This is a genomic window from Kribbella sp. NPDC050124 (assembly GCF_044460355.1).
Taxonomy (GTDB): Bacteria; Actinomycetota; Actinomycetes; order Propionibacteriales; family Kribbellaceae; genus Kribbella.
Window position 1 is genome coordinate 57,672 of the sequence record NZ_JBITJU010000005.1, and the last position, 113,730, is coordinate 171,401.

A 113,730-nucleotide genomic window follows, 5' to 3' on the forward strand; every position below is an offset into this window, starting at 1 on the left:
GCTTGGACGCGTGCACCCCGAAGTAGTGCATGGCCGCCGCCTCGACGCCGTACGAGCGGTCGCCGAAGAAGGCCAGGTTCAGGTAGCGGTTGAGGATCTCGTCCTTGGAGTACTGCTTCTCGATCGCGATGGCGTAGCGCAGCTCGGCGACCTTGCGCTCGTAGGTCTCCGCGGTGGCGGCCTGGATCTCCTCCGTCGTGCGCGCCTTGGCGACCAGGCTGAGCTTCACGTACTGCTGGGTGATGCTGGAGCCGCCCTGCTGGACCGAGCCCTTCGACTGGTTGCGCAGTAGCGCGCGCAGCGTGCCCTTCGCGTCCAGCGCGCCGTGCTGGTAGAAGCGGTCGTCCTCGATCGCGATGATCGCCTGCTGCATCACCGGGCTGATCGCCTTCAGCGTGACCGGCGTGCGGTTCTCCTGGTACAGCGTGGCGATCAGTGAGCCGTCGGCGGCCAGGATCTGGCTCTTCTGGGCCAGTGGCGCCGTCTGCAGGTCCTGCGGAAGGTACTGCACGGTGTCGTGCGCCTTCGCGGTGGTGACTCCGGCCAGTCCGGCGAACGGGAGGGCCAGACCGGCGACGAGTGCGCCGCAGAGACCGCTGACCAGCAGGAACAGGATCACCGATGTTGCAACGTTGGGCCGGGCGGGCTCGCCTCTGTGCATGGTCCGGCAGATTACGTGAGGACAGGGCTTTCCGGGAGCCTTTTCGTTACGGACTTTACTCAATTGACCAAAGATCTCACCGACCGTGACTCCGCGCTGCCGAGCGGTGATGATTTGTCAGTGATCACCTTCATGGTGAAGGCGGAGGTGACGCGCTGGACGCGGGGGATCGGCAGGATGTGGGTGCTGAGGAAGGCCTCGTACGCCGTCAGGTCGGCGACCGCGACCCGGACGAAGTAGTCCGGGGCGCCGAACAGCCGCCGTAGCTCGATGACCTCGTCCAGCGCGACCAGTGTCTGCTCGAACCGGTCGACGGCCTCGGCGTCGTTCGCCTCCAAGGTGATGCTGACCAGCACCTCGAACGACCGCCCCAACGCCGCCGGGTCGAGCACGGCCCGGTACCCCTGGATCACCCCGTCGGCCTCGAGCCGCTGCACCCGGCGCAAGCACGGGCCGGCGGTGAGCCCGACGCGGTTGGCCAGCTCGACGTTGCTCAACCGCCCATCACGGGCCAACTCCGCGATGATTGCGCGATCGATGGCATCCATGCTCGATGATTGCACGATCCGGCATCAGCGGCGCAATCTTCGCAACCACCTTTCAACCTCTTTTCGGGACCATGGAGAGGTGCCTCAAACCCTGCTCGTTCCTCGTCAGCTCGCGGGGATCCGTGACTCGTTCTCCGCCGGGCTCGGGATCTTCCCGCTGGGCGTCGCGCTCGGCCTGCTCGTCATCCAGGCCGGTCTGCCGTGGTGGATCGCGCCGGCGCTCTCGCTCGCGGCGTTCGCGGGCTCGCTCGAGCTCCTGCTGGTCGGCATGATCGCGACGACCGCGCCCTTGGCCGCGGTCGCGCTCACGGTCTTCGTGGTCAACTTCCGGCACGTGTTCTACGCGTTCTCCTTCCCGCTCGACCTGGTGAAGAACCGCTTCGCCAAGGCTTACGCCGTCTACGCGATGATCGACGAGGCGTACGCCGTCCAAGCCTCACTCGCGCCGTCCGAGCGATCGTCCGCCCGGCTGATCGCGATGCAGTTGGCCTGCCAGACGTACTGGGTCGGCGGCGGACTGGTCGGCGTCGCAGTCGGCGCCGCGTTGCCCGCGCCGATCAAGGGCCTCGAGTTCGCGCTCTGCGCTCTCTTCACCGTGCTCACTCTCGACGCGTTCCGCTCCCGGCGCGAGCTCCCGTCCCTGCTGCTCGCCTTGGGAAGCGTGGTGGTCGCTCTGCTGCTCACGCCGGGAGCCGCCATGTTCACCGCACTCGTCCTCTTCGTTCTGCTCCTGCTGGCCCGCCATGTCCTGAAGGTCGCCCATGCCTAGTACGTCGTACGTCGTCGCCGTCCTCGCGATCGTCTTCACCATCACGCTCGCCCTGCGCGCCGTACCCTTCGCTGTCCTCCGCACCCTCCGTACGTCGGCCATTGTGCAAGAGCTCGCGGTCTGGATGCCGGTGGGCATCCTCGCCATCCTCGCCGCCGCGGCCCTGCACACCACCGTCACCGAAGCCCCCGGTGCAACCCCCTACGCGATCCTCGCCGTTGCGGTGACCGCAGCCACCCATCTCCTCTTCGGTCGCCGAACCATCCTCAGCGTGGGAATCGGCACCGTCACCTACGTCCTGCTGCTCAACGCAGCACCTCTGGAAGCGGGCCTGGGCTGAGGATCGTCAGGCGTTTGGTGGCCCGGGTGATCGCGACGTACAGGTCGGACAGACCACGGCCGGATTCGGTGATGATGCCTGCCGGGTCGGCGATCAGCACGGCGTCGAACTCGAGCCCCTTGCACTGCGCCACGTCGAGCAGGGCGGCGCCGGCGTCGAGAACCGACGGATCGTGGCCGTGGGCAACATCCGGGAGTACGGCGGCCAACTCGCCGTACCGTGTGGTCGGAACGATGACCGCGAGCCGCCCGTCGTCGATCGCCTGGCGCTCGAACCTGACCGTGCTGATGAGAGCGTCGACGAACGCATCCGCGGGCACCGAGTCGAGCCACGGCTTGGTGCCGGTGTCGCGGACGGAGGCCGGTGGGCTGAGGGTCGGGTCGATCGCGGCCAGCACGTTGGCGGCGACGCCCATGATCTCGGTGGGCGTGCGGTAGTTCACCGTCAGCTCCGCACTCCGCCACCGCCGCGGCGCGTACTTGTCCAGTACGTCGGCCCACGACGTGATCCCCGCCGCCGAACCGGTCTGGGCGACATCACCGACCAGCGTCATCGAGCGGCGTGGGCACCGGCGCATCAGCATCCGCCAGTCCATCGCGGACAGCTCCTGCGCCTCGTCCACGATGACGTGCCCGAACACCCAGGTGCGGTCCGAGGCGGCTCGTTCGGCCACTGTGCCGGGGTTCTCGATCAGCTGCGTCCGGTGGTGGACGAGCTGCGCGAACTCCTCGATCTCCCACGGCTCGATGGTGATCCGGTCGGCGGTGAGCTCGATGTCGATCACGCCCCGCGCGTACTGCCAGTGGGCCTCCTCGGACGCTGCGCCGTCCGCCTCCTTTCGGTTGCGTGCGGCAACAGTTCCGTCGGTGTCGCCAAGTAGTTCGGCCGCCTCGTCGAGGAGCGCGACGTCGGACTGCGTCCACTCGGCGTCGACCGGCCGCCGTACCGCTGCCAGCTCCTCCTCGGTCAGGTGCGGGGCCGCTGCCTTGAGCCGCTCCGGCGAGGACAGCAGCACGGACACCAGGATCTGCGGAGTGAGCTCGGGCCAGAGCCGGAGTAGCAGCGCCTGAACCTTGTCGTCCTCGGTCAGCTCCTTGCGGATGTCCTCGATGTCCTCGGTGCCGAGGTACTGCCGCCCGAGCCGATCGGCGATCTGGTTGGTCAACGCGGTGAGAATCGAGCGCACGAAGACCGGCCGAGCCCGGTTGTGCGGCCGGTCCGTGGCCCGCGCCCGATCCCGGGCCTTCCGTACGACGCTCGGCCGCAGCACCAGCTCGTGCTGGTCGACCTTCAGCTCGATCGGAGCCGTCGGCACCAACTGGAAGTCACGCACCGCCTGCGCGAGTACGTCGGCCATCGCCTCGGCACCCTTGACCCGGGCAGCAGTCTGGGACTCCGCCGCGGTCGCGACCACGCCCGGGTAGAGCTCGCCGACCGTCGCCAGCACGACATCGGTCTCACCGAGCGAGGGGAGCACCTGGTCGATGTAGCGGAGGAAGGTCGCGTTGGGCCCGACGACCAGTACGCCGCTCCGCGACAGCTGCTCGCGATGCGTGTAGAGCAGGTACGCCGCGCGGTGCAGAGCGACCACGGTCTTGCCGGTGCCCGGACCACCCTGGACCACCAGCACGCCGGGCAGCCCGGACCGGATGATCTCGTCCTGCTCGGACTGGATGGTCGCGACGATCTCGTTCATCCGGCCGGTGCGGCTCGCGCCGAGTGACGCCATCAGCGCGGCCTCGCCGATCAGCGTGCGGCGCTCGCTGTCGCCGAGTGCCTCCAGATCCAGCACGTCGTCGTCCACCCCGATCACCGTGCGGCCGTGCAGCCGGATGTGCCGGCGCCGGGTGACGCCGAGCGGGTCGGCCGGAGTCGCGCGGTAGAACACCTGCGCGACCGGTGTCCGCCAGTCGATCAGGAGCGGCTCGTAGGCCTCGTCGAACAGCCCGATCCGGCCGACGTGGAACCGCTCACCGGCGCCGGTGTCGATCCGGCCGAAACACAACCCGCGTTCCACCGCCGACAATTGCGAGAACCGCCCGGAGAACAGATCGGTGAAAGCCTCGCGTTCGGCCAAAGCCTGCTCGGTCTGTGTCGTCTCCTCCAGCTGAACCCGCGCCAAATCCCCGTGCGCCCGTTCCCGGAGTACGTCGAGCCGGTCGTACATCCTCGTCACATCGCCTTGTTCCACAGCGATCTCGCGCACCAGCACCTCGTCCGTCACACTGCCCCCAAGTGGTGTTTTGCACCGAGCGGAATTTCCTGATAATCTGGTCTTAGATGCCCCACCTGGGCATCTTTTTTTATGTCTCCGCACAAACACACAACGGTACGCCGAATCGGCGTACCGGGCAATCTTTTCGACCCCTGCGGTGGGTCAGCCAACCTCAGGGTGGGTTTCCCCACCGGAGTCTCGTCGGGTAACCCACCTTCTGGTGGGCTGACCCACGAGAGGATGGTCGGGCCTGCGCCGGCGGCGGTGGCCGGCACTCACCGACCCCGGGTGTAGTACTAGGCCGGTCGGTCGGCGGCTCTGGGGAGGGGGTAGTGGTTGGGGGCCGCGGAGGAGCGGATGATCAGCGTGGTCGCCAGCTCGACGTGGTGCGAGTCGACCTTCTCGCCGGCGGCCAGCTGGAGGGCGGTGCGCAGGGCGACGGCACCCATTTCGCGCAGTGGCTGCTTCACGGTGGTGAGTGGGGGAGAGGCGAGCCGGGCGACCTCGGTGTCGTCGAAGCCGACCACGCTGAGGTCCTCGGGGACGCGCAGCCCGCGGGCGCGGGCCGCCTCCAGGATGCCGAGTGCGACCTCGTCGCTGCCGGCGAAGATCGCGGTCGGCCGGTCCGGCAGGTCGAGCATGGCAGCACCACCGGCCAGACCGTCGTCGTACAGGAAGTCCCGCAGCCAGATGTACTCCGGCGGCACCGGCGCTCCGACCGCCTCCATCGCGCTGCGGTACCCGCTCATCCGGGCCTGGTTGCAGCCTGAGGTCGGCGGACCGCCGACGTACGCGATCCGGTCGTGGCCTAGCGACAGCAGGTGCTGCGTGGCGGCCATGCCACCGGCGAAGTTGGTCGAGCCGACGCTCGTGACGTCCGGCTGCGGAATGTTGGCCGGGTCGACGACCACCAGCGGCAGTCGCGCGCGGGACAGCGCAGCCAGGTCGGCGTCGGCCAGCTCGCTGGTGATGCCGATGGCCGCGCGCCGCCCGTTGCCGATCAGCTCCCGGATCCACCGCGCCGCGCGGCCGGTGCTCGAGGTCTGCGGGTGCGGCGGATGGGCGTTCAGTACGACGTCCACGCCGGCGACCTGCCCGGCCTCGACGACCCCCTGGATCACCTCGACCGAGTAGGCGTTCACGACGCCCTGGTAGAAGAGCTCGACGCTGTCCCGCTCCACGGGTTCCGGCCGGCGGCCGACGTACCCGTGCCGCTCGAGGATGTCCTGGACCCGGGCCCGGGTGGCCGGCGAGACGTCGCTGCGTCCGTTGAGCACCTTGGAGACCGTGGCGACCGACACGCCGGCCGTGCCGGCCACGGTGGCCAGGGTGACGCGACCCTTCAACCGCGACATCTCATCACCCTCCTCCTGCTCCCTCGGTCAGCACCGGCGCCAGCTCGACCGGGGTGGTCAGCACCCGATCGTGTCCCACCACCCTCACATCCCCGGTAACCCGGACAAAAGTCCGACACGGCAGGTCCACCGACGACGTGCCGATCATCACCTCGACGTCACCCGGCTCGACGATCCGTTGCAGGTCCGGCCCTGTGTACGCGGTGCGATCCGCATGCACACGGAAGGTGACATCGGTGGCGTCTCCCGGCTCCAACGGCACCCGGGCGAACCCGGTCAGCTGCTTGAGCGGCCGGGCGATCCGGGCCACCACGTCGTGCAGGTAGAGCTGGACCACCTCGTCGCCGGGCCGGTCGCCGGTGTTCCGGACCCGGACGGTCGCGGTGAACTCACCGTCGTTCCCGATCTCGGTCGAGCTGACCCGCAGGTCGCCGACCTCGAAGCTGGTGTACGACGACCCGTACCCGAACGGGAACAGCGGCCTGGCCTCCAGCCCACTGATCCCGGCACTCTCGACACTGCCGAGCGCCGGCTGCAGGTACGTGCCGGGCTGCCCGCCGACGTGCCGCGGGATCTGCACCGGCAGCTTGCCGCTCGGCACGATCCGCCCACTCAGTACGCCGGCGATCGCGGCCGCACCCTCCTGGCCGGGAAGGAACGCCTGGACCAGCCCGGCGACCCGGTCAGCGAAGTCGCCGAGCGCGTACGGCCGACCGGAGACCACCACCACGACGACCGGCGTACCGCTGTCGAGCAGTTGATCGAGCAACTCACCCTGTACGCCGGGAAGCCGCAAGTCCTCGGCGTCACAGCCCTCGCCGGAGGTGCCGTGACCGAACAGTCCGGAGCGATCCCCGACGTACGCGATGCACAGCTCGGCGTCCCGGGCCGCCGCGACCGCGGCCTCGAAACCGGAGCGGTCGTCGCCGGTGACCTCGCAGCCGTTGGCGTGCACGAGCTCCACGTCGCCGACTTCGTTGCGTAGGGCATCGATCGGGCTGGGTACGTCGATCCCGAAACCGCGGTCGGGATAGCGGGGCAGCACGTGGTTCGGGAACGCGTAGCAGCCCATCAGCGTGCGCGGATCGCCCGCGCACGGTCCGACCACGGCGACCTTTCGGAGGCCCGGCCGCAGCGGCAACGCCGACCCGGCGTCCAACAGCACGACGGACTTCTCGGCGAGCTGCTGGGCGATTGCCCGGTTCTCGGCCGAGTCGAGATCGACGCCGCCCGCGCGCACCGAGCCCTCCGGGGTCCACTCGGGATCGAGCAGGCCGAGCTTGACCTTCTGCAGCAGCAACCGCCCGGCCGCGCGATCGATCAGCTCCTCGGACACCACCCCCGACTTCACCTTGTCGAGCAGGCCGGCGAACCCGATGGTGTCCGGCAGCTCGACATCGGTGCCGGCCGTCAGCGCGACCACGCCGGCGTCCGCGTTGTCGGCGGCGACCCGATGCATCGACGAGAGGAACGGCACCGCCCAGTAGTCCGAGACGACCGTGCCGCCGAAGCCCCATTCGGTCCGCAGTACGTCGGTGAACAGCCACGGATCCGCGCTCGCCGGCAGCCCGTCGATGTCGGAGTACGAGCTCATCACCGAACCCGCGTCGGCCGTGGCGATCGCGGTTTCGAACGTCGGCAGGATGAAGTCGAGCAGCTCACGACGCCCCATCGACACCGGCCCGTGGTTGCGCCCGGCCCTGGACGCGGAGTACCCGGCGAAGTGCTTCAGCGTCGCGAGCACACCGGCACTCTGCAGCCCACGGACGTACGCCGACCCGAGCAGCGCGACGAGGTACGGGTCCTCGCCGATCGTCTCCTCGACCCGGCCCCACCGGTAGTCACGGACGACGTCCAGCACCGGTGACAGGCCTTGGTGGACGCCGACCGCGGCCATGTCGCGCCCGATCGCCGCGGCCATCCGCTCGACCAACTCGGGATCGAACGTGGCGCCCCAGGCGATCGACGCCGGGTAGACGGTCGCGCCGTACGTCGTGAAGCCGGTGAGGCACTCCTCGTGCACCAGGGCCGGTACGCCGAGCCGGGATCCCTCGAGCACGACCTGGTGCTGGCGGATCAGCTCCTCGACGCCGTGCTCGACCGACTGCGGGACGCTGCCCCAGACCCGGGTGAGGTGGCCGAGGCCGTCGCGGCTCGCTTCCTCGAGTGACAGCGAGCCGCCGGCCGCGAACACGTCCTCCATCGGCGCGACGTTGATCGTCTCCTCTTCGGGGAGTTCGTGGTCGGCCATGTCGTTGCCGGCCCAGCGGCTGCCGAGTTGCGCGACCTTCTCCGCCAGCGTCATCGCCTGCAGGAGCAGCTCGACGCGCTTCTCGGGCGCCAGCGCGGTGTCGTACCAGGGACGGTCCGACGAAGTGGAGGAGGTCGGCGTCGACAAGAAATTCTCCCTTAACCTGGGCCCTCTGCCGTGACTAAGTATCGAAAACTTTTCGATGTTTCGGAGGCTGATCGCCGCACTCGTCACGGTGCTGGGAAGTCTGTGGATCGCCTGTGACAGCAGGGGATCCGTGACCTCACTGTGACCCCAAACTGACGGTAGTTCAAGTCTTGACAGCGAAACTCCCGAAATCTACGTTACGAAACATAGTCATAATCGGGGGGCCTTGGGCGCCCTGACAGCCACGCGCCGTGGAGCGGGTCCGCGGCCTGGAGTACGGAGATCACTGTGGATCCCATCACGACATCTCGGCGTTCCTTTCTCGGTCTGGTCGGCGGCGGCGCGCTCGCGGCCGGCCTTGCTGCCTGCGGTACCTCCGGCCCACAGAGCTCCGGCGGCTCCACGGGGGGTGCGGCCGCCGGCAGCGGTGCGTCGTACTGGTTCCTGACCGGCCAGCCGCAACAGGCGATCCGGGAAGCGCAGGTCAAGCGGTTCAACGACGCGAACTCGGGCACCCAGATCAAGTTCACCGAGTTCCAGAACGACGCGTTCAAGCAGAAGATCAAGACCGCGATCGGCGCCGGCCAGGGCCCGACGCTGATCTGGGGCTGGGGCGGGGGTGGCCTGAAGAGCTACGTCGACGCCAGCCAGGTCGAGGACCTGACCTCCTGGTTCGGGGAGCAGTCGGCGCTGAAGGACTCGATCTTCCCGTCCGCGTTCGGCGCGGCGACGGTCGGCGGCAAGATCTACGCGATGCCGGTCGAGACCACGACGCCGATCGTGCTGTTCTACGACAAGCGGTCGTTCGAGAAGGTCGGTGTCGAGCCGCCCAAGTCCTGGGGCGACATCATGGACCTGGTGCCGAAGTTCAACAACGCCGGCATCGCGCCGTTCTCGCTCGGCGGCCAGTCGCGCTGGACCAACATGATGTGGCTGGAGTTCCTGTTCGACCGGATCGGCGGCGCCGAGGTCTTCCAGAACATCTTCGACGGCAAGCCGAACAGCTGGTCGGACCCGTCGGCGCTGAAGGCGCTGGAGGAGATGCAGAACCTGATCAAGGCGAACGGCTTCATCAAGGGCTTCTCCTCGATCACCGCCGACTCCAACGCCGACCAGGCGCTGCTGTTCACCGGCAAGGCCGCGATGATGCTGCACGGCGCCTGGACCTACGGCAACATGAAGGCCTCCGGCGGCGACTTCGTCACCGGCGGCCACCTCGGCTACATGAACTTCCCGCCGGTCGACGGCGGCAAGGGCGACCCGAGCAACACGGTCGGCAACCCGGGCCAGTACCTGTCCATCTCCTCCAAGGCCAGCGCCGGCGAGAAGGAGACCGCGAAGAAGTTCCTGGCCAACAACACCCTCGACGACGCGTCGGTCGAAGCCTGGGTGAAGTCCGGCAACATCCCGGTGGTGAAGAAGGCCAAGGAGAAGCTGTCCACGGTGACGGACAAGAACGACTCCGAGTGGCTGAACTTCGTCTACGACACCTCGGCCAACGCCAAGAGCTTCCAGCAGTCCTGGGACCAGGCGCTCAGCCCGACCCAGGCCGAGACGTTGCTCGACAACATCGCCAAGCTGTTCCAGCTGTCGATCTCGCCCCAGCAGTTCGCCGACAGCATGAACGCGGTGATCGGACAGTGACAGTGCTTTTGGCCGGGAGGGCCCCATGACCACAACCGCTCCGCCTGTCCTGCCGGCCACTGGCCGCACAGCTCCGTCCGGCGGCGCCGGGCGGAGCGGTTCCGTCGCCTGGATGGCGCTGCCCGCGCTGCTGATGTTCTTCTTCTTCGGCATCGTGCCGCTGTTCGGCGTCCTGTTCCTGAGCTTCACCCAGTGGGACGGTCTCGGCGCGATCCACCCGGCCGGGTTCGACAGTTGGCGCTCGGTGCTCGACGATCCCGCGCTGCCGCACACGATCTGGGTGACGTTCGAGATCATGATCCTGTCCTGGGTGGTGCAGACGCCGATCAGCATGCTGATCGGCACCTTCCTGGCCGGCCGGCAGCGCTACCGCGGTTTCCTCGCGGTGCTGTTCTTCATCCCGCTGCTGCTCAGCTCGGCCGCGATCGCGATCACCTACAAGGCCCTGCTCGACCCGAACTTCGGGCTCGGCCCGGGGCTGAAGATCGGCTTCCTCACCCAGGACTGGCTCGGCAACGGGACCCTCGCCCTCGGCGTGGTCGTCTTCGTGGTGTCCTGGCAGTTCATCCCGTTCCACTCGCTGATCTACCAAGGCGGGGTGCGGCAGATCCCGACCTCGATGTACGAGGCCGCCGCGATCGACGGCGCCGGCCGGATGCGGCAGTTCTTCAGCATCACCGTGCCGCAGCTGAAGTACACGATCCTCACGTCGTCGACGCTGATCCTTGTGGGTTCGCTGACCTTCTTCGACCTGATCTTCGTGCTCACCGCGGGCGGTCCCGGTGACGCCACCCGGGTGCTCGCGCTCGACATGTACAAACGCGGTTTCCAGGCGAACCTGATGGGCCCGGCCAGCGTGATCGCGGTCCTGCTGGTGCTGTTCGGCCTGGCGCTCGCGCTGCTGCTGCGAAGGCTCGGCGGGAGTTTGACGGCCAGCCAGCAGGAAGGTGCGTGACATGGCAGTGGCGACCACCGAAGCGCAGACGGCCAGCCGCCGTACCTCCCGCACCCGCCTGAACGCCCGCAAGCTCCTGCAGCTCAACTGGTTCGGCGGCGCCGCGGCCTGGTTGTGGCTGGTGATCGTGATGGTCCCGCTGTACTGGATCGTGGTGACCAGCTTCAAGGACCAGACGGCGTACTTCAGCCAGAACCCGTTCGCGCTGCCGGCCGACCCGACGTTGGCGAACTACAAGATGGTGATCGAGAACGACTTCGGCCGGTACTTCCTGAACAGCGTCATCGTCGCGGTCGGCACCGTGGTCCCGGCCGTCGCGATCGCGTTCATGGCCGGGTACGCGATCGTCCGGGGCGCCGGCAGCAGGTTCCTGGCCGGGATCCACGGTATGTTCCTGATGGGCCTGGCGATCCCGCTGCAGGCCACCGTCATCCCGGTCTACCTGCTGATCATCCGGATGCAGCTGTACGACAGCCTGCTGGCGATCATCCTGCCGTCGATCGCGTTCGCGATCCCGCTGTCGGTGCTGGTGCTGACGAACTTCATCCGGGACGTGCCGAAGGAGCTGTTCGAGTCGATGCGGGTCGACGGCGCGAGTGAGTGGGACATGCTCCGCAAGCTCGCCCTGCCGCTGACCCGGCCCGCCCTGGTCACGGTCAGCATCTACAACGGCCTTGCCGTGTGGAACGGCTTCCTGCTGCCGCTGATCCTGACCCAGAGCCCCGACAAGCGCACACTTCCGCTCGGCCTGTGGACCTTCCAGGGGCAGTTCAGCGTCAACATCCCGGCCGTGCTGGCGTCGGTCATGCTGAGCACATTGCCCATCGTCATCCTCTATGCCATCGGCCGCCGCCAGCTCCTCAGCGGTCTGACCGCCGGCTTCAGCCGCTGATCACTCCTTGCGATCCGCCAACACGCGGGTCGCAAGGAGCGCGGCGACCAGGAGAACCGCCGACAAGGCCGTCAGCAGAATCAGCGGTACGGCGTTGTCGGCCGGCGGGTGCTCGTTGGACAGCAACGTCATCAGCGGCCGGATGGGGGAGAGCCACCGGAGCAGAAGTACGGCGAGGATCCCCGCGGCGGCTGTGAGCGTCGCAAGACCGATCCGCGGGATGACGAGGCGCGAACACAACAGGCCGATCGCGCTGCCGACCATCGCGGCGGAGAGTTGGGCCGCGGCGCCGACGGCGAGCGCGCCGAACGTCACCACGTGCTTGCCCGTGACGATCGGGTAGGCGAGGCCGATCACCAGCAGTGGGACGCACCAGGTCAGGACCACGGCGACCGTGACCGCGAGGACGCGGAGCGAGTCGCCGATCAGCACGAGAATGATCTGATGCTGGGTCGCGTCCTCGTGGTTGACGATGGCAACGGTCAACCAGGTCGAGCAGACCAGCATCGCGAGCACGCAGAACGCGTACGAAGACTCGAGCGGGCCCGAGTCCGAGGTGGTGCCGACGGCCAGCGCGGCCAGGAAGATCAAGGTGGGCGGCAGGTAGCGCTGGGAGAGCAGCACGCTGGTGATCAGGTAGCGGTAGAGAGCAGTCACCCGGACCTCACCTGACGAACCGTGGTGACCGACCAGCCGTGGTTCAACGCGGTCAGCAATGCGGCGTCGTGGCGGCCGGTCGGCAGCAACAACGTGACGCCGTCGGCGTGCCGCCGTACCTCGAGGACGTCTGGCTGTGTGGTCCAGTCGAGTGGCTGGCCGGACACGAGCGAGATCTCGGTGACGGAGGTTCCGGCTGGGGTGACCAGGCTGCCGTCGCGGAGTTCGCAGACTCGGGTTGCTGTCGAACGGACGACGTGGTCGGCGTGCTCGGTGAAGGCGACTGCTGCGCCCGCGGCCGCTGTCTCGGTGAGGAGCTCGCGCAGCGTCCCGTGGGCGGTCGCGTCCAGGCCGGACCACGGCTCGTCGAGCACCAGCAACTCGGGAGGTTCGAGCAGGGCCTGGGCCAGCGCGACCTTCTGCGCGTTGCCTTTCGACAGCTTCCGCATCGGGGTGTCCGCGCCGCCGGACAGCGCCAGCCTGTCGAGCAGCTCGTCGGAGCGCTGCTTGGCGGTGCGAGCGCTGAGCCCACGGATCCGGCCCATGTGCCGCAGGTACGCCGACGCCGAGAGCCGATCGTGCGACGCGAACACGTCCGGGACGTAGCTGACGATCCGGGCGTTCCGCCGTACTGTGCCCGACGTCGGCCTGGACAGGCCGACCATGAGCTTCAGGACGGTCGACTTGCCCGAGCCGTTGGCGCCGACCAGGGCAAGCAGTTCACCGGCGGCGAGTCGCAGGTCGACGTCCGCGAGAACCTCACGCCGGCGGCCGTACCTCTTCGAGACCTTTCGCAGCCGCACGACGTCCATGCCGCGAGCCTATCCGGACGCCGGGGTTCATCGCGCGGGCCAGCGGCCGGGTGAGGACGAGCGAGGCGAGGAGAGAGGCCGCGGCGAACGCGGTCATCGTCGGGGCGGGCGAGGTGAGGTCAGCCAGCGCGCCGGCCAGGATCGCGGTGATTCCGAACGTGGTCATCCGCAGCGCCGACTCCAGCCCGAGCACCTGCCCGCGCAGCTCCGCCGGCGTGAGGTCGACGAGAACCTCCTGCTGGGACAGGGATGCCGCGTAACCGCTGCAGGCGAGCGCGACGAGCCCGGCCAGTACGGCGATGTGCAGCTCGAAGGCGAACGCGAGGAACGGCACGGCCAGCAGGATCCGCAGCCACTGCGCAGCCTTGCGGCGACCGGCCCGGCTGAGGAAGCGGCCGACCACCAGGTCGCCGGTCATCATGCCGGCGGCACCCGCGGCCAGCAGCAAACCGGCGTCCGCACCGGCGTACGGGACGAACAGCGCTTCGCAGCCGACGATGAGGCCGTTGGGGAGAGTCAGTGCCAGCAGCAACGGGCGGGTCCTGGCCTGGCCGAGCAGCCGCCGGTTGCCCCGCCAGGTCTCCAGCAGGCTGGTGCGTGCGAGACGTCGCGGCTCGCGGTCCTGGAGACCGAACCAGATGACCGGGACGGCCACGGCCGCGCAGCCGGTTGCCAGCCAGAGGACCTCGGACGGACTGAGGGCCTGCAGCAACAATCCGGCCGCGCCGAAGCCGGCGATCTGCATGGCGCCGACGGACAGGTTCATCGCCGAGCGGCCGAGGACGAACCGGTCCTGGTCGACGACCTCGTTCAGCAGTCCCGAGCGGACGCCGGTCGCGATCGACAATCCGTAGGCCACCAGCAGCGTGAGCAGCAACCGGGTCGCGGCGCCGAGGTCGAAGGCGGCCTGTACCGCCGCGGCGATGGTCGACAATCCGGCGAGCAGGGTCAGCACCTGCCGTGGCCGCGCGGTGTCCGCGGCCGACATCAGGGTCGACGCACCCAGGACCTGGGCCAGCGACGGACCGAACATCACCATCGCCACCAGCACCGCGGACCCGGTCGCGGCGTCGACCATCAGCGCGAGCGTCAGGCTCGTCATGGTCGCCGACGCGTTGCCCAGGGCGCTGCCGAGCCACAGGCCGCGGAACTCACGGATGGCGAAGAGCTGCCGGTAGGTAGTCATGCCAGTGAGGATCGACAGAGGCCCACTTCGCCGCCTACAGTTTCGGGTGGAGGCGAAACGTTGTCCGAGTTCCTGGTCGATGCCGACACCCTCGCGAACGCCCGGTTCGGCACCTCGCAGCTGACCGAGACGGTGTCCGCGCTGAAGCTGCTGTGGGCGCCGACCGAGCCCTGGTTCCGCGCGTGGAAGGACGCTCATGTCGGCGCGTTCCAGGACCAGTTGCGGCAGCATCCGGTCTGGGCGGCGATCGTCGACAACGCGTTCGGCCGTACCTGGGTGGCTGACTTCATCACCGTCCCGCCGCTCGAGCCGGACCAGGAGCTGGCCGACGAGCTCGAGCTGCTGACCAGCCTCGATGACGACCACATCCGCGCGGACCTGAGCGTCGTACGGACGCCGTTGCCGGACATCCTGCTCGAGTCGACCGGCCTGGCGGAGCAGGCGGCCGAGCTGCTGACCTGGATCTGGACGGAGACGATCGAGCCCGAGTGGCCGCGGCGGTTGCGGCTGCTGCAGGCTGACATCGTGTCCCGGACCTCCCGGCTCAGTGAGCAGGGTTGGTCCGGCGTACTGCGCGGGCTCGGTCCGGACGTCCGGTGGCTCGGTGACGGGCGGATCCAGGTCAACCGCTCGGACTACCCGGTCACGGATGTCCGCAGCCGGGACCTGATGTTCATCGCGGCACACACCCGAGGCGTGAACGTCTCCTGGCGCAAGCCGGACCGGTTCGCGCTGACCTATCCGGTCACCGGGATCTTCGCCGGCACCGAAGCCCCGGCCGAGCCCTTGGTCCAGCTGCTCGGCCGCAACCGCGCGCGCATCCTGGTCGAGGCCGCGGACCCGGTCAGCACCACAGCCCTGGTAGCCACCACCGGTCTGTCACTGGCCACGGTCTCGGACCACCTCCGCGTACTCACCGACGCCGGCCTGCTCGACCGCCGCCGCTCCGGACGCTCGGTCCTCTACTGGCAATCCGACACCGGCCGCCGCCTCGTACGACGGCCGGCGCCCAACCGCCGCCGCCCCTAGGGCACGCTATCCAGCTCCGGCGTCAGGCGGGGATGACGTAGGGAAAGTTGGGCTGGCGTAGGCGGGCGGAGACCGAGGGCTTCAGGCAGGCGGGGATCGCGGTGCCAGCCACCAGGGAGAGCATGACCTCGGGGGCGTTGTCGGCGAGGGTGCGGCCGTTGCGGGTTGCGAAGCCGAAGGTTGCCGGGGTGCCGACGACATAGGGGAGTACGTCGGGGAACAGTTGGCGGGCGACGGTTTCGCCGTAGCCGTGCGGATCGTCCGAGGTACCGCCGGCCGCTACGACCGCGGTCACGCGCTCGGCCAGGTTCTTGCCGTCGGCCTCGAAGTCCTGGGACGGGTGGCGGGTGTTGGCGGGATAGGTGAAGCGGGTGTCGTCGGGCCAGAAGATCGGCCACATCATCGGGTGGCCGGCGCGGTTGATCTGCCGCCATCCACCGGCGTCGGTGGCCAGCTTCGTGGCGCACCAGACCCCGATCCGGGCGCCGGGCCGCAGCACCGGATGCTGGTGCGAGATCTCCAGCACGATCGACTCGACCGTGGTTCCGGTGAAGCTGTTCTGTGCCCGCTCGGGCTGCCAGCCGGACAGGTCCACGGCGGTCCCATCGTGTACAGCGGCGTTGACCCGAGCCAGGAGCGCCAGATCGATGTAGAACGAGTCGGCGATCCGCCCGGCCCACAACCGGATGCCCGGTCCCTCGATCGGCTGACCGGCGTCGCCCTGCAGGACGAGCTCACCCTCGGCGTCGTCGTTCCCGGCCTCGTCTCCGGTCAGCACGTGCACTGCCAGCGGCTGCCCGCCGTACACGTCGCGCTCGTCGAAGGAGACCCGGTAGGTGAGGGTCTCGGTCTCCGCGTCGTCGACGTGCACCTTGAACTCGTAGCGGGCTTCGGGATGGAAGCCGGGCTGGACGTCGGGCTCGGTGATCGTCGAGTTGACGTCCATGACGAACACCGTGCTTTCGTGTCCCTGGAACACGTACAGGTCGTCGATGTAGAGCTGTCCGTTCTGCCTCGCGAGAGGTGTGTCGAGGTGGTGCGACATGCTGGTTGGCTCCCTGTGCTCGGTGCCCGTCGCGACGTACGGCGGGCTCTGTCATCGAGCATCACCGGGCCCGATCCACCGGGGTACCCGGCAATCCGGCAACTGCTCATAATCAGTGGTTATGAGCGAAACCCTGCCGGATCTCGACAGCCTGATGCTGCTCACGCTCGTCGCCGAGCTCGGCAGTCTCGGCCAGGCCGCGGACCGGATGCAGATCAGTCAGCCGGCGGCCAGCAAGCGACTCAGCATGCTGGAGCGCAGACTCGGGCTGCCGCTCGCCGAACGCGGCACCCGTGGTTCCGTGCTCACCACCGAAGGCAAGGCCGTCTGCCAATGGTCCGAGCGCGTGCTCGGCGAAGTCCAGACCCTGATGGCCGGCGCGACCGCTCTCCGCACGGCCCGGGACCAGGACCTGCGGCTCGCGGCCAGCATGACGCTCGCCGAGAACTTCCTGCCCGCCTGGCTCGCCGAGCTGCAAAGGCAGTCGCCCGGCCTTCAGCTCAGCCTGAAGGTGACCAACTCCGAGCAGGTCACCGAGTTGGCTGCCCGTCGCGAGATCAGCATCGGGTTCACCGAAGCGCCCACAGTGCCGCGCGGACTCAGCTCCCGAACAGTTGCCACCGACCGCCTCGCCGTCGTCGTCGCCCGGACGCACCCGTGGGCGCGCCGTCGTCAGCCGGTGCCGCTCACCGAGCTCGCCGAGACGCCGTTGATCGTGCGCGAGCGAGGGTCCGGCACGCGCGAGACCCTCGACCGCATCTTCGCCACCGCGAGACTCCAGCCGGTGCCGCCGTTGGTAGTGCTCGAGGTCAACGCCGCCGTACGCAGCGCGGTTGCCGCCGGCATCGGTCCCGCCGTGCTCAGCGTTGCCACCGTGCAGAACGATCTCGCGCTGGGACACCTCATCGAGGTGCAGCTTGCCGACGCCGACCTGCACCGGCGACTGCGTGCCGTCTGGCCCAAGACCCACGCGCTGCCAGTCGCAGCCGAAGAGCTGCTCCGGATCGCTACGGGAGTTCGAGCTCGGTCGTCAAAGGTAGGTCGGTGACTGAGGAGCCTGCGCGCAAAGTGAACCCGCCAGGTTCGCTGGTCCAGCCGTTGTCCCAGTGGTCGAAGGTGTGCTCGTGGAGCTGGACCGTGATCTCCCGAGCCTGGCCGGGGTCGAGGCGTACGACGGTGAACCCGGCCAGCCAGCGCGTTGGGCGGTCCACGGTGGACTCGGGGCGCTCGGCGTACACCTGGACGACGTGCTTGCCGGCCCGGTCGCCCGTGTTGTGGACGGTCAGAGCGACCGACGACGGGTCAATGGCGCGGAGGTCGGTCAGCCCCCAGGTCGTGTAGCCGAGGCCGTGGCCGAACTCGTAAGCGGGCTCAGTACCGGCGCGGAGCCAAGCCCGGTAGCCGATGTGGATGCCCTCGTCGTAGCGGACCACACCGTCGCGCGGCGTCACATCGATGACAGGTACGTCGGACTCCGCAATCGGCCACGTGGTCGGGAGCCGACCGCCGGGCTCGACCACGCCGAGCAGCACGTCCGCCAAGGCGTTGCCGTACTCCTGGCCACCGAAGTAGGTGACCAGGAGCGCGGCAACCTCGCCACGCCAGGGCAGCAGCACGGGCGAGCCTGCGTTGACGACCACGACCGTCCGCGGATTGGCCGCGACGACGGCCCGGACCAGGTCGTCCTGGCGACCGGGAAGTGCGAGGGTGCTGCGGTCGTAGCCTTCGGACTCGACCTTCGAGTTCGTGCCGACCACCACGACCGCGACGTCTGCCGCCCGGGCCGCCGCGACTGCCTCGTCGATCAGCGCCTGCGGATCCGACGGGTCCGGCTCCACGCCGACGGTGATGCTCAGCGCGTTGCTGAGACCACCCTCCCGGGTGGGCAGGTCGAGCTCCACGCGGACGTCGACCGGTTCGCCGGCCGTCACGTCGAGGTGCGTGGAGATCGACGGCGGTGACAGGATCGCGGCGCCGAGGTCGGTGCCGACCGGGACCGCGGTGGCCTCGTGCAGAAGCTTGCCGTCGGCAAAGATCCGGCCGTGGCCGACGGAGGCGAAGCCGAGCAGCACCGAACCGGACTCGGCCGGCGTGTACGTCGTCCGGAACTCGAAGACCGCGGTCTCGGTGATCGGCGCGTTCCCTCCGAGGTAGACCAGCGCACTGGAGAACCGGTCCTCGGTGAACAGCTCGTCACCGTCCGCGTCGAGGAAGCGCACCCGGGCACCGGGCTCGCCGGTCACCGGGTTCGTCATCGTGGCCAACGGCAACTCGGCAACGCCTTCCTGCACGACCGCGCCGAGCGAGTACGTCACCTCGGCATCGGGCAGGGCGGCACGAAGTCCGTCCAGCGGCGAGACCACGGACGACGGGATGACGGTAGCGCTGCCGCCGCCCTGGGTCCGCGCGTCCCGGGCGTTGTGCCCGATCACCGCAACCCGCTGCAGCGACGCAGAGCTCCACGGCAGCTCGCCGTTGTTCTGCAACAACACCGAGCCTTCGGTAGCTGCCGTACGCGCGAAGGCGACGCCGTCCACCTGCGGAACCTCGGCCGGCTTCTCGAACCCTTCGAGCGCGCCGACCCGGGCGGCCAGCGCGAGCAGCCGCAGCACCTTGCGATCGATCGCGTCTTCCCGGATCTCTCCGGACCGGACCGCCTCGACCAGGGCGTCCCCCCACGCCCCGGTCGGTCCCGGCATCGCCAGGTCTTGTGAGTGCTTGGCACTCTCCAGGCTGCGTACGGCGGTCCAGTCGCTCACCACGACCCCGTCGAAACCCCACTCGCTGTTCAGCGGGGTCTCGAGCAGCTCGTTCTCCGAGGCGGTGGCGCCGTTGATCGAGTTGTAGGCGCTCATCACCAGCCACGCCTTCGACTCGGTGACCGCCTTCTCGAACGCCAGCAGGTAGACCTCGCGCAACGCCCGGTCGCTCACGACCACGTCGGCGGTGAAGCGCTCGGTCTCGAAGTCGTTCGCGACGTAGTGCTTCGGTGTCGCGCCGACGCCGAGCTCCTGCACACCGGCCACGTAGGCGGCGGCGAGCTCGGCGGTCAGCACGGGGTCCTCGCTGAACGCCTCGAAGTGCCGCCCGCCGAGCGGGGACCGGTGCAGGTTGATGGTCGGGCCCAGTACGACGTCCACACCTTTGCGACGCGCCTCGAGTGCGGACACGACGCCGTACCGGTGCGCGATCTCCAGGTCCCACGACGACGAGAGCGCGGTCGCCGACGGCAGGTTGAGCGACGGGTCGCGCTCGTCCCAGACCGCCCCGCGGACCCCGCTCGGACCGTCCGACAGCACCATCGACCGCAGCCCGATGCCGGGGAGCGGATGGGTGGACCAGAAGTCCTGGCCGGTCAGGATCCGGACCTTCTCCTCGAGGCTCAGGCGGTCGAGCAGTTCCTTGAAGTCGCGCATGCGTGTCACTGTACGCGCGAAAACCAAGTGATGCTAGGTTTTGAAACATGGCAACCACCAGAGGCCCGTACGCGAAAGGGGTCGCCAAGCGCGAGCAGATCCTGACCGCCGCGCTCGAGGTGATCGCCCGGAACGGGTACCGCAAGACGTCCACCCGCGAGCTGGCGGCAGCGGCCGGCCTGAGCGAGGCCGGGCTGCTGCACTACTTCGGCTCGAAGGAGAAGCTCTTCGAGGCGGTACTGCGAGCCCGCGACGACGCCGACGCCGCGCGCCTGAGTGATGAGCCGGACGCCGTCGGCAAGCTGACCGCGATCGTCCGGCACAACACCGACGTACCTGGCCTGGTCCAGCTGTACTCGACCTTCTCGGCGGAGGCGGGGGATCCGCAGCACGGCGCGCACGAGTTCTTCGTGGAGCGGTACCAGCGGCTGCGGGAAGCACTCGCCGAGAGCGTCCGGACCCGGCAGGCGGACGGGACGATCAGCGCGGCGGCCGATCCGGTGAAGATCGCCGCCCTGCTGATCGCCCTGTCCGACGGGCTGCAGGTCCAGTCGCAGTTCCGGCTGCCGGATCAGCCGGGGGAGTTGCTGGACCATCTGATCGAACTGCTGCGACCTACTTCGCGTACATGACCGTGCCGAACCCGGTCTGGTCGAAGCCGCCGCTGGTCGAGCCGTAGTCGCCGCCACCGCCCTCCGGCCGGACGAGCGCGGCCATCTGGGAGATGTACGGCACCGAGAGGTACTTCCGCCGGGTGTAGTGGAAGTGCAGGATCTCCCAGACCGGCCGGAGCTGGCCGCGGCTCGCGCTGGAGATCACGGTGTGCTCCTGGTAGGCGCAGTTCTGGCCGGTGCCCCAGGTGTACTTGGTGAACGGCACGTCCTGGCCGAGGTTGTACTTCGCGACGTACTGCGCCGCCTTCAGGAACCGGTTGTTGTCGTAGCCGTACAGGTCCTCACCCTGGTTCCAGGCCATCTCGCAGAAGGCGCCCATCTGCCCGATGCCCATCACCGTGTGGCCCTGGTCGCGGCCCGCCTCCTGCCACTGGGCCAGTCCCTCGGAGTCGTAGACGAACGGGATCGCGTTGCGGATCGCGCCGTTCCCGGCGCCGTTCTTGAAGTAGTTGACCGCCTGGTCGTACTTCGCTCCGTCGTCGCACAGGATCGCAATGGCCAGGATCGAGTTCATGGTGCACAGGTCCCAGTTGGCCCAGTAGTTGGTGATGCAGGCGTCGTTGTGGTTGATCAGGAACGAGTTGTTCATCGGGTAGAAGACGTTCAGCATCATCGTCTTGAACCGGGCCAGGTCGAACCCGGAGTACCCGCGCATCAACTCGGCCACGTTCGCGAACTGGTACCCGTAGAGGCCGGCCGCCAGGAACCGGTCTGCGTTACCGCTGACGCTGGTGAGTGTGGCCGACCAGGCGTTCAGGATGTTCCGCGCGCAGTCGCCGTGCGCGGTCGAGCCGGTGATCCACCAGCGCAGCGCGTTCTGGTAGGCGGCGTGGATGTCGTTGTAGAGGATGCCGTAGTTCTGCCCGGTGCCGCCGCGGATGATCGTGGCCTGCGGGTTCGGTTGCCAGGTCGACTGGGCGTGCGAGTTGGCGATCAGCTTGTTGTAGCCGGACAGCCACGGGTTGGTCCCTTCGGCGACCCGCACCTTCGCGCGGTTCAGGTCGCCCCAGATGTGCAGGGCGCCTGGATGGGTGAACGTGGCCGGCGCGGCGTCCGCGGCCGGACCGAGCGCGGTGACGCCGGCGGCGGCCGCTGCTCCGGCAGCGGCCACACCTCCGGCGGCTTTGAGCAGCGTACGTCGATCGATCTCCTTCATGTCCTTCTCCTTCGGGGCGGTGGAGCGGTGCGCTAGGAAACGGTCAGAACGAGGCTCTTCGTGGTGGTGCCGGCGACGCGGGTGAGCGGGGTCATCGGGCTGCTGCCTCCGCCGTGGTGAGGAAGCGCAGGTTGCGGACGTGGTCGTTGACGAACATCGGCACGCCGTCGGAGGCCAGGTACCAGCTGGGCTTGCCGCCGCTGTCGCGGATGACGCGGCCGTTGACGACGAGGTTCTCGAAGGTGACGTCCTTGATGAGGTGTTCCGCGTCGAGACCGAGCATGATCGACATGTCGGCGTGGGTGCCGGTGTAGGAGAGGTCCTTGATGTAGACGGACTCGATGCCCCGGCCGGGCGCGGTGTTCCATTTGGGGTTGAAGGTGACCCGCATGTGGATGAGCTGGCCCCAGCGGATGTCCTCCACGCGCATCCCGTCGACCTTCACGTCCCGCACGAGGTTGCCGTCGCCGGGGTTGATGGCGATGCAGCCCTGGTAGAGCAGTTGCGGCTCGCGGTGGTCGAGGATGTCGATGTTCTCGAAGCGCAGGTTCTCCAGTACCTCGGGAGCGTTGGGGTCGGGGTTGCCGTGGGTGCCGATGTTGATCGGGTGGGCGACGTCGGCCCAGAGGGTGGAGTTCTTGACGGTGATGTTCCGGGTGTCGCCGTAGAAGTCCCAGCGGTGGGTGTAGATGGCGATGCAGTCGTCGGAGTTGCGCATGAAAACGCCGTCGATGGTGACGTTCTCGGAGCAGAAGATGTCGATGCCGTCGCCCCAGCCCAGGTGGCTGAAGGAGCGCAGGCTCGTGATCTTGACGTTCTCCGACTCCGCGACGGTGATCGTGCCGTACCGGGGGTTGAGCACCGTGATGCCCTCGACCTGGACGTTCTGGGAGTCGTGGACGTAGATCGCGCCGCCCGTGGCGTTGTAGATCATGCCGCGGCCGATCAGCCGCGCGTTCTCCACGCCCTCGAAGATGACGTTCGAGGTAAGGACCGCGCCGCCGGCGAGGTAGACGGTCTGGCCGCTCGAGACCTTCAGCGTGCGGTCGGGGTGGGTGTGGACGCCGGGGCCGAAGTAGATGACGTTCTTGTCGGTCTCGTCGGGCCGATCGGTCTCGATCGGGTTGGCGAACAGGTGCAGGCAGTCGAAGATCTTGTCGTCGACCTGGACGACGAGGTTGCGGGGCCGGTCGAGAGTGAAGCGCAGGGTGCTGCCCAGCACCTCCGGCGTGATGCCGTAGGAGTCGGGCCGGATGCGGGCCTTCTCGAAGCTCCCCTTGGTGTAGGTGACCTCGACCTCGACGGTGCCGGAGAAGTCGAAGTACGCCATCGAGGAGTTCTGGGCGGTGTTGCGGCCGGTCAGGGGGTCGATCAGGGGCAGCTTGGCCAGGTGGACGCCAAGCGTTTCCCACGTGCCGCCGACCGGGCGGACCTTCACGGTGAAGGCGGCGTTGGTAGGCACGCCGGACGGGATCGGGTAGGTGACGACCGTGCTCCCGGCGGCGGTCTGCTCTCCAGCAGCGGCCCGACCGGCGCCGAGCACGCCGGAGGCGGCTCCGACGAGGGCGGCACCGGCCGCCTTGAGGGTCGTGCGGCGGGTGACTGACATGGTCATAAGGCGGCTCCTGGCTCAGGTGATCGACACGTCGTCGAAAACGGTGGTGTTGAGGACGAAGGGGTTGCGGGACACGACGATGAGTCCCGCGTGGTACGGCGCATCGCCGAAGCCGGGGATGGGGACGGGCACGCCGAGTGGGGTCCAGGTCTGGCCGTCGGTGGAGAGTTCGGCGTTGAAGGTGTCGCCGATCCGGCGGAGGCGTAGCCAGGTCGCCGTACCGATTGTTTCGGTGGTGACGAGACCGGTTGCCACGCGCAAGCGTCGTACGAACTGCTGTTTGTCGCCGGTCAGGATCAGGCCGGCCGTCTGGTCGAACGGCGACAGCGACTTCGTCATGATCAGGCCGATCCGGCCGCCGGTCCCGCTGCTCACGACGCGGGCGGTGATCGTGCGGTCGCCGGTCACGAGCTGGGACGCGTACTGGGCCGTCATGCCTTGGTTGATGACGTTCAGGTCGACGCCGGCCCCGCGGACGGTGAAGCGGCCGGACTCGTAGCTGGTGATGCCGGGGGTGCGGATGGCGACCGCGCTGTAGGTGGCGAGCTGGCGCTCGTCCAGCACGTAGTCGCCGATGTCGCGGTAGGCCCATGGCTCGGGTGGTGGCGCGGCGACGGCCAGGTTGAGGTTGGCTGTGGCCGTCGCCGCCTTGAGCTGGATGGTGAAAAGCCCTTGTTCTGTGGGCGTTCCGGAGATGATGCCGGTGTGTGGGTTGACGCTGAGACCGCCGGGGAGACCGGTTGCGTGGAAGGTTGCCGGGTCGTTGGTGGCGGCGATTCGATAGTCGAAGCGGGTGCCGACGTTGGCGTATGCGGTCGTGGCGCTGGTGATGACGGGCTCCGGCTTGGCCGGCATTCGTGCGCTGGCCGGCTGAGAGTAGGGGCCGTTGGTCTTCGCGACGATGTAGCTGTAGGTGGTGCCTGGTACGCCGGTCGCGTCGCGGTAGCGGGTCTCCACGCCGAAACCGGAGACGCTTTTCGCGATCACCTGGTAAGGGCCACCGGAGCTGCGCCGGACCGTGTAGATCGCGTTGACGTCGAGGTCGGTCCAGGCGAGCTCGATCGCGCTCTTGGAGGGCTTGGCGGTGAGCGGGCCGACGGGAACGGTGGGTCTCGATACGGTCAGGTTGTCGAAGGCGGCTGTGGTGGTCTCCCTGTCGCCGAGGCCGCCGCAGACGGCGATGCCGACGTACAGCTGCGGGCCGAGCTGGAGCTTGGACGAGCCGACCTCGGTCCAGGTTTCGCCGTCAGGGGAGATCGAGCCGGTGAATGTGGTGCCCTTGCGCACGATGCGGACCCAGTACGGGCGTCTTAGTCGGTAGCCGTCGCTGGCTGCTTCGACGTACGGCGCGGGGAGTGGGGTCGCGGACGTGGGAAGCGTGCCGAGGTTGGAGATCGGGAAGCCGGCGTTGACGGTGATGGCCTGCTGCTGTGTCGGCGGTACGAGGGTGCTGCCGGTGGCCGCGGTCGGTGCGCCGGACGTAGGTCGGACCGTCCAGACTCCACTCCAGGTGTGCAGGGGGAGACCCTTGATCAGCATGGAGGCGTGGGCAGAGCTGGGATCCAGCGTTTGGCGCATCATCACGCCGAGAGTCGCGTACTGCGAACTCACCGGGTGAACGACGCGAGAGATGACGGTGCCGTCGCCGAACAGCGGGTAGTAGACGAACCGGAAGCTGTCGCTGGTGCTCCCGATGTCGGTGCCGCCTGCCTCGACCAGGAGGGTCTGGCCGTCGAAGTCTGTGCTCCCATGGGTTCCCAGGTCTTTGCTTGCCCAGGGCAATCTCTGGGTCGAGATCGGGAGCGATTCCGCGCTGGTGCCCAGAGAGTTGGTCGCCTGGACCGTGTAACGGCCCGGCTGTTTCACGGTGTACGTCGGTGACGTAACGGTTGCGATCGGGGTGGAGTCCCGCTTCACGGTGTAGCTCGTCGCGTTGACGGAGTCGACCCAGGTGAGGACAACGCCGGACGCTTCGCTGCGGGCGGTGAGGCCGGAGGGGATTCCGGGCGGCGTGGTCGGGTTCGTCGGCTTCGCGCCCGCGTGGGTCAGGGTGCCGAAGCCTGGATGGTCGTCGTTCGTGCCTTCGACGCCGCGGGCGACGACTCGGGCCAGGTACGGCGCCTGCAGACCACGCCGGCCGACGTAGTGGCCGTAGGCAAGTTCGTAGATTGGCTGGAACTGACCCCGGTTACCGGTGGCGATCGCGGTCTTGAGGTACTTGCCGGTCCGGTCGAGATCCTGGACGAACGGGACCATGTCGTCGCCGAGGTTGTAGCGGGCGGTGTACTCGAAGCCCTTCAGGATGCGGTTGTCAGCGTGACCGAACAGGTCGACGCCCTGGTTCCACGCGACCGCGGCGACATTGGCGAGCAGGCCGAGGGCGAGTTGGGCGTAGGCCTGGCTGCGCCCACTCTCCTGGCCCTGGCCACTCGCGTCGACCACGATGTGCTCGATCCGGCCGTTGCCCGCGCCGGCCACGGCGTACCGGACCGCGTCCTCGAACATCACCCGGTCGTCGCAGAACACCGCGATGCCGATGATCGCCTGCAGCGCGGCGACGTCCCAGTTGCCGTTCGCGAACAACGCCGTACCGGCGAAGGAGCGGTACCAGACCTTGCGGAACGATTCCCGGCAGCGCTCCACGTCGGCCGGGGCCCAGCCGTCGTACGCGCGGAGGAGCTCGGCCGCGTTGACGAACTTGAAGCCTTGCAGACCTGAGCCGAGTTGCCCGTCCGCGCCGGTGATCGCCTCCAGGCTGGCCGACCAGACGTTGAGGATGTCTCGGGCCTTGTTCGCGTGCCGGGTGTCGCCGGTGACGGCCCACATCAGCGCGTTCTGGTACGCCGCACACGAGTCGCTGACCGCCTCGGCCATGAAGTTCGCCGGACCGCGACCCCATGAGGTGATGTGGCCGGTGTTGCGGACCACATAGTCGTACGACGACCTGGCGTGGGCGGCCAGTGCGAGGAAGCCGTCGTACACCGGGGACTGTTTCGCGGCGACGGCGGCGCGCATCCGGTCCAGGTCTTCGGTGGTGTGCAGCAGGCCGGGGTGGGCGAAGGCTGTGGTCGTGGCGGTCGGGGTCGGAGCGGCGGCCGCGGGGAGGGCGTGGGCGGCGGCGATCGACCCACCGGCGGCGATCAGCAGCGTGCGACGGTTCAGCAGCATGGCGTCACCCTGCCGGGCACGGCGTGTATCGATCAACGGACCGTCATCATTCGAAAATTTCGAACAGATTCGAACATCGCGCGGCCGGTGCGGGTTGCCGGACGCGGGATAGTTGGGGCATGACGAGTTCCGCGGACGAGGCTGCCGAACCGGCGGCCCCGGTCACCGACCGGCGGGTGCTGACGCAGGAGGTCTGGCTGGTCCTGGCGCTGTCGCTCGGGGCGTCCGCGCTGTCGGCGATCATCTCGTTCGCCGGGGTGCTGACGTCGGCGAAGCCGATCAGCGGCCAGACCGCGGTGATCGTCGGGTCCCGCGCGCCGGGCCGGCCGTGGCTGGACCTGACCTGGCAGCTGTTCGCCGTGGCGACCGCGCTCGTTCCGGTCGCGCTGGTCGCCCACTTCCTCGCCCGCGCCGGCGATTCGATGCGCACGATCGGGTTCGACCTGCGGGACCGGTTGCGAGACCTCGCCCGCGGGACAGCCGTCGCCGCGGCCATCGGCGGTGCCGGGCTGGCGTTCTACCTGGCCGCCTACGCGACCGGATCCAACCTGACCGTCGATCCCGCCAAGCTCCCGGACATTTGGTGGCGAATCCCGATTCTGATCGCGGTGGCCGCGCAGAACGCGATCCTCGAGGAAGTCATCGTGCTGGCCTACCTGAACCGGCGGTTGGATCAGCTCGGGTGGTCGGTCGGCCGCGCCACGGCGGCCAGCGCGCTGCTGCGCGGCTCGTACCACCTCTACCAGGGGCTCGGCGGGTTCTTCGGCAACGTGATCATGGGCGTGGTCTTCTGCTACCTGTACCGCCGCTGGGGCCGGGTGATGCCGCTGGTGGTGGCCCACACCCTGATCGACATCGGCGCCCTGGTCGGGGCGACGTACCTGATCGGAAAGGTCGGCTGGCTGCCGGGTGGCTGACGGGTGGCTGACGGGCCAGCGAGTCTCGTCCGTAACCGATCGGTGTTTTGTCAGGTTGTGATGGCGTGACTGTTCACGGGGAAATCACGAGTCCGCCGGAGATCGACGCGGGGTTGGCGGCCGCGGCGCTGGCGGTGTTCGCGCACCGGCACGAGGTGGTCCATCTGCTGTACGCCGCGGTCGACGAGCCGGACGCTCTCGTCCGGATCGCCGACCTGCTGCACGTCGACGAGGCCACCATCGGCCGCGTCCTGGACCAGCCGTTGCGCTGGATGCTGCCACAGTTCCGCACCGAGCTCGAAACGATCGCCGCCGTCACTCCTCAGGGCTCGGCGTCCGCGTAGTCGCCGCACGGTCCGCCGCCGATCGCGAGCGGGATCGAGATCGTGCGGCGGTCCGGGCGGACCAGCGGGTCGTAGAAGGCGGCGATCTCGACGCTCGCCTCCGGAACGTAGTGGAAGATCAGCGATCGGCGGAACCGGTCCGCGGTCGAGTTCGGCCGCGAGCCGTGCACCACGCTGCCGTGGAAGAAGAGCGCGTCGCCGGCCGTCATCTTCGTCTGCACCTTCGCCAGCCCGTCCGGCACCGGGACCTCGGCGGCAGTGAAGGACTCGGTCAGGTCGGCGTCCTGCTCCGGGCAGACGAGCTCGGTCCGGTGCGAGCCGGGGACGACGGCGAGGCCGCCGTTGTCCGCGTCCACGTCGTCGATCGCGATCCAGGCCGCCAGGCAGGTCTCAGGCTCGGCCCGCAGGAACGTGTTGTCCTGGTGCAGGGCCTGACCACGGGCGCCCGGCGGCTTGAAGTAGAACATCGACTGCGCACCCAGCGCGGGACCGATCAGCGCCGTGACGACATTGAGGATCCGGTCGTCGAGCATGTATTCGAGCGCGAGCCGGCCGGCCTCGACCTCGGGCCGCCGGTGCGGATGGACGAACCGCGGGTACTGCGCCAGCGGGTCGCTGTCCGGTACGCCGTCGTCGATCGCCAGCGAGTGGTCGATCGCGACCTGCTCCATGAACGCAGCGCGGATCTGGTCGATTTCGGCAGGCGTCAGCAACTGCGGAACCTGGACGATCCCGTCCCGCTGGTAGACGTCGGTCACGGTGGTCATGCTTCGAGTTTGCGCTACCGGGCCGGGTCCGGGGGATAGGATGATGGACTGTGAGCCTTCGAGATCCTGCTATCCCGGAGTCGCCGCACCCGGTCGTGCGGCGACTGAACGCGGGGGAGTTCGACGAAGGGCCCGGCTATGCGACTTTCCGCCGGCGCGGGACGACGGACTGGCTGCTGATCCACACCCTCGGCGGCCGTGGCCGGTTCGGCACCGAACGAGACGACGTACTCGCGGAACCCGGGACCACCACGCTGGTCCGCCCGGGCACGCTGCACGACTACGGCGTCGAGCCCGAGTTCCGGCGGTGGCGCTTCCGGTTCGCCCACTTCCACCCGAAGCCGGAGTGGCTCCCGCTGCTCGACTGGCCGGAGGTTGCCCCGGGCATCCTTCAGCTCCGGCCCGCCGAGCCGACCGGCACCCGGATCGCCGACTGCCTGCGCGACGTCGTCCGGCACCAGTTCAGCGTGCTTCCCCAAGGCTCCATGCTGAGCGTGAACAGCCTCGAGGCGGCGTTACTGTGGTGCGACACCCAGAACCCGAAGGCGGTCCGCGTCGACGACCGCCTGCTCCGGGCGATCGAGCTCATCGACCAGGACCTGCGTGCGACCCTGGACGTCCCCAGACTCGCCCGCGCGGCCAACCTCTCGGTGTCCCGCTTCGCCCACCTGTTCCGCGAGCAACTCGGCGTCAGCCCCCAGCAGTTCATCGAGCGCCGCCGGCTCGACGCCGCCGGGCGCCTGCTCGAACTCACCACCCGGCCGATTGCCTCGGTCGCCGCCGAAGTCGGCTACCCGGACCCGCTCTACTTCTCCACCCGCTTCCGCCATCACACCGGCTTGAGTCCGACGACGTACCGGCAGCGGGCGGAGAGCTGACCTCAGACGGCTGGACCGGCGGTGACCAGTCCGCCGTCGATGATGAGGTCTTGGGCGTTGATGTAGGAGGCTTCGGGGGAGGCCAGGAAGGCCACGGCGGCGGCTACGTCGTCGGCGGTGCCGAGGCGGGCGGCGGGGACGGCGGCGAGGACGGCTGCGTGCGCCTCGGGGGTCACGTTGGCGTGGAACATAGGGGTTTCGATGTAGCCGGGGCTGACCGAGTTGACGCGGATCCGGCGGGGCGCGAGTTCGGCGGCGAGGGTGTGGGTGAGGTTGTGGACGGCCGCCTTCGTGGCTGCGTAGACCGAGGCGCCGGGGAGACCGCGCTGGATGGTCCAGGAGGCATTGATGACCACCGCGGCGTCGTCGGCCAGAAGTGGGCCGAGCTTCTGGATGGTGAAGAAGACACCTTTGAAGTTGATGGCGACGACTCGGTCGAACTCGGACTCGGTGGTTCCTGCCGCCGGTTCGAAGGCGGCGACGCCGGCGTTCGCGAACAGTACGTCGAGACGCCCGAAGCGGTCGCGGACAGTGGTGACGAGGGTGTCCAGGTCCGCGAGACTCGCGGTGTCACCGGGGACTGTGACGACGTTGTTCCCAAAGGTAGAAGCTGCTGCGTCGAGGCGGGTCTTGTCGCGCCCGGTGATCACGACTTGGGCGCCTTCGGCGCGGAGGCGGTGGGCGGTGGCGAGGCCCATGCCGCTGGAGCCGCCGGTGACGAGGGCGACCTTGCCGGTGAATCGGTGAGTCATGGCATCCAGCCTGCCGGTGGTTGCGGGAGGCAACCAGAGTCCAGCGAACCTGGGTCCGGCACCACCAGGCTAAGCGGGCCGCGGTACGTAGAGCTCCAGGAGCCAGTCCGGGTGGTCGATCACCGCCAGCGTGGTCAGGTCGAAGAACAGCTCACCGGCTTCCGGGTGGTTCACCGCCTTGACCGCCTGTCCCGGTACGCCGACCTCCTGGCGTGCCCACAGCTCCGCGAACTCCGGACTCGCCATACTCAGCTCGTCCACCACCCGGGCGAACTCGGGATCGCCGGGAGCACGTGCCGCGTCCGCCCGGAACGCCGCGACGACTGCAGGTGCGACGGCTGCCCAAAGGACGTGCATCCCGCGGTAGCGCTCGTTGGTGAAGAACGAGATGAGGCAGTTGTGGTCGGGGTCGTCGTACCCGAAGACCGTTCGGGTGGCGTCGTTGATCGCGAGCAGGTTCCAGTACCGGTCCCGCAGGATCGCGGGTCGGGGCGACCACGCGTCGACCAGGCGGCGCAGCTCGGGAGAGACCTCGGTGCCGGTCGCCTCGGCGAGCGGCGGGTTGAGACCGGCGAGCAGGTACAGGTGCGCCCGCTCCGGCTCGGTCAGCAGCAGCGCCTTGCTGATCGCGTCGAGCACCTCACCCGACACGTTGATGTCACGACCCTGCTCGAGCCAGGTGTACCAGGACACCCCGACCCCGGCCAGGGCCGCGACTTCCTCCCGTCGCAACCCGGGCGTACGGCGCCTGCCCGCGTCCGGAAGGCCGACGTCCGCAGGCCTGACCGCCGCCCGCCGGGCGCGCAGAAACTCCCGCAACTGCTCCCTCGTGGCCACACGCCACGCTAACAAAACAGCTGTCCGCGGGCCCGAACAGCAGGGCCCGCGGACAGCACTCGATCAGAACGCGAACTGGTTCAGTACGGCGAACTTGTCCGTCGCGCCACCGTTGCCGGCTGCAACGATGCGGCGGGTGATGGTGTGGTCGCCACCCGCGGGCAGGTCGAGCTTGAACTTGCTCATCGTGAAGTTGCTCTGCGAGTAGCCGGTGAAGGCGCCGCTGTCGGTGGAGTAGACCAGGCCGTAGGTCTGGTTGTCCGGACCCGTGCCCGCCTGGCCGATCCACCGCTTGGCGTCCGGCACCTGGCTGAACGGCCCACCGCTGGTGATCACCGGGTAACCCGAGACGGCCGACCGCGAACCGGTGCCGTCGTGGTCCATCGCGTCACCTGCCCACACGGACAGCGCCGTGCCGGACTCGTTCGTGAACGTCGTCGCCGCGGTGACGAACTGCTCGTCCGGCGTCGCCGTGTACGTCGTGACGACCTTCAGCCCAGGGTGCTCGGCCGACGTGCCGGTGACCCGGACGACCGCCTTCGCACCGGTGTTCTCGACGATCTGTACGTCGTTCGACCGGGTCTGCAACTGCTGCCACGAGTTGCCGCCGAGCGGTTCCGCCGTACTCACGTACGGCAGGTTGATCCAGTCGAGCTGGTCCGGCTGGCCGGTGATCGCCATGTCGAGCACCTTGCCAGTGGTCGACTGGTTCAGCTGCGGGTCGTTGAAGACCTTGGCGACCGAGAGCGCGAGCAACTTGTTCTCGATCACCACGTCGTCCGGCCCGCCCTCGACCAGACCGCTGGGCAGCCGCTTGCCGATACTCGCGTCGACCTCTACCGGCGAGATCTCCAGGTCGATCCCGGACGCCCCGGTCTCGCCGACCGTGAGCTCGCGGGCGGCGGTGGCGTAGCCGAGCTGGGCGGACTGGACCGTGTAGGTGCCGGTGCCCTTCTCGACGGCGATCCGGTAGTTGCCGGCCGAGTCCGTTGACGTCGCGGCGATCGCCGTACCGTTCTGGACCAGCGTGACCGCGGTCGAGGCGAGCGGCTCGCCGGTGGTCTTCTTGGTCACCTTGCCGGACACCACCGGCCACGGCTTGGCCGCGACACCGCCGGGAGTGAAGGCGTACAGGTTGCCGTCGAGGGCGCCGACCACGACCGTGTTGCCACTGACCGCCGGACCGGCCGACACCCAGGTGCCGAGGTCGTGCTGCCACAGCGGCTGACCCGTCCGGGCGTCGAGCGCGTAGAAGCTGCCACCGTTGGAGCCGACGAACAGTGTGTTGCCACTCAGAGCCGGCGACGTGAACGACCCGCCGCGGTACTGCTGACCCGGCAGCAGGCGCTTCCAGATGACTGCGCCGGTGGCTGCGTTGAGTGCGGCGACCTCACCGCTCGGGAAGCCCATGTAGACGACGTCACCCTTGATCGCGGCCGCTGCCGGGGTGGCGTTGCCGTTGACCAGCGACGGCCACGAGCTGCGGTAGCTCCACAGCGTCGCGCCGGTCGTGCCGTTGCGGGCGATGATGCCGTTGCCCGAACCGATGAAGACCCGGCCGTCGGCCGCGGACGGGATGCCGTCCTGCCAGCCGCCCAGCGCCGCCGCGCCGGTCCACTCCTGCGCACCGGTCTGCAGGTTGTACGAGATGACCCGGTCGGCCGTCTCGTTGCCGACGTACACGTGACCGTCGGAGACCACCGGCGTACCGTCGCTCATCGTCGCGCCGCACATCGGCGCTGCCCAGATCCGGGTGCCTGTCTTGGCGTCCAGGGCGACGAGCAGACCGCGGCTCGCCTCACCGTGGCGGGTCTGGTACGGGTACAGCACCTTGCCGTCGGCAACCGTCACGCCGTAGTACCCGTAGGTGCGCTGGTTGTTGCCCTCCGGCGCCGGACCCGGGTCGTTGCGCCACTTCAGCTCACCCGTCTTGGCGTCCACCGCGAACAGCGTCCCGCGCAGCGTCGGCACGTAGACCAGCCCGTCGGCCACCGCGACACTGCCGTGCACCGACGACGGTACGGCGTAGCTCCACAGCTTCTTCCCCGTCGCCAGCGACACCGCGTGCACGGCGCTGATGCCGTCGCCGTTCTCGTCGCGGGTGCCGGCGTACACGACACCGCCGACGATCACGGGGGAGCCGGTGAGGAAGGTGCCCTCGGTGCGGTACGACCACGCGAGGCGCTGGCCGGCGGCGATGGCATCCGGCGAGACACCGCTGTGGGTGGCGTCACCGTGGTGCTGGGCCCAGTCGGCGCCCGCGACCGGCGTGATCGCCTTCTCGTTCGTCAGCGTGAAGGTCGACGTCCGCGTCCAGGTCGCGCCGGTCTGGTCGGCGGCTTCCACGGTGATGGTGTGCTTGCCGATCCGCGTGCGGCCGGGCAGGACGCCGTACCAGGTGAACTCGCCGGTGGAGTGCAGCGGCAGCCAGTCGCCGTTGTCCAGGCGGTAGCGCACCTTCTTGGGGGCGTCGCTGGTGTCGTAGGCGTTCACCTGGATCCCCGGGAAGCGGTCCAGCGGGACCGACGTGCCGGGAGCCGGGCTGACGATGGTGAGGTCCTTCTCCGCGCCGTACAGCCGGAACGGGTTGTCGAAGGCCTTGTTGTCCATGTTCACGAACCGGAACCCGCGCGGCGAGTTGTCGATCGTGTACGAGCTCGACACCGTCTGCACGTGCTTCGCGGTGCCGGCGAAGTCGCTGCGCGGCTCCACGTCGTTGGAGTGCTCGTGACCGACCAGCATCAGCTCGGCGCCGTACTGCTCGAGCAGCTTGCCGTACTCGTCGTACACCGAGGGCGAGCCGAACGGCACGTTCATCGGCTGGTGGGCGAGCACGACCAGGTGCTTGCCGGTCTTCACGTTCTGGGCCAGGTCGGCCTTCGCCCACTCCAGCTGCTCGGCGAACGGCGCGGCGCCGTTGTTCTCCAGCACCAGGAAGTGCCGGTCGCTGTAGTCGAAGGAGTACCACTCCGGACCGACGTGCTTGCGGTAGTTGTTGATCCGGTCCTTGTACGTCGACCCCGCCGAGTACTCGTGGTTGCCGACAGCCGGCCACACCGGCACCTTCGAGTGCGCCGTACCGGCCTTGTAGAACTCGAACTCGGCGTCGGTCGCGTTGTTCGTCAGGTCGCCGCTGACCTGGATGAACGCGAGATGCTGCCGGGTGGTGTTGATCTCGGTGATCTGCTCGGCGAGCTGGGCGTTGACGTGCGGGTCGGCGACGTTGCCGAAGGTGAATCCGCCGTCCGCGGACGCCTTGTCCTCGCGCAGGCCGAAGTTCACCTCCCGGGTGTCACCGGTGGCGAGCTGACCGAGGTCACGGTAGAACTTCGCGGTCATGTTGGCGTCGGTACCCACCGAGTACCCCGCCGGCTGCGTGACGAAGACCAGGTCGACGGTACGGCGCTCGACGTCGGTGTTCAGCGTGTAGCGCCCTTGGGAGTCGGTGACGACGATCTGCTGTCCGTCGGACACGCTGACACCGGGCAGCACCGGCTCACCGTCGTCGATCCGGTCGTCGTTGTCCCGGTCCTCGAAGACCGTGCCGGAGATCGTGGCGCTCGGACCGTCGACGGCGTCGGCGACGACTCCGGTGAGCGGCACGCCGATCACCAGCGCGGTCAGCCCGCCGGTGACGCCGTACAGAATCCGGTGCCACCTCGTGGTGGCAGCTTGCTGATCGCGAGACGAGCGGGTCAGGCGAATCATGGGAGAAAGAACCTTTCTACGAACCAGAAGAGGCCGAAGGCGGCGACGACCCCGGTCGCCGTGCGGACTGCCGGAACCGCGACGCGGGTCCGGCGGATGAGCACGATCAGCGGGAACACGGCGACCAGCAGCACCGCCTGGCCCGCCTCGATGCCGAGGTTGAAGCTCAGCAGCGAGACGAGCAGTTCCGGACTGACCGCATCGGTGATCCGCAGCGACCCGGCGAAGCCGAGACCGTGCAGAAGACCGAAACCGAAGACCACCGGCAGCCGGTGCCGGGTGGAGCCGAGCAGGTTCTCGACCGCGACGAAGGCGATCGACAGCGCGATCAGCGGCTCGACGATCACCGCCGGCACCGAGATCCCGCCCAGCAGGGTGGAGACGAGCGTGACGCTGTGCGCCACGGTGAACATCGACACGACCTGCAGCAGGCTGCGGAACGTGGTCGCGCCGAGGATGAGCGCGACCACGAACAGCACGTGGTCCAGCCCGAGCAGGATGTGCTCGATACCCATCTTGGTGAACTGCAGGCTGGACGAGGCGAGCGTGTTGTCGCCGACGGTGAAGTCGTGCTTCGACCGGTCGAACACGGTCCGTCCGGACTGGTCGCCGAACACGTACTCGACCACGTTGGTGTGGTCGTCGGCGACCGCCTCGGCTTCGGCGAAGACGTCGTACCGGAGCTTGAACTGGCCGGTGTCGCCGGGGCAGGAGTAGACCAGGCCGAGGTCGGCGTACGGCTTCTCGGCGCGTTGTCCGACCGACGTGCTCTCCAGCGCGGGCTCGCAGGCGGCGCCGTCGAGTGAGACGACGACGCGATCGTGGAGGTACTCCTCGAGCTTGGTCTTCGCCGTGTCGAGGGCCTGTGCGCGCTGACCGTCGTCGGTCGCCGGGGCGCCGAGGTCGACGGCGCGCGCGAGTACGGCGTACTCCAGGCTGAGCTGATACGTCACCTGGCTGCCGGTCTGGCGGACCGTGGAGTACCCGGTGGACGCGATCACGTGGGCGGAGGCGGTGCTCGCTCCCACGGTGAACAGCAGGAGGACGAGTCCGGTCAGGGTCAGCAGGCGCCGCATGAGAGTCCATCCCACGCGCCTTCGGCGGCCATTGGGTGACTTGTCAGGAAACGATTTCCCTCCGTCGTACGGCGAAAAATCCCCACCTGCGAACCGGTCGCGTCAGTTAGTTTCGGATCGTGCATAGCTATGGGGTAGACGTGCTGGAGATCGCCGACGAGCTGACCGAGGCCTACGTCGAGGTATTCACCGCGCCACCGTGGACCTTCCGGGATCCGGACGAGACCAGGGTCGCGTTCCGGTCCCGGCTGGAGGCGGACGGGCGATGGGACGGCTTCCGCGCACTCGTGGAGCGATCGGCCGACGGCTCGATCACCGGCTTCGTCACCGGCTGGACCACCCCATCACCCTTCCGAACCGACCGCGCCTACGGCAAGGTCCTCCAGCGCCTCGGCGCCGCACAGGTCGATCAGTTGCTGGTCGGCGCCTTCGAGATCGACGAGTTGGGCGTATTGAAGAGCGTCCGGGGGACCGGCCTCGGTCGGCGGTTGCTGGAGGCGGCTGTTGCCGAGCACCCGCGGGCCTGGCTCCTGACCTGGGACCAGGCACACGACACCATCGCCTTCTACCGCCGCCTCGGCTGGCGCGAGCCGCCGGTGCACGGCCCGAAGACCGACATCGTCGTGTTCGTAGCCCCAACCTGACCCGCCAGCGACGGGTTGTGTGACGCCTGCCGTGTTGCAACCCGACCAGCCAAACAACCGCCTACCAGTGCAGGCGGAACCCGTGTCCTTGAACTCCCTCCGGGACCCTTGAACAGCAAATAACCTGTCCCAACTCCCCACTTCCTGGGCAAGCCCCCGCCGGAATCCCAAGAGCTCCCGAGATGCGGACGAAACCGCCCACATACCGGGCAAATCCCCGGCGGGAGCGCCCACTGGCGGGTTATGTCACCGCTGACGTGCTGCAACCCGCCACCGGCCACAAACCCCGCCAGCCACCACCCGCAACACCCACCCCCGTGTGCAAACCAGCCGTCCCCACAACGCGAGCCGCCGCCCCGTCCACCTTCAGCAAACCAGCCGTCTCCACCAAACGCGAGCCGCCCGCCATCCACGATCAGCAGACCGGCGTCTCCACACCAGCTCACCGGATCCACCCCGGCACGCGACCACTCGGGTGAGCAGCTCCGGCATAGCTGCGTCCTTCCCTGGTCGTGGTGGTGTGGGTCATCCAAGGGTCGAAGATCCGCGCAGCGGACGCCGAAGGCGCCCTTGACGCACACCACCACGACTAGCAAACTCCCGCAGCCCGGAGCCGCGCCACCACGCCGACTTTTGGTGCTCGTCGTATGCCGGGAGTCGCGCCACCACGCAGGTTCTTGGTGCTCGTCGTGCGCCGGGGGCCGTGTCACCGCGCCGGCTCTTGCAACCCGTCGTACGCCGGGAGTCGTGTTGGCGGGTGGCTGTTGTTGGGTGTGGTGTGCCGGGGGTTGTGTCGCCGGGTCGGCTGCTGTTGCTTGATGCATGACCGGAGCCGCGGGGCTGGCTCGTGCTGCTGGCCGCGGATTCGAGACCGAGGTCGTGGTGTTCGTGGCGCCGGGTTAGAGGTTGAAGAGGGTGGTGGCGTTTTGGTGCATGACGGCGTCGCGCTCGGTGGGGGTGAGGGTGGCGGCTTCGAAGGCGCCGAGGGCTACTGAGGGGTCGATCAGGGTTGCGTCGGTGCCGAACATCAGGCGGGAGGGGCCCAGTTGGTCGAGGATCCAGCGGATGCGGTTGGCCTCGGGGGCGGACCAGCAAGGTTCGAACCAGATGCGGTCGGTGCGGCTTGCGGCTTCCGGGACGAGGGGCCAGCCGTTCGCGCCCATGTGACCGGCGATCACCCGGGCGTCCGGGACGCGGGCGGCTACGTCGGCGAGGTCGAGGACGTTCTCGCCCCAGGTGTGGACCAGGGTCGGTAGGCCGTACTCGGTGGTGAGCTCGATCGCGGTCTGCATGCCGGGGGAGTCGATCGGGGTGCGGCTGTACTCGGTGTGGATCTTCGCGCCGACCCAGCGGGTGCGGCCATCGCCGGCGAGGAGCTCGTCGAGGTCGGCGCGGGCCTCGTCGAGCCGGCGCGGGTCGACCACGAGCATGCCGCGCAACCGCGGGTCAGTGGGCAGTTGCGCGGCCAACGAGCGGTTGCCGGCCGGCGCGTCGTACACGATCGCCTCGATCGCCGACACCAGTTGGATGTCGATCCCGAACCGGTCCATCAACTCGCTGTTGACGCTCACACTGCCGACGTCCATCGAGAAGAACCACGGGCCCCAGTGGGCATGCACATCAATCAGCATGGGAGCTCCGGGAGGTGGGCGTGGTGGTTGGTGGGCCCCCAGTGGGCGTGCACGTCGATCAGCATGGGAGCTCCGGGAGGTGGGGGTGGTGGTTGGTGGGCCCCCAGTGGGCGTGCACGTCGATGATCATGCTTGCTCCAGGAGTCGGGTGAGGTTGTGGCTGCCGGTCTGGGCGATCTCCTCCGAGGTGAGCTTGGAGGTGAGCAGGCGGCGGACCACGGCCTGGGTTTCGTGGAACGGCGTCCGGCAGCCGAGCACCAACCGCTCCGCACCGACCTCGGCGGCGACGATTTCCAAGGAGTCCGGCCCGGTCAGCATCCGCGTGGAGGTGTGGAACCCTTCCTCGCCGCGCGCCAGCACCACGAAGTCGCCCAGGTAGTAGAAGTGCGTGTCGAGGAACACGACCCGCGCCCCCAGCCCCCGCAGCGCCGGACCGAACTTCCGGACGTCGCCCTCGGTGAAGATCGTCACGCCCGCGTCCACCAGCAACCGCACGACGTGTTCGAACGCCGCGAACGTCGGCTCGACCCCCTGCGACGTCGGCGCCAACCGGAATGCCCGCGGCGGCTCCGCGGCACCCAGCAGCCGCTCCAGCTCCCGCTCGGCGCCGAGCGGATCGCGCAGGTCCAGCACCGGGCACACCGTCCACCCGTTGCCCTCAGCAACTCCAGCGGCCTCGTCGTTCCCACTCGGTACGTCGAAGTACGTCGCCCGCAGCGAGGACACCACGCCACCCGAGATCCCGGTCGCCTTCATCACGTCACGCACCGACTCGGCCCGGCTCCACCGCCCGGTCGTCACGTCATGCCCGACCAGCACGTCACAGTCCAGCAGCACGGGTACGTCGTTCATCCGGCCACCTTAGTCAGCGCGGTGTGGACCTTCCGGATCGCCGTTACGATGTCGTCCACATCCCCCGAGGTGTAGTTCTCGTTCCAGGGCAGCACGAGCAGGCGGTGGTTGATGAGCTCCTCCGCGTTCGGGCAGAGGCCGACCGGGTACCCAACGTCCTGCAGTGGGAAGTGCGAGTCGCCGTACGTGATCCGTTCGCGCAGGGCGGGTGCGCCGTACAGCGGGCTGGTCAGGTAGCCGCCGTTCGCCGGGATGCCCTCGGCGGTCAAGGCGGTCGCCCACTCGTGCAGGTCGCCCGCGATCTCGGGGTCGAGGATCAGCGGGTACTGCCAGTAGACGTGGTCGCCGGTGTCCGGTGGGGCCGTGATGCCCGGGAGTTCCCCGATCCCGGCGGTGGCCCGGGCAGCCGCCGTACGGCGATCTGCCACAACGCCGGCGAGTCGCGACAGCTGCGCGCGGGTGACCGCGCCGACCAGCTCGGTCATCCGGTAGTTGAGGGCGAGGAAGAGGTAGTTGCGTTCGTTGGTGGCGCGCGGCCAGCCCTTGTCGGCGAACAACCGCATCCGCCGGGCGAGTGCCGCGTCGTCGGTGACGACCAGCCCGCCGTCGCCGGCGCTGATGTGCTTGGTCTGCTGCAGGCTGAAGCAGCCGATGTGCCCGATCCGGCCGGTCAGCGTGTCACCGACCGGGGCGAGGTAGGCCTGCGCGCAGTCCTCGATCAGCGTGATCCCGTGCTGGTCGCACAGCTCCCGCAGCTCGACGATCGGCGCCGGCTTGCCGAACAGGTGCACCGCCATCACGGCCTTGGTCCGGGGCGTGATCGCGGCGGCGACTGCGGTTGGGTCGAGGTTGCCGGTGATCGGGTCGACGTCAGCGAACACCGGCACCGCGTTCTGCATCAGGATCGGGAACACTGTGCCCATGTCGCTGATCGGCGTGGTGATGATCTCGTCACCCGGCTCCGGGTCGACCGCGGCGACCGCCAGGTGCAACGCCGCCGTACCGGAACTGCACGCGACCGCATGCCCGGCGCCCAGAAGCGCCGCGAACTCCTGCTCCAGCGCGGGAACCTCGGTGCCCCAGGTGGCCGACAGCATGCCGCTGCGAAGCACTCGCTCGGCGGCCTTCACCTCCTCGTCGCCGAAGCGCCGGCCGGAGGCGTCCATCACCGTCGGCAGCGGGTCGGTGCGCACCGGGGCGCCGCCGTCGCGGGCGAGTTCGGGCTGGTCCATCGCAAGGGTCCCCACGTGGTTCGAGTTGCTCATGGCAACGGTAGCTGGACGAGATCGCGGTCGGCGAGGCCCCATACGCTGTGCGGCGCCCCGCCGCGGACCGGCGACAGCTGTGGCACCGTGTACCACCCGTCGCCGAGCTTGTTCACCAGGAGTTTCGCCTCGGTGAGCCCCGGACCGAGCTGGTACAGGTTCCCGCCGAAGTTCGTCTCACAATAGACGCCGGTCCGGTCGGTGTAGATCTCTCCGTACCCGGACAGCTTGTTCGCGCCGCGGACGACGGCCCGGGTCCGGGGGTCGTACGTGAACCAGCCCCCGCTCGTCCGCTTCAGCACGCCGTACAGGATGCCGTCCTTGACCGCGACGCTCTGGATCGACCGCTCACCGGCCAGCGGATCGACCGTCCACAGCAGCTCACGCCGGCCCAGGTCGAACGCACCGATCGCGGCCGCCGAGCGGGTCGGGGTGATTCCGCCACCGCCGACGACGTCACCGCCGAGGTAGGCGATCCCGTCCACGATCGCGACCGACATCACGCTCTGGTCGGGCAGGACGCCGTAGTACACGTCGATCGCGCCGGTCCGGGTGTCCACCAGAGTCAGCGCGCCGGTGAGCTTCCCCGTCCCCGGCGCCGAGGCGATCGCGAGCAGCTTCGTCTTCTCGTCGTACGCCGCCTGCCACGGTCGGATCTGGTCGTGGCCGATGATGCCGAGGGAGTGCACCTCCTTGGACCGCGGGTTGATGCGGACCACCTCGGTGCTCGGGTAGATCGCCGAGTACAGCTCGCCATTCACCCAGGTCAGTGTCTTGGCCTCGCCGGGCACGCGGATCCGGCGGGTGGCGCCGGTGCCGAGAGCGTGTTCGGTGACCACCCAGTGACCGCCGACGTACAGATGGGGGTCGCCGAGCTCGATCGACTGTGGCTTGTCCGGCGCGGGCGTGAACCCGGCATCCACCAGATCCAGCAACTCGAACTCACCCGTGGTCAGGTCCAGCCACCAGAGCACTCCGGACCCGGTCGAACCGAGCAAGGTGGTCGCGTCGAGCAGCACGAGCCGTCGGTGCTCGTCGGCAGGCGCCGGCGTTGCGACCGCGGTCAACGTCGTGTCGGCGGGACCGCAGGACCACACCCTGCCCGACCGACGAGTCGTCACGTACGCCGTGCCGTCCGGACCGACCGCGATCGCGTCGACCCCGGTCTCACCCGGCGGCAGCGGGACGATCCGCGGGTCGCTGCCGTCCACCGCCAGGCTCACGAGCGCCCCGGAAGCACCCGCGTAGATCCGGTCCGCGGTCGCCGCGAACGGTCCGAAGTTCTGACCACGCACGGCCGCCGGCGTGAAATCGCGAAACGTCCCGGCCGCCCGGTCGTAGCCGACGAGCTGGGATGGCGTGTAGATCCCGGCATAGACGAAGTTGCCCGCGGCACCGACGTACCGTCCGTACTGCGCACCTGCCACCGGTGCGCCGAGCCGGGTCAAGGCGTTCGTCGCAGGGTCGATCTGCCACACCGTCCCGTTGGGATAGCTGACCGCGAACACCTGCCCGTCCGGCGAGGTCGTCATGTCCCACACAAACCCACCGGCCCCGGCCAGGCTGCCGACCCGCGTCAACGCCGCGGTCACCGGCTCGAAGCAGTAGACGTCCGCGACCGGGTACAGCCCGACGTACACCTTGCCCGCGGCAACGGTGATGCCCCAACCACCTTCACCCACTGGAAGGTCGATGGTCCGGGTCACCTGCCGGGTGGTCAGCGAGATCTCGACCAGCTTGGGCGGCACGATCCCCCGGGTGATCACGTACGCATGCCCGTCGTGCACGGCCATCGCCACCACCGCCGCCGTCAGGCACGCCGGCCCGAAGGTAGGCAGCGTGGAGCCGTCGATCGGATCAGCCTGCGCCACGGCATGCGCGCCGGAGATCGGCAACGTGGTCGCGGCGCCGCTCAGCAGCGCGCCGGTCAGGACCGTACGGCGAGAGATCATCGCAGAGCCTCACTTCTCGCTGGGGAGATTGCCGATCCGGACCAGGTCGCGGCCCTTGATCGTGTAGAGGGCGTCGCCGGTGTGCGACGTCGTGATCAGCGGGAAGCCGTAGATCTGCGCGCCGAGCCCGTCGACGACCGTGGTGACGGACGGCGGTCCGGAGCCTTGTGGCACGACCTGGAAGACCCGCTTGCTGTCGGTCCCGAACAGCCCGGACCGGGCGATCGTCAGCTGGCTCTGGCTCGTGCCGATGCTGACGGTCGAGAGCACCTTGCCGGTGCGCAGATCCAGTACGGCGAGCCGCCCGTCATCCGTGGTCGCGTACAGCCGGCCGCGATACACCGCCACGTCGCTGTAGGACTGCGCATCCAGAAGCGGAGTGACCTCCCACAGAGTGCGATTACGGCGCAGGTCAAAGGCGACGACCGTCGCCTCGGGCAGGATCGGTTCGGTGCCGAGGCTGTTCCGGGTGGCGCCGCCCAGGTAGCCGATGCCGTCGGACGTGGCGACCGATCGGACGGACTGCTGCGGCACGACCCCGCGGTGCACCTCGAGGTCGCCGGTGTCCAGGTGTCGCTCGGTCAGCGTCCCGTCGTACTTGCCGTAGTCGGGCTCGGTGGCGATCAGCCACGTCTTCGAGCGGGCGTCGTACGTCGCGTCGGTCGGGCGGGTCTGCTCGTTGCCGATCCGGTCTAGCTCCCGCAACCCGGAGCCGTCCGGCTGCATCGACCACAGCCGGGCGAGGGTGTAGACGCCGAGGTAGACGTCGGGACCGACCGGTGTCAGCGTCTTGGCCTCGCCGGGCAGGAAGGTGCGCGTGCTCGTCCCGGCCGCGAGATCGTGGACCTGGATCCCGGCCTTCCCGCTGACCAGCACCGAGGTCGCGGTAGCCGCGATGCCCATCGGCTGCTCCGGCGCCGGCGGCAAGCCCGCCGTGCCGAGGTCGGTCCCGGTGAATGTGCCCGTGGCCGAGTCGTACTCGACCACCTGTGACGTCAGCTCGGCCCGGATGGTCGAGCCGTCGACGAAGATCCGGTTGAAGTAGGCCCCGTCGTACGGCGAACCCAGCCGGGTCAGCGCGGAGTCAACGTACCGGTAGAAGGTGCCGGACGGGCGCGTGCCGAGGTAGATGTCACCGGTCGGCTCGTCGATCGTGATCGCGGTGACGTACTGATCGCCGCCCGGCGTCTGCACCTCGACCGGGTTGCTCAGGTCGGTGGTGTCGAACACCAGCATCGTCCCGGTCGGGGAGAGGCCCGCCGCGAGCTTCGTCCCGGACAGGCTGAGGGTGGCGACGAAGGTGCGGTCCGCGTACTGCGCGGGCAGCACGTTGCGGCGCTCGCCCGTGGCCCGGTCGATCGCGATCAGGTACGCCCTGGTGCCGACGCCGGCGTAAATCGTGGTCGCGTCGGCAGCGATGCTCCGGACGTACTGCTGCCCCGGGACCGCGGCGCCGTACGTCTTGGTGGCCCCACTGGCCGGGTCGTACTCGTGGACGCCGCCGTCCGGGTAGGTGCCGACGACGATCTTGCCGTCCGGAGTGGCGGCGATCGACCAGATGAACGAGCCGAACCGGGCGACCTTGGTGGCCGTGCCCGACACCGTGTCGACCCGGTACAGGTCGCCTGGGGTGTAGAGACCGACATACAGGTCTGCGCCGATATGCGTCATCGCCCACGCGCCGGCGCCGGTCGGCAGCGTGAGCTTGCGGTCGACCGTGCGGCTCACCGGGTCGAACGCGCCGACCTGGATCGGGGAGACCCCGGACGTCACCGTCCAGATCCGGTCGCCGACCTGCTCGGCGACGCTGGTCGAGGTGACGGCCGACGCCGGGCCGAGGGTGTCCACGGTCACCGCGCTCGCGCCCGCCGCGGCGGGGCTGACCGAAACGCTCACGAGCGCTGCGCATATGACGAACACAGCGAGCAGCTTCCGCGCAAATCGCTTGTCCACAAGGCCTCCCGGGGCACCGTGGCCGGTTTTACGGCCATGGCTGAAATTACCCGGCAGCGTACGCGCGGCCGAATCGGGACGTCAACAGGCCATCAACCGACCTGTGGAAAAGCCGCCTGCGACTCAGAGGTGCACGCGGTAGACGACCAGCGGCCGGCCACTGCCGGTGCCGATCTGGGTGCCGGTGGCGTCGGCCAGCCCCGCCCGCTCGAGGCGGTTCAGGACGCGACGCGCGGTCCGCGGCTGGATGCCGAGGTGATCGGCGACCGTGCGCGTGGTCAGCCCTTCCGGGGTGGCGTGCACGAGCTCCTGCAGCCGCTCGAGCGTTGCCTTCGACAACCCGGCGCGCTGCGCGAGCAACTGCAGTTTCGTGCGCTGCTGTGCGCGCGGCGCGGCGCCGCCGACCAGGACGAGGTCGATGTCGTTGCGCAGCGAGACCACAGCCGCCGTCCGCCCGGCCGTCTTCGCGCGGCCCAGCGCCCGCCGCGCCAGCGCCTCGGTCTCGGTGCCGGAACCGCCGATGCCGAAGCCGATCCGGACTGGACCGAACTCCTCCTTGAGTCGGGTCAGCATGCCGAGCTCGGTGAACGAGGCGGTCGCCTGCTCGAGCGGTCCGCGCGTGGCCACGACCAGATACCGCTTGTCGTCGTACCGGATCACGCTGCCGCCGAGCGAGCCGGCCTCGCGCCGCAACGCGTGCTCACCTTCCGGCGCGATCTCGACCAGACCGAGGGCGATCCGTGCATCGTCACTGCGCAAAGCGTCATGAACGAGCAGCAGACTGTTCACCGCGGCCCGCACCGAGTGCACCGAAGGAGCCAGCCGGACGGTGACCTGCTCGGTCCGCAGCTTCTCGTACGCCGACCGCAGACAAGTGATCGCGATCGTCGCACCGGCCTCCCGGTGGAACGCGATCACCTCGTCCGCACCGAGCCCGCGCCGGTACGGCAGCACCTTGACCCCGGCGGTCGGCAGCCCGACCTCGTCCAGCGTCTCGTGGACCTGCGCCTCGGCCAGGACGTCGATGCTCATCGAGGTGACGTCACGACCCTCGCGAAGCAGCTGGACCAACGCCCGCATCAGCGTCGCCCCGGTGTACTCCACATGCGCGGCCGGACGGTCGAGCAGCTCGTGCGCCGCAGCGATCTGGTAGGGAACGACACCGGTGAACAGCCAGGCGTCGACACTCGCCGGCGCCTCAGCCATCACTCGCGGGGTGTCGGTCTCGCGCCGGTAGCGCAGCGGAACGACCTCGACACCGCGGAGCGCCGCGACGATCCGGCTGGTGGAGGTGACCAGGTCCGACGGCCCGACGACACCGATCGTCGTCACCATCCCGGGATCCCCTCCTTCATCGGCCCAGTCTCACCACAAGACCAGGCCGCTGCAAGAACCCTCGCCGTAGAAGACTGGCTGCCATGCTTCCTGCCATGCCTCGACGCGTAGCACTCGTGGAGCTCGACACCTCGCACCCGGCTGCGTTCGTGCCCTTGCTGAGGGAGCTCGGTCTGGAGATCAGCGCCGTACTCGACTCCGGGGCCGTGCGGCCGCAGGGGTACGCCGACGAGTTCGCCGAGCAGCACGGGATCCCGGCAGTGGCGACCACGCTGGACGGGCTACCCGCGGACAGCGCCATGTTGCTGGGTTGCGACTGGGACCAGCGCTACCAACAGGCGTGCACGCTGCTGGACGCCGGTACGGCGGTGGTGCTCGACAAGCCAGTCGCCGGACGAGTCGGCGACCTACGCGACCTGGCAGCTCGAGCTGCCGCCGGGCAGCCGGTCAGCGGCGGGTCGTCGTTTCGCTGTCTGCCCGAAGCGCTCGCCTGGCGGGAGCGTGGCGAGACGGCCTCGCTGGTGCTTGTTGGTTGCGCGGGGCATCCGTTCTACTACGGCGTGCATGCGGTTTCGTTCGCGGAGGCCTTGCTCGGTCCGGGGTTCACGGCAGCCCGGGCCCTGGACGAGTCGAGCCGGCGCGGGTTGCTGCGGCATGCGAGCGGAGCCGAGGTGCTGGTCGACCTCCAGGACGGTTACCCGTACTTCGCAACCGTGGCCACGTCCTCGTCGGTGGAGCACCTGCGGCCGGACCCGGTCGGCGTCTACCGGCCGTTCCTCGCTGCTCACCTCCAGCATGACAATCCGCCGTACCTCAGCGTCGAGCCTGAGCTGATGCTGCTGGCGTTGGCCCACTCGGCAGCGACCGGTGGCGGCTGGGTCGAGCCGGACGAGCTGCCCGACGACTACTCGCCTTGGGACGCTGCTGCCTATACCGCTGCCTACACGCCCCCGGCATAACCGCGGTCACGGTGGGTACCGGATCGGCCAGCTAGCAAGGGAGGACCGATGAACGAGTTCACGCACACTCTGGTCCGACTCCAGGACGCCGGCCTGACACTGGCCGATCCGGCCGACGACCTGCGCGGCCGTAAGGTCGTGGACCGCAACGACGACGAGGTCGGCAAGGTCGACGGCCTGCTGATCGACGAGGACGAGCGCCGGGTGCGCTTCCTGGAGATCGGCGAGGGCGGTTTCCTCGGGCTCGGCGAGAAGAAGCGGCTGATCCCGGTCGACGCGATCACCAGCGTCGACGACGACAGCGTCCACATCGCCACCGACCGCGACCGGGTCGTCGGCGGACCGGTGTACGACCCGGACGTCGTACCGGAACGCCACTACCTCGAGGACGTCTACGGCTACTACGACCTGCCGCCGTTCTGGGGTCCCGGCTACTTCTACCCGGGCTGGCCGCGTTAGTCGACGACCAGGCCCTTCGCCTCGAGGACCGGGCCGAGCTTGCTGACCTCGATCGGGGTCTTGCCGGCCCGGTACTCGGCGATGTAGCCGTCCTCGGCGGCGATCCGCTCCCGCGACTTGTGGATGGCCGACGCGACGTCTTCACGCCGTACGACGACCACGCCGTCGGCGTCGGCGCGCATCACGTCACCGGGCCGGACCAGCTCGCCACCGATCAGGATCGGCTCGCACAGCGGGCCGATCGTCTCCTTCACCGTGCCCTTGATCGACACGCTGAGCGAGAACACCGGGAACCCGAGCTCCCGCAGCTCAGCCGTGTCGCGGACCCCGGTGTCGGTGATCAGTCCGCCGAGCTGCCGGGAGACGCACGCGTTGGCGAGGACGTCACCGAACGAGCCCGCCTCGGTGTAGGCGCCACCGGAGACCACGATGACGTCACTGGGCTGGGCGTACGAGATGGCGACCTGCAACATGATGTTGTCCCGCGGCGCACAGACCACCGTGAACGCCGGACCGCACAGCGACATCGTGTGGTCGACCGGCTTGATCGCCGAGTCGAGCGCGCCGAGCCGCCCCTGCGCCTCGTGGATCGTCGCCGACGAGTACTGGCCCAGCTCCTTGATCAGCGCAGGGTCAGGCCGGTCGAACTTGGTGCTGACGTGCAACATGGTCATCCTTTCGAGGCGCAGGCACGGGCAATGCGTTCACAGGCTTCGGTCAGTACGGCGTTCGACGTCGCAAATGAGACCCGGAAGTGTCCCGGGGCTCCATAGGCCGCCCCATGGATCACCGCGACCCGCTGTGACTCCAGCAGCTCGAGACAGAACTTCTCGTCGTCCACCTCACCGCACGACACGAACACGTAGAAGCCACCGCTCGGCGAGGTGCACGACAACCCGGGGATGTCGTTGATCCGCTTCACCACCTCGTCCCGCCGCGCCCGGTACACAGCCACGGCATCACTGACGAAGGACTGGTCCCCGGTCAGCGCCGCCACGGCCGCGGATTGGCTGACCGACGACGGGCAGGACGAGCTCTGCGACTGCAGCTTGTTGATGGCGGCAACGAGCTCCGAAGGGCCGGCGCCGTACCCGATCCGCCAGCCGGTCATCGCGTACGTCTTCGACACCCCGTTCGTCACGAACACCCGGTCGACGAGCCGCGGCTCCACCTCGACCAGGCTGGCGATGGGCGTGTCGTCGTACCAGATCTCGTCGTAGATCTCGTCCGTCAGCACCATCACGTGCGGATGGTCGAGCAGTACGTCGGCCAGCGCCCGCAGCTCAGCGACCGAGTAAGCGGCCCCGGTCGGGTTGCTCGGTGCGTTCAGGATCACCCATCGCGTCGCCGGGGTGATCGCGTCGGCCAGCGCCGAGGCGGTCAGCTTGAACCCGTCGGACGCGGGGCACTGTACGACGACCGGGATGCCGTCGTTGGCGAGCACCATGTCCGGGTACGACACCCAGTACGGAGCGGGGACGACAACCTCGTCGCCCGTCCGCAGCGTCGCCATCAGCGCGAGGAAGATGACCTGCTTCGCGCCACCGCCGACCGTGATCTGCTCGACCGGGTAGCGCACCTTCTGCCGCTGGAGCAGCTTGTCCGAGATCGCCGACCGCAGCTGCGGGATCCCGTTCACCGGCGTGTACTTCGTCTCGCCACGGTCGATCGCCTCGACCGCCGCCGCCTTCACCGAAGAGGGGGTGTCGAAGTCGGGTTCGCCGACGGTGAGGTCGAGGATCTCGTGACCGGCCGCCCGGAGCTCGCGGACCCGTTGCGCGGCCGCCGTACTCGGGGAGGGCTGGATCCGGGTGACGCGCGGGGACAGCTCCATCTCAGTCGGTCCTCCGCTCGAAGTTGAGCCCGCCCGGCACCTGGAAGGTCGGCATGATCTCGATGTGGCCGACGTTCACGTGCCGCGGCGCGTCGATGGCGAACTCGATGGTGTCCGCGACGTCCTCGGGCTTGAGCGACTCGTACCCGTCGTAGAACTGCTTCTGCGCGGCCTCCATGTCGCCGAGCAGCCGCCCGAAGATCTCGGTCTCGACCCGGCCCGGGCACACCTCGGTGACCCGGATCCGGCGTCCGTAGCCGTCCACCCGCAGCTGCCGCGAGAGCGTGTGCACGGCGGCCTTGGTGGCGTGGTAGATCGTGTTGCCGCCGAAGTTGTAGACACCGGCGATCGAGCTGATGTTGACGATGTGGCCGAGGTCGCGCTCGACCATGCCGGGCATCACGAGCCGGACCAGGTGCAGCACCGCCTGCAGGTTGACCGCGATCTGCTCGTCGACCGCGAACTCGTCGGCGGTCAGGATGTTCCCGGTCCGCGACACCCCGGCGTTGTTGACCAGTACGTCGACCTCGAGGCCGGCAACCGCCTCGGCCAGGGCCGCGGTGTCGGTGATGTCGACCGCGTGCGGCGTACACCCGGTGGCCCGGGCCAGCTCGTCGAGCCGGTCGGCGTTCCGGGCTACGGCGTGGACCTCGAGGCCGCGCTTGGCGAGGCGCTCGACGGTCACTGCGCCGATCCCGGTCGAGGCACCGGTCACCAGGGCGGACTTGTAGTCGGAGAAAGGCATTGCGGGTACTCCCGGTCAGGCGTCTCGAAGGGGCAGATGGGCACGGTCCTTCACGCGGGAGACCGCGATCAGGGTGCCGAGGGCAGTCAGTACGGCGTAGTAGGCGGGCACGTGGACGTCACCGGTCTTGCCGATCAGGTAGGTCATCAGCAGCGGCGCCGTACCACCGAAGAGTGCGGCGGAGACGTTGTAGCCGAGGCCGTAGGCGGAGTAGCGGACCCGGGTCGGGAACAGCTCGACCAGCAGGATGTGGATGACCCCGGTGTGTCCGGCGAAGATGACGGCCATGATGCAGGCGCCGATGACGGCCAGCGGGACGCTGCCGGTACCGATCAGCAGGTAGCAGGGGATGCCCGCGATGGCCATGGCGATCGCAGCCGTCGCCAGGACGCGCTTGCGGCCGACGCGGTCGGACCAGGCGCCCATGTACGGGATCGCGATCGAGATGCACACGAGGCTGGCCGCGGTCACGAGCAGTCCTTGCACCTTGCTGAAGTGCAGTTCCTTGTTCATGAACGTCGGCATGTAGCTGAACAGGACGTAGTACCCGGAGCCGTTCATCAGCGGGATGAACAGCGCGAGCAGCATCGCGCGCCGGTGCTCGGGCGACGAGAACGCCTCCTTGAGCGGGTTGCGGGACAGGCCGCCCTCCTCCTGCAGGCGGAGGAAGTTCGGGGTGTCGCTGATCCGCTGCCGGATGTAGATACCGGTGATGCCGAGCGGGACCGCGAGCAGGAACGGGATCCGCCAGCCCCACGACTCCATGCGCTCCGACCCGAGCCCGGCGGTCATGCCCGCCGCGATGAGGGTGCCGGTGAGCAGCGACAGGAAGGACGCGATCTGCGCGTAGCTGGTGTAGCGGCCGCGCTTGCCCTCCGGGGCGTGCTCGGCCAGGAAGCTCATCGCGCCTGCCGCCTCGCCGCCGACCGAGAAGCCCTGCAGCACCCGCAGCAGGATGAGCAGCGCCGGCGCGGCGATCCCGATGCTCGCGTACGTCGGCAGCACGCCGATGGCCGCGGTCGCCACGCTGATCAGCAGGATGACGAACACCAGCATCCGCTGGCGGCCGATCTTGTCGCCGAGGTGACCGCAGATGATGCCACCGAGCGGCCGGAAGAAGAACGACACCGCGTAGCCGAGGAACACCAGCAGGACGGCGTTGTCGGAGTCGGGGAAGAACACGAGCGCGAGGGTGGCCGCCATGAAGCCGAAGATGCCGTTGTCGTACAGCTCGGCGAAGATGCCGACACAGCCGGCCAGGGTCACCTTCTTGGCGGTGCCGGAATCGATCTCGTTCGGTACCGCCGCAGCGGACGTGCTGGTCATGACGGACTCCTTTGCGGGCTGGGACAGGGGATGCACAGAGTGGTGAAGACTGTGCGGACGCGCTGGGCAAGCGCGGTGATGCTGCTGCGTTGAGACCGGTACCCCGCGACGGCCTCGGCCAGGGTTCGTCGGCGGAACCGGATGGTGTGGCCGGGCCGGGCTTGGCCGAGGGACGAGAGACCGGTCGAGGTGACGACCGCGAGGACGGGGTAGCCGGCGGTGACGCCGCGGCCGCGATGCAGGACGAGCAGTTCGTCTCCGGTCGGTACTTCGACCGCGCCGACGGGGACGCCGCGGGACAGCACCTCGCCGGTCGCGGCACGCCTTGGTACGTCGCCACTCATCCGCAGGCCGATGTGGTTGCTCTGCGGCGTGACGGTGAACTCGTTGCGGAACAGCCGCTCGTCCGGGAACTCGTGCAGATCGGGGCCGTCGGTGACGTCGATGGTCCACGAGTCGCCGAACGTCGGGAGCTCCGCGCCGAGGCGGAAGACGGGGATGCGGAACACCGGGTGGTCGATGAGCGGAAGCGCCGTACCGAGGGCGAGCTCGTCGTTGTCAGTGAGGGTGCGACCGAAGCCGAGGATGGTGTCGGGGGCGCAGCTGCCGAGCAGGGCCGGTGCTTCGACCGAGCCGTAGACGGCGAGGTAGGCGCGGACGCCGTACCTGATCCGGGTCACGCGGATCGTCTGGCCGGCGCGGACCACGACCGGCTCCCAGCGTGGTTGCGGGAGGCCGTCGACGGTCAGCTCGGCCGGCGCTCCCGTGACCGCGATGAGGACGTCAACGGACGGCGTACAGCTGAAGTCGAGGGCGGTGATCTCCAGTAGCGGCGCGGTTTCGTTGTTGCCGGCAAGGATGTTCGCGACGCGGGCCGAGTACTGGTCGAGGGCGCCGTTGACCGGCAGGCCGAAACGGGACCGGCCGAGGCGGCCGAGGTCCTGGACGGTCGTGAAGCCGGCCCGGTGGACGGTGAGGGTGTCAGCCATGCGCTGCCTCCAGGGCCTGGCCGTCGTACGCGTCCCACTGCTCGGGCGGGATCGGCACGAACCGGAAGGTGTCGCCGGCGCGGTACGGCGTGAGCGCCTCGGACTCGAGGTCGAGGATGCGCAGCGGTGTCCGGCCGAGCAGCGGCCAGCCGCCGGGGGAGCGCAGTGGGCAGATGACGGCCTGCCGTCCGGCCACGGCCACCGAGCCGGGCGGCACGCTGGTCCGCGGCGACGCGAGTCGCGGGACCGGTCGTGGGAACGCCGGCCCGTCCATCATCGGCGCGCCGACCGGGGCACCGAGGCAACGAACTGTCAGCTCAGCACCGGTGTGCAGCCGGACGACCTCGGCCTCGGTGATGCCTAGCTGCTCGGCCACGATCGGCAGGTCCGGGCCGTGCTCACCGCCGTACACGACCGGAACGACGAACGTCTTGCGTTCCGGCTGCCAGCCGTCGGCCAGCGTCGCCTGCTCGACGGTACGGCGTACGGTCGCATGGTCGGTCGTGGCACAGTCGAACTCGACGAGCAGCGCGTCGTACGTCGGCATGACGCCATGGACACCGTCGATCCGAGCAGTCTCGATCGCGTCGGCGAGAGCGTGCACCAAGCGCCAGTTACGCTCGGGATCGTTGCCCACGGCCCGTACCGTGACGGCGGAGTCGCCACAGTCTGCGATCTGGATGCTCATGTCAGCCTGCCAGAACCTTGGACAGCCGGGTGATCGTGACGCCTGCCGCGAGGAGTTCCTTGCGGACGCGATGCGCCAGCGAGATGGCGCCTGGGGTGTCGCCGTGCAGCAGGACGGTGTCGCACTGGACCGGAATGTCCCGGCCGCCGACGCTGCGGATGACGCCTTCGGTGACCATTCGCGTGGTCCGGGCGGCGATCTCGTCCTCGTCGTGGATGACCGCGCCGGGCTCGGTCCGCGGGACGAGCGTCCCGTCGTCCTGGTAGGCGCGGTCCGCGATCCCGACGACGCCGACCTGCAGGCCCTTCGCCCGAGCCGCGTCGGCGAGCTCGCCGTCCTGCGCCAGCACGATCAGCGCGGGGTCGATCGAGGCCACCGCGTCCGCGACCGCTTCGGCGTAGTCCCGCCGTACGGCGACAAGATTGCCGAGCCGACCGTGGGGCGCGACATGCTCTATGCGGGTGCCGTGCGCGGTGGCGAAAGCCTGCAGCGCGCCCACTTGGTAGAGCACGTCGGTGCGGACCTCGTCAGCGGACAGATCCATCGCGCGGCGCCCGAAGCCGACCAGGTCCGGGAAGCTCGGGTGGGCACCCACAGCGACGCCGCGACGGACACACTCGGCGACCGTCGCGTCCATGATCCTGGGGTCGCCGGCGTGGAATCCGCAGGCGATGTTGGCCGAGGTGAGGACGTCGAGCAGGGCCGTGTCGTCACCCGTCGTGTAGGCGCCGAGCCCCTCGCCGAGATCGGCGACAAGGTCTACCAGTCGTGGCATGCTGGGGTCCTCCGGGCAGCAGTGGAAGCTCGCCGTCACCGCGGAAATTCGGTGAAAGAATTTCGCGGAAGAATGATTGCGGTGTTTTCGGCGGAACGTGTTCCAAAGACCGTAAGGCCGGCGGAATCGGCGCGACAAATACCGGTTCGGTGTGACGTGATTGGGCTTTCCTATGGATACCAGACGGCTGTACTCGTTCGTGAAGGTCGTCGACGCCGGCAGCATCACCCGGGCGGCCGACATCCTGCACATGGCGCAGCCCGCCCTGAGCCAGCAGGTCTCGGCGCTGGAGACCCAGTTCAAGCAGCAGTTGCTGATCCGCAGCAAACGCGGCGTCGCGCCGACTGAAGCCGGGCGGGCGCTCTACCGGCATGCGCAGCTGATTCTGCGCCAACTCGAGCTGGCGCACGCCGCGGTCGAGGTGTCCGGCCGGGCTCCCGCGGGCAGCGTGTCCGTCGGGCTGGCGCCGTACAGCACCGGCGCCGCTCTAGCGCTGCCCTTGCTGCAGGCGGTTCGCGAACGTTATCCGGACATCGTCCTGCACATCAACGAGAACTTCGGCGGCGTGATCAGCGAGGCGATCATGACCGGCCGGATGGACATGGCCTTCATCTACGACGCGGGACCGCTGCGGGGTGTGCAGTTCGAGCCGATGCGGACCGAGGACCTGTATTTCGTCAGCGCCGCGCCCGCAGGTAGCCGGGACGACATCTCGCTCGCCGAACTTGCGGATGCGGACCTGCTGCTGCCGAGCCGGATCCACACCATCCGGAAGGTCGTCGATGCGACTTTCCGTCAGGCATCACTGGAACCGACGGTCGTCGGCGAGATCGAGTCCGTGCTGACGCTGGTGAGCGCGGTCGGCGCCGGTGTCGGTGCGACCGTGCTGCCCTGGTCCGCCGCGCAGGCCATCCTCGACCTCCGCAACCTCGCGGTACGGCGGATCGTCGACCCGACCATCGGCGTCAAGGTCTCGCTGTGCACGTCCGACGCCCAGCCGCTGTCGGAGCCGGCGCTGGCCGTCTACGACCTGTTCCACGACCTGATCCAGGAGTTCGGGGAAGCTGAATCCTGACATCTCGCCGACGGCCGACGTACGTTACGTCTGTGACGTCAGGGGGAGCTGAGCCGCGCTTCGGGATCCTTGGTGATCTCGTGGTGACGGTGGATCACCGGCGGCTCGACGTGGGCGGGCCGAAGCAGCGTGGACTGCTGGCGATGCTGCTGGTCCACCTGAACCAACCCGTGTCCGCCGGGCGGCTGGCCGAAGCGTTGTGGGGGAGTGCGCCGCCGGCTGGCGCCGAGGTCACGTTGCGCACGCATGTGTCGCACGTACGTCGTCGTCTCGCATCGGTCGGCGCGGACGGCGTACTGGTCACCCGGCCGTCTGGCTACAGCCTGGTGGTCGATCCGGAGCAGGTTGACGCCTACCACTTCGAGCAGCTGGCCGGACTAGGCCAGGAGGCCCTCGGGCTGGGCGAACCGGAGCGTGCCGCCGAGTTGTTGCGCGAGGCACTCGACTGGTGGCGTGGACCGGTTCTACGGGATCTCGGTCACCCGCTGTTCGCGGAGGCCGAGACCGCCCGGCTGGAAGGTCTGCGCCTGGATGCGCTGGAGGCCCGGATCAGCGCGGACCTTGCGCTCGGCCGGTACGACGTCATCCCCGAGCTGGAGCGGTTGGTGGTGGAGCACCCATTTCGGGAGCGCTTTCACGGTCAGTTGATGCTCGCGCTCTACCGGGCCGGACGGCAGGCCGATGCGCTGGCGGCGTACGCCTCGGCGCGTGAACGGCTGGCCGACGAGCTCGGGCTCGATCCCGGTCCGGCGCTGACAGCGCTCGAGACGGCCATCCTGCAAGGGGATCCGGCCCTGTTGCTGGATCGTCCGGTGAGTCAGGTCAAGGCTCCGCCGGATGCGCTGTTCAGCAGTGTGCGCAGGGGCCGGATGGTCGGGCGGTCAGGAGAGCTGGATCGCCTGCGTGGACTCTGGGATGCGGCTGCGGACGGTGCCGGGCGCGTGGCGCTGGTGTCAGGCGAAGCGGGTGTCGGTAAGACGCGATTGGTTGCGGAGTTCGCCGACGGGGTGGCCGGGCAGGTGCTGGTCGGACGATGCGACCAGACCGAGATCCCCTACCAGCCGATTACCTCGGCCTTCGACGACCTCACCGAGATCGGGTCGCCCGAGGCGATGCGGACCCGGGTCGTGAGTTCGCTGGCTCGGCTGGCACCCGCCGTACTCGTGGTGGAGGATGCGGAGCGCATCGACCACGCCAGTGCGGCGTTGCTGCGGCACGTCCTGCGCCGGCTGCCGGAGCGGGTTCTGGCGATCATCTGCTTCCGCGATCCACCGGGGACCAGGCATCCCGCCCTGCTCGAGCTGGTCGGCGACCTGCCGGCGGCGGACCGGTTGTCGCTGCAGCCCTTGAGTGAAAGCGATCTGGGCCTGCTCGCCGGTGACCAGCCGGCCGGGTTCGTTCACGAGCTGTGGCGCAGCACCGGTGGGAACCCGTTCTATGCGACCGAGGTGCTGCGCGACGGCCAGTCCGTGGTCCCGTCCGGCGTACGTGACGTGCTGCGGCATCGGCTGCAAGCGTTGCCCGCGGACGCTCAACAGGTGGTGCGGTGTGCCGCGGTCCTTGGCCGGGAGGCCGAGTACGGCGTACTCGCGCAGCTGGTCGACCTGGCCGAGGACCCGCTGGTCGATGCACTGGACGACGCGGTGGGCGCTGGGTTCCTGGTCGAGGCGGGCAGCTCGTGGAAGGCGACGTACAGCTTCCCGCACGACCTGATGCGGGAGGCGGTGTACGGCGATCTCCCGCAGACCCGGCGCCAGCGGTTGCACGTCCGCGCGGCCGAGGCGTTGCTAGGAGCAACTGTCGGGGCGGCGGCTGTACATCTTCGGGCCGCCGGTCCGGCGGCCGACCCGGAACGGGCCGCGGACCTGAGCCTGCAGGCTGCGGAGGAGGCGGCCGCGCTCTACGCGTGGCACGAGGCGGTCGATCATGCCGAGGCCGCGATCGATGTCCTCGACCAAGCCGGCGCGGCGCCTACCCGGCGTGCCGAGGCCGCGGTGCAGACAGCGGTCCTGCGGTTGAAGTCGAGCATCGGCGACCGCCGGGCGGTAGAGCTCCTGGAGTCCGCGCTGGACCTCTACCGCGGAGACGACGAGGCTCTGGCGACGGTCCACAGCCGGCTCGGCGGCGCGTTGTGCACCCACCACTCGGTGATGGACATCCCGCGCGCGATCGAGCACCTGGGTGCCGCGGAGCGACTGACCGGCGACCGGTTCCACCTCCACCGCGGGATGGCTCAGGCGGCGATGTACGGCGTACGCACTGAGCTGCTCGGTGATGCCGCTCGCCGGGCCGAAGCGTTGGCGACCGGGCTGGGGCGCCGCGACCTCACTGTGGTGGCCCGGTGGGGCCGGGCCTGGTACGAGTTCAACCAGGGCCGGCTGAGCGATATGGCGAAGACTCGCGAGGCGATGTGGGCGACCGCGCAGGAGCTGGCCGATCCGTATCTCGGCTGGACCTCGGTGAGTGGCGCTGCACTGTCCGCGACGGCGTACTTGCTGGATCCGGTCGCGGGCCGCGCCTGGTGCCGGCGCGGCCTTGCGCAGGCGAGGTTGGAGACCTTCGAGTACCCGCACGGCACCATCGTCGATCAGCTCGCACTCGCGCTGGCGATGATGGGTGACCTGGACGATGCGCGCCGCGTGGCCGAACCACTACCCGCTGATGCCGTCAGCCGCCGCACGCTGACGTTTCTCGTCGGCGACTGGGTCGGCGCCGAGCGCGACTGGGCTGCGGCCTTCCACCGGGACGAGGAGGCGGGCGACTTCCATGACGCCGCCTTGAACGCCCGCTGGCTGGCCGGCGTTCGCAGGCTGCTTGGCGACGAAGACGGTGCGCTGGCCGCTTTGCGAAGGGCGGTGGCGATCGGCGTCGAAGGTCCGCAGCTGCCGACCGAGTTGGCGGCGCGGGCGGAGCTCGCTCAGCTGCTGGCGGAGCTAGGGTCCGTCGACGAGGCAACGGCTCACCTGGCGCGCTGCGACGAGATCATCGGGCAGGGCGATGACTGGCGGGGGCTGGCTGGTGTGGTCGAGCTGGCGCGTGGCGCGGTGACCGGGGCTGACGACGTGTACCAACGGGCGGTCGAGATCTTCACGACGTACCGGTTGCCCGGGCGGCGCGCAGCGGCGTTGAAGCTCTGGGGTCGCTGACTCAACACGACTTCAACATCGTCCGGTCATCGTTGCCGGCATGAACCAATCTCCAGCGGCGGACAGTGCGAGGCTGTTCGGATCGCTTTTCGCGGCGCAGTCGAGCCTCCTGGTGCTGACGCCGGTTCTGTCCGAGGTCGCGGCCGACCTCGGGATCTCACCCGCCGCGGCGGGCCAGCTCCGGTCGCTGTCCGGGGTCGCCGCGGCACTCGTCGCGATCGGCCTGGTGATCAGCAAGCGCCGCTGGGAACTGCGCGGACTGCTCGAGGTCGGACTCGGTTTGCTGTCCATCGCCGCCTCGGCCAGTGTGCTCGCGCCGTCCTTCGCCTGGCTCGCCACTGCCCAGATCGTCCTCGGTGGCGGTGTGTCGCTGGTCCTGGCCGGCGGACTGGCCGCTGCAGGCAGTTGGGCGCCGGAAGGGCAGCGTTCCAAGCTGTTGTCGTGGGCGATGGTCGGCGCACCGAGCGCCTGGATCGCCGGGATGCCGCTGATCGGCCTTCTCGGCGAGCACAGTTGGCGACTCGCCTGGCTGGTGCCACTCGTCGCAAGCGTGGTCACCCTCTCCGCAGTCTCCCGGCGTCAGAGGGGTACGCCGGAACCTGCACCGACCTCTGTGCGATCGATCTTCCGCGGTCCAGGTGCCACTCGGTGGGCGGTCGGTGAGCTGTTGGCGTACGGCGGGTGGTCCGGCGTACTCGTCTACGTCGGCACCCTGCTCACGGACGCCCATGGCGCATCGACCTCGTCGACCGGTATCGCGCTCGGCGGCGGAGCGATCGCCTACGTCGTCGCCACGTTCCTGGCCCGGCGCTGGGTCGACCGCGCGGCCCGGCCCATGGTGCTTGCTGCCGGTTCTGCACTGGTCGTAGCTGCACTGGCCCTAGGAGCGGTCCGACCGTCATTCGGCGTCTCCGTGCTGATGTGGGCGGTCACCGCGTTCGTCGCCGGGGTGCGCATGATGGCGGGCAGCACGGCTGGGCTCGACCTGGCCGGCGTCGGTCCATTGCAGGCGATGAGTGTCCGGGCCGCGTCGATGCAGGCCGGCTACCTGGCGGGCGCCGTACTGGGTGGGCTGGGGCTCGCGCTTGGTGGCTGGACGGTCGTCGGCGTCGCGCTCGCCGTACCGCTGCTTCTTGCCGTGGTTGTGACCGCAACCGATGATCGGAGTGCCGCCCGTCTGAAGGTGGGTGTGCGATGACCGAGCGGTACGACGCTGTCGTGGTGGGCGCGCGGTGCGCGGGTTCGACGCTCGCGACGCTGCTCGCCCGGGCCGGCTGGCGAGTCCTGTTGCTGGACCGCGATCAGTTCCCGAGCGACACCGTGTCCACGCACGTGATGTTCCCGGACACGCTCCAGCGCCTGGACGAACTAGGGGTCCTGGCCGAGCTCCGGGCTTCGCACGAGTTGCGGATGGTCAAGTTCAGCTGGCGGGTGCTCGGTCATGCCGTGGCCGGCGGGTTCACGCCGGTCGGGGGCTACGACCGGGCGACCTGCGTACGGCGGATCACGCTGGACAACGCCCTGGTCGAGGTCGCGAAGGCATCCGGGGTCGAGTTCCGCGCCGGCGTCGAAGTGTCGGCGTTGATCGGTGACGATCCGGTCCAAGGCGTCGTACTCGACACCGGCGAACGGATCGAGTCCACCTGGGTGTTCGGGGCGGACGGACGGGTGTCGACGGTGGCCCGGCGACTCGGGGTGCCGGCGACGGACGAGAAGCGCGGCGAGATGGCGTTCCTGCTGGCGTACTGGCGCGGATTGCCGCCGTCGGACTGGTGCCACATCGACGTCCACGAGCAAGCGGCGTTGATGTCGGTGCCGTGCGAGGACGGGATCCATCTGCTGTCTGTGACCGGTACGCCGGAGATCACCCGGGGTTCGGCGGCGCAACGCGAGGAGCGCTATCTGGCCGCGCTGCACCAGTTCCCGGCGGTTCTGAACGCCCGGCTGCTCGAGAGCGCCGAGCGGATCTCGCCGATCGTCGTGGTCCCGGAGACGATGCTCCGCGGCTACTACCGGCAGGCGACCGGCCCGGGCTGGGCGCTGCTCGGCGACGCCGGCCACTTCAAGCATCCGGTGACCGCGCAGGGCATCGGCGACGCAATCGAGCAGGCCTGGTACATCGGTACGACGCTGGCCGCCGGCGGCGACCTGGACGGGTACCAGGACTGGCGCGACCAGCGGGCCGCCGAGTTCTACGAATGGTCCTACCGGTTGGCCGCGTTCGCACGCGGTCAGGCCGCCGGGCACTTCTCGGGCCTGGCCTCGGATCCCGTGGCGGGCCAGGAGTTCCTGGACACGTTCACCAAGCAAGTCCGTCCGTCGCGGGTCAACACCCGCGAGCGGATGAGACGCTGGAACGCCGCCTGGTCGTACGACGACGGCCACCGGCAGATCCTGGCCCTCGACCTCGACGAGGAACGCCTCGCGCTGCAGGTCCCCGCGTGTCCCGAATGGACAGTGCGGGACCTGATCGCCCACCTGGCCGGGATCGCCGAGGACTCGCTCCGCGGGACCTACTTCGCGGACGCGATCGACACCTGGCGGGATCCGGAGCTCGCGGCGCAGCGCGACGCGTGGACCGCCGGTCAGGTGTCCACCCGGACAGGCCGGCCGATCGAGTCCGTGTTGCGCGAGTTCGACGAGTACGGTGGACGGCTGGTCACGCTGATGCGCCGCGGCGAAGGCCTGGTCTTCGACGGCCCGTCATGGTTGCTCTCGGCACCGGTCGGCGACCTGTCCGTCCATCTCGCGGACCTGCACGAGGCGCTCGGCCTCGAAACCGATCCGTCCGCGCCCATCACGCAGTACGGGTTCGCGGCGTACCGGGACTGGCTGCAGGCCCGGATCATCGACCGTGGGCTTCCGGCCCTGCGGTTGACCGACGGCGACAAGGGCTGGGTGCTGGGGTCAGGCGACCCCGCAGTCACCGTGGTTGCCGATCACAACGAGTTGTTCCGCGCGATCACCGGGCGCCGCAGTGAGCCGGACATCCGCGCGTACGAGTGGGACGGCGATCCTGCGCCGTACCTGCCGATCATCGCGCCATACCCACTACCGGGCCGGCGTGTTCACCTAGGGAGGGAATTGTCAGTATGAGCACCACCACCTTCGAGGAAATCAAGGCCAAGCAGCGGGCGACCTGGGGGAGCGGTGACTACGCGAAGATCGCGTGGGTGACCGTGCCGGTCGCGGAGACGCTGGTCACCACAGTCGACCCACATTCCGGCGCGACCGTGCTGGACGTGGCGACCGGGACCGGACATGTCGCGCTCGCCGCGGCGAGACGGTTCTCGGTCGTCTCCGGCATCGACTACGTGCCCGAGCTGATCGCGCACGCCGAGCGTCGCGCCGAGTCCGAAGGGCTCACGGTCGACTTCCGTACGGCGGACGCCGAGGACCTGCCGTTCGCGGACGACTCGTTCGACTACGTGATGTCCGCGATCGGCGTGATGTTCACGGCCGACCATCAGAAGGCGGCGGACGAGCTTGTCCGCGTCACCAAGCCGGGCGGGAAGATCGGCCTGGCGAGCTGGACGCCGACCGGGTTCATCGGGCAGTTGCTGAAGACGGTCGGCAAGCACGCGGCGCCGCCGCCCGGTGCGCTGCCGCCCACCCGCTGGGGGACCGAGGAGGTGCTCCGGGAGCTGTACGGCGACCGGGTCAGCTCGATCGAAACCACAGTGCAGAAGGTGACCCAGCGGTTCACGTCGGCGGAGCACTTCGCGGACTTCTTCATCACCTACTACGGGCCGACGTACAAGGCGGCCGAGCGAGTCGGCGAGGACGGCCGCGAGGCCTTCCGCGCCGACCTGATCGAGCTGGCGAACGCGTCGAACCACTCCACCGACGGGACGCTGGCCTGCGACTGGGAGTACCTGGTCGCCATCGCCACCAAGGCCTGAGGAAGGGTGCTACAGCGCCGCGGAGATGTTCAGGGCCGCGGCGCTGAGGGCCGGCGCGATCTGCTCGACGCGAGCGGGGGAGTAACGGGCACTCGGCATCGAGACCGAGACCGCGGCCACCGTGTCGCCTTGTGAGTTGGTGATCGCGTGGCCGAAGGCGATCAGCCCGCGTTCGGTGCGTTCCCGGTTGATCGCGATCCCGCTACGTCGTACCGCTCGTAGCTCGCGCCGCAGCTTGGCCAAGTCGACGTCCTCGTCGGCGTACAACGTGGCGAGCTGTTCGTCGGTCAGCGCGGCCAGCATCACCAGGCCGCCAGTCGAGTGGTGCGCCGGGAGCACCATGCCCTCGCGGCTGCCGACGCGCAGTGTCTGGGTCGACTCGACCGACGCGATGAAGCGGATCGTCCGGCCGGTGCGGATGCTCAGGTTGACGGTCTCGTCGAGCGTGTCGACCAGCGTCCGCATCGGCCCGAGCGCGGCCGCCCGGATGGCGCCGATTCCGGAGTGTGTGGTCGCCGCGACCTCCAGGACCGGGCCGGCGCGATAGCTTCGATCGTCGTCCTGTACGGCGAAGTCGCGGTAGACCAGCGTGGACAGGAGCCGGTGGGCAGTCGACCGCGCGACACCGAGCCGCTCGGCCGCGGCTGCCACGGTGAGCGGTCCCTCTACCTGCAGGATCACCGCCAGGCGGAGCGCGTGGTCGACGCTGACAACGCCGTACGCCGGTGGGTTCTTCATCTCCCGGGCCATGGAGTCATTCTGCAGGACAGAATCTTCTGTTCTGCAGACGCGGCACCGGCGCAGGGTGAGGCCATGACCGACTCACCTGTGAAGCTGACCGCCGAGGACCGGCCCGATCAGCCGCCGGCGACTCCTGAGCTGGAGGATCTGTACCGCGGCTTCGAGAAGGAGCTGCTGGTACCGCTGTGGACCCGGATCGGCGACCTGATGCCGCAGCAGCCCACGTCGAAGGCCCAGCCGCACCGGTGGGAGTGGAAGCACCTGGTCGAGCTGGCCGCCCGGTCCGGCGACCTGGTGCCGGTCGGCCGCGGCGGGGAGCGCCGGGCGATCGCCTTGGCGAACCCGAGCCTGGGCGGACGCCCGTACGCGACGCCGACCCTCTGGGCCGCGATCCAGTACCTGATGCCGGGGGAGGACGCGCCCGAGCACCGGCACACCCAGAACGCGTTCCGGTTCGTGGTCGAAGGCGCAGGCGTGTGGACGGTCGTCGAACGCGACCCGGTCCCGATGCGCCGCGGCGACTTCCTCCCGCAGGCTGGGATGAACTGGCACGCGCACCACAACTCGGCCGCCGAGCCGATGGCCTGGATCGACGGGCTGGACATCCCGTTCCAGTACGACGTCGAGTCGCAGTTCTTCGACTTCGGCCGCGAGCACCTGTCGGACGAGGAACACGCGACACCGGACCGGTCCCGCTCGGAACGGTTGTGGGGTCACCCCGGTCTGGTGCCGGTGTCGCAGTTCAAGCCTGTCGAGGGCAGTCCGCTGCTGTGCTACCGGTGGGCCGACACCGACGCTGCGCTGACCGACCAGTTGGACCTGGAACGGGAGGGCTATTCGAGCACGGTCGAGCACGGGCATGCGGTCGTCCGGTACACAAACCCGACCACGGCCGGCGACGTGCTGCCGACGATCCGGGTCCAGTTCCACCGGATCGCTTCGGGGGTCGAGACCGCGCCGCGCCGGGAGACCGGGTCGTCGGTGTACCAGGTGTTCGACGGGTCCGGACGGGTGACGGTCGGCGACTTCTCCTGGTCGGTGACGCGCGGCGACCTGTTCGTCGTACCGTCCTGGATGCCGTTGTCGGTGTCGTCGCAGGCGTCGGCTTCGGACTCGGACTCGGGGGCGCTCGACCTGTTCCAGTTCAGCGACGCGCCGATCTTCAGCAAGCTCAACCTGTTCCGCGAGGAGGTCGGCCGGTGAAGCTGGCAACGATTCGGGTCGACGGCCGGACCACCGCCGTACGGGTCGAGGGCGACGTGCTGATCGACCTCGGGGCGCCGGACGTCGGCGCCGTACTCGCCGGCGCTGAAGTTGCTGACGGCAAGGAGTACGCGGCGGCCGGGGCGGACTTCGCGCCGTTGGTGCCGCGGCCGAGCAAGGTGGTGTGCGTCGGGCTGAACTACCGCAACCACATCCAGGAGATGGGGCGGGACCTGCCCGAGTACCCGACGCTGTTCTGCAAGTTCGCCGACACCTTGATCGGTGCGTACGACGACATCCGCCGGCCGGCCGAGACCGAGATGTTCGACTGGGAGGCCGAGCTCGCCGTGGTGATCGGCCGCGAGGTACGGCGGGCCGACGAGGCGGCAGCCGTGGACGCGATCGCGGGGTTCACCGTGCTGAACGACATCACCTGCCGGGACTGGCAGTTCCGCACCCGGGAGTGGTTGCAGGGCAAGAACTGGGACTCGACCACCCCGGTCGGTCCGTACCTGGTGACGCCCGACGAGGTCGGTGGACCGCGGCCCGCGCTCGACATCCGCTGTCAGGTGAACGACCAGGTGATGCAGAAGGACACCACCGGCGACCTGCTGTTCGACCCGGTCGACTTGGTCAGGTACGTTTCGACCATGATCCGGCTCAACCCAGGAGACCTGATCGCCACCGGCACCCCCGGCGGCGTCGGCCACGCCCGCAAACCCCCGATCTTCCTGCAGGGCGGCGAGACCGTCGTCACCGAGATCGAAGGCATCGGCCGGCTCGAGAACCGCGTGGTGCCCGGGTGATGCGCTGGGTCACGGAGGGTACGGCGCTGAGCCGCAAAGCCCTCGTGGAGCTGGACGGTCCGTCGCAGCTGCCCGGCTGGACCAGGAAGCATGTCGCCGCGCACCTCGCGCTGAACGCGCAGGCCCTCGGCAACCTCGTGCACTGGGCGCGGACCGGCGAGGAGCGGCGGATGTACTCCTCGCCCGAGCAGCGGAACGCGGACATCGAGGCGAACGCGGTCCGGCCGGCCGACGAGCTGCTCGCCTGGTTCGACGCCTCCGCACGGGAGTTGGCGGAGGCGATGGCGACGCTGACCGACGAGCAGTGGCAAGCGCAGGTGCTGACCGCGCAGGGCCGCGAGGTCCCGGCGACCGCGATCCCGTGGTTGCGCAGTCGCGAGGTGATGATCCACGCGGTCGACCTCGGCACCGGCGTGACGTTCGCGGATCTGCCGGCGGACTTCCTCGAGGAGCTGTGTGCCGACATCCGCACGAACCGTGGCGACGTACCCGAGGTGCACGGTCCGCTGCCGCAGGTAGCGGCGTACCTGGCCGGTCGCCCGTATGAAAGCGTGACCACGGCTGACGGGGCGCCTGCGGAACCCTTGCCACCCTGGTTGTAGAGATCGTCGCGGTGGCTCCGACGTAGCAGATGACTACGGAGGAGGTGCCCGATGACCAGGCCGGAACAGGTACTGCGGACCTACATCACGCTGATGGTGGTGTCGACGGCTGCGTCGTCGATGATCTGGGGCGTCAACACGCTGTTCCTGCTCGATGCGGGGTTGAGCATCGGGGAGGCGTTCGCCGCCAACGCGTTCTTCACCGTCGGGATGGTGCTGTTCGAGGTCCCGACCGGCGTGGTCGCGGACACGGTCGGACGGCGTACGTCGTACCTCCTTGGGACGATCACGTTGCTCGGGTCGACGCTGCTGTATCTGCTGATGTGGCAGACCGGGGCGCCGTTCGCCGCCTGGGCGGTCGCGTCCGCGCTGCTCGGACTCGGGTTCACGTTCTTCAGCGGCGCGACCGAGGCGTGGCTGGTCGACGGCCTGAACGCGACCGGGTACACGGGCTCGCTCGACGCCGCGTTCGCCAAGGGGCAGATCGCGAATGGGATCGCGATGCTCGCCGGGTCGATCGGCGGCGGTGTGCTCGCGCAGCTGACCAACCTCGGTGTTCCGTACGCCGTGCGCGCGGCACTGCTCGGGGTCACCTTCGTGGTGGCGTGGCGGGCGATGCACGACGTCGGGTTCACGCCGAAGCCGCGGGTGTCGGTCGTCGCGGAGATGCGCGGAATCCTGCGGGCGTCGCTGGACCACGGGCTGCTGAACCCGCCGGTGCGCTGGGTGATGCTCGCCGCGCCGTTCACGGCCGGTGTGAGCGTGTACGGGTTCTATGCCGCTCAGCCTTATCTGCTTGAGCTTTACGGCAGCAGCGACTCGTATGCGATCGCCGGGTTGAGTGCCGGGTTGGTTGCTGGTGCGCAGATTGTGGGTGGGGCTTCGGCGTCGTACCTGGCCCGTGTGTTCCGTCGCCGTACGTCGGTCATGCTGGCCGCGACCGGGACAGTCGTCGTCGTGCTCGTGCTGATCGGGCTGGCGTCCAGCTTCTGGGGTGCGTTGGGCTTGCTGGCCGTGTGGGCAGTGCTGTTCGCGGCGGTCACGCCGGTGCGGCAGGCGTACCTCAACGAACTGATCCCGTCCGCGCAGCGCGCGACCGTGCTCTCGTCGGACAGTCTGCTCGCCTCGGGCGGTGGGGTGGTCATCCAGCCGGCGCTTGGTCGGGCCGCGGATGTCTGGGGCTACGGATCGTCGTACATCGTCGGTGCAGGTATCCAGCTCCTGGCGGTTCCGTTCATCCTGCGGGCTCGTGGGGTACCGGGGTCTGTATGCGTGACGAACTCCTTGTCGAAACAATGCGACAGCTCTCCAAGTCGCTGACGCCGCGTGCGCTCGACGAAACGTTGAGCAACATCACGCAGGCGGCGGTCGAGCTGTTGCCGGTGGTGCAGTACGCCAGTATCACGGTGCTGCACGAGGACGAACGGCTGGAGACCGTCGCGCCCACACACGAGCTGCTGCTTCCGCTCGACGCGGCACAGTACGAGTTGCGCGAGGGGCCTTGCTACCAGGCTGCCCAGGACTCGGTCCACATCATCTCCCCGGATCTGGCGGTCGATCAGCGGTTCCCGAAGTACGGCTCGATCGCCGTGGCGGCCGGTATCCGGGCGCAGGCCGGGCTGCGGCTGTTCGACGCGCCGAAGGCGAACGGCGCCCTCAATCTGTACGCGCACGACGCCGGCGCCTTCGAGGACTTCGAGTCGCTGGCCGCGTTGTTCGCGCACCAGTCCGCGACGGCGATCGAGTACGCCCGCGAGATCGACAACCTCGAGGAGGCGGTCCGGACCCGGACGACGATCGGTCAGGCGATCGGCATCGTGATGGAGCGGTACAAGATGCCGGAGCAGCGGGCGTTCGCGTTCCTGGCCCGGCTCTCGCAGACCAGTAACACGAAACTGCGCCAGATCGCGCAGGAGATCGTCGACCAGGTGCAGCGGCAGAGCGGCCTACTGTGACGAAAACCGGAGGCTGACGAGCAGTCGTCCGTCTAGCCTTGGGCCGTGACTGCGCAGCTGGTGGTGCTGAACGGCGGGTCGAGTTCGGGCAAGACGGGGATCGTGCGCTGCCTGCAGGCGGTGCTGCCGGAGCCGTGGCTGGCCTTCGGGGTGGACGACTTCGTCGACGCCCTGCCGGCCGCGATGCGGGACTCGGACGCCGGCATCGAGTTCAAGCCGGATGGTGACATCGCCGTCGGACCGGACTTCCGGCGGCTCGACGCGGCCTGGGTGGCCGGGATCGTCGCGATGTGCCGGGCCGGCGCGCGGGTGATCGTCGACGACGTGTTCCTCGGCGGCGGCGGTTCACAGCAACGCTGGAAGGACGCCCTCGGCGACCTCGACGTCCTCTGGGTCGGCGTCCGCTGCTCAGCCGACGTCGCCACCGGCCGCGAACTCGCCCGCGGCGACCGCGTCATCGGCATGGCCGCCCTCCAAGCAGACATCGTCCACGAAGGCGTCAAGTACGACCTGGAAGTCGACACCACCCACACCGAATCCCTGACCTGCGCCCAAACGATCGCCCGTCAGCTCTGAGGGCTACTCGTAGCGGAGGGCGTCGGCGGGTGGGATTCGGGTGGCCAGGCGGGCGGGGAGGGTGGTGGCGAGGATGACGAGGAGGACGGTTCCGACCGGGACCAGGGCCAGCCACCACCAGGGGGCGATGACTCGGTCGGCGCTGCTGCCGCCGGCGATTGCGTAGACGACGACGTACAGGGCGATGCCGGTCGGGATCGACACTATGGCCGCGATCACGGCCAAGGCGGTGTGGGCGCTGATCAGACTGCCGGCGATCTGGCGCGGCGTGAGGCCGATGGTCTTGAGTACGCCGTAGTCGCGGACGCGCTCGCGGACCGACAGCAGTGCGACCGCGACCAACGTCGTCGCGGTGATCAGCAGGAGTACGGCGTCCAGCGTGTAGACGAGAACGGGGAGCTCGCGAGGGACATCGCTGACCGTGCCCGCTGTACGCGCCTGAAGGTTCGCCTGCATCGACAACGCGAAGACGATCGCTGCCCCGGTCACCGCGATCGCGCCCGCCAACCGAACCGCCCGATGACGCCTGGTCAGCAGGTCCTTGAGGCCGAGCGAGAGCGGGACCGGAAGCGCCAGCCGACTGGTCAGCCGGGCAAGACGAGACCGGCCGGCAGGCACTGGCGCACCGGACTGGATCGCGTGCAGCGTGCTGAACCGGGTGCTCCGCCGGGTCGACGAACTCGCGCTCCCGATCAGCACGATCAGCACCGGGAGGGCAGCGACCAGGAGATGCCAGGGATTCGCGGCGATCGTTGGCGATCCCAGCATGGTCGCGCCGCTCGACGCGGCCAACTGAGGCGCGAGTACGACGCCGACCGCGAAGCCGATCGCCACCGCGAGCAGCCCGAGTGCAGCGGACTCCAGCGCGAAGACCACCGTCACCTGACGAGGCGTGACACCAATCGCCTTCAGCAATCCGATCTCGCGATGCTGGGCACTCGCGCGGGCCGCGACCAGGATCGCCACGACCGCGAAAACCACAGCCAGCAAGACGATCGTGTACGTCGTCAGCACGAGCCGGGTCGGCGCTGCGTCCTGCAGAGCGCTGTCGCGTTGGTCCTGCCAGGTCTCGAAGGAGGTGGTGCCAGGTGGTGCTGCCGCGGCGGCGCGTTCGGCGAACGCGGTTGCCGCGGTCGGATCGGTGAGCCGGACGGCCTCGGTCCAGCGCCAGCGCGTGCTGTCCGGCTGGATCCGTTCGAGGGTGGCGGGTGCGATCCAGGCAAGTCCGGGATTGCGGCGCGGGTAGCGCGGTTGGGCGGGGGAGACCGCCGTACCGACGACGGGGAGCTCGATCGAGCCATCCGGTGTTGCGAGGCGGATCGTCGTACCGACGCCCAGGTTGAGGGCGTCGGCGAAGCTGCGCTCCAGCACGATTCCGTTGCCGGGGTTGACCGATCCGTCGATCGCGACCGGTTTGCCGATCTGTGGTGCGGACGGTGGGGCTGCGAGCTGCAACCGGTCTTCGCGGCCGATCAACGCGGTGTTCGTGTTCGGCACCGGGTCGTCGCGTTCGGCGACACCGGGGAGGTTCGCGATCCGGCGCGCGTCTTCTGCGGACGCCACGTTCGCGAAAACGTGCGCACCGGTGGCTGCGTCGAACGTGCGCTGCCAGGGATCGCGCGCGGTCGCGCCGACCTCGAGGGCGAGCACGATCGTCGCGGCAGCGGCGCTGCAGAGCAGGACCGTGAGCACACTCGCCAGCAGCCGGGAGCGGATGCCGGCGAAGGCGAGCCTGATCAACGTGCCGGTCATCGCGGGCCGTCGAACGGTAGGGTCACCGGTCGTGCCGCCTGCAGTTCGGTGTCGTCGAACACCAGACCGTCCCGCAAGGTGATCACGCGGTCCGCGGCAGCGGCGACCCGGGCGTCGTGGGTGACGAGCAGCAGGGTCTGGCCGCGATCGCGTGCGGCGCGGAGCAGCGAGAGCACCTCGCGGGCGGCCGCAGAGTCGAGGTTCCCTGTCGGTTCGTCGCCGAGCAGGATGTCCGGGGTGTTCGCCAGTGCGCGGGCGAGCGCGACGCGCTGCTGCTGGCCACCGGACAGTTGCGAGGGCGCGGCGTCGTACTTGTCGCCGAGGCCGAGGTCGCTCAGCAGTCCGGCCGCCGTCTCCCGGGCCTCCTTCCGGCGCCGGCCGATCAGCAGCAGGGGCAGCTCGACGTTCTCGATCGCGGACAAGGTCGGCATCAGGTTGAAGAACTGGAACACGAAACCGATCCGGTCCCGGCGCAGCCGCGCCAGCGCGGTCTCGCTCAGCTGGTCGATCCGCGTGCCGCCGAGCCACACCTCGCCGGACGTCACCCGGTCAAGCCCGGCCAGCAGGTTGAGCAGGGTCGACTTCCCGCAGCCGCTCGGTCCCATGATCGCGACGAACTCGCCGCGCTCGACGGTGAGATCGACACCGCGAACGGCGAGCACCTTCGTGTCGCCGGTGTCGTAGGTCTTGGCGAGGCCGTGCGCCTCGAGCACCTGTGTCACGCTGACCCCTCCCGCATCGGCAGTCGCTGCTCGATCAGGTCGAGCCACTCCAGGTCGGCCTTGAGGTGCAGGACCGCACCCTCGGCCAGCAGCTCCGCGGCGGGCCGGGCACCGTCGGTCGCGAGCATCGCGTCCAGGTCCCGCAGCGACTGCAGGTACTCCCGCCGCTGGCCGGCGATCAGCGCCTTCGGATCGGCCAGCCCGGCGGACGCGAGGATCACCAGCTTCATGAAGAACTCGTCCTTCAGCCGCGCGCCCGGCACCGGGGTGTCGATCCAGTCGGCCAGCGCCGCCCGCCCGGCCTCGGTGAGCTCGTAGACGCGCTTGCGCCGGCTGTCGCCCTCGACGCTCTCGCCGACGACCAGGCCGTCGCGCTCCAGCCGGGCCAGGGTCGAGTAGATCTGGCCGGCGTTCAGCGCCGGCAGGGTTTCCCCGAACTCCTGCTCGAGGGCCTGCTTGATCTCGTAGCCGTACCGGCTCTCGTCGGCCAGCAACGCCAGGAACAGCGACCGCATGGATAGCAAGAATATATACCCGCTATCTATCAGTCAATCGGTCGCCGTCCCGTGCCTTCGGGTTCACTGCGCACCCCGGGCGGAGTTCATGTCCGCTCCGGTTGACTGTGCGTCACAACAGAACCGCCCAACGTTGTGAGGAGCAGTCGTGGACCGTCGTACCTTTCTTCGCGCGGCAGTGATCGGCACGTCGACATCGGTGGCCTTCGGGTTCAGCGTGGCGCCGGAGGCGCTCGCCTTCCCGGCCAAGACCGGACCCAGCCCGTACGGCGGCCTGCAGGCAGCCGACGCGAGGGGCATCATGCTTCCGCAGGGCTTCACCAGCCGGGTGCTCGCGCGGTCGACGCAGACCGTGTCCGGCACCGGCTACACCTGGCACAGCGCACCGGACGGCGGCGCGTGCTTCCCGAACGGCACCGGCTGGATCTACGTGTCCAACTCCGAGATGAGTAGCGGCAGCGGCGGCGCCAGCGCGCTGCGGTTCAACAGCAGCGGCGCGATCACCGGCGCCTACCGCATCCTGTCCGGTACGACGCGGAACTGTTCGGGCGGCGCGACTCCGTGGGGCACGTGGCTGTCCGGCGAGGAGACCGACCTGGGCTACATCTGGGAGACCGACCCGACCGGCGCGACGGCCGCCGTACGACGGCCCGCGCTCGGCCGGTTCTCGCACGAGGCTGCCGCGGTGGACCCGGACCGGCGAGTGATCTACCTGACCGAGGACGTTCCGGACGGCGGCTTCTACCGCTTCGTCCCGGCGACCTGGGGCAACCTGTCGTCGGGCACCCTGCAGGTGCTGCGGGAGTCCGGTGGCGCCCTGTCCTGGGTGACCGTCCCCGACCCCGACGGCAGCCCGACCCGGACCCGCAAGCAGGTCTCCGGGATGAAGATCTTCAACGGCGGCGAGGGCTGCTACTACCGCAACGGCACCTGCTTCTTCACCACCAAGGGCGACAACCGGGTCTGGGCCTACAACGCGGTGAACAACACGATCGCGATCGCGTACGACGACAACCTGACGAGCAACCCGCCGCTGACCGGCGTCGACAACATCACCGGCGCGACCGTCGGTGACCTGTACGTCGCCGAGGACGGCGGCAACATGGAGATCTGCATCATCACGCCGAACGACATCGTCGCGCCGTTCCTGCGGGTGACCGGCCAGTCCGGCTCGGAGCTCTGCGGGGTGGCGTTCAACCCGGCAGGCAACCGGCTCTACTTCTCGTCCCAGCGCGGGACCAGCGGCTCCAGCAGCGGCGGCATCACCTACGAGGTCACCGGGCCGTTCCGCACCAGCCTCTAGATCAACTCGGGCAGCACCCGCCGACCGAAGGTCTCGATGAACGGCTGCTGCTGTTGGCCGACGTGATGGAGGTAGACCTCGTCGAAACCGAGGTCTACCGCCTCACGGACGCAGGTGATGAATCGCTCGGCCTCCGAGGAGATCACCACGCTGCGGTACATGTCCTCGGGCTGGACGTACTTGGCCGCGAGGTCGAACTCCTCGGCGGTCGCGAGGTTCCAGCACAGCGGCGCCTCGAACACGTTGGACCGCCACTGGTCGAAGGCGATGTCCAGTGCCTGCTCCTCGTCGGGCGCCCAACTCACGTGCATCTGCACCGCGAGCGGCTTGTCCTCGCCGCCGTTCTCCCGGAACGCGGCCACGATCCGCTTCAGCAGCCCCGGCGGCTGCCAGATCGTCACCAGGCCGTCGGCCCACTCGGCCGCCCACCGTGCGGTCGCCTCGCTGACTGCGAGCGCGAGCATCCGCGGCTGTTGCTCGGGCAGCGTCCACAACCTCGCGCGGTCGACCTCCACCAGGCCGTGGTGGGTGACCTCCTCGCCGGTCAGCAGCGCGCGGATCACGGCGACGGACTCCTTAAGGCGCGCGTTGCGGACGTCCTTGTGGGGCCAGGGCTCGCCGGTGATGTGCTCGTTCATGAACTCGCCGCTGCCGAACCCGGCCGACAGCCGGCCCGGGAACATCTCGGCCAGCGTCGCCAGAGCCTGCGCGACGATTGCGGGGTGGTACCGCTGTCCCGGCGTACTGACGACTCCGACCGGGAAGGACGTGGTCGCCATCGCCGCCCCGAGCCACGACAACGCGAAGCCGGACTCACCTTGGCGCCGGCTCCACGGGGTGAAGTGGTCGGAGGACCACGCGGCCTGGAACCCCGCCTGCTCGGCTGCCTGGATGTCTCGCAGCAACTGACTGGGCGCGATCTGTTCGTGCGACGCGTGCCATCCGACAACGGGCATGCAAGAACCTCCGAATCGTCGGTCAACTGGCCAGTGCCCGCACCGCACTGCACCGAAACGCCCCTGGACCGAGTGGACCGGTCGGTACAGTTGGCGTGTGCTGACGGCAAAAGGGATGGCTACGCGGGGGCGGATCGTCGAGGCGGCGGCAGCGGAGATCCGGGAGCGGGGGATCGCGGCGGTGACGCTCGACGACGTCGGGCGGCGGAGCGGCACGGGGAAGAGCCAGCTGTTCCACTACTTCCCGGACGGCAAGGAGCAGTTGCTGTTTGCGGTGGCCGAGCGTGAGGCTGAGCGCGTTCTCGAGGATCAGGAGCCGCAGCTCGGGCAGCTGGACTCCTGGGCGGCGTGGGACGACTGGCGGGACGTGGTCGTCGAGAAGTACCGGCGGCAAGGGGTGACCTGCCCGCTCGGGGTGCTGATCACCGAGCCGCGGCCGCGTTGATCGCCGCGATCCAGGGCGGGGTCGTCATCCTGATGTCGTCGGGGTCGTCCAAGCACCTCGAGTACGCCTTGGACCTCTGCCTCGACTACCTGCGCGTCAGCTCCAGTTGACGACCGGCGGGTGGTAGCCGGCGGGCTTGTCGGCGACCTTCGCGCCAGGGCTGACCAGCCAGCCTTGGTACTCCGGCGTGAACATCCGGTACACCGACTCCGGAGGTACGGCGCTGGCCTCGTCGAGGACCGCCCGCAGCTCCGCCGGGAGCTCGAAGTCGAGAGCGGCCAGACTGCTGTCCAGTTGCGCCGGACTGCTCGCGCCCACGATCGCCGACGCGACGCCCGGCTGCGTTGCCACCCAGTTGAGCGCGACCTGCGCCATCGTCACGCCGAGCTTGTCCGCAACCGTCTCGACCGTCTTCAACAGGTCCCAATGCCGATCGGTCCACGTCCGACCCGTCGCGCCGTCCCCGGTCAGCCGGCCGTCGCCCGCGAGCCCTTGGTCGTCGCGCCGGTACTTGCCGGTGAGGAATCCGCTGCCGAGTGGGCTCCACGCGGTGATGCCGAGCCCCAGCGTTTGGCCGACCGCGACGTGTTCCGTCTCGATCGTCCGCTCGACCAGCGAGTACGGCAGTTGCAGGCTGACCATCGGGGCCAGTCCTTGCGCGTCCGCGAGCGTCTGGGCGCGGGCGGCGTACCAGGCCGGTACGTCGGACAGACCGGCGTACCGGATCTTGCCGGCGGTGGTGAGGTCGTCGAACGTGCGGAGGACCTCTTCGACCGGAGTGATCCGGTCCCAGGTGTGCAGCAGGAACAGGTCGAGGTAGTCGGTGCGCAGCCGGCGCAGGGACGCCTCGACCGCCCGGATCATCTGCTTGCGGCCGTTGCCGCCCGCGTTCGGGTCGCCGGGGTCGACGCTGTTGGTGAACTTGCTGGTGAGCACCATCCGGTCCCGGAGCCCGGCCTCGTCGATCAGGGTGCCGAGGATCGTCTCGCTCTCGCCGGCGGTGTAGAAGTCGGCGGTGTCGATGAAGTTGCCGCCGGACTCGACGTACCGGCGGAAGATGGCGCGTGCCTCGGCCTCGGTCTTGCCGTAGGGAGCGTGGAAGCCGCCGGTGCCGAAGTTCATCGTGCCGAGGGCCAGTCGGCTGACGCGCAGTCCGGACCGGCCGAGTAGGTAGTAGTGATCAAGTGCCATGCCTTGCATGGTGGCTCGGCAAAAATGGACCCACAAGTACAGAAGTCAGCTCGCGGTGTAGCCGCCGTCGACCGGCAGAATGGCTCCGGTGACGTAGGCGGCCGCGGGGGAGGCCAGGAAGGCGTACGGCGCGGCGATCTCGTCGACCGTGGCGCGGCGGCCGAGCGGGGTGAAGGTGTTGATCCGCTGGTCCGAGGCGGGGTCGTCGTGCGCGGTGACGCTGTCCATGATGTTCGCGACGTAGCCGGGAGCGATCGCGTTCACCCGGATGCCGTGGGCGGCCCACTCGGCGGCGAGGGTGCGGACGAGTTGGTTGATCCCGCCCTTGCTCGCCGCGTACGGCGTCAGCGTCGGGATGCCGACCTGCCCGGCGATCGACGACGTCATGGTGACCGAGCCGCCCTGGCCCTGCGCGATCCAGTGCCGGGCGGCGGCCTGGGCGGGGAGGAACGCGCCGCGGAGGTTGACCGCGAGGATGCGGTCCCATTCGTCCGGGGTGTAGTCGACCGCCGGCTTGATGATGTCGATCCCGGCGTTGCACACCACATGGTCCAGCCGGCCGAACGCCTTGACTGCTCCGTCCACAAGAGCTTGCGACAGGTCGGCGTCACTGACGTCGCCGGCCAGCGCCGCGACCCGATCCGGATACTCGGCCAGCAGCAACTCGAAGGCTTCCGAGGTCTCCTCGGGCGCGTAGCCGTTGATCAGTACGGCGGCCCCTTGGCTGAGCAGGGCTCGTGCGATGGCCAATCCGATGCCGCGACTCGAGCCCGTGACGATTGCGCTGAGACCAGTCAGTTCGAACATGCCGGCCAGCCTATTGTGGTGCGGGTGACTGAGCTCTCGGAGTGGCAGCGGATGGTGCTCGGGCGGTTGGCCGAGGTGGCTGTTCCGGCGGACGAGTTCCCCTCAGCGGCCGACGCCGGTGCGGTGGCGTTTGTCGAGCGAGTGCTCGCGGAGGATCGGCCCGACTGGCGGCCACGGGTCGAGCGCGCTCTGGAGGTCGCGGGCGAGCAGCCGGACCTCGACGCGCTGCTGGCCGACGAGGACGCGGCCTGGCTGATCCGCCTGGTGGCACAGGGGTACTACGCGAACGATGATGCCTCCGGCAACCAATCGGCCGCCTGGACGATGGTCGGCTGGGGGACCGCCGACGTGCCGGTCGTCCAGACCGAGCTGACCATCACGCCCTGGACCCAACTGCATGACCGGTACGACGCGATCGTCATCGGCTCGGGCGCGGGCGGTGGCGCCGCCGCCCAGGTACTCGCGGAGTCCGGCCGCTCGGTGCTCGTCGTCGAAGCCGGCCGCTATCCGTCGACCGAGTCGCTGAGCCACGATCACCTCCGCAACCCGCGGTCCTGGTCCGCCCTCCCCGCCCCGACCGACCCTGATCCGCACGGACGACCGCGGATCTCGGTCGTCGACGGCGTACGACGTACTGTCCTGCCACCTGATCCCGGTTGGGGCAACAACGCCTTCACCGTCGGCGGCGGGACACGGGTGTACGGCGCGCAGGCGTGGCGGTTCGTCCCGCGCGACTTCACGATGGCCAGCGGCTATGGGGTTCCGGACGGGAGCAGCCTGGCGGACTGGCCGATCACGTACGACGACCTGGAGCCGTACTACAGCCTCGCCGAGCAGCGGTTCGGCGTGAGCGGCGGGGGAGTGGACCCGTGGCACGACGCGCGGTCGATCCCGTTGCCGATGCCGGCGATGCCGCAGACCGCTCCGGCGCAGCGATTGGCAGCTGCGGCTGATCGGCTCGGTTGGGGGACGCTCGACGTACCGCTGCTGATCAACTCCGTCGACTACCAAGGGCGAGCCGGCTGTGTGCGCTGTGGTCAGTGCGTTGGCTTCGCTTGCCCGGTCGAGGCGAAGAGCGGGACGCACAACACCGCACTGCCCGCCGCGCTCGCGACGGGTCGGTGCACGTTGGTGACCGAGGCGACGGCCGAGCGGATGGTCACGTCTTCGGATGGTCGCGTCGTCGGGGTGGCCTTGGCCGGGTACGACGGCGGACAGGTGTGGCGCCGTACGGTCGCTTGCGCCGAGGTGGTCGTGGCCGCGGGGGCGACCGAGACGCCGCGGTTGCTGCTGAACAGCGCGCACGACGGTGAACCCGACGGGCTCGGCAACAACCAGGATCAGGTCGGCCGGTACCTGCAGGCGCACGTGTACGCCGGGGCAGTCGGGCTGTTCGACGACGAGGTCGCCGATCTGGTTGGTCCTGGGGTGTCGATCGCGACCTGCGACTTCCGGCACGGCAACGACGGGATCGTCGGCGGCGGGATGCTGGCCAACGAGTTCGTGCCGACGCCGGCTGCGACGTACGACTATCTGACCGCCGCGGGCCTGATCCCGCGCGCCGGTGCGGCGGGCAAGCAGGCGATGCGGCGTGAGGTGCGCCGGATGATGCGAGTGGTGGGGCCGATCCAGGAGGTCACGTCAGCGGACTCCCGGGTGCGGGTCGACCGGAGGGTCGTCGACCGGTTCGGGAATCCGGTCGTCGTGCTCAGCGGGTCGATTCATCCGGAGGACGTCCGGGCGCAGGAGTTCATGAGCGAGAAGGCCCGGGAGTGGCTCGCCGAGGCGGGCGCGGTGCGTACGGCGGTCGGCGGGGTCGGGAGCACGCAGCAGGCGAGCGCCGGGCAGCATCAGGCGGGTAGCTGCCGGATGGGTGACGATCCGGCGCGCTCCGTCACCGATCCACACGGCCGGGTCTGGGGGCACGGCAACGTGTGGATCGCGGACGCCTCGACGCACGTCACCAACGGCGGCGTGAACCCCGTGCTGACCGTGCTCGCCAACTCCCTGCGGATCTCCGCGGGGATCGTCGGCTGATCAGCCCAGGACGCGGGAGATGCCGACGCCGCTGCGGGCCTCGCGGCCGTACTTCGCGAGCTCGGCGGCCAGGTCCAGCCTTCCGACGCCGGCCTTCTGCTTGTCCTCGTCGGTGAGCAGGTCCGCCGGGATGATCCAGACGATCTCGAACTCCAGCCCGTTCGGGTCCTTGCCGTACAGCGACTTGGTGGTGCCGTGGTCCGAGGCGCCGACCAGCGCGCCGGCGTCGGACAGCGTGGTGGCCAGGTCCTCGAGGTCGCCGAGCGTGTCCACCTCCCAGGCCAGGTGGTAGAGCCCGACCGTGGTCCGCCCGGCGCCGGACGGCGCAGCCTGGGCGCCGAGCTCGAACAGCCCGAGGTCGTGGTCGTTGGTGGAGCCCGGTGCGCGCAGGAACGCCGCGCCGCGGAACGCGTCCCCGGTCTCGGTGTAGCCGAAGCCGAGCACGTCGCGGTAGAAGGCGACGCTCTCGGCCAGGTCGCGCACGTACAGCACTGCGTGGTTCAACCGGAAGATCGCCATCACGCACTCCTTCTCATCGTCGGTCACCGACCATGATAGTTGAATGCTCAACCGAATGCTAGCGGCGAGGTCTGCCGCGCCGGCGCGCCGCCTTCCGGGGTGGCTGCTGGGGAGGTTTCCGATCGGCCTTCTGTGTGGCCTTCTGGGCCGGCTTCTCCGCGGATCCGCGGCTGCTGTTCACGGTTCGCCCGCGGACGATGCCGATGAACTGCTCCATCAACTCGGTCGTCTCGTCCTCCGGCCACGCCAACGCGACCCCGGACTCCGGCGCCTCCAGCAGCGGCCGGTACGTGAGGTCCCGCCGGTGGTGCAGCCGCGCCACCGACATCGGTACGACGACCAGCCCGGTGCCGGCTGCGACGAGCTCAATGGCCTCCGCGGTAGTCGCCGGCCGCGTGTCGATCACCCGCCCCGGCGGACCCGCCCAATCCAGTACGTCGTCCTGCGGGTGCAGCATCAGCTCGTCCGCAAGGTCCTCCGCGGCCACCTCTTCGACCGCCGTGACCACATGGTCCTTCGGGACCACAACCACCGTCGTCTCGACGTACAAGGGGATGGCGTGCAGCCCGGTCCGGTCGATCGGCAGGCGGAGTAACGCGGCGTCGAGCTCGCGACTCCGGACGAGCGCGACGGCCGCTGCGTTGGCGACCTGGATGAGGTCGAGCGGTATCCCGCGGGACCGCTCCTGCCAGATCCGCGCCCACTTGGCGGGCGTCACCCCCGGGACATACCCGAGCCTGAACGACGATTGCGGGCCGGTCACCTGCTCAGGTTACCGGGTGTGATCGCTACCCTTACTCCCATGACGGCGCGCAAGACCTCCCAGACCATGAAGCCCGCGACGGCGGCGAAGAAGCTGGGGGTGTATCTCCAGGCCACTCCGGCGGGCTTTCAGGAGGGCGTTGTCTCTCGCGATGAGCTGAACGCGTTGCAGGCCGACCCGCCCGAGTGGCTGCGGGATCTCCGGCGCAACGGTCCGCACCCGCGGTCCGTGGTTGCCGCAAAGCTGGGTGTCTCGATCAGTGGCCTGGCCCGCGCGGGCATCACCGAGGCGCTCACCACCGACCAGATCGAGGACCTGAAGTCGGAGAACCCGGACTGGCTCCAGCATGAGCGTGAGACACAGGCCGAGGTCCGCAAGGAAGCCGCCCGGCTCAAGGAACGCGAGCAGTAGCCGGTTCGCGGATCATGTAGACGTCGATCGGGTCCTCGTCCTCGACGACGAACCCGTGGCGTTCGTAGAGGCGCTGAGCCGGGCTGCCCTGCAGGACGTTGAGCCGGACGGGCACGCCGTCGGCGTCGGTTCGCTCCAGCAGGCTGCGCAGCACGGCTGATCCGAGGCCGCGACCGTGCAGGTCCGGAGCGAGGTAGAAGTGCTCCAGCCACTGCCCGTCCTCCGCCGGCCGCACGGTGACACACCCGGCAAAGGTGCCGTCGGCCACGATCACCGACGTGTGCTCCGGCGAGAACGAGTCACGCAGCCGCTGCCGCACCCGATGCTCGTCGTACCGGCCCAGCCGCTCCAGGTCCGGGCGCATCACCTCCGCTCGCAGCTCGGCGATCACCTCGACATCCCCAGCCTCCGCCGCCCGCAGCACCCACGTCGTCTCCACCCCCGAAGTATCTCAGTCCGGCTGAGTGGTTGACGTCCGCGGGGCCGTGGGCTGTACTTTCGGTCCTGACCGTAAAGGAGGCTCGATGAGGATCAAGCGTCTGGGGGCGCCGCTGGCCGCGGCGGTCGTGGCGGCCGGGCTGAGTGCCTGTGGTGGTGGGTCGGGGGAGGGGGAGTCGGCGAAGCCGGTCACGGTCTGGATGTATCCGGTGATCGCCGACGAGAAGGCGGCCGTGGCCTACTGGTCGCAGGTCGAGAAGGACTTCGAGGCGGCGAACACCGACGTCGACCTGACCATCGAGCACCAGCCGTGGGCGAACCGGGACCAGAAGCTGGCCACCGCGTTCTCCGGTGGCAAGGGCCCGGACGTGCTGCTGCTCGGGCCGGACCAGATCCCGCAGTTCGTGAAGACGGGTTCGCTGGAGCCGGTGGACAAGGTGCTCGAGGCGGACAAGGCGAAGTTCCTGCCGGGTGCGCTGGAGGCGCTGACCGTCGACGGCAAGCTGTACGGCGCGCCGATCTACCACACGGTCACCACCACGCTCTACAACAAGTTGCTGCTCGACAAGGCCGGGATCGCGAAACCGCCGGAGACCTGGGACGAGATCAAGGCGGCTGCGCCGAAGCTCAAGCAGGCCGGCGTCGCGACGCTGGACTACTCGGCCTCCCCGGAGACCTCGCTGAACCTGAGTTTCTACCCGCTGCTGTGGCAGGCGGGCGGCTCGGTGTTCGCCGAGGACGGCATGAAGGTCGCCTTCAACCAGGCGCCCGGCGTCGAGGCGCTCACGTTCATCAAGGGCCTGTACGACGCCGGCGCGATCCCGAAGAGCAGCCTGACCAACGCCAACGTGGTCGCCGACCAGGCCCTGGGCAAGCAGCAGGTGGCGATGGGGTTCACCAACACCCTGATCGACGCCAAGACCGTGAACTCCAGCTGGGGCGCGGCCAACGTGATCGTCGGCGTACCGCTGCAGAACAAGAAGCGGGTCGGGTTCGGGCTGCCCGGCGGGTTGGCGGTGAACGCGGGGTCGAAGAACATCGAGGGCGCCGAGAAGTTCCTCAGCTTCATGACCCAGCCCAAGCAGGTGATCAGCCTCGGTACGGCGTCCAACTACCTGTCACCGCGGACCGACGCGCCGGTGCCGGCCTCGGACGAGCAGTCGAAGAAGTTCGAGGAAGCCCTGCAGTTCGCCTTCCACGGTGAGGTGAACCCGGCGGCCCGGCAGGTGATGGCCTTGCTCGCGGTCGAGATCCAGGCGGCGCTGACCGGCAAGAAGACCCCGCAGCAGGCGCTGGACGACGCGGCCAAGCAGGCTGACGACCTGCTGTCCAGACAGCGGTGACATGAGAGTCGTCGACGTCAACCGGATCCTCGGGCCGGTGCCGGTGGGCGACGTGCCGAGCAGGGACGTCGCCGGACTGGTCGCCGAGCTCGACCGGTTGGCGATCGACGCCGCCTGTGTCGTCCACTCGCACGTACTCCACTACGACCCGGTGACGCCGGTCGCCGTACCTGGGCATCCACGGTTGACCAGCGTGCCGGTCGTCGTACCCGGGCCGTTGGGGACGCCGGTGCCGGAGGCTCGCATCGTCCGCCTGTGTCCGGCCGAGCATCAGTTCGCGCTCGCCGGTCCGCAGGGGCTCGAGCTGGCGAGAGAGCTTGCCGAGCGCAACATCACCGTGCTGCTCGGGTGGGAATCCACCAACGCCGGTGATGTCCATCGGCTGGCGGCCGAGGTGCCCGCGCTGCGGATCGTGCTGATCAACACCGGGTATCGCGCCTTGCGCGAGCTCGCCGATCTGCTGGATGCGCACGCAGAGATCCGGGTGGACACCGCGAGTCTGTGCGGGCATCTTCAGGTCGAGTGGATGGCGAATCGGTACGGCGCGCACCGCGTCCTGTTCGGCACCGGAGCACCCGAGACCGACGACGCCGGGCCGCGGTTCCAGCTCGGTCACCTCGAGCTGCCGGCCGCCGACGTCGAGCTGATTGCCGGGGGCAACGTGCTGGAGCTGCTCGGATGATCATCGACGCCCACGGGCATCTCGGCGGCTGGTTCGCGTTCGCGATCGCGGACAGCTCGACCGAGAGCCTGCTCCGGGTGATGGACAGCTGCGGGGTCGACACCATGTGCGTCTCGCACCTGCTCGCGATCGGACCGGACTCCCGGGCCGGCAACGCGCTGCTGCTGGACGAGCTCACGAAGTACCCCGGCCGCTTCCTCGGGTACGTCGTCTACGACCCGCACGACCCCGAAGCGCCGGCGCGGACGGCCGACCTGCTCACGCGACCCGGCGTGATCGGGCTGAAGCTGCACCCGGACACCCATCAGGATGAGCTGGACGGACCCGGTTACGCGCCCGCCTTCGAGCTCGCTGCCGAGCACGGTCGTGTCGTGCTGTCGCACGGCATGTACGGCTCGCCGTGGTGTGGCCCGGAGCGGTTCGCGAACGTTGCCCCGCGCTACCCATCCGTCCAGCTGCTGATGGGGCATGCCGGTCTGTTCCCGGCCGGTCTGCCCGCGGCTGCCGAGGTCGCGCAGCAGTACCCAAACGTCACGCTCGAGATCTGCAGCTCCCGATTGACCGCGCGGCACGTGGCCTGGCTGGTCGGTGCGGTCGGCGCGGATCGGATGGTGTTCGGGTCCGATGCCTTGTTCCTCGACCTGCGTGTCGGCCTGGGCCGGGTGCTGCTCGCGCCTATCAGCCCTGCCGACCGCGACCAACTGCTGTTCGGCACCATGACGAGGCTCCTGGAGGGCTCGCGATGACGCTCGCTGTCGACGGTGGCACCCCGGTACGACGGACGCCCTGGCCGAGCTGGCCGCCGCCGGCGACGAAAGAACAACGCGAACTGCTTCTCGAAGTCCTCGACAGCGGCGCCTGGGGAGCGACCTCGGGGACGAAGGTCGACGAGTTCACCGAGGCGTTCGCGCGCTCGGTCGGAGCGCCGTACGGCGTGAGTGTCGTCAACGGGACCGTGGCACTCTTCCTCGCGCTGCGGGCGGTCGGAGTCGGCCGGGACGACGAGGTGATCGTGCCCGCGTACACGTTCGTGGCCAGCGCGACCGCCGTCGTCCTCGCCGGTGCGCGCCCGGTGATCGCCGACGTCACCCCGGACACGTTGCACCTGGATCCGGACGCCGTCGGACGCCTGATCGGCCCGCGGACCAAGGCGATCATGCCCGTCCACCTGGCCGGCGCCCCGGCGGATGTCGGGGCGTTCAGGCGGTACGGCGTACCGATCGTCGAGGATGCCGCGCAGGCGCATGGTGCGATGTGGCACGGCCGGCCGGTGGGGACGGCGGGGGATGCGGCGTGCTTCAGCTTCCAGTCCAGCAAGGCGATGACGGCCGGCGAGGGTGGGCTGATCGTCACGGGCGACGAGGAGGTGCACCGGCGGCTCTGGGCGTTCCACAACGTCGGACGTCGCCTGGACGGTGGTTGGTACGAGCATCCCGACGTCGGGTGGAACCTGCGGATGACCGAGTTCCAGGCCGCCGTACTCCTGCCGCAGCTCGCCACCCTCGACGAGCAGGTCGCGACCCGGCAGCGCGCGGTCGGCTTCCTGCGCCGGCATCTGGACATCCTTCCGGAACCCGAAGGCACGACCCGGAGCAGTCACCATCTCGCGCTGCTGCGGTACGACGCGAACTGCAGCAAGGCCGAGTTCGTCGAGGCGATGACGGCCGAGGGGGTGCCGCTGGACTTGGGGTACCGGTCGTTCTCTCGGGAGGCCGCGCTCAGCGCCTACACCGAGCTGAAGCCTTGTCCGGTCGCCGAGGCGGCCGAGGACTCGATCGTGTGGATCCGGCAGAGCATGCTGATGGCGGACGAGGAGGCGCTGACGGACATCGTGACCGCGGTCGCCAAGGTGGAGCGGGCCTTCAAGAACCGGTAAGTGCACGGTGCAGCGCAGCCGGAACGGACCGCGAGTCGGTGAGGACGGCGGCGACATGGCCGTCCGGCCGGATCAGCCAGGACTCGCCGGGACGTGCGCCGAGTACGGAAGGATCAAGGCCTAGCTCGGCCAGGCTGAGCACACGGTGCGGAGCGGGCGTCTCCAGACCGACTGAGTCAGTGGTTGTCAGGAGCAACAATCCGTCGCGGACCAGCTCACGCAGCCGGCCACCATGCACAGGTGCGTCGGGCACGATGATGCCGGGACCCGGCGCCGGCAGTTGGCCACGGGGTGGGCGGCCGGTGAACGGGCGGGTCGGATCAGGGGTGGTCAGCGGCGAATCGACGTACCAGAAGGGCTCGGCGAAGCGGCCGGAGTCCACGTGCACGACCTTGGCCGGATCGGCGAGCGCGGCGTCGAGGAGGGCTCGCCGCCGTGACCAATGTGCCTCGTCGGGTGGCACCAGGAAGCGCATGGTCGCGCTGGTGATCTCGAGGTTCTCCATCGCGGCCGCGTGCCGTTCGTCGTGGTAGGTCTCGAGCAGTGTCTCCGGGGCCCAGCCGTGCAGGACGAACGCGAGCTTCCAGGCCGCGTTCTCGGCGTCGGGGACACCGGAGTTCAGGCCGCGGGCGCCGAACGGGGCGTAGAGATGCGCGCAGTCCCCGGCGAGCAGGACCCGCCCGACCCGCATCCGGTCCGCACACCGGGACTGAAACCGGTACACCGACTGCCAGACGATCTCGTACGGGCGGTCGCCGAGGATCATCCGGATCCGCGCGTCCAGCCGCCCGTCCGCGCGCTCGGCGTCCGCGTCGAAGTCCTCGGGCACCTGCCAGTCGATCCGGTACGTCGAGTCCGGGCAGGGATGGATGAGCACCTGGCGATCCGGGTTCCAGACCGGGTCGAAGTAGAACCGCCGCTCGGTCTCCCAGCCCGGTAGGTCGGCCCGCAGGTCGCAGATCAGGAACCGGTCGTCGAAGCTCTCACCGGCGAACGTCACCCCGAGCTGTTGGCGCAGCGACTCGGCCTTCGCTCCGGCGCACAGAACGGCGTACGCGACCTGGAGCTTGCCGGAGCCGCAGGTGAGCGTCACGCCGTCGTCGTCCTGGGTGATCCCGGTGACCTCGTGGTTCCACCGGACATCGATCAGCGGTTGGGCGGCGATGCATTCGTCGAGGATCTCCTCGGTGCGGCTCTGCGAGATGTTCACGCACGCCGGCAGCGCCGAGCGGCCGGGATCCGCGAAGGACCAGGAGAACAACTCGCGGTCGCGGTAGAACGTCCGGGCCGTCGTCCAGGCCAGGCCCTCGCGGACGATCCGGTCCGCGCCGACCGAGCACCAGATGTCGAGGACGTCGCGCTGCTGGCAGATCGACTTCGAGCCGACGGCTTCGCGGCCGGGGCGCTGGTCGAGCAGGATCACCCGGAGACCCCAGCGGGCGAGCAGCAACGCGGTGGTCTGGCCGACCGGTCCGTTGCCGACCACCGCAACCGGCGTGCCGTCATACAAGGCTGTTCCACACCTCGCGGTCACGTTCCGCGGTCCAGATCCGCGGCCAGTCGATACCGTCCAACTCGTCCCACAGCCGCTGGACGTCGAACGGCAGGCAGTGCTCGAAGATCGGCCAGTGACCGTACTGCGGCGCCAGGGCCGCATGCGCTTCCTGGAACCCCTCGGCCACCGTCCCACCCCGCGAGTGGACCGCCCCGACCTTCTCCCGCAGGACGAGCAGGAAGTGCCGAGTCTGCTCGATCGCGGCGTCGACCGCCTCGCGTCCCCGCGGTACGGCGCCCCGCCCGCCGACCAGCGCCTCGGCTTCGAACGCCTGCACCCGGTCGAGCGTCCCCGTCGACCAGTCGGTGTGGAACGCGTCCCCGGTGTAGAGCGCGGCCTGTGCTTCGACCAGATCGCCCGCGAACAGCACGCGCTGCTTCGGCAGCCACGCGACGATGTCGCCGGCTGTGTGCCCGCGGCCGCAGTACTGCAGGACCAGTTCGCCGCGTTGCCCGCCGAGGTCGATGGTGAGCTGGTCGGAGAACGTCACGTCCGGCCACGTCAGGCCCGGGATCGAGTCAGGCTCCTTGAACAGGCGCGGCATCCGCCCGAACTCGCTGTCCCAGTCCTGGCGCCCGCGTTCCGCGATCAGCTTGCGGGTGTTCTCATGCGTGATGATCACGTCGGCGCCGAACGCGGACGCGCCGAGCACCCGCACCGCGTGGTAGTGGCTGAGCACCAGGTACCGCACAGGCTTCGTGGTGTGCTCCCGCAGCTGGTCCAGCCACTCCCGCGCCGCCACCGGCGTCGCCCGCGCCTCGAACGCGACCACGAAGTCCTCGCCCTCGATCGCGCCGACGTTCGGATCACCTTCAGCCGTCAGCGCATACACGCCCTCGGCCAGCACCTCGAGCGTCTCCGTCTTCGCAGCCAGGTCCCCCGAGGACGCAAACGGCTTCATCTCAACCTCCACGACCGATTCCTGCCACACACCGTGACACCTGCAGCGTTCCCGGTAAAGGATCGACGCTATGAGCCCGAATGTTGTCGTCTTTCTGACTGATCAGCAGCGGTGGGACACGAGTGGTTTGCACGGGAACCCGGTGGGGTTGACGCCGAACCTGGATCGGGTCGGGCGGGCGGGGACGCACTTCGCCAACTCGTTCACGAATCAGCCGCTGTGTACGCCGGCGCGGGCGACGCTGCAGACCGGGCTCTACCCGACGACGGCGGGGCCGCATCGCAACGGCATCCCGTTGCCCGCGGACGCCAGGACGCTCGCGCACCGTTTCGGTGCCGCCGGCTACGAAACGGCGTACGTCGGGAAGTGGCACCTCGGCGATTCGTCGTCGCGCGGACCGGTCCGGACCGAGCAGCGTGGGGGATACGAGCACTGGCTGGCCGCGAACGCGCTCGAGCACACGTCGGACTCCTACAACACGATCGTGTACGACGGCGCCGGCGCGCAGGTGAAGTTGCCCGGGTACCGCGTCGACGCGCTGACCGACGCCGCGATCCGGTACGTCGCCCAGCCGAAGGTCCGCCCGTTCTTCCTGTTCCTGTCGTTGCTCGAACCGCATCACCAGAACCGCCGCGACGACTACCCGGCCCCTGAGGGCTACGAGGAGGCGTACCGGGGCGCGTGGACACCGCCGGATCTGGCGACGCTCGGTGGGACGTCGTACCGGCAACTGCCCGGGTACTACGGGATGGTCAAGCGGATCGACGAGGCGTACGGGCGGTTGTTGGATGCGCTGACCAGCCTCGGGTTGCGGGACGACACGATCGTGCTGTTCACGTCCGATCACGGGAACCACTTCAAGACGCGGAACTCCGAGTACAAGCGGTCCGTGCACGACGCCTCGATCCGGGTCCCGACCGTGGCCACCGGCGGCATCTTCACCGGCGGCGGTCAGGTGAACCAGTTGCTCAGCCATGTCGACCTCCCGCCGACCCTGCTCGATGCCGCTGGGCTCCCGGTGCCGAAGGAAATGCAGGGCAGATCCGCCGTACCGCTGCTGCACGACCGCCGCGCCGAGTGGGGTGACGACGTCTTCGTCCAGGTCAGCGAGTCGGAGACCGCCCGTGCGGTGCGGACCCAGCGGTGGAAGTACGGCGTTGTCGCCCCGGACTGTGATCCCGCCGCACCCGGCGCCGACCGCTACGTCGAGACCTACCTGTTCGACCTGATGGCCGACCCGTACGAGCTCGACAACCTGATCGGCTACCGCTCACACGCCCACGTCGCGACACGACTGCGGGAACGGCTGGTCCGCCGGATGGTCGACGCCGGCGAAGCAGCACCGACGATCGACCTCAGCCCCTCGCGGGACTCAGGTCAGCTGTCCATCGAGCCGTCCGAGGCGGAACTCTAGGACGTCAGGTCCTTGAACGCCGCCAGCGCCCGCTGGATGTTCTCGATCGAGTTCGCGTACGAGAACCGCAGGTGGCCCTCGCCGTACGCGCCGAACGCCGTGCCCGGCAGGCAGGCCACCCCGGCTTCCTCGAGCAGCCGGTCGGCGAGCGTCGCCGCGGACTGGCCGAGCTCGGTGATGTTCGGGAACGCGTAGAACGCGCCGCCCGGCTCGACACAGGACACACCCGGTACGGCGTTCAGCCCCGACACGATCACCTCGCGGCGCTCCCGGAAGGCTTCCAGCATGGTGTCGACGTCGTCCCACGGACCTTCGAGGGCGGCGATCGCGGCGTGCTGGCTGAAGGCCGACGTACAGGAGACCGAGTTGATCACCAGCCGGGTGATCGGCTCGACCAGCGGCTGCGGGAACACGCCGAAGCCGAGCCGCCAGCCGGTCATCGCGAACGTCTTCGACCAGCCGTCGAGCAGGATCGTCCGCTCCGCCATGCCGTCGAGGTCGAGCACGCTGTGGTGATCGCCGTCGTACCGCAGCGCCCAGTAGACCTCGTCGCTGAGCACGACCAGGTCGTGCCGGATCGCGATCTCGGCGATCGCCTCCAGCTGTTCGGGGGTCGAGGCGCTGCCGCACGGGTTGTGCGGGGAGTTCAGGATCAGCAGCTTGGTCCGGTCGGTGACCAGCGACGCGAGCTCCTCGGGGTCGATGACGAACCCGTTCTCCTCGCGCAGTGGCACCGGCACCGGCTTCGCGCCGGCGAACGACGCGATCGAGGCGTACATCGGGAAGCCCGGGTCCGGGTAGAGGACCTCGTCACCCTCCTCGCACAGCGCCAGGATCGCGAAGAACATGATCGGCTTGGCGCCGGGCGTGACCAGCACCCGGTCCGGCGTGGTCGTCAGCCGGCCGGTCCGCTCCAGGAAGTCCGCCACCGCGGTCCGCAACTCGGGGATGCCGGGTGCGGGCACGTAGTGCGTGTGGCCCTTGTCGATCGCCTGTTGCGCGGCGGCCGCGACGTGCGCCGGGGTGTCGAAGTCCGGCTCGCCGATCTCGAGGTGCACGATCTCCCGGCCGCTCGCCTCCAGCGCCTTGGCCTTGGCCAGCACCTCGAACGCAGACTCGGTCCCGAGACGTTCCATCCGCCCAGCTAGTTTCACAACTCTGAGCCTAGTCCACCCGTTGGTTATGCGCTGAGAGCGCTTGCCGTGAGTGGAATCATCGGGATCAACAGCTCGAGAAGGAGTGCGGATGGCACGGGTAGCGGTCACCGGAAGCAGCGGCAAGCTCGGTCGCGCGGTCGTCGACCACCTGGTGGACAACGGGTGGGACGTGGTCGCCCTGGACCAGGCTCCGCCGGCTCGGCCCGGGGTGACGTCGACGCGGGTCGATCTGACCGATTTCGGCCAGACCTACGAGGCGCTGGCCGGGATCGACGACCGGCACGACGGCGTCGACGCGGTGGTCCATCTGGCCGCGATCCCGGCGCCCGGGCTGCGGCCGAACGCGGCCACGTTCGAGAACAACATGGTCGCCACCTACAACGTGTTCTCGGCGGCGTTGCGGGCGGGCGTGCGCAACATCGTGTGGGCGTCGAGCGAGACCGTGCTCGGACTGCCGTTCGACGAGTTCCCGCCGTACGTGCCGGTGGACGAGGAGTACGCGCCGCGGCCGAACAGCACGTACTCGCTCGTCAAGACGCTGGAGGAGGAGCTGGCCCGGCAGCTGGTCCGGTGGCACCCGGACCTCAAGCTGATCGGGCTGCGGTTCTCCAACGTGATGTACCCGGAGGACTACGCGAACTTCCCCTCGTTCGACGCCGACGCCCGGTCGCGCAAGTGGAACCTGTGGGGCTACATCGACGCCCGCGACGGCGCCCAGGCGGTCCGCAAGGCCCTCGAGTACGACGTCACCGGCACGGACGTGTTCATCATCGCGAACGCGGACACGGTGATGACGCGGCCGAACGAGGAGCTGCTGGCCGAGGTCTTCCCCGGCGTGCCGGTGAAGCGCCCCTTCGGCCCGAACGAGACCCTGCTGTCGATCGACAAGGCCCGCAACCTCCTCGGCTACGACCCCCAGCACTCCTGGCGCGACTGAGTCACCAGGCAGGACCGAAGGGGAACACCTTGTCCGGGTCGTACGTCGCGCGCACCTCGGCCAGCCGGGCGAACGTGTCCGCCGGCCAGCACGCCTCGTACGACCCGGGGAACGAGAAACCGGCGTCGAAGTTGACGATCGACTCGGGCGCGATCCACTCGCGCAGCCAGCACACCGTCGACCACCCCCGGGAGCACCGTCTCGAACAGGCTCGGATCGGGTACGCCGATGATCACCAGGCTGTAGGCGCTGCTCCGCCCGCCGACCGCACTGCCCTCTGGTACGTCGCGGTGCATCGCGCCACCGAGTTGCCGGATCTCGATCGCGATCAGCGGCAGCTGCCGGTGCGGACCGACCGCCTCGAGGAACGCCGAGACGAACCCGGAGTCGACGTCGGTCAGCACCCGGCCACGGTCGAACGCCGGCGTCGGGTCCTTCGGGTCGTTGTGGATCAGCGCGATGTCGGTGGCCGGCATCTCGCCGACGCCGTCGATGATCGCCGTACCCGCGTCCCGGATCGGCCGGAACAGGCGCTCACCCTCGACCGGGTCGCCGACGAAGGCGAAGCGCACGCTGAGAACCGTCTTGCCCCGCAGCGGTTCCGGGATGAACTCCAGCGGCGGCAGCCGGAGGATCACGACCGACGTGTTCGCGGTCTCGGGCAGCGTCTTGGTCCACTCGGCCCAGGTGCCGAACACGCCGGCGATGTCGTCGGCGTCGAAGAAGACCGAACCGCCGTACAGGGTGCTGAGCTCGACCAGCGCGAAGTCCATCGCGGTGACCACGCCGAAGCCGCCCTTGCCGCCGCGCAGTGCCCAGAACAGGTCGGGATTCTCGGTCGCGCTCGCCGTGACGGCCTGGCCGTCGGCGGTCACCACGCGGAAGCTGCGCGCCCAGTCGGACGAGAAGCCGTACGTGCGGGACAGCGGTCCGACCCCGCCCCCGAGGGTGTAGCCGACGCAGCCGACGGCGTCGGACGCACCGATGACCGGCGCCAGCCCGTGCTCACCCGCGGCCGCGATCACCTCGGCCCACTGGCTGCCGGCCGGGATGTGGGCCAGCTTCGCGTCTGGATCGACGATGACACCGGTCAGGCGCGACGTGTTGATCAGGACACCATCGGTGATCGGCACCGGTGATCCGTGCCCGGTTGCCAGGACGCGCACCGGCTTGCCGGCGTCGGCCGCCGCGCGCACTGCCGCCACGGCATCGGCCTCCGACGTGATCCCGACGGCAACCTCAGGACTGTGCTGTGCGGCCAGGTTGAACCCCGTCACCTCGGCTGCGAACCCGTCGTCCTCCGGCCCCAGAACCGGCCCCTCGACCACGTCGCGGAGCCTCTCCACCATGTCGGTCATGGTTCCTCCCCTCTCCGTCCCGCAGTCTTCTCCCCGAAGGGGTCAGACGATCCGGACGCGGAGGCGGCGGAAGCCGCGGCCCTTGCTCTCCATCTTGACGACCTCCATGCGGCCGATCATCGCGGTGGACGCGACGTGGGTGCCGCCGTCGGCCTGGGTGTCTAGCCCTTCGATATCGACGATCCGGACCACCTCGATGTCCGGCGGCAGCAGGTTCGTGGCGGTCCGGATGATGTCCGGGATCGCGAACGCCTCCTCGCGCGGCAGGTTGGCCACCGTGATCCGGCGGTCGGTGCGGATCTCGGCGTTGACCGCCTCGGCGACCCGGTCCTTGAAGTCCGGAGGCACCTCGGCCAGGTCGAAGTCCATCCGGGCCGTCAGCGGCTCCATGTTCCCGCCGGTGACCAGCGCGCCGAAGTCACGGAAGACCACACCGGTCAGCACGTGCAGGCCGGAGTGCGTCCGCATCAGGTCGGTACGGCGTTCGTCGTCGAGCGCACCGCGGACCGTGGTGCCGACCGGCGGCACGGGGTCCTCCTCGTGCAGCACCAGGTACTGGTCGTCACCCTTGACCGTGCCGAGCACACGAGTCCGCACCCCGCCCCACAACAGCACGCCGTGGTCCGGCGGCTGACCACCGCCACCGGGGTAGAACGCGGACCGGTCGAGCACGATGCCGCGTTCCGGGTCGACGCCGACGACGACCGCGTCCCACTCCCGCAGCGTCGCGTCGTCCAGATCAAGCCGATGGGTGCCCATCCGCCGAATCTAGCAATGTGCCCGAGCCGTTGAACCGAGCCGTCGACTGAGCCGTGATTGAAGCGTTGACCGCAGCCGTGGTGGCCGCGATTCTCTTCTGGGAGGGTGGGGGAGATGGGACAACGCAGTCCGCTGGTGACGCTCGCGGCCGCAGCCGTCGGGCTGGTCGCGCTGCTCGTCGTGAACAGCACCCAGACCGGCACCCTCGCGTCGCCGCCCGCTGCCGCGCCCGCGACCGCGACTCCGTCTCCTTCTCCTGAGGTGCCCCAAACAACCCCGCCGCCCAGCCCTACAGCGACCCCTAGCCGGCAGCAGGTCGTGGCTGTCTTCACCGGTCGTACGACGGGAGGCGAAGCCACCCTCGCGATCGCGGTGAAAGGCGGTCGGGCCGTGGCGTACGTCTGCGACGGCCGCAGCGTCGAGGCCTGGCTGACCGGAACCCACGACGGTGGCCGGCTCGCGTTGCGCTCCAAGTCCGGTGAGCGACTGAGCGCCACCCAGTCCGCCGAAGCGGTCACCGGCACAGTCACCGTCCGCGGCCGGCAACTGTCGTTCACGATCGACAAGGCCGATCCACCGGCCGGCCTGTACCGTGCGCGGACGTCCCGCAACACCATCGGCTGGATCGTCCTGCCCGACGGCAGCCAGGTCGGCGTCGACAACGACGGCACCCCGGCTCCCGCGCCGCCACTCGATGCGGCCAGCGGTACGGCGACCGTCGGCGGCGCCCCGGTCACGGCGACGTCGATCACCGGCGACGAGACGTTCTGAGGAGAGCCATGACGACGACGGCGCCGGTCCGAACCGCAAGCAGGGCCGTGATCCCGCTATCCGTTGGCGCCGCGGTCGCCATCGCCCTCGGTGTCTACGGGCGGCTGCACGACCCGACCGGTGTCGCGATCAACGTGGCCGGCTTCTCGAGCCCACAGTCGGTGAAGGCCTGGCTGGCAACGCTGGCTTTGCTGCTGGCCGTCGTACAACTGGTCTCGGCGGGGGCCTTGTTCGGGCACATCAAGGCATTGGCGGGGCGACGGTGGGTCGGGCCGTTGCATCGGTGGTCGGGGCGAGCGGCCATCGCGGTCACGCTGCCAGTGGTCGCGCATTGCCTTTACGCGTTGGGATTCCGGTACGACGAACCGCGCGTGCTGATCCACTCCCTGCTGGGTTGCTTCTTCTACGGCGCGTTCGCGGCCAAGATGCTGACGCTGAGCCGGGACGGCATGCCGCGCTGGCTGCTGCCTGCGGTCGGCGGAGCCGTCTTCACCGGTCTGGCCGGGCTGTGGCTGACCTCGTCGCTGTGGTTCTTCACCACCTTCGGCATCATTCGTTGAAAGGACCCGCTGTGGACGAACCGAGTCGCCGTACTGTCCTCGCCGCAGGTGCGGCCGCCGTCGCCGCGGTCGCCGGCTGCAGCACGTACGGCGAACCGCAGAGCCCACCCGCCACGTCGGCCCCGGCGGGCGCCGTGCTTGCCAAGACCAGCGACGTGCCGGTCGGCGGGGGCATCATCATCGCGGACAGCCAGACCGTCATCACGCAGCCGACGGCGGGCACGTTCAAGGCGTTCACCTCGATCTGCACCCACCAGCAGTGCCCGGTGGCCAGCGTCGAGGGCGGCACGATCAACTGCGACTGCCACGGGAGCAAGTACGCGATCGCGGACGGGTCCGTCGTGAAGGACCCGGCGCCGGCGCCGCTGGCCGCCAAGCAGATCACCGTCTCCGGTGACTCCATCCAGCTTGCTTGAGCTCAAGTGCTCTTCAACTGACAGGCTTCCGGCATGGTCGAATTCGGAGTACAGGTCACGCCGACCGAGCAGGTCGGGTTGCATCGGGAGCTGGTCGCGGCGGCCGAGGAGGGCGGGGTCGACCTGGTCGCGGTTCAGGACCACCCGTACGCGCCGACCCAGCTGGACGCCATGACGGTGATCGGCGATCTGCTGGCCCGGACCGAGCGGCTGCGGTTCTTCCCGGACGTTGCACCGCTGCCGCTGCGGCCACCGGGTCTGCTGGCTCAATCGACCGCAGCTCTCGACGTACTGTCCGGCGGGCGGTTCGAGCTCGGGCTGGGCGCCGGCGGCATCCCACGTGGCATCACCGGCATCGGCGGTCCGGACCGAACGCCGGCCGAAGCCCTGGAGGCACTCGAAGAGGGGATCGGCCTGCTCCGGCGACTGTGGACCGAGCCGGGCCGAGTGGTTGCTGACGGCAAGTACTACCCGCTGAACCTGCGCACCGGGCCGGTTCTTCGCCCGGCTGGCGACCGAGCAGCCGTTCCGGACGTTCGTGTTCTGGCCGGAGCAGCACAACCTGACCCAGATCACCCGGTTCGCGACGGACGTCGTACCGGCCACCAGGGCGCTCCTGGGGTAGTTACCACGAGTGACGACGCACCGGATCAGGGGGGCGACTCGACGGTAACGCTTCCGGGCTGAAAACCTGTGCGCGCGGAAGGCCAAGTCTTTGCGATCCAGGAACAGCCCTTCCGTACAACGCAAGGTGAGACACGGAGGCGGTCGATGTTCAAGCGTATCGCAGTGGTGAACCGGGGCGAGGCCGCGATGCGGCTGATCAACGCGGTGCGTGAGCTCAACGCCGAAGGCGGTGAGCCGATCGAGACGATCGCGCTGTACACCGACGGTGAGCGGACCGCTACCTTCGTGCGCGAAGCCGACATCGCCTACCCGCTCGGCCCGGCCTCGGCCCGGCCGTACCTGGACCTGCAGGTGCTCGAGCGCGCCCTGCGCGAGACCGAGGCCGACGCTGCCTGGGTCGGCTGGGGCTTCGTCGCCGAGGACCCCGCGTTCGCGGAGCTGTGCGACCGGATCGGCGTCACCTTCATCGGCCCGCCGGCCGAGGCGATGCGCAAGCTCGGCGACAAGATCGGGTCCAAGCTGATCGCCGAGGAGGTCGGCGTACCGGTCGCGCCCTGGAGCCGCGGCGCGGTCGAGTCGCTGGACGCCGCCCTGGAGGCGGCCGCATCGATCGGCTACCCGCTGATGCTGAAGGCCACCGCGGGCGGTGGTGGCCGCGGCATCCGGGTGATCCGGTCCGCCGAGGAGCTCGAGGACGCGTACGCGCGGACCAGTGAAGAGGCCGCCCGGGCGTTCGGCAGTGGCGTGGTCTTCTTGGAGCGACTCGTCACCGGCGCCCGGCACGTCGAGGTCCAGGTGATCGCCGACGGCCAGGGCACCGCGTGGGCGCTGGGTGTCCGCGACTGCTCGGTCCAGCGCCGCAACCAGAAGGTGATCGAGGAGTCCGCCTCCCCGCTGCTGTCCGCGCCGCAGGTCGAGGACCTGAAGGCCTCGGCCGAGCGGCTGGCCCTCGCGGTCGGCTACCGCGGCGCCGCGACCGTCGAGTTCCTGTACCACCCGGGGGACAAGACCTTCGCCTTCCTGGAGGTCAACACCCGGCTGCAGGTCGAGCACCCGATCACCGAGCTGACCACCGACTTCGACCTGGTGAAGGCGCAGGTCCACGTCGCTTCCGGCGGGCGGTTGGACGGCGCCAAGCCGGGGGAGACCGGTCACGCGGTCGAGGCGCGCCTGAACGCCGAGGACCCGGACCGCGACTTCGCGCCGTCGCCGGGACGAATCGCCGTACTGGACCTGCCTGCCGGGCCTGGCGTGCGGGTCGACACCGGGGTGAGCGCGGGGGACAGCATCCCCGCCGACTTCGACTCGATGATCGCGAAGATCATCGCCTACGGCCGGACCCGGGACGAGGCGCTCGCGCGGCTGCGCCGGGCGGTGGCCGCGACCACCGTGCTGATCGAGGGCGGCACCACCAACAAGAGCTTCATCCTCGAGCTGCTGGACCAGCCGGAGGTGATCGACGGCAGCGCCGATACCGGTTGGATCGACCGGGTCCGTGGCGAGGGCCGGCTGGTCTCGCACCGGCACTCCGGGGTCGCGCTGGTCGCGGCGGCGATCGAGGGGTACGAGGAGGCCGAGCAGGTCGAGCGGGCGCGGTTGCTGGAGACCGCCCACGGTGGCCGGCCGCAGGTGCAGCACGAGGTGGGTCGCGCGATCGACCTGAAGCTGCGCGGTGTCGGGTACCGGGTGACGGTCGCGCGGATCGGCCCGGACCGGTTCCGCGTCGGCGTCGGCAGCGGCGACACGTTCAAGGTCGTCGACGCTGAGCTGGAGCGCCTGGACTCCTACACCGGCCGGCTGGTCGTCGGTGGGCAGCGGTTCCGGCTGGTCACCGCCACGCACGGACCGGTGCACCTGGTCGAGGTGGACGGTGTGACGCACCGCGTGAGCCGCGACGAGGGCGGCGTACTGCGTTCGCCCGCACCGGCGCTCGTGGTCGCGACGCCGGTCCAGAGCGGCAGCGTGGTCGAGGCCGGCGCGCCGGTGCTTGTCCTCGAGAGCATGAAGATGGAGACGGTGCTGAACGCGCCGTTCAAGGCCACCGTCAAGGAGTTGCTCGTCGCCACTGGCAGCCAGGTTGAGACCGGCGCGCCGCTGGTCCGGCTGGAGCCGGTCGCCGACGACGGTGCGGCCGAGGAGGCTGCGCCGGTGGAGAACGGCGTGAAGCTGGACCTGCCGAACGGGTCGGGGGAGAAGTCGGCGGCCGAGCGGGCCGAGCGTGGGCTGGACGACCTGCGCAGCATGCTGCTCGGGTTCGACATCGACCCGCGGGACGAAGGCGGCATGCTGGCCGACTACCTGGCCGCGCGGGCAGAGCTGTCCGACCCGCCGGTGAACGCCGAGATAGAGCTGCTGCAGGTGTTCGCGGACTTCGCCGAGCTGAGCCGCAACCGGCCGGCCGGTGAGGAGATCAGCACCGAGAACCGGGTGCACAGCCCGCGTGAGCACTTCCACACCTACCTGCAGAGCCTGGACCCGGAGCGGGGCGGCTTGCCGGCCGAGTTCGAGTCCCGGCTCAGCCGTGTCCTCGGCCACTACGGGGTGACCGACTTCGAGCGCAGTACGGAGCTGGAAGAAGCCGTCTTCCGGATCTTCCTCGCCCAGCAGCGATCCACGCCGGACGTGTTGCTGGTGACGTCGGTGCTGCAGCGCTGGATCGCCGAACCGCGGCCCGCCACACCACTGGACGAGGGCGCCCACGAGTTGCTGGACCGGCTGGTGCTGGCCACCCAGCTGCGCTTCCCGGTGATCGGCGACCTGGCGCGCAGCGTCCGATTCCGCTGGTTCGACCAGCCGCTGGTGGACGCGGACCGTGCCTCGGTGCTGGCCGGTGTGAGCGACGAGGTCGCGGCGCTGGCTGCGGACCAGGCGGCGCCGAACCGCAAGGAGCGAGTCGACGCGCTGGCGGCGATCCCGGAGCCGATCGTCCGCTTCCTGGCCGAGCGGGTGGAACACGGCTGGGGCGAGCGGGAGCCGATGCTCGAGGTGCTGATCCGGCGCCACTACCGCGAGTACGAGCTGCACGACCTGCGCGAGTTCGCCGTCGACGGGCGGCCGTTCGCGACCGCGGACTACTCGATCGACGACCGGCTCAGCCACCTGGTCACCACGGTCGGCACAGTGGCCGAGCTGACCGACCCGGACAGCGGGCTGGTCCGGGCGCTGACCGCGCAGGTCGACGCCCGTCCGGCCGGACACGAGGCAGTCACCGAGCTGTACCTGCACGGCCCGGACGTGCCAGAAGGCCAACAGGAGGCGTCGGACCACGTCCGTAACCTGGTCGACGCCCTCCCGGTCTCCCAGCAGGTACGGCGCTTCACCGTCGCGGTCGCACCTGGTCAGGGCGGACCGGTCTCGTACTTCACGTATCGCCCCTCTGCAGGCACGGTGGCCGAGGACGACAACGTCCGCGGCGTCCACCCGATGGTCGGCCGACGGTTGACCCTGTGGCGGCTGCACGACTTCCGGATCACCCGGCTGGACGCGCCCGAGGACGTCCTGCTCTACCACTGCGTCGCCCGCGACAACGAGGCCGACCAGCGCCTCGTCGCGCTCGCGCAGGTCCGCCAGTTCGCGGTGGTCCGGGACGAGGACGGCCAGGTGACCTCGCTGCCGCACGCCGAGCGGGCGATCGCGAACTGCCTGGAGGCGATCCGCCGGGCTCGTACCGAGCGTGGTGCGGCCGGCGCCAAGCTCGACATGAACCACGTCTGGGTGCACATCTGGCCCGAGATCAAGGCCCAGGTCGACGAGCTGACGGCGCTGCGCCGCAACATCGCCCCACTGACCGCCGGCGCCGGGATCGAGGAGGTTCTGGTCCAGGGGCGGGTGCTGACGCCGGACGACTCGGTCAACCTGCTCGCTGCGCGGTTCTACTACCAGCATGGTGCGGGTGTCGTGACGTCGGTGGAGCAGCCGCCGACCGAGCGGCTGATGCCACTCGACGACTACGCGCAGAAGGTCCAGCGGTCCCGTCGCCGCAACACGGTCTACCCGTACGAGGTCGCCGGGATGGTGTCCGGACCGGGCGGCACGTGGACGGAGTACGACCTGGACGACACCGGCGCCCTGGTGCCGGTGGAACGTCCGCGGGGCCTCAACAAGGCGGGTCTGATCGCCGGCGTCGTCACCACGCCGACCGCTCGCCATCCGGAGGGCGTCACTCGCGTCGTACTCAGCGGCGACCCGACCAAGGCGCTCGGCGCAGTGGCCGAGGGGGAGTGCTCGCGGATCATCGCGGCCCTCGACCTGGCCGAGCGGATGCGAGTCCCGGTCGAGTGGTACTCGCTGTCCGCCGGCGCCCGAATCTCGATGGACTCCGGCACCGAGAACATGGACTGGGTCGCGAAGGCGCTGAAGCGGATCGTCGAGTTCACCCAGGACGGCGGCGAGATCAACATCGTCGTGGCCGGCATCAACGTCGGCGCGCAGCCGTACTGGAACGCCGAGGCGACCATGCTGATGCACACCAAGGGCATCCTGGTGATGACGCCGGACAGCGCGATGGTGCTGACCGGCAAGCAGTCGCTGGACTTCTCCGGCGGGGTGTCCGCGGAGGACAACTTCGGCATCGGCGGCTACGACCGGGTGATGGGCCCGAACGGCCAGGCGCAGTACTGGGCGCCTGACCTCAAGGGTGCGCGGGACGTGCTAATGGCGTACTACGACCACACGTACGTCCTCCCGGGCGAGGGCGGTCCCCGGCGCGCCGAGACGTCGGACCCGGTGAACCGCGACGTGACCACGTACCCGCACAACGTGGCCGGCAGCGACTTCCGCACCGTCGGCGAGATCTTCTCGGCCGTGACCAACCCGGAGCGCAAGAAGGCGTTCGACATCCGCACGCTGATGCGCTCCGTCACCGACCAGGACCACCCGGTGCTCGAGCGCTGGGCCGGGATGGCCGACGCGGACACTGCGGTGGTGCAGGACGCCCGCCTCGGCGGGTACCCGGTCTGCCTGCTCGGGATCGAGTCCCGGTCGGTGCCGCGTCGCGGCTTCCCGCCCACCGACGGGCCGGACACCTACACCGCGGGCACGCTGTTCCCGCGGTCGTCGAAGAAGGCGGCCCGCGCGATCAACGCGGCCAGCGGGAACCGGCCGCTGGTCGTGCTGGCCAACCTGTCCGGTTTCGACGGCTCACCGGACTCGATGCGGAACCTGCAGCTGGAGTACGGCGCCGAGATCGGCCGGGCGATCGTGAACTTCCGCGGCCCGATCGTGTTCTGCGTGGTCTCGCGCTACCACGGCGGCGCGTTCGTGGTGTTCTCCAAGGCGCTGAACCCGTCGATGACGGTGCTCGCGGTCGAGGGCTCGTTCGCGTCGGTGATCGGCGGCGCGCCGGCGGCTGCGGTCGTGTTCGCCGGTGAGGTCAACTCCCGGACCGCTTCGGACCCGCGGGTCGCGGCACTGGCCGAGCGGGTCCGGGAGGCCAGCGGCGCCGAGCGGGCCGCCTTGGCGACCGAGTTGGAGGAGGTGCGAACCGCCGTACGGGCCGAGAAGCTCGGCGAGGTGGCGACCGGGTTCGACCGGGTGCACAGCATCCAGCGAGCCGTCGAGGTCGGCTCGGTCGATGCGGTGATCAGCGCGGCCGAGCTGCGGCCGCGGCTGATCGAGGCGATCGCCGGTGGCCTGGCACGAGGTGATCAGTCCCTTTAATCTGGAGGTATGCACACCGACAGGGGCGGTGGCAGCAAACTTCGCGCACTGGTGACTTTCCTCATCGTGAGCGCGATGTCGGGTGCGCTGGCGGCCGGGTTGGCGATCCCGTTCGCCGGGCTGGCCGGTGTCGGCAGCGAGAAGGCCGTCGAGACGGTGCAGACCCTGCCGAAGGAGCTGGAGATCGACCCGGTCGCCGTCCGCAGCCGGATCCTGGCCGCGGACGGCACCGTGATCGCGACGCTCTACGAGCAGAACCGGGTCCCGGTGTCGCTGAGCTACATCAACCCGATCATGCGCAAGGCGATCGTCGCGATCGAGGACTCGCGGTTCTACGAGCACGGCGCTCTGGACCTGAAGGGCACCGTGCGGGCGATGGTGCGCAACCAGACCGAGGGCGAGGTGCAGCAGGGCGGCTCGAGCATCACCCAGCAGTACGTGAAGCTCAGCCTGATCGAGAAGGCCAAGACCGCCGAGGAGCGGCAGCGGGCCACCGCGGTGACCTACGAGCGCAAGCTCACCGAGCTGCGCTACGCGATCGCGGTCGAGAGCCAGTACTCCAAGGACGAGATCCTCGAGCGGTACCTGAACGTGGTGAACTTCGGCGACGGCGCGTACGGCGTCCAGGCGGCCGCGCAGCACTACTTCCGGACCTCGGCCAAGAACCTCACCCTCGCCCAGGCGGCCCTGCTGGCCGGCCTGGTGAAGAACCCGACCGGCTACGACCCGACCAACAACATGGCCCGGGCCAAGGCCCGCCGCGACCTGGTGATCCGGCGGATGCTCGAACTGGGCGTCATCTCCGTGCACCAGGCGAACCAGGCGCTCAAGACCCCGGTGATCAACCCCGAGCGGGTGCTCAAGGTGCCGAACGGCTGCGCGAGCTCGAAGTACCCCTTCTACTGTGAGTACGTCGTCTCGAAGCTGCTGCAGAACCCGGCGCTGGGCCGGACCGCCAAGGACCGCGAGCACTACCTGAAGACCGGCGGCCTGACCGTGACGACCTCCCTCGACCGGCGGATGCAGAAGGCCGCGCAGGCGTCGATCAACGAGCACGCCCGGCGCACCGACAGCGCGATCGCGGCGATCACCATCGTCGAGCCGGGCACCGGCCTGGTGAAGGCGATGGTGCAGAGCCGGCCGTACGGGCGCGGCGCCTACCAGACCGCGTACAACTACAACGTGGAGAAGTCCTACCCGGGTGGCTTCGGCGGCTTCCAGAACGGCTCGACGATGAAGGCGTTCACCATCGCGGCCGCGCTGTCGAAGGGCATCCCGATGACGTACCGGATCAACTCGCCGCAGCAGATCAACCTGAGCAACAAGCGGTTCCGGACCTGCTCGGGCTGGACCCGGGACCCGGACTACACGCCGCAGAACTCGACCCAGGGCGGCAACCTGACGATGGTCGAGGCGGCCCGGTACTCGACGAACACCTACTTCCTGCAACTGTCGCAGCGGGTCGGTCTCTGCGCGATCGGCAAGACCGCCCAGGCGCTGGGCATGTACAACGGGCAGACACTGGAGCCGCTGGACCAGGTGATCTCGATGACGCTCGGCGTCGGCTACGTGACGCCGTTGATGCTGTCCAACGCGTACGCGACGTTCGCCGCCCGCGGCAAGTACTGCAAGCCGCTGCTGGTCCTCTCGGTCGAGGACAAGTCCCGCAAGCCGGTCGATACCCCGGGGATCGAGTGCAAGCAGGCGCTCCGCCCCGAGGTCGCGGACGGGGTGAACCGGGTGCTCTCCGCGGTGATGGAGCCGGGCGGCACCGGTGGCCGGCTGAACTTCGGCAACTGGGACCTGGCCGGCAAGACCGGCACCATCCAGGACAACTTGGCCGTCTGGTACGCCGGTTACGCGCCGAACCTGGCCGGCGCCGCGGTCGTGGCCGACGCGAACCTGCCGTACACGAACCTGATGTACCGCCACACTCTGGGCGGCCGGGACATCTCCGACCCGACCGGCTCGGGCACCGCCGGTCCGCTCTGGCAGACCGCGATGCAGGGCGCCCTCGACGGCATGCCGCTGAAGCGGTTCGTCGCGCCCCGGCCGGTCGCCGCCGCCGACGGCGACCGCAAGGACATCCCGCCGGTGAACGGGATGAATCCCGACGACGCCGAGGACCGGCTCCGCCAGGCCGGTTTCGACGTGGTCATCGCTGAGGACCTGGTCCGGTCGTCGGAGAACGAAGGCACTGTCGCCTACACCGACCCGAGATCGCGCGAAGGCGCCCCGGAGGGCTCCCTGATCACGATCCACCTGTCCAACGGCGACGGCTAGTGCCCGTGGTCCGGGGCCACGTCGAGTGCCGGGTTCCGGTCGAAGAAGCCGAACGGCTTGAGCCAGAAGGCGATCGTGTCCGCCGGCATCACCGGCCAGTCCTCGACCCGGGTGACGTGATGGATGCCGAACACGTACCAGAGCACCACGTCGGTGTTCTCCAGCGACTCGTCGTCGGCGATCCAGCGCGACATCCCGTCGTCGCCGGCTGACTGGGTCGGGTAGGCGCCGCACGGCCAGCGCTCCTCGTCGTGGTGCCGGGTCACCCAGACCGTGTGCCCGATCACCGGCGCCCGCAGGAACTGCGGAGTCGCCGGATCCATCAACGGCGGGATCGACGCACTCGGGACCAGTTTGTACGCCGGATGGGTGCCCAAGGCATTCACCCGGTTCGGGTTGACGACCTTCCAGGACCGTTGAGTGGCCCAGTCGAAGTCGCGGGCGGCCTCGGACTCGGTCCGGATCGGCGTGGACTCGGTGACCACGGCCAAGCCGTAGGGGTTGTCGCCGGAGACGGGCAGGGCGCGTGAGTCGACCTCGTGCACGGTGTTCCCGTCGCCGTCCACATCGAGGTCGAGCCGGGCGACCAGGAAGTGCTGGTGGAACGGCGCGTACGTCTGCTTGTCGACCACGGTGCCCGTCGCCGGTGCGGAGCCGTCGGCAGCGAACGGCGTGGTGACCATCAGCCCGGTCGCGCGCACCTCGCACTCGATGTTGCCGTCCTGGTAGAAGCGCCAGTAGACCAGGTACTCGTAGTTCGCCACGGTGACGTGACACGACACGACCAGCCGGCGCATCCGCCGTACCTCGGCGCCGGTGGTGTGGTCGACGTGCTTCCACAGCACGCCGTTGTCCTCCTCATGCAGGCAGATCGCGTTCGGGATCGTGTACGGCTCGCCGTGGCTGTCGTGCAGTACGGCGTCCAGGTAGACGATCTCGCCGAGACAGTCGCAGCCGAGCTCGAGCGAGGTGGTCATGAAGCCGAGACCCCATTCGCCGATGTCGAACGCCGTACGGCGGTAGTGGTCGAAGGACGCGTCCCGGTAGGGGACCATCAGCTCCGCGAACGACATCCGGTACGCGATGTCCCGGCCGCCGTACTGCACCTGGTGGATGACCGGGCCCTCGCGGTAGTTGAAGCCCAGCCGCAGCGTCCAGTTCTGCCAGCTGAGCCCGTTGCCGTCGAGGGTGAACGAGACGCCTTCGGGCTGGGTGACGTGCAGCGGCCTGAGGTCGGTGCGGGACGGCCCTGTCCAGGGTCCAGGGGCGTACTCCGCGGTGACCTCGGGCTGGCCGTGGTTGTGGTCGTTCTCGAGCTCGAGGAGCTCCAGCGTGTTCAGGTCGACGACGACCTTGAGCCCGGACACCGGGTGCGCGTACGGATTGCCCTCGGGTGTCTCGCGGTACCAGATGTCGCACCAGCCGAGCCGGCGGTCGCGGTACTTCTGCGGCATCAGCGCCTTGCCGTACGTCCACACCTCGATCAGCACCAGCGACAGGTCGGTGACGCCGCGCTCGGCCAGCGCGGCGATCACCTCCGGGTGGGCACGCATCGCCTCGTCGACCTCGTGGTACTCGTCGACGGTGAAGTTCGGCGTCGCGCCGGGCACGTGCGTCCAGGACTCCACCCGGTCATCGATCAGGTCGACGACGCCCTCCCAGGTCTGGTTGTCGGCCCGGTTCCACAGTACGGCGAACGCCGTCCGCGGAATCGGATCACCCGGACGCCAGGTGCGGACCACCGCCTTGGCCGGCTCGAGCAGCTCGATCGCGGCGAACCGCCAGGACCCGCCGAGCTCCTTGTCCCGGCGCAGGATCGCCGCGGTCCGGCGGAACTCGTCGGCGTCCAGCGGGTCCAGCGGATGCGTCGCCATGGGCTTCTCCTCGTCAGTGCGTAAGGCCTAGATTGAAGGAACCTGGGGGCGAATCGGTGCCGGGGAGGGGATCGACATGCCGGAGAAGAAGGTCTTTCACAACATCGTCGACGGCAAGGTTCAGGCGGCCGCGTCCGGGGCGATGATGGACATCGTCAACCCGTCCACCGGCGAGGTGTACGCGTCGGCGCCGAACTCCGACGACCACGACGTCGACCAGGCCTGCCGGGCCGCGGCCGGCGCGTTCGAGAAGTGGCGCTGGTCGACGCCGTCGGAGCGGCAGCGGGCGCTGCTGAAGCTGGCCGACGTGATCGAGGACAGCGCCGAGGAGCTGATCGCGGTCGAGAGCGAGAACACCGGCAAGCCGGTCGGCCTGACCCGGTCGGAGGAGATCCCGCCGATGGTCGACCAGATCCGCTTCTTCGCCGGCGCCGCGCGGGTACTCGAAGGCAAGTCGGCGGGGGAGTACATGCGCGGTTTCACCTCGTCGGTCCGGCGCGAGCCGATCGGCCCGGTCGCCCAGGTGGCGCCGTGGAACTACCCGATGATGATGGCGGTCTGGAAGTTCGCCCCCGCGCTCGCCGCCGGGAACACGGTCGTGCTCAAGCCGTCCGACACGACGCCGGCCTCGTCGTACTGGATGGTCGAGAAGATGCAGGAGATCTTCCCGCCCGGGGTCTGCAACCTGGTCTGCGGCGACCGTGACACCGGTGCCGCGCTGACCAAGCACAAGGTGCCGCAGCTGGTGTCGATCACCGGCTCGACCAGGGCCGGGATGGCCGTCGCGATGGCGGCCGCGGCCGACGTGAAACGGGCGCACCTCGAGCTCGGCGGCAAGGCCCCGGTGGTGGTGTTCGACGACGTGGACATCCCGGCCGCGATCGAGGGCATCTCGGTCGGCGGCCTGTTCAACGGCGGCCAGGACTGTACGGCGGCCACCCGGGTGCTCGTGCAGCAAGGGATCTACGACGAGTTCGTCGACGCGCTCACCGACGCGGCCCGCAACACCCGGACCGGCTACGACCCGGCCGACGAGGACATCCTGTACGGGCCGATCAACAACGCCAACCAGCTCGGCCACGTGTCCGGGCTGGTCGAGCGCGCGCCCGGGCATGCCCGGGTGACGACCGGCGGCCGCCGGGTCGGCGAGCAGGGGTACTTCTACGAGCCGACCATCGTCGCGGACCTGCAGCAGGACGACGAGCTGATCCGGACCGAGATCTTCGGCCCGGTGCTGACCGTGCAGAAGTTCGCCACGGAGGACGAGGCGCTGCAGTTGGCCAACGACACCGAGTACGGCCTGGCCTCCTCGGTGTGGACGACCAACGTCACGACCGCGGCCCGGATGTCCGCCCGCCTCGACTTCGGCTGCGTCTGGGTGAACACCCACATCCCGCTGATCGCGGAGATGCCGCACGGCGGTTTCAAGCACTCGGGCTACGGCAAGGACCTGTCGATGTACGGCCTCGAGGACTACACGCGGATCAAGCACGTCATGCTCCATCACGGCTTCGAGGGCTAGGGGGTGTCTGATGGTTCAGCGCCGTAGCGAGCAGGTGCTCGGTGCGGTAGCTCGGCGTGCTGGAGCGAAGGATTCGATGCGGATCCATCGTGGCCTTTGCTCCAGTGCGGCGAGGTGCCGTGCCGAGTGCCGCGCAGTAGGCGATGGACCATCAGACACCCCCTAGTCGACGTCTCGAGCCATCAGGTCGGCCCACGTTTCTCGTCGTACGACGAGACGCGCGCGGCCGTCGTGCGCGAAGACGACCGGGATCCGGCGGTTGCCGTTGTAGTTGTTCGCCATCGTGTAGCAGTACGCCCCGGTCGCGGGGACGGCGAGCAGGTCGCCGACGCGCGGATTCGCCAGCGGCACACCGTCCACGAGGACGTCGCCGCTCTCGCAGTGCCGGCCGACGACGGTCACGGTCTCGGGATCGGGACCGTCGAACCGCCCGACGATGCCGGCCTCGAACCGCTGCTCGAACAGCGCGACCTCCAGGTTGTCACCCATCCCGCCGTCCACCGCGACGAACGTGATCGCGCCGCGCTTCACTGTCGTCACCCGGTAGATCGTCGTCGCCGCGGTACACACCATGCTGCGGCCGGGCTCGATGATGACGTGCGCCGCCGCGGGCAGGTGCTGTTTCGCCGCGCCGATCAGGGCATCGAGGTACGACGCCACCGTCGGCGGCTCGTCGGACCAGGTGTAGCGCGCGCCGAGACCGCCACCCAGGTCGTACACCTCGAACTCGCCCAGCCGCGCGACCGGCGCGACCGACTCGGCGAACGGCTCGACGTCGAGGATCTGCGATCCGACATGGACATGCACCCCGCGCATCCGCAGCCGCGGACTGTGCTCGATGCGCTGGATCAACCGGGCGGCGTCGGCCGGCAGGAGCCCGAACTTCGAGCCCTCGTGACCGGTCAGCACATGGCTGTGGGTGTCCGCGGTGACACCGGGAATCACCCGCACCAGCACGTCCTGGTTGCGTCCGGTCGCCTCCAGCCGGTCGACGTCGTCGGCGTTGTCGACCACGACCAGACCGATCCCGTGCTCGACCGCGAGCGCGATCTCCTCGTCGCTCTTCGCGTTGCCGTGCAGCACGATCAGGCCCGGATCGACACCGGCCTTCAACGCGGTCAGGATCTCGCCGCCGCCCGCGACGTCGAGGCCGAGTCCTTCCTCGACCATCACCCGCTGGACCGCCGTACACGGGAAGGCCTTGGAGGCGAACACGACGCGGGAGTCCGGCCAGCGGGCCGCCAACTCGTCGCGGTACTCGCGGGCCCGCGAGCGCAGCGCGTCCTCGGCGACCACCAGGACCGGCGTTCCGAAGGCAGCGGCGAGGTCGTCCGCGCGGCAACCACCGACGACCAGCGTGCCGTCGGCTTCGAGGCTGCTCCCGGGCGGGAACAGCGAGAGCAGGTCGCTCATGGCTCGGTCCGGGCGAGCACCTCGCGGACCAGGTCGAGGCTGGTGCCGGGATGCAGGAACGCGAACCGGCCGACCGTCTCGCCCTCCCACTTGCTCGGGGGGATGAACGCGACCCCGTCGTCGTGCAGTTGCCGGGCCCACTTGTCGTAGTCCCCGCTCGACCAGCCGATCCGGCGGAACAGTACGACGCCGAGGTCCGGCTCCCGGATCAGTTCGAGGTGCGCGGCGGCCTTGATCAGCTCGGCGGTCTCCCGGGCCAGCCGCGCCGCGGTCTCGATCGCCTCGCGGTAGGCGTCGACGCCGTAGACGGCAAGTGAGAACCACAACGGCAGGCCGCGGGCCCGGCGGGTCAGGTGGTAGGCGTAGTCGGTCGGGTTCCACTCGCCGTCGGAGACATGGATGACGTCCAGGTACGACGCGTCCTGCGTATGCGTCGCCCTGGCCAGTTCAGGGTTCCGGTACAGCAGGGCGCAGCAGTCGAACGGCGTGAACATCCACTTGTGCGGGTCGAGGATGAACGAGTCGGCTTGCTCGATCCCGTCGTACTTCGGCCGCAGTGACCGCGCGAAGATGCCGGATCCGCCGTACGCGCCGTCGACGTGGAACCACCAGCGGCGCTCGCGGGCGACCGCGCCGACGCCGGCCAGGTCGTCGATGATGCCGGCGTTCGTGGTGCCCGACGTACACACCACGGCGGCGACGTCGGAGGGATCGGGATCGGCGGCGATCGCGGTCCGCACGGTGTCCGCGGTGAGCCGGTGGTCCGGAGTCTCGACGACCAGCGCGTCCATCTCCAGCATGCGCAGCGTGTTGACGATCGACGAATGCGCGTCGGTGCCCACGACGACCCGCAGCCGGCGGTCGGCGCCGAGCCGTTGTTTCGCGGTCTCCCTGGCGACCGCGAGCGCGGACAGGTTGCCCGCCGAGCCGCCCGAGACGAAGCAGCCGCCTGCACTCGCCGGCAGCCCGGCTTCGTCGGCGATCAGCCGCAGCACGGTGTTCTCGGCTGCGATCGCGCCGGACGCCTCGAGCCAGGAGATGCCCTGGATCGACGCGCAGGAGACGAGCATGTCGAACAGCAGGCTCGCCTTCGTCGGCGCCGCCGGGATGAAGCCCAGGAACCGCGGGCTGTCGGCCGAGATCACGCTGGGCGCGATCACCGACGAGTAGACGCCGAGCACCTCGTCGGGCTGCCGGGGCTCGTTCCGGATCAGCCCGCCGAGGCGTTCGTAGAGGTCTTCGGCGGAGAGCAGGTTGCGGTCCAGCGGCACCGGGTTCATCCGGAGCCGGTTCTCCGCGTAGGCCAGCACACTGCGCACCATCTGTTCGGTTGTCTGGTCCACCTCGTGCATGGCCCGCTCAGCCTCCGGTGGCGCGTTCGGCCAGCACTTCGGCCCGGCGCCGCGGTACGACGATGACCGGCACGGGGGAGTGCCGCAGGATCTTCGACGCCCGCGAGCCGAGGAAGACGCGCGCGACCGGCCCGAGCTCGCTCGACCCCACCACCAGGACGTCGCCCGGGTCCCAGTCGACCTCGTCGATCGCCTCGTCCCAGCTGGCGCCGGCGCCGATCACCGTCTCGACCGATCGCGGTCCGGCGCGGAGGTCCTTGAGCTGGGCGAGCGTGGCGTTCACCGTCTTGTCCAGCTCGGCCCGCCACTCCTGCATGACCAGGTCCTCGGAGTCGGTGCCGAGCCGGGTGGTGTAGGCCGGCCGGGACCACACCGCGAACGTTGCTATCCGCAACGATGCGCCCACGTCACTGCCGACCGTGGCCACGGCCAGGACCAGGTTTTCGGCGCTCGCCGTACCACCGAAGGCAGCCGTCACCCGGCTGACCCTGGCGTCCGGCGGACAGCGGAATCCCCGTGTGGCAAGGGCGAGCGACACGTGCGAGCTGTGCAGCAGCCGGTCCGTCACGCTGCCCAGCGCGATGTGACCGAACACCCCCGCTGACGACGATCCCAGCACGATCAGACGCGCGTCATGCTGATCGGCCATCTCCAGCAGGCCGGCCGGCGCCGACCGCGCACTGTGCCTGACGTAGGCGGCCGGTACGTCGGACGGCAGGAAGCCACGCGCCCGTTCGAGCGCTTGATCGGCGGTCTGCGCCAGGTACTCGTGGTACTCCGCGTCCACCCGGGCCATCCCCGGCGTCCACGGCGCCGGTACGACGCTGCAGACGATCAGGTTGTCGTTCGCAGACCGGGCCAGCATCGCCGCCAGGTGCAGGGCCGCCTTCCCACGTTCGTCGGAGGCGTAGCCGACGATCATCGTCATGGCGTCGGCCCGTCGTCGTCGTGGATCAGCCCGACGTGCTCGTGCCGGCCGAGGTGCGAATGCTTGAAGCCGTAGAAGAAGTACCAGGCCAGCGCCACCGCGACCCAGATCAGGAACACCCAGATCGTCACGGCGCGCAGGTCCTGGATGATCCAGATGCAGCCCGCGATCGACAGGATCGGGGTGACCGGGTACAGCGGCACCTTGAAGCCGCGCGGCAGCTCCGGATGCGTTTGGCGCAGCACCATCACGCCGATCGACACCACCAGGAACGCGACCAGCGTGCCGATACTGGTCATCTCGGCCAGGAAGTTGATCGGGATCAGCCCGGCCAGCAGCGCGATCACGGTCGCCACGATGATGGTGTTCGGGACCGGCGTGTGGGTGCGCGGGTTCACCTTGTGGAACAGCTCCGGGATCATCCCGTCGCGGGCCATCGCGAACAGGATCCGGGTCTGGCCGTAGATCACGATCAGCGTGACGCTGAAGATCGAGATCACCGCGCCCGCGGCCAGCACGGTGGCCGGCCAGGTCTGGCCGGTGACGTCTTCCAGGATCGCCGACAGCCCGGCCTCCTGGCCGTCGAAGTCGGCGGCCGGCTGCGCCGCGACCGCGACCAGCGTGACCAGGATGTAGAGCGTGGTGACCGTGACGAGGGCGATCAGGATTGCCAGCGGCATCGTCCGCCGCGGGTTCTTGACTTCTTCACCCGCGGTCGAGACCGCGTCCAGGCCGATGTAGGAGAAGAAGATGATGCCGGCCGCCGAGGTGATGCCGCTGATCCCGAACGGCGCGAAGTCGGCCAGGTTGTCGGAGTTCCAGCCCTGCAGGCCGATCACGATGAACAGCACCAGGACGCCGATCTTGATCAGCACCATCACGGCGTTCGTCTTGGCCGACTCGCTGGCGCCGCGGATCAGCAGCAGCGTGACGAGCAGCACCAGGATGATCGCGGGCAGGTTGAACACCCCGCCCTGTTCCGGCGCCTGCGACAGGCTGTCCGGGATGGTCCAGCCGAAGATGTTGTCCAGCAGTTCGTTCAGGTACTGCGACCAGCCGACGGCCACCGCGGCCGCGGAGACGCCGTACTCGAGCAACAGGCACGCGGCCACCCCGACCGCGGGCAGCTCACCGAGCGTCGCGTAGGCGTAGGAGTACGACGAACCAGACACCGGGACCGCACTCGCGAGCTCGGCGTAACAGATCGCGGTCAGCCCGGCGACCACACCGGCGATCACGAACGACCAGATCACCGCGGGACCGGCGACCGGCACCGCTTCCGCCAGGACGAAGAAGATGCCGGTGCCGATGGTGGCACCGATGCCGAACATCGAGAGCTGGAACAGGCCGATCGACCGAACGAGCTCGCTCTGGCCGGTGTCGGTGCCGGTCTCCTGCGACATCTCCTGGACCGGTTTGCGGCGGAACAGCTGCTGCGGCGTCATCGCCATTGGAAGCCCCCTCCCTCGATGGAGGTGCCCGCCCGTCCCCGCCACCTCCACCTACCTCGGAGTGTGGCACTCGCTCACTGTGCTGGGAACAGGTCAGCGCGGCCGGTCGTCGAGCAGCGGCTGCGACGGGTCCCAGTGCGTGCCGTCGCGCTCGTCCCTGCGCTTACGGGCGATCGCCGACAGCGCTTCCAGCACGACCCGGTTCGCGAGCGCCGCGGTGATGTCGGCATGGTCGTACGGCGGGCTCACCTCGACCACGTCCATCCCGACCACGGGCAGCTCGAGGCCGATCCGCCGTACCGCGTCCAGCAACTGGCGAGCGGTCAGTCCGCCGGGCTCCGGAGTACCGGTGCCAGGGGCGTGTCCCGGATCGCAGACGTCGATGTCGACGGACAGGAACACGCCGTCGCACTCGTCGGTGGCGATCGCGAAAGCCTCGCTCAGGCAGGCGTTCAGGCCCCGGTGCCCGATCTCGGTCATCTCGTAGGAGCGCATCCGCTGCTCGGCCATCCAGTCCAGCGTGTCCGGCGGCGGCCAGTAGCCGCGCAAGCCGATCTGCAGGAACCGGTCACCACGCAGCGCGCCGGACTCGATCAGCCGCCGCATCGGTTGCCCATGGCCCCACAACGACCCGAACTCGATGTCGCCGGTGTCGGCGTGCGCGTCGAAGTGGATCATCGACACCCGGCCGTGGCCGAGCACGTTCGCGACCCCCTTCGCGTCCGGGAACGCGATCGAGTGGTCACCGCCGAGCACCACCGGGATCGCCCCGGTGCGGGCCACCTTCTCGACCGCGGCCTCGAGCGCGGGCAGCGCGACCTCGATGTCGCCGGAGTACATCTCCACGTCACCGGCGTCGACGACGTTCAGGTCGACCAGGCCGTCGGTGCGCAGCGCGAGACTCGGCCGGGACCCGTCGTGCCCGAGGTAGTCCCGCATCCGGATCGCCATCGGCCCGAACCGGGCGCCCGGCCGGTGCGACGTGCCGCCGTCGAACGGCGCCCCCAGGATCACGACCTGTGCGTCCGCGTACGACGCCGGGTCGTCCAGATCGCAGGCCGGGACCCCCAGGAAGGTGAAGTCCGGGCCGAACTGCTGGCCGTAGCGGGTCATGGTTCGGAGTGTCGCACTCCGCCTTCGCATGTCAACCGCTCAACTGGGCGCCGATCGCGCCGAACGCCCGCAGCGTGTCGATCAGGTACGCCGGGTTCTGCGGGTCCGGCCACGACGACAACTTCACGCCGACCAGCCGGGTGGCCGGGTTCACGTACAGCATCTGACCGTGGATTCCCAAGCAGACAAGGGCTGTTCCGCGCGCGTTGGGCACGAACCAGAACTGGTTGCGGTACCACCCGCCGGGCAGCACGGCCTCGTTGTCGGTGCCCGCGAACGCGGCCCGGACGTCGGCGCCGGGATGCCACGAATCGGCCAGCCAGCGCTTCGGCACGATCCGGCCGTCGTTCTCGAGCAGCAGCTGGCCGAACCGCGCGACATCGCGGGCGGTCGCCGAGATGCCGCCGTCGTGGACCGCGGAGCCGACCGGGTCACAGGTGATGTCGGCGTCCTGCTCGGCGCCCAGCGGGATCCACAGCAGGTGGGACACGAGCTCCGCCATCCGGGTGCCGGCGCTGCGTTCGCACACCCAGCCGAGCATGTCGGTGTCGGCCGATCGATAGGTGAACGGTCCGCCGTGCGGGGTCGCCGTACCGAGGGTGGTCAGGTACTCGTACATGCCGACTGGGTCCCCGTCGCGGCGCGGTCGCCAGCCCATCGACCGCTCCATCACCCGAACCTCGGAATCAAGTGCTTGATAGGTCTCGCGGAACGCGACGCCGGTGCGCATGTCGAGCAGGTGCCGCACGGTCGCGTCGCCGTACCCGGTGCCGGCCACCTCCGGGACGTAGCTGGTCACCGGCGCCTCGGGGTCGAGACTGCCACGGTCGGCGAGGATCCCGGCGACACAGCCGACGATCGACTTGGACACCGACATCAGCAGGTGTGGGGTGTTCGCGGTCATGCCGGCGTAGTACCGCTCCTCGGCCACGACACCGTCGTGCAGCACGATCAGCGCGTCGGTCCAGGTGTCGGCGAACACGCCGTCGGCGCGTGTGACCGCCCCGTCCAGGCGCGTCACCGGAGTAGCGCCCACCGCCGGGTCGAGGGCCGTGGTGAGTGGGCGGTGATCCGGGCCGGCCGGAATCACGTGTGTGGGCAGGAGTTCGCGCATGTGCCGGAACGCCCAGCGCACGTTGGGCGCGTCCTGCCAGCCGGCCAGGTCGACGAGCGTCTCGGCGGTGGGCGGGAAGCCGATCATCCGGTCGTCGCTGGGGCCCATGCGACAAAGCTACGCGACACCATGACACGACGGTCCGGCCCGTCCTACTGTGAAACGGGGCTCGCCGGGGAGGGGTGCGATGAACCAGAAGCTGCACGGGATCGCCGAGATCCGCACGTTCTTCCGAACCAACACCCACCCGATCTACTTCGTCGGGCCGACCGCGTTCAACCTGCTCGGCATCGACCGCTGGGTGCGCAACTTCCAGTACGTCGTCTACTACGACTCCTGGGACAGCCGGCACCCGCGCGTGTTCACGCCGAAGAACCGGGCGACGGCCGAGTTCGAGTCCGGTGAGCAGATCAACAACCACCTGCTGCGCGACCCCGAGGTCCAGGAACACCTGCGCAAACGCGGCGGCACGCCGATGATCGTGATGGTGTTCTTCGACGCCGAGACCGAGGAGATCTGCCGCGAGCTCGGCTACCGGCTGATCCTGCCCTCGGACGAACTGCGCCGCCGGCTCGACTCGAAGATCGTCACCACCCAGCTCGGCGACGAGGCCGGCGCCCCGTCGGTCCCGAACGTGCTCGGCAAGGCGTCGTCGTGGAAGGAGCTGAAGGCGCTGGCCGCGGAGAACGAGCTCGGCCGCGACCTCGTCGTCCAGACGCCGTACGGCGACTCCGGCAAGACCACGTTCTTCATCACCCGCAAGAAGGAGTGGCACAAACACGCCGGGGACATCGTCGGCCGCGACCTCAAGGTGATGAAGCGGATCGACAACAAGGCGGCCGCGGTCGAGGCGTGCATCACCCGGCACGGGACGATCGTCGGGCCGTTCATGACGGATCTGACCGGCTATCCGGAGCTCACGCCGTACAAGGGTGGTTGGTGCGGGAACGACCTGTTCCCGGAGGCGCTGACGCCACTGCAGCGCGGGGTCGCGATCGACCACGTGCAGCGGCTCGGTGACCGGCTCGCGGCCGAAGGCTACAAGGGGTTCCTGGAGATCGACGTGCTCATCGACCTGGCCACCGACGAGGTGTACCTCGGGGAGCTGAACCCGCGGATCTCCGGTGCGTCCTCGATGACGAACGTGACCGCCGGCGCGTACGCCGACGTCCCGCTGTTCCTGTTCCACCTGCTCGAGTTCATGGACGTCGACTACGAGATCGACGTTGCCGAGATCAACGAGCGCTGGCGTGAGCTGGCCGCGGTCGACGTCTGGGCGCAGCTGATCCTGAAGGAGCCGGCCGACCGGGTCGAGCGGATCCTCGCGGCGCCACCGACCGGCACCTGGCACCTCGACGACGACGGCCAGCTGGAGTTCGCCGGCGTCACCAACGACTGGCACGACGTCACCCACGAGGACGAGGCGTTCTTCCTGCGCGTCTACGGCCCGGGGGACTACCGCTTCAAGGGCGCCGACCTCGGCATCCTGGTCACCAAGGGCCGCATGCAGACGCCCGAAGGTCTGACCCCGCGCAGCCATCGCTACATCAAGGGCATCCGCTCGAAGTACATCTCCGAGC

95 protein-coding genes and 2 pseudogenes (2 of these 97 running past the window's edge) are annotated in these 113,730 nt (G+C 69.3%); 43 read left to right on the forward strand and 54 right to left on the reverse strand.

Annotation, left to right across the window (positions count from 1 at the left end; all coding sequences use genetic code 11):
- Together ACIBL3_RS14970 and ACIBL3_RS14975 are read right to left on the reverse strand one after the other, a co-directional pair.
- Positions 1 to 661, reverse strand: partial view of a penicillin-binding protein gene (locus ACIBL3_RS14970; RefSeq protein WP_396353854.1) — the beginning only. Its footprint begins 1,736 nt before the window's first position; 661 of the gene's 2,397 nt are visible here — the first part of the coding sequence; it begins with the start codon at positions 659 to 661; the stop codon falls past the left edge of the window.
- A 59-nt stretch (positions 662 to 720) separates the two neighbouring features.
- Positions 721 to 1,209, reverse strand: coding sequence for an Lrp/AsnC family transcriptional regulator (locus ACIBL3_RS14975; RefSeq protein WP_396353855.1), 489 nt, complete (start codon positions 1,207 to 1,209; stop codon positions 721 to 723).
- A gap of 79 nt (positions 1,210 to 1,288) precedes the next feature.
- Here ACIBL3_RS14975 and ACIBL3_RS14980 point away from each other — a divergent pair, with 79 nt between their 5' ends.
- Together ACIBL3_RS14980 and ACIBL3_RS14985 are read left to right on the forward strand one after the other, a co-directional pair.
- Positions 1,289 to 1,978: an AzlC family ABC transporter permease gene (locus ACIBL3_RS14980; protein ID WP_396353856.1), complete on the forward strand. Its 690-nt coding sequence runs from the start codon at positions 1,289 to 1,291 to the stop codon at positions 1,976 to 1,978.
- The gene (locus ACIBL3_RS14985; RefSeq protein ID WP_396353857.1) at positions 1,971 to 2,318 is read left to right on the forward strand and encodes an AzlD domain-containing protein; all 348 of its coding nucleotides are present in this window, start codon (positions 1,971 to 1,973) and stop codon (positions 2,316 to 2,318) included. The genes ACIBL3_RS14980 and ACIBL3_RS14985 overlap by 8 nt, the downstream gene beginning before the upstream one ends.
- On the opposite strand, the gene ACIBL3_RS14990 is transcribed toward ACIBL3_RS14985, so the two are convergent.
- The 3 genes from ACIBL3_RS14990 to ACIBL3_RS15000 all read right to left on the reverse strand — a co-directional run bounded on the left by ACIBL3_RS14990 (position 2,284) and on the right by ACIBL3_RS15000 (position 8,286).
- Positions 2,284 to 4,542: a HelD family protein gene (locus ACIBL3_RS14990; RefSeq protein WP_396353858.1), complete on the reverse strand. Its 2,259-nt coding sequence runs from the start codon at positions 4,540 to 4,542 to the stop codon at positions 2,284 to 2,286. The two genes, ACIBL3_RS14985 and ACIBL3_RS14990, sit on opposite strands and share 35 nt — an antisense overlap.
- 287 nt (positions 4,543 to 4,829) lie before the next feature.
- Positions 4,830 to 5,888: a LacI family DNA-binding transcriptional regulator gene (locus tag ACIBL3_RS14995; protein ID WP_396353859.1), complete on the reverse strand. Its 1,059-nt coding sequence runs from the start codon at positions 5,886 to 5,888 to the stop codon at positions 4,830 to 4,832.
- A 4-nt stretch (positions 5,889 to 5,892) separates the two neighbouring features.
- On the reverse strand, positions 5,893 to 8,286 hold the full coding sequence (locus ACIBL3_RS15000) for a glycoside hydrolase family 3 N-terminal domain-containing protein (RefSeq protein ID WP_396353860.1): 2,394 nt from the start codon (positions 8,284 to 8,286) through the stop codon (positions 5,893 to 5,895).
- Positions 8,287 to 8,574: 288 nt separating this feature from the next.
- Here ACIBL3_RS15000 and ACIBL3_RS15005 point away from each other — a divergent pair, with 288 nt between their 5' ends.
- Genes ACIBL3_RS15005 through ACIBL3_RS15015 form a run of 3 tightly spaced genes read left to right on the forward strand, consistent with a single transcriptional unit; the run spans position 8,575 to position 11,777 of the window.
- On the forward strand, positions 8,575 to 9,930 hold the full coding sequence (locus tag ACIBL3_RS15005) for an extracellular solute-binding protein (RefSeq protein WP_396353861.1): 1,356 nt from the start codon (positions 8,575 to 8,577) through the stop codon (positions 9,928 to 9,930).
- A 25-nt stretch (positions 9,931 to 9,955) separates the two neighbouring features.
- Positions 9,956 to 10,885, forward strand: a complete 930-nt coding sequence (locus ACIBL3_RS15010) for a carbohydrate ABC transporter permease (protein ID WP_396353862.1) — start codon at positions 9,956 to 9,958, stop codon at positions 10,883 to 10,885.
- Position 10,886: 1 nt separating this feature from the next.
- A complete protein-coding gene (locus tag ACIBL3_RS15015; protein WP_396353863.1) occupies positions 10,887 to 11,777 on the forward strand; it encodes a carbohydrate ABC transporter permease in 891 nt (296 codons plus the stop codon).
- On the opposite strand, the gene ACIBL3_RS15020 is transcribed toward ACIBL3_RS15015, so the two are convergent.
- Genes ACIBL3_RS15020 through ACIBL3_RS15030 form a run of 3 tightly spaced genes read right to left on the reverse strand, consistent with a single transcriptional unit; the run spans position 11,778 to position 14,432 of the window.
- Positions 11,778 to 12,434 carry a hypothetical protein gene (locus tag ACIBL3_RS15020; protein WP_396353864.1) on the reverse strand — a complete coding sequence of 219 codons (657 nt, stop codon included), beginning with the start codon at positions 12,432 to 12,434 and terminating at the stop codon, positions 11,778 to 11,780.
- Complete coding sequence (locus ACIBL3_RS15025; RefSeq protein WP_396353865.1) at positions 12,431 to 13,246, reverse strand: ATP-binding cassette domain-containing protein; 816 nt, start codon at positions 13,244 to 13,246, stop codon at positions 12,431 to 12,433. The genes ACIBL3_RS15020 and ACIBL3_RS15025 overlap by 4 nt, the downstream gene beginning before the upstream one ends.
- Positions 13,194 to 14,432, reverse strand: coding sequence for an MFS transporter (locus ACIBL3_RS15030; RefSeq protein ID WP_396353866.1), 1,239 nt, complete (start codon positions 14,430 to 14,432; stop codon positions 13,194 to 13,196). Before ACIBL3_RS15030 ends, ACIBL3_RS15025 begins: the two co-directional genes overlap by 53 nt.
- Positions 14,433 to 14,492: 60 nt before the next feature.
- Here ACIBL3_RS15030 and ACIBL3_RS15035 point away from each other — a divergent pair, with 60 nt between their 5' ends.
- On the forward strand, positions 14,493 to 15,461 hold the full coding sequence (locus ACIBL3_RS15035) for an ArsR/SmtB family transcription factor (RefSeq protein ID WP_396353867.1): 969 nt from the start codon (positions 14,493 to 14,495) through the stop codon (positions 15,459 to 15,461).
- Between the two features lie 22 nt (positions 15,462 to 15,483).
- Here the strand turns inward: ACIBL3_RS15035 and ACIBL3_RS15040 are convergent, their stop codons facing one another.
- The gene (locus ACIBL3_RS15040) at positions 15,484 to 16,506 is read right to left on the reverse strand and encodes a DUF4331 family protein (RefSeq protein WP_396353868.1); all 1,023 of its coding nucleotides are present in this window, start codon (positions 16,504 to 16,506) and stop codon (positions 15,484 to 15,486) included.
- 121 nt (positions 16,507 to 16,627) lie between these two features.
- On the opposite strand from ACIBL3_RS15040, the gene ACIBL3_RS15045 reads away from it, so the two are divergent.
- Positions 16,628 to 17,554 (forward strand): LysR family transcriptional regulator, encoded by a 927-nt coding sequence (locus ACIBL3_RS15045; RefSeq protein ID WP_396353869.1) that lies wholly within the window; start codon positions 16,628 to 16,630, stop codon positions 17,552 to 17,554.
- Here ACIBL3_RS15045 and ACIBL3_RS15050 read toward each other — a convergent pair.
- A complete protein-coding gene (locus tag ACIBL3_RS15050) occupies positions 17,514 to 19,922 on the reverse strand; it encodes a beta-glucosidase (protein WP_396353870.1) in 2,409 nt (802 codons plus the stop codon). The genes ACIBL3_RS15045 and ACIBL3_RS15050 overlap by 41 nt on opposite strands.
- Positions 19,923 to 19,969: 47 nt before the next feature.
- On the opposite strand from ACIBL3_RS15050, the gene ACIBL3_RS15055 reads away from it, so the two are divergent.
- Positions 19,970 to 20,554 (forward strand): TetR/AcrR family transcriptional regulator, encoded by a 585-nt coding sequence (locus ACIBL3_RS15055; RefSeq protein ID WP_396353871.1) that lies wholly within the window; start codon positions 19,970 to 19,972, stop codon positions 20,552 to 20,554.
- On the opposite strand, the gene ACIBL3_RS15060 is transcribed toward ACIBL3_RS15055, so the two are convergent.
- From ACIBL3_RS15060 to ACIBL3_RS15070, 3 genes are all read right to left on the reverse strand, one after another.
- Entirely contained in the window at positions 20,538 to 21,752 is a 1,215-nt protein-coding gene (locus ACIBL3_RS15060; protein ID WP_396353872.1) for an alginate lyase family protein, read from the reverse strand. The two genes, ACIBL3_RS15055 and ACIBL3_RS15060, sit on opposite strands and share 17 nt — an antisense overlap.
- Before the next feature lie 91 nt (positions 21,753 to 21,843).
- The gene (locus ACIBL3_RS15065) at positions 21,844 to 23,367 is read right to left on the reverse strand and encodes a glycosyl hydrolase family 28 protein (protein WP_396353873.1); all 1,524 of its coding nucleotides are present in this window, start codon (positions 23,365 to 23,367) and stop codon (positions 21,844 to 21,846) included.
- Positions 23,368 to 23,382: 15 nt separating this feature from the next.
- Positions 23,383 to 26,535 carry an alginate lyase family protein gene (locus ACIBL3_RS15070; RefSeq protein ID WP_396353874.1) on the reverse strand — a complete coding sequence of 1,051 codons (3,153 nt, stop codon included), beginning with the start codon at positions 26,533 to 26,535 and terminating at the stop codon, positions 23,383 to 23,385.
- 119 nt (positions 26,536 to 26,654) lie between these two features.
- On the opposite strand from ACIBL3_RS15070, the gene ACIBL3_RS15075 reads away from it, so the two are divergent.
- Together ACIBL3_RS15075 and ACIBL3_RS15080 are read left to right on the forward strand one after the other, a co-directional pair.
- Positions 26,655 to 27,452, forward strand: a complete 798-nt coding sequence (locus tag ACIBL3_RS15075; protein ID WP_396353875.1) for a CPBP family intramembrane glutamic endopeptidase — start codon at positions 26,655 to 26,657, stop codon at positions 27,450 to 27,452.
- Positions 27,453 to 27,517: 65 nt separating this feature from the next.
- Positions 27,518 to 27,796: a hypothetical protein gene (locus ACIBL3_RS15080; protein WP_396353876.1), complete on the forward strand. Its 279-nt coding sequence runs from the start codon at positions 27,518 to 27,520 to the stop codon at positions 27,794 to 27,796.
- Here ACIBL3_RS15080 and ACIBL3_RS15085 read toward each other — a convergent pair.
- Positions 27,775 to 28,563, reverse strand: a complete 789-nt coding sequence (locus ACIBL3_RS15085; RefSeq protein WP_396353877.1) for a phytanoyl-CoA dioxygenase family protein — start codon at positions 28,561 to 28,563, stop codon at positions 27,775 to 27,777. The two genes, ACIBL3_RS15080 and ACIBL3_RS15085, sit on opposite strands and share 22 nt — an antisense overlap.
- A gap of 50 nt (positions 28,564 to 28,613) precedes the next feature.
- On the opposite strand from ACIBL3_RS15085, the gene ACIBL3_RS15090 reads away from it, so the two are divergent.
- A complete protein-coding gene (locus tag ACIBL3_RS15090; protein WP_396353878.1) occupies positions 28,614 to 29,441 on the forward strand; it encodes a helix-turn-helix domain-containing protein in 828 nt (275 codons plus the stop codon).
- A gap of 2 nt (positions 29,442 to 29,443) precedes the next feature.
- Here the strand turns inward: ACIBL3_RS15090 and ACIBL3_RS15095 are convergent, their stop codons facing one another.
- The 4 genes from ACIBL3_RS15095 to ACIBL3_RS15110 form a co-directional block, all read right to left on the reverse strand.
- Positions 29,444 to 30,193 carry a glucose 1-dehydrogenase gene (locus ACIBL3_RS15095; RefSeq protein ID WP_396353879.1) on the reverse strand — a complete coding sequence of 250 codons (750 nt, stop codon included), beginning with the start codon at positions 30,191 to 30,193 and terminating at the stop codon, positions 29,444 to 29,446.
- Between the two features lie 69 nt (positions 30,194 to 30,262).
- Positions 30,263 to 31,030: a helix-turn-helix transcriptional regulator gene (locus ACIBL3_RS15100; protein WP_396353880.1), complete on the reverse strand. Its 768-nt coding sequence runs from the start codon at positions 31,028 to 31,030 to the stop codon at positions 30,263 to 30,265.
- A 63-nt stretch (positions 31,031 to 31,093) separates the two neighbouring features.
- Positions 31,094 to 34,738, reverse strand: a complete 3,645-nt coding sequence (locus ACIBL3_RS15105; protein ID WP_396353881.1) for a PQQ-binding-like beta-propeller repeat protein — start codon at positions 34,736 to 34,738, stop codon at positions 31,094 to 31,096.
- Positions 34,735 to 35,814 (reverse strand): HupE/UreJ family protein, encoded by a 1,080-nt coding sequence (locus tag ACIBL3_RS15110; protein ID WP_396353882.1) that lies wholly within the window; start codon positions 35,812 to 35,814, stop codon positions 34,735 to 34,737. The genes ACIBL3_RS15105 and ACIBL3_RS15110 overlap by 4 nt, the downstream gene beginning before the upstream one ends.
- A 119-nt stretch (positions 35,815 to 35,933) precedes the next feature.
- Here ACIBL3_RS15110 and ACIBL3_RS15115 point away from each other — a divergent pair, with 119 nt between their 5' ends.
- Positions 35,934 to 36,458 carry a GNAT family N-acetyltransferase gene (locus tag ACIBL3_RS15115; RefSeq protein WP_396353883.1) on the forward strand — a complete coding sequence of 175 codons (525 nt, stop codon included), beginning with the start codon at positions 35,934 to 35,936 and terminating at the stop codon, positions 36,456 to 36,458.
- Positions 36,459 to 37,357: 899 nt separating this feature from the next.
- On the opposite strand, the gene ACIBL3_RS15120 is transcribed toward ACIBL3_RS15115, so the two are convergent.
- The 6 genes from ACIBL3_RS15120 to ACIBL3_RS15145 all read right to left on the reverse strand — a co-directional run bounded on the left by ACIBL3_RS15120 (position 37,358) and on the right by ACIBL3_RS15145 (position 45,446).
- A complete protein-coding gene (locus ACIBL3_RS15120) occupies positions 37,358 to 38,089 on the reverse strand; it encodes an amidohydrolase family protein (RefSeq protein WP_396353884.1) in 732 nt (243 codons plus the stop codon).
- Between the two features lie 126 nt (positions 38,090 to 38,215).
- A complete protein-coding gene (locus tag ACIBL3_RS15125; RefSeq protein WP_396353885.1) occupies positions 38,216 to 38,941 on the reverse strand; it encodes a hypothetical protein in 726 nt (241 codons plus the stop codon).
- Positions 38,938 to 40,206 carry a DegT/DnrJ/EryC1/StrS family aminotransferase gene (locus ACIBL3_RS15130; RefSeq protein ID WP_396353886.1) on the reverse strand — a complete coding sequence of 423 codons (1,269 nt, stop codon included), beginning with the start codon at positions 40,204 to 40,206 and terminating at the stop codon, positions 38,938 to 38,940. The genes ACIBL3_RS15125 and ACIBL3_RS15130 overlap by 4 nt, the downstream gene beginning before the upstream one ends.
- Positions 40,203 to 42,158 (reverse strand): hypothetical protein, encoded by a 1,956-nt coding sequence (locus ACIBL3_RS15135; protein WP_396353887.1) that lies wholly within the window; start codon positions 42,156 to 42,158, stop codon positions 40,203 to 40,205. Before ACIBL3_RS15135 ends, ACIBL3_RS15130 begins: the two co-directional genes overlap by 4 nt.
- Positions 42,159 to 42,167: 9 nt before the next feature.
- The gene (locus tag ACIBL3_RS15140; RefSeq protein WP_396353888.1) at positions 42,168 to 44,111 is read right to left on the reverse strand and encodes a PQQ-binding-like beta-propeller repeat protein; all 1,944 of its coding nucleotides are present in this window, start codon (positions 44,109 to 44,111) and stop codon (positions 42,168 to 42,170) included.
- 123 nt (positions 44,112 to 44,234) lie between these two features.
- Positions 44,235 to 45,446, reverse strand: coding sequence for a helix-turn-helix domain-containing protein (locus ACIBL3_RS15145; RefSeq protein ID WP_396353889.1), 1,212 nt, complete (start codon positions 45,444 to 45,446; stop codon positions 44,235 to 44,237).
- 95 nt (positions 45,447 to 45,541) lie between these two features.
- On the opposite strand from ACIBL3_RS15145, the gene ACIBL3_RS15150 reads away from it, so the two are divergent.
- Together ACIBL3_RS15150 and ACIBL3_RS15155 are read left to right on the forward strand one after the other, a co-directional pair.
- Positions 45,542 to 46,405, forward strand: a complete 864-nt coding sequence (locus ACIBL3_RS15150; protein WP_396353890.1) for a hypothetical protein — start codon at positions 45,542 to 45,544, stop codon at positions 46,403 to 46,405.
- A gap of 48 nt (positions 46,406 to 46,453) precedes the next feature.
- Complete coding sequence (locus ACIBL3_RS15155) at positions 46,454 to 46,864, forward strand: PRC-barrel domain-containing protein (RefSeq protein WP_396353891.1); 411 nt, start codon at positions 46,454 to 46,456, stop codon at positions 46,862 to 46,864.
- On the opposite strand, the gene ACIBL3_RS15160 is transcribed toward ACIBL3_RS15155, so the two are convergent.
- From ACIBL3_RS15160 to ACIBL3_RS15190, 7 genes are read right to left on the reverse strand one after another with little or no spacing between them, the layout of a single operon-like run.
- Positions 46,861 to 47,532, reverse strand: coding sequence for a 4-carboxy-4-hydroxy-2-oxoadipate aldolase/oxaloacetate decarboxylase (locus ACIBL3_RS15160; protein WP_396353892.1), 672 nt, complete (start codon positions 47,530 to 47,532; stop codon positions 46,861 to 46,863). The two genes, ACIBL3_RS15155 and ACIBL3_RS15160, sit on opposite strands and share 4 nt — an antisense overlap.
- 2 nt (positions 47,533 to 47,534) lie before the next feature.
- Positions 47,535 to 48,698: an aminotransferase class I/II-fold pyridoxal phosphate-dependent enzyme gene (locus ACIBL3_RS15165; protein ID WP_396353893.1), complete on the reverse strand. Its 1,164-nt coding sequence runs from the start codon at positions 48,696 to 48,698 to the stop codon at positions 47,535 to 47,537.
- A 1-nt stretch (position 48,699) separates the two neighbouring features.
- The gene (locus ACIBL3_RS15170; RefSeq protein WP_396353894.1) at positions 48,700 to 49,443 is read right to left on the reverse strand and encodes an SDR family oxidoreductase; all 744 of its coding nucleotides are present in this window, start codon (positions 49,441 to 49,443) and stop codon (positions 48,700 to 48,702) included.
- Positions 49,444 to 49,458: 15 nt separating this feature from the next.
- Positions 49,459 to 50,769 carry an MFS transporter gene (locus ACIBL3_RS15175; protein WP_396353895.1) on the reverse strand — a complete coding sequence of 437 codons (1,311 nt, stop codon included), beginning with the start codon at positions 50,767 to 50,769 and terminating at the stop codon, positions 49,459 to 49,461.
- Complete coding sequence (locus ACIBL3_RS15180) at positions 50,766 to 51,758, reverse strand: biotin-dependent carboxyltransferase family protein (RefSeq protein ID WP_396353896.1); 993 nt, start codon at positions 51,756 to 51,758, stop codon at positions 50,766 to 50,768. The genes ACIBL3_RS15175 and ACIBL3_RS15180 overlap by 4 nt, the downstream gene beginning before the upstream one ends.
- Positions 51,751 to 52,446, reverse strand: a complete 696-nt coding sequence (locus tag ACIBL3_RS15185) for an allophanate hydrolase subunit 1 (RefSeq protein ID WP_396353897.1) — start codon at positions 52,444 to 52,446, stop codon at positions 51,751 to 51,753. Before ACIBL3_RS15185 ends, ACIBL3_RS15180 begins: the two co-directional genes overlap by 8 nt.
- Before the next feature lies 1 nt (position 52,447).
- Positions 52,448 to 53,221 (reverse strand): LamB/YcsF family protein, encoded by a 774-nt coding sequence (locus ACIBL3_RS15190; RefSeq protein ID WP_396353898.1) that lies wholly within the window; start codon positions 53,219 to 53,221, stop codon positions 52,448 to 52,450.
- A 172-nt stretch (positions 53,222 to 53,393) separates the two neighbouring features.
- Between ACIBL3_RS15190 and nac the strand changes: the two genes are divergently transcribed.
- The 5 genes from nac to ACIBL3_RS15215 are packed head-to-tail and all read left to right on the forward strand — an operon-like array spanning position 53,394 to position 61,344.
- Positions 53,394 to 54,296: a nitrogen assimilation transcriptional regulator NAC gene (gene nac / locus ACIBL3_RS15195; protein WP_396353899.1), complete on the forward strand. Its 903-nt coding sequence runs from the start codon at positions 53,394 to 53,396 to the stop codon at positions 54,294 to 54,296.
- 32 nt (positions 54,297 to 54,328) lie between these two features.
- Positions 54,329 to 57,442, forward strand: coding sequence for a BTAD domain-containing putative transcriptional regulator (locus ACIBL3_RS15200; protein ID WP_396353900.1), 3,114 nt, complete (start codon positions 54,329 to 54,331; stop codon positions 57,440 to 57,442).
- 40 nt (positions 57,443 to 57,482) lie between these two features.
- Positions 57,483 to 58,640: an MFS transporter gene (locus tag ACIBL3_RS15205; protein WP_396353901.1), complete on the forward strand. Its 1,158-nt coding sequence runs from the start codon at positions 57,483 to 57,485 to the stop codon at positions 58,638 to 58,640.
- On the forward strand, positions 58,637 to 60,538 hold the full coding sequence (locus ACIBL3_RS15210; RefSeq protein ID WP_396353902.1) for an FAD-dependent monooxygenase: 1,902 nt from the start codon (positions 58,637 to 58,639) through the stop codon (positions 60,536 to 60,538). Before ACIBL3_RS15205 ends, ACIBL3_RS15210 begins: the two co-directional genes overlap by 4 nt.
- Positions 60,535 to 61,344: a class I SAM-dependent methyltransferase gene (locus ACIBL3_RS15215; protein WP_396353903.1), complete on the forward strand. Its 810-nt coding sequence runs from the start codon at positions 60,535 to 60,537 to the stop codon at positions 61,342 to 61,344. Before ACIBL3_RS15210 ends, ACIBL3_RS15215 begins: the two co-directional genes overlap by 4 nt.
- Before the next feature lie 9 nt (positions 61,345 to 61,353).
- Here ACIBL3_RS15215 and ACIBL3_RS15220 read toward each other — a convergent pair whose 3' ends face one another.
- Positions 61,354 to 62,094, reverse strand: a complete 741-nt coding sequence (locus tag ACIBL3_RS15220) for an IclR family transcriptional regulator (protein WP_396353904.1) — start codon at positions 62,092 to 62,094, stop codon at positions 61,354 to 61,356.
- Between the two features lie 63 nt (positions 62,095 to 62,157).
- On the opposite strand from ACIBL3_RS15220, the gene ACIBL3_RS15225 reads away from it, so the two are divergent.
- From ACIBL3_RS15225 to cpt, 6 genes are read left to right on the forward strand one after another with little or no spacing between them, the layout of a single operon-like run.
- On the forward strand, positions 62,158 to 63,288 hold the full coding sequence (locus ACIBL3_RS15225; RefSeq protein ID WP_396353905.1) for a cupin domain-containing protein: 1,131 nt from the start codon (positions 62,158 to 62,160) through the stop codon (positions 63,286 to 63,288).
- Positions 63,285 to 64,094: a fumarylacetoacetate hydrolase family protein gene (locus ACIBL3_RS15230; protein WP_396353906.1), complete on the forward strand. Its 810-nt coding sequence runs from the start codon at positions 63,285 to 63,287 to the stop codon at positions 64,092 to 64,094. Before ACIBL3_RS15225 ends, ACIBL3_RS15230 begins: the two co-directional genes overlap by 4 nt.
- Positions 64,094 to 64,696 carry a maleylpyruvate isomerase family mycothiol-dependent enzyme gene (locus ACIBL3_RS15235; protein WP_396353907.1) on the forward strand — a complete coding sequence of 201 codons (603 nt, stop codon included), beginning with the start codon at positions 64,094 to 64,096 and terminating at the stop codon, positions 64,694 to 64,696. Before ACIBL3_RS15230 ends, ACIBL3_RS15235 begins: the two co-directional genes overlap by 1 nt.
- Before the next feature lie 51 nt (positions 64,697 to 64,747).
- Positions 64,748 to 66,016, forward strand: coding sequence for an MFS transporter (locus tag ACIBL3_RS15240; RefSeq protein WP_396353908.1), 1,269 nt, complete (start codon positions 64,748 to 64,750; stop codon positions 66,014 to 66,016).
- Positions 65,992 to 66,651: an ANTAR domain-containing protein gene (locus ACIBL3_RS15245; RefSeq protein WP_396353909.1), complete on the forward strand. Its 660-nt coding sequence runs from the start codon at positions 65,992 to 65,994 to the stop codon at positions 66,649 to 66,651. The genes ACIBL3_RS15240 and ACIBL3_RS15245 overlap by 25 nt, the downstream gene beginning before the upstream one ends.
- A gap of 45 nt (positions 66,652 to 66,696) precedes the next feature.
- Positions 66,697 to 67,227 carry a chloramphenicol phosphotransferase CPT gene (gene cpt, locus ACIBL3_RS15250; protein WP_396353910.1) on the forward strand — a complete coding sequence of 177 codons (531 nt, stop codon included), beginning with the start codon at positions 66,697 to 66,699 and terminating at the stop codon, positions 67,225 to 67,227.
- Between the two features lie 3 nt (positions 67,228 to 67,230).
- Here cpt and ACIBL3_RS15255 read toward each other — a convergent pair whose 3' ends face one another.
- From ACIBL3_RS15255 to ACIBL3_RS15265, 3 genes are read right to left on the reverse strand one after another with little or no spacing between them, the layout of a single operon-like run.
- The gene (locus ACIBL3_RS15255; protein WP_396353911.1) at positions 67,231 to 68,979 is read right to left on the reverse strand and encodes an ABC transporter permease; all 1,749 of its coding nucleotides are present in this window, start codon (positions 68,977 to 68,979) and stop codon (positions 67,231 to 67,233) included.
- Positions 68,976 to 69,701 (reverse strand): ABC transporter ATP-binding protein, encoded by a 726-nt coding sequence (locus ACIBL3_RS15260; RefSeq protein ID WP_396353912.1) that lies wholly within the window; start codon positions 69,699 to 69,701, stop codon positions 68,976 to 68,978. Before ACIBL3_RS15260 ends, ACIBL3_RS15255 begins: the two co-directional genes overlap by 4 nt.
- A complete protein-coding gene (locus ACIBL3_RS15265) occupies positions 69,698 to 70,216 on the reverse strand; it encodes a PadR family transcriptional regulator (RefSeq protein WP_396353913.1) in 519 nt (172 codons plus the stop codon). The genes ACIBL3_RS15260 and ACIBL3_RS15265 overlap by 4 nt, the downstream gene beginning before the upstream one ends.
- A gap of 148 nt (positions 70,217 to 70,364) precedes the next feature.
- Here ACIBL3_RS15265 and ACIBL3_RS15270 point away from each other — a divergent pair, with 148 nt between their 5' ends.
- On the forward strand, positions 70,365 to 71,519 hold the full coding sequence (locus ACIBL3_RS15270) for an alkaline phosphatase PhoX (protein ID WP_396353914.1): 1,155 nt from the start codon (positions 70,365 to 70,367) through the stop codon (positions 71,517 to 71,519).
- On the opposite strand, the gene ACIBL3_RS15275 is transcribed toward ACIBL3_RS15270, so the two are convergent.
- Entirely contained in the window at positions 71,516 to 72,691 is a 1,176-nt protein-coding gene (locus ACIBL3_RS15275; protein WP_396353915.1) for a TIGR03885 family FMN-dependent LLM class oxidoreductase, read from the reverse strand. The genes ACIBL3_RS15270 and ACIBL3_RS15275 overlap by 4 nt on opposite strands.
- On the opposite strand from ACIBL3_RS15275, the gene ACIBL3_RS15280 reads away from it, so the two are divergent.
- Complete coding sequence (locus ACIBL3_RS15280; RefSeq protein ID WP_396353916.1) at positions 72,573 to 72,920, forward strand: TetR/AcrR family transcriptional regulator; 348 nt, start codon at positions 72,573 to 72,575, stop codon at positions 72,918 to 72,920. The genes ACIBL3_RS15275 and ACIBL3_RS15280 overlap by 119 nt on opposite strands.
- A 96-nt stretch (positions 72,921 to 73,016) precedes the next feature.
- On the opposite strand, the gene ACIBL3_RS15285 is transcribed toward ACIBL3_RS15280, so the two are convergent.
- Together ACIBL3_RS15285 and ACIBL3_RS15290 are read right to left on the reverse strand one after the other, a co-directional pair.
- Positions 73,017 to 74,111, reverse strand: coding sequence for an aldo/keto reductase (locus ACIBL3_RS15285; RefSeq protein ID WP_396353917.1), 1,095 nt, complete (start codon positions 74,109 to 74,111; stop codon positions 73,017 to 73,019).
- Between the two features lie 45 nt (positions 74,112 to 74,156).
- On the reverse strand, positions 74,157 to 74,918 hold the full coding sequence (locus ACIBL3_RS15290; RefSeq protein ID WP_396353918.1) for an SDR family NAD(P)-dependent oxidoreductase: 762 nt from the start codon (positions 74,916 to 74,918) through the stop codon (positions 74,157 to 74,159).
- Between the two features lie 24 nt (positions 74,919 to 74,942).
- On the opposite strand from ACIBL3_RS15290, the gene ACIBL3_RS15295 reads away from it, so the two are divergent.
- Positions 74,943 to 76,955 carry a GMC oxidoreductase gene (locus ACIBL3_RS15295; RefSeq protein ID WP_396353919.1) on the forward strand — a complete coding sequence of 671 codons (2,013 nt, stop codon included), beginning with the start codon at positions 74,943 to 74,945 and terminating at the stop codon, positions 76,953 to 76,955.
- Here ACIBL3_RS15295 and ACIBL3_RS15300 read toward each other — a convergent pair whose 3' ends face one another.
- Complete coding sequence (locus ACIBL3_RS15300; protein WP_396353920.1) at positions 76,956 to 77,501, reverse strand: VOC family protein; 546 nt, start codon at positions 77,499 to 77,501, stop codon at positions 76,956 to 76,958. It lies immediately after the preceding gene.
- A gap of 31 nt (positions 77,502 to 77,532) precedes the next feature.
- A complete protein-coding gene (locus tag ACIBL3_RS15305) occupies positions 77,533 to 78,237 on the reverse strand; it encodes a LysR substrate-binding domain-containing protein (protein WP_396353921.1) in 705 nt (234 codons plus the stop codon).
- A gap of 39 nt (positions 78,238 to 78,276) precedes the next feature.
- On the opposite strand from ACIBL3_RS15305, the gene ACIBL3_RS15310 reads away from it, so the two are divergent.
- Positions 78,277 to 78,648 carry a DUF5997 family protein gene (locus tag ACIBL3_RS15310; protein ID WP_396353922.1) on the forward strand — a complete coding sequence of 124 codons (372 nt, stop codon included), beginning with the start codon at positions 78,277 to 78,279 and terminating at the stop codon, positions 78,646 to 78,648.
- Here ACIBL3_RS15310 and ACIBL3_RS15315 read toward each other — a convergent pair.
- The gene (locus ACIBL3_RS15315; protein WP_396353923.1) at positions 78,629 to 79,087 is read right to left on the reverse strand and encodes a GNAT family N-acetyltransferase; all 459 of its coding nucleotides are present in this window, start codon (positions 79,085 to 79,087) and stop codon (positions 78,629 to 78,631) included. The genes ACIBL3_RS15310 and ACIBL3_RS15315 overlap by 20 nt on opposite strands.
- An 85-nt stretch (positions 79,088 to 79,172) precedes the next feature.
- Here ACIBL3_RS15315 and ACIBL3_RS15320 point away from each other — a divergent pair, with 85 nt between their 5' ends.
- The 4 genes from ACIBL3_RS15320 to ACIBL3_RS15335 are packed head-to-tail and all read left to right on the forward strand — an operon-like array spanning position 79,173 to position 82,987.
- Positions 79,173 to 80,429, forward strand: coding sequence for an ABC transporter substrate-binding protein (locus ACIBL3_RS15320; protein ID WP_396353924.1), 1,257 nt, complete (start codon positions 79,173 to 79,175; stop codon positions 80,427 to 80,429).
- Between the two features lies 1 nt (position 80,430).
- Positions 80,431 to 81,111, forward strand: a complete 681-nt coding sequence (locus tag ACIBL3_RS15325) for an amidohydrolase family protein (protein WP_396353925.1) — start codon at positions 80,431 to 80,433, stop codon at positions 81,109 to 81,111.
- On the forward strand, positions 81,108 to 81,857 hold the full coding sequence (locus ACIBL3_RS15330; protein ID WP_396353926.1) for an amidohydrolase family protein: 750 nt from the start codon (positions 81,108 to 81,110) through the stop codon (positions 81,855 to 81,857). Before ACIBL3_RS15325 ends, ACIBL3_RS15330 begins: the two co-directional genes overlap by 4 nt.
- Positions 81,854 to 82,987 carry a DegT/DnrJ/EryC1/StrS family aminotransferase gene (locus ACIBL3_RS15335; RefSeq protein WP_396353927.1) on the forward strand — a complete coding sequence of 378 codons (1,134 nt, stop codon included), beginning with the start codon at positions 81,854 to 81,856 and terminating at the stop codon, positions 82,985 to 82,987. Before ACIBL3_RS15330 ends, ACIBL3_RS15335 begins: the two co-directional genes overlap by 4 nt.
- Here ACIBL3_RS15335 and ACIBL3_RS15340 read toward each other — a convergent pair.
- On the reverse strand, positions 82,974 to 84,497 hold the full coding sequence (locus ACIBL3_RS15340) for an FAD-dependent monooxygenase (protein WP_396353928.1): 1,524 nt from the start codon (positions 84,495 to 84,497) through the stop codon (positions 82,974 to 82,976). The genes ACIBL3_RS15335 and ACIBL3_RS15340 overlap by 14 nt on opposite strands.
- Positions 84,490 to 85,443 carry an MBL fold metallo-hydrolase gene (locus ACIBL3_RS15345; RefSeq protein WP_396353929.1) on the reverse strand — a complete coding sequence of 318 codons (954 nt, stop codon included), beginning with the start codon at positions 85,441 to 85,443 and terminating at the stop codon, positions 84,490 to 84,492. The genes ACIBL3_RS15340 and ACIBL3_RS15345 overlap by 8 nt, the downstream gene beginning before the upstream one ends.
- Positions 85,444 to 85,513: 70 nt before the next feature.
- On the opposite strand from ACIBL3_RS15345, the gene ACIBL3_RS15350 reads away from it, so the two are divergent.
- The gene (locus ACIBL3_RS15350) at positions 85,514 to 86,857 is read left to right on the forward strand and encodes a sulfatase-like hydrolase/transferase (protein WP_396353930.1); all 1,344 of its coding nucleotides are present in this window, start codon (positions 85,514 to 85,516) and stop codon (positions 86,855 to 86,857) included.
- Here ACIBL3_RS15350 and ACIBL3_RS15355 read toward each other — a convergent pair.
- A complete protein-coding gene (locus tag ACIBL3_RS15355) occupies positions 86,854 to 87,993 on the reverse strand; it encodes a pyridoxal phosphate-dependent aminotransferase (RefSeq protein WP_396353931.1) in 1,140 nt (379 codons plus the stop codon). The two genes, ACIBL3_RS15350 and ACIBL3_RS15355, sit on opposite strands and share 4 nt — an antisense overlap.
- Positions 87,994 to 88,102: 109 nt before the next feature.
- Between ACIBL3_RS15355 and ACIBL3_RS15360 the strand changes: the two genes are divergently transcribed.
- Entirely contained in the window at positions 88,103 to 88,951 is an 849-nt protein-coding gene (locus tag ACIBL3_RS15360) for an NAD-dependent epimerase/dehydratase family protein (protein WP_396353932.1), read from the forward strand.
- A gap of 1 nt (position 88,952) precedes the next feature.
- On the opposite strand, the gene ACIBL3_RS15365 is transcribed toward ACIBL3_RS15360, so the two are convergent.
- The 3 genes and pseudogenes from ACIBL3_RS15365 to ACIBL3_RS15375 form a co-directional block, all read right to left on the reverse strand.
- Positions 88,953 to 89,126: a BBE domain-containing protein gene (locus ACIBL3_RS15365; protein ID WP_396354197.1), complete on the reverse strand. Its 174-nt coding sequence runs from the start codon at positions 89,124 to 89,126 to the stop codon at positions 88,953 to 88,955.
- A 730-nt stretch (positions 89,127 to 89,856) separates the two neighbouring features.
- Positions 89,857 to 90,309 (reverse strand): annotated as a pseudogene (locus ACIBL3_RS15370) (FAD-binding protein); the annotation flags it as partial.
- A gap of 42 nt (positions 90,310 to 90,351) precedes the next feature.
- The gene (locus tag ACIBL3_RS15375; RefSeq protein WP_396353933.1) at positions 90,352 to 91,068 is read right to left on the reverse strand and encodes an alanyl-tRNA editing protein; all 717 of its coding nucleotides are present in this window, start codon (positions 91,066 to 91,068) and stop codon (positions 90,352 to 90,354) included.
- A gap of 114 nt (positions 91,069 to 91,182) precedes the next feature.
- Between ACIBL3_RS15375 and ACIBL3_RS15380 the strand changes: the two genes are divergently transcribed.
- The 6 genes from ACIBL3_RS15380 to ACIBL3_RS15405 all read left to right on the forward strand — a co-directional run bounded on the left by ACIBL3_RS15380 (position 91,183) and on the right by ACIBL3_RS15405 (position 101,383).
- Positions 91,183 to 91,839, forward strand: a complete 657-nt coding sequence (locus ACIBL3_RS15380; protein WP_396353934.1) for a hypothetical protein — start codon at positions 91,183 to 91,185, stop codon at positions 91,837 to 91,839.
- 8 nt (positions 91,840 to 91,847) lie between these two features.
- Positions 91,848 to 92,399, forward strand: coding sequence for a DUF6529 family protein (locus ACIBL3_RS15385; protein WP_396353935.1), 552 nt, complete (start codon positions 91,848 to 91,850; stop codon positions 92,397 to 92,399).
- Between the two features lie 11 nt (positions 92,400 to 92,410).
- Positions 92,411 to 92,815, forward strand: a complete 405-nt coding sequence (locus tag ACIBL3_RS15390; protein ID WP_396353936.1) for a Rieske (2Fe-2S) protein — start codon at positions 92,411 to 92,413, stop codon at positions 92,813 to 92,815.
- Between the two features lie 33 nt (positions 92,816 to 92,848).
- The gene (locus ACIBL3_RS15395; RefSeq protein WP_396353937.1) at positions 92,849 to 93,502 is read left to right on the forward strand and encodes an LLM class flavin-dependent oxidoreductase; all 654 of its coding nucleotides are present in this window, start codon (positions 92,849 to 92,851) and stop codon (positions 93,500 to 93,502) included.
- Between the two features lie 84 nt (positions 93,503 to 93,586).
- Positions 93,587 to 99,100, forward strand: coding sequence for a carboxyl transferase domain-containing protein (locus ACIBL3_RS15400; protein ID WP_396353938.1), 5,514 nt, complete (start codon positions 93,587 to 93,589; stop codon positions 99,098 to 99,100).
- 9 nt (positions 99,101 to 99,109) lie between these two features.
- Complete coding sequence (locus ACIBL3_RS15405) at positions 99,110 to 101,383, forward strand: penicillin-binding protein (protein WP_396353939.1); 2,274 nt, start codon at positions 99,110 to 99,112, stop codon at positions 101,381 to 101,383.
- Here ACIBL3_RS15405 and ACIBL3_RS15410 read toward each other — a convergent pair.
- Positions 101,380 to 103,260 (reverse strand): annotated as a pseudogene (locus ACIBL3_RS15410) (primary-amine oxidase); the annotation flags it as partial. The gene ACIBL3_RS15405 and the pseudogene ACIBL3_RS15410 overlap by 4 nt on opposite strands.
- A gap of 73 nt (positions 103,261 to 103,333) precedes the next feature.
- Here ACIBL3_RS15410 and ACIBL3_RS15415 point away from each other — a divergent pair.
- A complete protein-coding gene (locus ACIBL3_RS15415) occupies positions 103,334 to 104,779 on the forward strand; it encodes a gamma-aminobutyraldehyde dehydrogenase (RefSeq protein WP_396353940.1) in 1,446 nt (481 codons plus the stop codon).
- A gap of 162 nt (positions 104,780 to 104,941) precedes the next feature.
- Here ACIBL3_RS15415 and lysA read toward each other — a convergent pair whose 3' ends face one another.
- The 6 genes from lysA to ACIBL3_RS15445 all read right to left on the reverse strand — a co-directional run bounded on the left by lysA (position 104,942) and on the right by ACIBL3_RS15445 (position 112,258).
- A complete protein-coding gene (gene lysA / locus ACIBL3_RS15420; protein ID WP_396353941.1) occupies positions 104,942 to 106,192 on the reverse strand; it encodes a diaminopimelate decarboxylase in 1,251 nt (416 codons plus the stop codon).
- Positions 106,189 to 107,544, reverse strand: a complete 1,356-nt coding sequence (locus ACIBL3_RS15425) for a pyridoxal phosphate-dependent decarboxylase family protein (RefSeq protein WP_396353942.1) — start codon at positions 107,542 to 107,544, stop codon at positions 106,189 to 106,191. Before ACIBL3_RS15425 ends, lysA begins: the two co-directional genes overlap by 4 nt.
- A 7-nt stretch (positions 107,545 to 107,551) precedes the next feature.
- Positions 107,552 to 108,472: a universal stress protein gene (locus ACIBL3_RS15430; RefSeq protein WP_396353943.1), complete on the reverse strand. Its 921-nt coding sequence runs from the start codon at positions 108,470 to 108,472 to the stop codon at positions 107,552 to 107,554.
- The gene (locus ACIBL3_RS15435) at positions 108,469 to 109,923 is read right to left on the reverse strand and encodes an amino acid permease (protein WP_396353944.1); all 1,455 of its coding nucleotides are present in this window, start codon (positions 109,921 to 109,923) and stop codon (positions 108,469 to 108,471) included. Before ACIBL3_RS15435 ends, ACIBL3_RS15430 begins: the two co-directional genes overlap by 4 nt.
- Before the next feature lie 93 nt (positions 109,924 to 110,016).
- Positions 110,017 to 111,036: an agmatinase gene (speB, locus tag ACIBL3_RS15440; RefSeq protein ID WP_396353945.1), complete on the reverse strand. Its 1,020-nt coding sequence runs from the start codon at positions 111,034 to 111,036 to the stop codon at positions 110,017 to 110,019.
- A 31-nt stretch (positions 111,037 to 111,067) separates the two neighbouring features.
- Entirely contained in the window at positions 111,068 to 112,258 is a 1,191-nt protein-coding gene (locus ACIBL3_RS15445) for a serine hydrolase domain-containing protein (RefSeq protein ID WP_396353946.1), read from the reverse strand.
- Between the two features lie 79 nt (positions 112,259 to 112,337).
- On the opposite strand from ACIBL3_RS15445, the gene ACIBL3_RS15450 reads away from it, so the two are divergent.
- A protein-coding gene (locus tag ACIBL3_RS15450; protein ID WP_396353947.1) for a biotin carboxylase crosses the window boundary here: on the forward strand, positions 112,338 to 113,730 show its 5' portion. Its footprint extends 47 nt past the window's final position; only the first 1,393 of its 1,440 coding nucleotides appear in the window; the start codon lies at positions 112,338 to 112,340; its stop codon lies off the right edge, out of view.

What these genes read in the sequence shown, in the direction of transcription:
- ACIBL3_RS14975 (WP_396353855.1), bottom strand. Translation starts at nt 1,209, where the DNA reads ATGGATGCCATCGATCGCGCAATCATCGCGGAGTTGGCCCGTGATGGG.
- ACIBL3_RS14985 (WP_396353857.1), top strand. Translation starts at nt 1,971, where the DNA reads ATGCCTAGTACGTCGTACGTCGTCGCCGTCCTCGCGATCGTCTTCACC.
- ACIBL3_RS14995 (WP_396353859.1), bottom strand. Translation starts at nt 5,888, where the DNA reads ATGTCGCGGTTGAAGGGTCGCGTCACCCTGGCCACCGTGGCCGGCACG.
- ACIBL3_RS15010 (WP_396353862.1), top strand. Translation starts at nt 9,956, where the DNA reads ATGACCACAACCGCTCCGCCTGTCCTGCCGGCCACTGGCCGCACAGCT.
- ACIBL3_RS15015 (WP_396353863.1), top strand. Translation starts at nt 10,887, where the DNA reads ATGGCAGTGGCGACCACCGAAGCGCAGACGGCCAGCCGCCGTACCTCC.
- ACIBL3_RS15025 (WP_396353865.1), bottom strand. Translation starts at nt 13,246, where the DNA reads ATGGACGTCGTGCGGCTGCGAAAGGTCTCGAAGAGGTACGGCCGCCGG.
- ACIBL3_RS15030 (WP_396353866.1), bottom strand. Translation starts at nt 14,432, where the DNA reads ATGACTACCTACCGGCAGCTCTTCGCCATCCGTGAGTTCCGCGGCCTG.
- ACIBL3_RS15040 (WP_396353868.1), bottom strand. Translation starts at nt 16,506, where the DNA reads ATGTCGCACCACCTCGACACACCTCTCGCGAGGCAGAACGGACAGCTC.
- ACIBL3_RS15045 (WP_396353869.1), top strand. Translation starts at nt 16,628, where the DNA reads ATGAGCGAAACCCTGCCGGATCTCGACAGCCTGATGCTGCTCACGCTC.
- ACIBL3_RS15050 (WP_396353870.1), bottom strand. Translation starts at nt 19,922, where the DNA reads ATGCGCGACTTCAAGGAACTGCTCGACCGCCTGAGCCTCGAGGAGAAG.
- ACIBL3_RS15055 (WP_396353871.1), top strand. Translation starts at nt 19,970, where the DNA reads ATGGCAACCACCAGAGGCCCGTACGCGAAAGGGGTCGCCAAGCGCGAG.
- ACIBL3_RS15060 (WP_396353872.1), bottom strand. Translation starts at nt 21,752, where the DNA reads ATGAAGGAGATCGATCGACGTACGCTGCTCAAAGCCGCCGGAGGTGTG.
- ACIBL3_RS15065 (WP_396353873.1), bottom strand. Translation starts at nt 23,367, where the DNA reads ATGACCATGTCAGTCACCCGCCGCACGACCCTCAAGGCGGCCGGTGCC.
- ACIBL3_RS15070 (WP_396353874.1), bottom strand. Translation starts at nt 26,535, where the DNA reads ATGCTGCTGAACCGTCGCACGCTGCTGATCGCCGCCGGTGGGTCGATC.
- ACIBL3_RS15075 (WP_396353875.1), top strand. Translation starts at nt 26,655, where the DNA reads ATGACGAGTTCCGCGGACGAGGCTGCCGAACCGGCGGCCCCGGTCACC.
- ACIBL3_RS15085 (WP_396353877.1), bottom strand. Translation starts at nt 28,563, where the DNA reads ATGACCACCGTGACCGACGTCTACCAGCGGGACGGGATCGTCCAGGTT.
- ACIBL3_RS15095 (WP_396353879.1), bottom strand. Translation starts at nt 30,193, where the DNA reads ATGACTCACCGATTCACCGGCAAGGTCGCCCTCGTCACCGGCGGCTCC.
- ACIBL3_RS15105 (WP_396353881.1), bottom strand. Translation starts at nt 34,738, where the DNA reads ATGATTCGCCTGACCCGCTCGTCTCGCGATCAGCAAGCTGCCACCACG.
- ACIBL3_RS15110 (WP_396353882.1), bottom strand. Translation starts at nt 35,814, where the DNA reads ATGCGGCGCCTGCTGACCCTGACCGGACTCGTCCTCCTGCTGTTCACC.
- ACIBL3_RS15120 (WP_396353884.1), bottom strand. Translation starts at nt 38,089, where the DNA reads ATGCTGATTGATGTGCATGCCCACTGGGGCCCGTGGTTCTTCTCGATG.
- ACIBL3_RS15125 (WP_396353885.1), bottom strand. Translation starts at nt 38,941, where the DNA reads ATGAACGACGTACCCGTGCTGCTGGACTGTGACGTGCTGGTCGGGCAT.
- ACIBL3_RS15130 (WP_396353886.1), bottom strand. Translation starts at nt 40,206, where the DNA reads ATGAGCAACTCGAACCACGTGGGGACCCTTGCGATGGACCAGCCCGAA.
- ACIBL3_RS15135 (WP_396353887.1), bottom strand. Translation starts at nt 42,158, where the DNA reads ATGATCTCTCGCCGTACGGTCCTGACCGGCGCGCTGCTGAGCGGCGCC.
- ACIBL3_RS15145 (WP_396353889.1), bottom strand. Translation starts at nt 45,446, where the DNA reads ATGGTGACGACGATCGGTGTCGTCGGGCCGTCGGACCTGGTCACCTCC.
- ACIBL3_RS15150 (WP_396353890.1), top strand. Translation starts at nt 45,542, where the DNA reads ATGCCTCGACGCGTAGCACTCGTGGAGCTCGACACCTCGCACCCGGCT.
- ACIBL3_RS15155 (WP_396353891.1), top strand. Translation starts at nt 46,454, where the DNA reads ATGAACGAGTTCACGCACACTCTGGTCCGACTCCAGGACGCCGGCCTG.
- ACIBL3_RS15160 (WP_396353892.1), bottom strand. Translation starts at nt 47,532, where the DNA reads ATGTTGCACGTCAGCACCAAGTTCGACCGGCCTGACCCTGCGCTGATC.
- ACIBL3_RS15165 (WP_396353893.1), bottom strand. Translation starts at nt 48,698, where the DNA reads ATGGAGCTGTCCCCGCGCGTCACCCGGATCCAGCCCTCCCCGAGTACG.
- ACIBL3_RS15170 (WP_396353894.1), bottom strand. Translation starts at nt 49,443, where the DNA reads ATGCCTTTCTCCGACTACAAGTCCGCCCTGGTGACCGGTGCCTCGACC.
- ACIBL3_RS15175 (WP_396353895.1), bottom strand. Translation starts at nt 50,769, where the DNA reads ATGACCAGCACGTCCGCTGCGGCGGTACCGAACGAGATCGATTCCGGC.
- ACIBL3_RS15180 (WP_396353896.1), bottom strand. Translation starts at nt 51,758, where the DNA reads ATGGCTGACACCCTCACCGTCCACCGGGCCGGCTTCACGACCGTCCAG.
- ACIBL3_RS15185 (WP_396353897.1), bottom strand. Translation starts at nt 52,446, where the DNA reads ATGAGCATCCAGATCGCAGACTGTGGCGACTCCGCCGTCACGGTACGG.
- ACIBL3_RS15190 (WP_396353898.1), bottom strand. Translation starts at nt 53,221, where the DNA reads ATGCCACGACTGGTAGACCTTGTCGCCGATCTCGGCGAGGGGCTCGGC.
- nac (WP_396353899.1), top strand. Translation starts at nt 53,394, where the DNA reads ATGGATACCAGACGGCTGTACTCGTTCGTGAAGGTCGTCGACGCCGGC.
- ACIBL3_RS15205 (WP_396353901.1), top strand. Translation starts at nt 57,483, where the DNA reads ATGAACCAATCTCCAGCGGCGGACAGTGCGAGGCTGTTCGGATCGCTT.
- ACIBL3_RS15210 (WP_396353902.1), top strand. Translation starts at nt 58,637, where the DNA reads ATGACCGAGCGGTACGACGCTGTCGTGGTGGGCGCGCGGTGCGCGGGT.
- ACIBL3_RS15215 (WP_396353903.1), top strand. Translation starts at nt 60,535, where the DNA reads ATGAGCACCACCACCTTCGAGGAAATCAAGGCCAAGCAGCGGGCGACC.
- ACIBL3_RS15220 (WP_396353904.1), bottom strand. Translation starts at nt 62,094, where the DNA reads ATGGCCCGGGAGATGAAGAACCCACCGGCGTACGGCGTTGTCAGCGTC.
- ACIBL3_RS15225 (WP_396353905.1), top strand. Translation starts at nt 62,158, where the DNA reads ATGACCGACTCACCTGTGAAGCTGACCGCCGAGGACCGGCCCGATCAG.
- ACIBL3_RS15235 (WP_396353907.1), top strand. Translation starts at nt 64,094, where the DNA reads ATGCGCTGGGTCACGGAGGGTACGGCGCTGAGCCGCAAAGCCCTCGTG.
- ACIBL3_RS15240 (WP_396353908.1), top strand. Translation starts at nt 64,748, where the DNA reads ATGACCAGGCCGGAACAGGTACTGCGGACCTACATCACGCTGATGGTG.
- ACIBL3_RS15245 (WP_396353909.1), top strand. Translation starts at nt 65,992, where the DNA reads ATGCGACAGCTCTCCAAGTCGCTGACGCCGCGTGCGCTCGACGAAACG.
- ACIBL3_RS15255 (WP_396353911.1), bottom strand. Translation starts at nt 68,979, where the DNA reads ATGACCGGCACGTTGATCAGGCTCGCCTTCGCCGGCATCCGCTCCCGG.
- ACIBL3_RS15265 (WP_396353913.1), bottom strand. Translation starts at nt 70,216, where the DNA reads ATGCGGTCGCTGTTCCTGGCGTTGCTGGCCGACGAGAGCCGGTACGGC.
- ACIBL3_RS15285 (WP_396353917.1), bottom strand. Translation starts at nt 74,111, where the DNA reads ATGGCACTTGATCACTACTACCTACTCGGCCGGTCCGGACTGCGCGTC.
- ACIBL3_RS15290 (WP_396353918.1), bottom strand. Translation starts at nt 74,918, where the DNA reads ATGTTCGAACTGACTGGTCTCAGCGCAATCGTCACGGGCTCGAGTCGC.
- ACIBL3_RS15310 (WP_396353922.1), top strand. Translation starts at nt 78,277, where the DNA reads ATGACGGCGCGCAAGACCTCCCAGACCATGAAGCCCGCGACGGCGGCG.
- ACIBL3_RS15320 (WP_396353924.1), top strand. Translation starts at nt 79,173, where the DNA reads ATGAGGATCAAGCGTCTGGGGGCGCCGCTGGCCGCGGCGGTCGTGGCG.
- ACIBL3_RS15325 (WP_396353925.1), top strand. Translation starts at nt 80,431, where the DNA reads ATGAGAGTCGTCGACGTCAACCGGATCCTCGGGCCGGTGCCGGTGGGC.
- ACIBL3_RS15330 (WP_396353926.1), top strand. Translation starts at nt 81,108, where the DNA reads ATGATCATCGACGCCCACGGGCATCTCGGCGGCTGGTTCGCGTTCGCG.
- ACIBL3_RS15335 (WP_396353927.1), top strand. Translation starts at nt 81,854, where the DNA reads ATGACGCTCGCTGTCGACGGTGGCACCCCGGTACGACGGACGCCCTGG.
- ACIBL3_RS15345 (WP_396353929.1), bottom strand. Translation starts at nt 85,443, where the DNA reads ATGAAGCCGTTTGCGTCCTCGGGGGACCTGGCTGCGAAGACGGAGACG.
- ACIBL3_RS15350 (WP_396353930.1), top strand. Translation starts at nt 85,514, where the DNA reads ATGAGCCCGAATGTTGTCGTCTTTCTGACTGATCAGCAGCGGTGGGAC.
- ACIBL3_RS15355 (WP_396353931.1), bottom strand. Translation starts at nt 87,993, where the DNA reads ATGGAACGTCTCGGGACCGAGTCTGCGTTCGAGGTGCTGGCCAAGGCC.
- ACIBL3_RS15360 (WP_396353932.1), top strand. Translation starts at nt 88,103, where the DNA reads ATGGCACGGGTAGCGGTCACCGGAAGCAGCGGCAAGCTCGGTCGCGCG.
- ACIBL3_RS15375 (WP_396353933.1), bottom strand. Translation starts at nt 91,068, where the DNA reads ATGGGCACCCATCGGCTTGATCTGGACGACGCGACGCTGCGGGAGTGG.
- ACIBL3_RS15380 (WP_396353934.1), top strand. Translation starts at nt 91,183, where the DNA reads ATGGGACAACGCAGTCCGCTGGTGACGCTCGCGGCCGCAGCCGTCGGG.
- ACIBL3_RS15385 (WP_396353935.1), top strand. Translation starts at nt 91,848, where the DNA reads ATGACGACGACGGCGCCGGTCCGAACCGCAAGCAGGGCCGTGATCCCG.
- ACIBL3_RS15395 (WP_396353937.1), top strand. Translation starts at nt 92,849, where the DNA reads ATGGTCGAATTCGGAGTACAGGTCACGCCGACCGAGCAGGTCGGGTTG.
- ACIBL3_RS15400 (WP_396353938.1), top strand. Translation starts at nt 93,587, where the DNA reads ATGTTCAAGCGTATCGCAGTGGTGAACCGGGGCGAGGCCGCGATGCGG.
- ACIBL3_RS15405 (WP_396353939.1), top strand. Translation starts at nt 99,110, where the DNA reads ATGCACACCGACAGGGGCGGTGGCAGCAAACTTCGCGCACTGGTGACT.
- ACIBL3_RS15415 (WP_396353940.1), top strand. Translation starts at nt 103,334, where the DNA reads ATGCCGGAGAAGAAGGTCTTTCACAACATCGTCGACGGCAAGGTTCAG.
- lysA (WP_396353941.1), bottom strand. Translation starts at nt 106,192, where the DNA reads ATGAGCGACCTGCTCTCGCTGTTCCCGCCCGGGAGCAGCCTCGAAGCC.
- ACIBL3_RS15425 (WP_396353942.1), bottom strand. Translation starts at nt 107,544, where the DNA reads ATGCACGAGGTGGACCAGACAACCGAACAGATGGTGCGCAGTGTGCTG.
- ACIBL3_RS15430 (WP_396353943.1), bottom strand. Translation starts at nt 108,472, where the DNA reads ATGACGATGATCGTCGGCTACGCCTCCGACGAACGTGGGAAGGCGGCC.
- ACIBL3_RS15435 (WP_396353944.1), bottom strand. Translation starts at nt 109,923, where the DNA reads ATGGCGATGACGCCGCAGCAGCTGTTCCGCCGCAAACCGGTCCAGGAG.
- speB (WP_396353945.1), bottom strand. Translation starts at nt 111,036, where the DNA reads ATGACCCGCTACGGCCAGCAGTTCGGCCCGGACTTCACCTTCCTGGGG.
- ACIBL3_RS15445 (WP_396353946.1), bottom strand. Translation starts at nt 112,258, where the DNA reads ATGGGCCCCAGCGACGACCGGATGATCGGCTTCCCGCCCACCGCCGAG.